At 72.7% G+C, this 103,315-nt stretch carries 98 protein-coding genes, 2 tRNA genes and 1 pseudogene; 41 read left to right on the forward strand and 60 right to left on the reverse strand.

What is annotated here, in order from left to right; all coding sequences use genetic code 11:
* Positions 1 to 1,615: S8 family peptidase (locus ABZW14_RS25705; RefSeq protein WP_355351121.1), on the reverse strand; the 1,615-nt coding region annotated here is incomplete at its 3' end.
* A 221-nt stretch (positions 1,616 to 1,836) separates the two neighbouring features.
* On the opposite strand from ABZW14_RS25705, the gene ABZW14_RS25710 reads away from it, so the two are divergent.
* Positions 1,837 to 2,439 carry a hypothetical protein gene (locus ABZW14_RS25710; protein WP_355351123.1) on the forward strand — a complete coding sequence of 201 codons (603 nt, stop codon included), beginning with the start codon at positions 1,837 to 1,839 and terminating at the stop codon, positions 2,437 to 2,439.
* Here ABZW14_RS25710 and ABZW14_RS25715 read toward each other — a convergent pair.
* The 3 genes from ABZW14_RS25715 to ABZW14_RS25725 all read right to left on the reverse strand — a co-directional run bounded on the left by ABZW14_RS25715 (position 2,407) and on the right by ABZW14_RS25725 (position 4,037).
* A complete protein-coding gene (locus ABZW14_RS25715; protein ID WP_154229319.1) occupies positions 2,407 to 2,808 on the reverse strand; it encodes a hypothetical protein in 402 nt (133 codons plus the stop codon). The two genes, ABZW14_RS25710 and ABZW14_RS25715, sit on opposite strands and share 33 nt — an antisense overlap.
* A gap of 156 nt (positions 2,809 to 2,964) precedes the next feature.
* The gene (locus ABZW14_RS25720; protein ID WP_254341389.1) at positions 2,965 to 3,186 is read right to left on the reverse strand and encodes a DUF397 domain-containing protein; all 222 of its coding nucleotides are present in this window, start codon (positions 3,184 to 3,186) and stop codon (positions 2,965 to 2,967) included.
* On the reverse strand, positions 3,156 to 4,037 hold the full coding sequence (locus ABZW14_RS25725) for a helix-turn-helix transcriptional regulator (protein WP_254341387.1): 882 nt from the start codon (positions 4,035 to 4,037) through the stop codon (positions 3,156 to 3,158). The genes ABZW14_RS25720 and ABZW14_RS25725 overlap by 31 nt, the downstream gene beginning before the upstream one ends.
* Positions 4,038 to 4,666: 629 nt before the next feature.
* Here ABZW14_RS25725 and ABZW14_RS25730 point away from each other — a divergent pair.
* Positions 4,667 to 4,954, forward strand: a complete 288-nt coding sequence (locus ABZW14_RS25730; protein WP_355351126.1) for a hypothetical protein — start codon at positions 4,667 to 4,669, stop codon at positions 4,952 to 4,954.
* 97 nt (positions 4,955 to 5,051) lie between these two features.
* A complete protein-coding gene (locus ABZW14_RS25735) occupies positions 5,052 to 5,495 on the forward strand; it encodes a hypothetical protein (protein ID WP_355351128.1) in 444 nt (147 codons plus the stop codon).
* Between the two features lie 4 nt (positions 5,496 to 5,499).
* Here the strand turns inward: ABZW14_RS25735 and ABZW14_RS25740 are convergent, their stop codons facing one another.
* Complete coding sequence (locus ABZW14_RS25740) at positions 5,500 to 6,333, reverse strand: PASTA domain-containing protein (protein WP_355351130.1); 834 nt, start codon at positions 6,331 to 6,333, stop codon at positions 5,500 to 5,502.
* A gap of 99 nt (positions 6,334 to 6,432) precedes the next feature.
* Positions 6,433 to 7,119: a PASTA domain-containing protein gene (locus tag ABZW14_RS25745; protein ID WP_355351132.1), complete on the reverse strand. Its 687-nt coding sequence runs from the start codon at positions 7,117 to 7,119 to the stop codon at positions 6,433 to 6,435.
* Positions 7,120 to 7,234: 115 nt separating this feature from the next.
* Between ABZW14_RS25745 and ABZW14_RS25750 the strand changes: the two genes are divergently transcribed.
* The gene (locus ABZW14_RS25750; RefSeq protein WP_355351134.1) at positions 7,235 to 8,509 is read left to right on the forward strand and encodes a hypothetical protein; all 1,275 of its coding nucleotides are present in this window, start codon (positions 7,235 to 7,237) and stop codon (positions 8,507 to 8,509) included.
* Positions 8,510 to 8,527: 18 nt separating this feature from the next.
* On the opposite strand, the gene ABZW14_RS25755 is transcribed toward ABZW14_RS25750, so the two are convergent.
* Together ABZW14_RS25755 and ABZW14_RS25760 are read right to left on the reverse strand one after the other, a co-directional pair.
* Entirely contained in the window at positions 8,528 to 10,006 is a 1,479-nt protein-coding gene (locus ABZW14_RS25755; protein WP_355351136.1) for a glutamate--cysteine ligase, read from the reverse strand.
* Positions 10,007 to 10,259: 253 nt separating this feature from the next.
* Complete coding sequence (locus ABZW14_RS25760) at positions 10,260 to 10,841, reverse strand: YceI family protein (RefSeq protein ID WP_355351138.1); 582 nt, start codon at positions 10,839 to 10,841, stop codon at positions 10,260 to 10,262.
* A gap of 101 nt (positions 10,842 to 10,942) precedes the next feature.
* Between ABZW14_RS25760 and ABZW14_RS25765 the strand changes: the two genes are divergently transcribed.
* Complete coding sequence (locus tag ABZW14_RS25765; RefSeq protein WP_355351140.1) at positions 10,943 to 11,446, forward strand: MarR family transcriptional regulator; 504 nt, start codon at positions 10,943 to 10,945, stop codon at positions 11,444 to 11,446.
* A 224-nt stretch (positions 11,447 to 11,670) separates the two neighbouring features.
* Here the strand turns inward: ABZW14_RS25765 and ABZW14_RS25770 are convergent, their stop codons facing one another.
* The 6 genes from ABZW14_RS25770 to ABZW14_RS25795 form a co-directional block, all read right to left on the reverse strand.
* Complete coding sequence (locus tag ABZW14_RS25770; RefSeq protein ID WP_355351142.1) at positions 11,671 to 14,313, reverse strand: helix-turn-helix domain-containing protein; 2,643 nt, start codon at positions 14,311 to 14,313, stop codon at positions 11,671 to 11,673.
* A 124-nt stretch (positions 14,314 to 14,437) separates the two neighbouring features.
* Entirely contained in the window at positions 14,438 to 15,586 is a 1,149-nt protein-coding gene (locus tag ABZW14_RS25775; protein ID WP_355351144.1) for an acyl-CoA dehydrogenase family protein, read from the reverse strand.
* A gap of 84 nt (positions 15,587 to 15,670) precedes the next feature.
* Positions 15,671 to 17,203 carry an acyl-CoA carboxylase subunit beta gene (locus tag ABZW14_RS25780; protein ID WP_355351146.1) on the reverse strand — a complete coding sequence of 511 codons (1,533 nt, stop codon included), beginning with the start codon at positions 17,201 to 17,203 and terminating at the stop codon, positions 15,671 to 15,673.
* Between the two features lie 212 nt (positions 17,204 to 17,415).
* A complete protein-coding gene (locus ABZW14_RS25785) occupies positions 17,416 to 18,336 on the reverse strand; it encodes a hydroxymethylglutaryl-CoA lyase (protein ID WP_355351148.1) in 921 nt (306 codons plus the stop codon).
* Between the two features lie 152 nt (positions 18,337 to 18,488).
* Positions 18,489 to 19,826, reverse strand: coding sequence for a biotin carboxylase N-terminal domain-containing protein (locus ABZW14_RS25790; RefSeq protein WP_355351150.1), 1,338 nt, complete (start codon positions 19,824 to 19,826; stop codon positions 18,489 to 18,491).
* Between the two features lie 96 nt (positions 19,827 to 19,922).
* Entirely contained in the window at positions 19,923 to 20,546 is a 624-nt protein-coding gene (locus tag ABZW14_RS25795; RefSeq protein ID WP_355351152.1) for a helix-turn-helix domain-containing protein, read from the reverse strand.
* A gap of 113 nt (positions 20,547 to 20,659) precedes the next feature.
* On the opposite strand from ABZW14_RS25795, the gene ABZW14_RS25800 reads away from it, so the two are divergent.
* Complete coding sequence (locus ABZW14_RS25800; protein ID WP_355351154.1) at positions 20,660 to 21,853, forward strand: MFS transporter; 1,194 nt, start codon at positions 20,660 to 20,662, stop codon at positions 21,851 to 21,853.
* A 3-nt stretch (positions 21,854 to 21,856) separates the two neighbouring features.
* On the opposite strand, the gene ABZW14_RS25805 is transcribed toward ABZW14_RS25800, so the two are convergent.
* Positions 21,857 to 23,011 carry an FAD-dependent monooxygenase gene (locus ABZW14_RS25805; protein ID WP_355351156.1) on the reverse strand — a complete coding sequence of 385 codons (1,155 nt, stop codon included), beginning with the start codon at positions 23,009 to 23,011 and terminating at the stop codon, positions 21,857 to 21,859.
* Positions 23,012 to 23,115: 104 nt separating this feature from the next.
* On the opposite strand from ABZW14_RS25805, the gene ABZW14_RS25810 reads away from it, so the two are divergent.
* Positions 23,116 to 23,691, forward strand: coding sequence for a TetR family transcriptional regulator (locus ABZW14_RS25810; RefSeq protein WP_355351158.1), 576 nt, complete (start codon positions 23,116 to 23,118; stop codon positions 23,689 to 23,691).
* On the opposite strand, the gene ABZW14_RS25815 is transcribed toward ABZW14_RS25810, so the two are convergent.
* The 3 genes from ABZW14_RS25815 to ABZW14_RS25825 all read right to left on the reverse strand — a co-directional run bounded on the left by ABZW14_RS25815 (position 23,681) and on the right by ABZW14_RS25825 (position 25,869).
* The gene (locus ABZW14_RS25815) at positions 23,681 to 24,583 is read right to left on the reverse strand and encodes a sulfurtransferase (protein WP_355351160.1); all 903 of its coding nucleotides are present in this window, start codon (positions 24,581 to 24,583) and stop codon (positions 23,681 to 23,683) included. The two genes, ABZW14_RS25810 and ABZW14_RS25815, sit on opposite strands and share 11 nt — an antisense overlap.
* A gap of 66 nt (positions 24,584 to 24,649) precedes the next feature.
* On the reverse strand, positions 24,650 to 25,096 hold the full coding sequence (locus ABZW14_RS25820; RefSeq protein WP_355351162.1) for a hypothetical protein: 447 nt from the start codon (positions 25,094 to 25,096) through the stop codon (positions 24,650 to 24,652).
* 2 nt (positions 25,097 to 25,098) lie between these two features.
* Positions 25,099 to 25,869 carry an SGNH/GDSL hydrolase family protein gene (locus tag ABZW14_RS25825; RefSeq protein WP_355351164.1) on the reverse strand — a complete coding sequence of 257 codons (771 nt, stop codon included), beginning with the start codon at positions 25,867 to 25,869 and terminating at the stop codon, positions 25,099 to 25,101.
* A gap of 237 nt (positions 25,870 to 26,106) precedes the next feature.
* Here ABZW14_RS25825 and ABZW14_RS25830 point away from each other — a divergent pair, with 237 nt between their 5' ends.
* Both ABZW14_RS25830 and ABZW14_RS25835 read left to right on the forward strand, forming a co-directional pair.
* Positions 26,107 to 27,648: a hypothetical protein gene (locus ABZW14_RS25830; protein ID WP_355351166.1), complete on the forward strand. Its 1,542-nt coding sequence runs from the start codon at positions 26,107 to 26,109 to the stop codon at positions 27,646 to 27,648.
* A gap of 317 nt (positions 27,649 to 27,965) precedes the next feature.
* Positions 27,966 to 29,288 carry a PQQ-binding-like beta-propeller repeat protein gene (locus ABZW14_RS25835; protein WP_355351168.1) on the forward strand — a complete coding sequence of 441 codons (1,323 nt, stop codon included), beginning with the start codon at positions 27,966 to 27,968 and terminating at the stop codon, positions 29,286 to 29,288.
* Positions 29,289 to 29,341: 53 nt separating this feature from the next.
* Here the strand turns inward: ABZW14_RS25835 and ABZW14_RS25840 are convergent.
* From ABZW14_RS25840 to ABZW14_RS25850, 3 genes and pseudogenes are all read right to left on the reverse strand, one after another.
* Positions 29,342 to 29,536 (reverse strand): annotated as a pseudogene (locus tag ABZW14_RS25840) (SigE family RNA polymerase sigma factor); the annotation flags it as partial.
* 33 nt (positions 29,537 to 29,569) lie between these two features.
* Positions 29,570 to 30,337 carry a class I SAM-dependent methyltransferase gene (locus ABZW14_RS25845; RefSeq protein ID WP_355351170.1) on the reverse strand — a complete coding sequence of 256 codons (768 nt, stop codon included), beginning with the start codon at positions 30,335 to 30,337 and terminating at the stop codon, positions 29,570 to 29,572.
* 29 nt (positions 30,338 to 30,366) lie between these two features.
* Positions 30,367 to 30,741 (reverse strand): VOC family protein, encoded by a 375-nt coding sequence (locus tag ABZW14_RS25850; protein ID WP_355351172.1) that lies wholly within the window; start codon positions 30,739 to 30,741, stop codon positions 30,367 to 30,369.
* Between the two features lie 68 nt (positions 30,742 to 30,809).
* Between ABZW14_RS25850 and ABZW14_RS25855 the strand changes: the two genes are divergently transcribed.
* The 4 genes from ABZW14_RS25855 to ABZW14_RS25870 all read left to right on the forward strand — a co-directional run bounded on the left by ABZW14_RS25855 (position 30,810) and on the right by ABZW14_RS25870 (position 34,202).
* Positions 30,810 to 32,579, forward strand: a complete 1,770-nt coding sequence (locus ABZW14_RS25855) for a proline--tRNA ligase (protein ID WP_355351174.1) — start codon at positions 30,810 to 30,812, stop codon at positions 32,577 to 32,579.
* Positions 32,580 to 32,634: 55 nt separating this feature from the next.
* The gene (locus ABZW14_RS25860) at positions 32,635 to 33,054 is read left to right on the forward strand and encodes a CBS domain-containing protein (protein ID WP_355351176.1); all 420 of its coding nucleotides are present in this window, start codon (positions 32,635 to 32,637) and stop codon (positions 33,052 to 33,054) included.
* 69 nt (positions 33,055 to 33,123) lie between these two features.
* The gene (locus ABZW14_RS25865) at positions 33,124 to 33,549 is read left to right on the forward strand and encodes a SufE family protein (RefSeq protein ID WP_355351178.1); all 426 of its coding nucleotides are present in this window, start codon (positions 33,124 to 33,126) and stop codon (positions 33,547 to 33,549) included.
* 20 nt (positions 33,550 to 33,569) lie between these two features.
* Positions 33,570 to 34,202 carry a DsbA family oxidoreductase gene (locus tag ABZW14_RS25870; RefSeq protein ID WP_355351180.1) on the forward strand — a complete coding sequence of 211 codons (633 nt, stop codon included), beginning with the start codon at positions 33,570 to 33,572 and terminating at the stop codon, positions 34,200 to 34,202.
* Positions 34,203 to 34,238: 36 nt separating this feature from the next.
* On the opposite strand, the gene ABZW14_RS25875 is transcribed toward ABZW14_RS25870, so the two are convergent.
* The 5 genes from ABZW14_RS25875 to ABZW14_RS25895 all read right to left on the reverse strand — a co-directional run bounded on the left by ABZW14_RS25875 (position 34,239) and on the right by ABZW14_RS25895 (position 37,659).
* On the reverse strand, positions 34,239 to 34,787 hold the full coding sequence (locus ABZW14_RS25875; protein WP_355351182.1) for a YbaK/EbsC family protein: 549 nt from the start codon (positions 34,785 to 34,787) through the stop codon (positions 34,239 to 34,241).
* Positions 34,788 to 34,867: 80 nt separating this feature from the next.
* Complete coding sequence (locus ABZW14_RS25880; RefSeq protein WP_355351184.1) at positions 34,868 to 35,062, reverse strand: hypothetical protein; 195 nt, start codon at positions 35,060 to 35,062, stop codon at positions 34,868 to 34,870.
* Between the two features lie 37 nt (positions 35,063 to 35,099).
* Positions 35,100 to 35,894 carry an NAD(P)H-binding protein gene (locus tag ABZW14_RS25885; RefSeq protein ID WP_355351186.1) on the reverse strand — a complete coding sequence of 265 codons (795 nt, stop codon included), beginning with the start codon at positions 35,892 to 35,894 and terminating at the stop codon, positions 35,100 to 35,102.
* Positions 35,895 to 35,969: 75 nt separating this feature from the next.
* On the reverse strand, positions 35,970 to 37,343 hold the full coding sequence (locus ABZW14_RS25890) for an MFS transporter (RefSeq protein WP_355351188.1): 1,374 nt from the start codon (positions 37,341 to 37,343) through the stop codon (positions 35,970 to 35,972).
* 55 nt (positions 37,344 to 37,398) lie between these two features.
* Positions 37,399 to 37,659, reverse strand: a complete 261-nt coding sequence (locus ABZW14_RS25895; RefSeq protein ID WP_355351190.1) for a hypothetical protein — start codon at positions 37,657 to 37,659, stop codon at positions 37,399 to 37,401.
* Positions 37,660 to 37,885: 226 nt separating this feature from the next.
* Here ABZW14_RS25895 and ABZW14_RS25900 point away from each other — a divergent pair, with 226 nt between their 5' ends.
* Positions 37,886 to 42,457 (forward strand): HAD-IC family P-type ATPase, encoded by a 4,572-nt coding sequence (locus ABZW14_RS25900; RefSeq protein WP_355351291.1) that lies wholly within the window; start codon positions 37,886 to 37,888, stop codon positions 42,455 to 42,457.
* 68 nt (positions 42,458 to 42,525) lie between these two features.
* On the opposite strand, the gene ABZW14_RS25905 is transcribed toward ABZW14_RS25900, so the two are convergent.
* Positions 42,526 to 42,945 carry a CBS domain-containing protein gene (locus ABZW14_RS25905; protein WP_355351192.1) on the reverse strand — a complete coding sequence of 140 codons (420 nt, stop codon included), beginning with the start codon at positions 42,943 to 42,945 and terminating at the stop codon, positions 42,526 to 42,528.
* A 120-nt stretch (positions 42,946 to 43,065) separates the two neighbouring features.
* On the opposite strand from ABZW14_RS25905, the gene ABZW14_RS25910 reads away from it, so the two are divergent.
* The 3 genes from ABZW14_RS25910 (at position 43,066) to ABZW14_RS25920 (ending at position 45,516) form a co-directional block, all read left to right on the forward strand.
* On the forward strand, positions 43,066 to 43,356 hold the full coding sequence (locus tag ABZW14_RS25910) for a hypothetical protein (RefSeq protein WP_355351194.1): 291 nt from the start codon (positions 43,066 to 43,068) through the stop codon (positions 43,354 to 43,356).
* Between the two features lie 157 nt (positions 43,357 to 43,513).
* Positions 43,514 to 45,013: a protein kinase gene (locus ABZW14_RS25915; RefSeq protein ID WP_355351196.1), complete on the forward strand. Its 1,500-nt coding sequence runs from the start codon at positions 43,514 to 43,516 to the stop codon at positions 45,011 to 45,013.
* Positions 45,014 to 45,054: 41 nt separating this feature from the next.
* Positions 45,055 to 45,516 (forward strand): GNAT family N-acetyltransferase, encoded by a 462-nt coding sequence (locus ABZW14_RS25920; RefSeq protein ID WP_355351198.1) that lies wholly within the window; start codon positions 45,055 to 45,057, stop codon positions 45,514 to 45,516.
* 4 nt (positions 45,517 to 45,520) lie between these two features.
* On the opposite strand, the gene ABZW14_RS25925 is transcribed toward ABZW14_RS25920, so the two are convergent.
* Positions 45,521 to 46,468, reverse strand: a complete 948-nt coding sequence (locus ABZW14_RS25925) for an L-threonylcarbamoyladenylate synthase (protein WP_355351293.1) — start codon at positions 46,466 to 46,468, stop codon at positions 45,521 to 45,523.
* A 74-nt stretch (positions 46,469 to 46,542) separates the two neighbouring features.
* Between ABZW14_RS25925 and ABZW14_RS25930 the strand changes: the two genes are divergently transcribed.
* Genes ABZW14_RS25930 through ABZW14_RS25940 form a run of 3 tightly spaced genes read left to right on the forward strand, consistent with a single transcriptional unit; the run spans position 46,543 to position 48,343 of the window.
* The gene (locus ABZW14_RS25930; RefSeq protein WP_355351199.1) at positions 46,543 to 47,094 is read left to right on the forward strand and encodes a hypothetical protein; all 552 of its coding nucleotides are present in this window, start codon (positions 46,543 to 46,545) and stop codon (positions 47,092 to 47,094) included.
* A 51-nt stretch (positions 47,095 to 47,145) separates the two neighbouring features.
* A complete protein-coding gene (locus ABZW14_RS25935; protein WP_355351295.1) occupies positions 47,146 to 48,036 on the forward strand; it encodes an aminoglycoside phosphotransferase family protein in 891 nt (296 codons plus the stop codon).
* 49 nt (positions 48,037 to 48,085) lie between these two features.
* Positions 48,086 to 48,343 (forward strand): hypothetical protein, encoded by a 258-nt coding sequence (locus ABZW14_RS25940; RefSeq protein ID WP_355351201.1) that lies wholly within the window; start codon positions 48,086 to 48,088, stop codon positions 48,341 to 48,343.
* Here the strand turns inward: ABZW14_RS25940 and ABZW14_RS25945 are convergent.
* Entirely contained in the window at positions 48,337 to 48,936 is a 600-nt protein-coding gene (locus ABZW14_RS25945) for a helix-turn-helix domain-containing protein (protein WP_355351203.1), read from the reverse strand. The genes ABZW14_RS25940 and ABZW14_RS25945 overlap by 7 nt on opposite strands.
* A gap of 63 nt (positions 48,937 to 48,999) precedes the next feature.
* Between ABZW14_RS25945 and ABZW14_RS25950 the strand changes: the two genes are divergently transcribed.
* Positions 49,000 to 49,590, forward strand: a complete 591-nt coding sequence (locus ABZW14_RS25950; RefSeq protein ID WP_355351205.1) for a dienelactone hydrolase family protein — start codon at positions 49,000 to 49,002, stop codon at positions 49,588 to 49,590.
* A gap of 4 nt (positions 49,591 to 49,594) precedes the next feature.
* On the opposite strand, the gene ABZW14_RS25955 is transcribed toward ABZW14_RS25950, so the two are convergent.
* The 4 genes from ABZW14_RS25955 to ABZW14_RS25970 form a co-directional block, all read right to left on the reverse strand.
* The gene (locus tag ABZW14_RS25955; protein ID WP_355351207.1) at positions 49,595 to 49,948 is read right to left on the reverse strand and encodes a hypothetical protein; all 354 of its coding nucleotides are present in this window, start codon (positions 49,946 to 49,948) and stop codon (positions 49,595 to 49,597) included.
* 37 nt (positions 49,949 to 49,985) lie between these two features.
* Positions 49,986 to 50,951 (reverse strand): aminoglycoside phosphotransferase family protein, encoded by a 966-nt coding sequence (locus ABZW14_RS25960; RefSeq protein ID WP_355351209.1) that lies wholly within the window; start codon positions 50,949 to 50,951, stop codon positions 49,986 to 49,988.
* Between the two features lie 96 nt (positions 50,952 to 51,047).
* Complete coding sequence (locus ABZW14_RS25965; RefSeq protein ID WP_355351211.1) at positions 51,048 to 51,782, reverse strand: cation transporter; 735 nt, start codon at positions 51,780 to 51,782, stop codon at positions 51,048 to 51,050.
* The gene (locus ABZW14_RS25970) at positions 51,782 to 52,111 is read right to left on the reverse strand and encodes a metalloregulator ArsR/SmtB family transcription factor (RefSeq protein WP_355351213.1); all 330 of its coding nucleotides are present in this window, start codon (positions 52,109 to 52,111) and stop codon (positions 51,782 to 51,784) included. The genes ABZW14_RS25965 and ABZW14_RS25970 overlap by 1 nt, the downstream gene beginning before the upstream one ends.
* A gap of 73 nt (positions 52,112 to 52,184) precedes the next feature.
* On the opposite strand from ABZW14_RS25970, the gene ABZW14_RS25975 reads away from it, so the two are divergent.
* Entirely contained in the window at positions 52,185 to 52,676 is a 492-nt protein-coding gene (locus tag ABZW14_RS25975; RefSeq protein WP_355351215.1) for a hypothetical protein, read from the forward strand.
* 314 nt (positions 52,677 to 52,990) lie between these two features.
* Here ABZW14_RS25975 and ABZW14_RS25980 read toward each other — a convergent pair whose 3' ends face one another.
* Positions 52,991 to 53,512 (reverse strand): hypothetical protein, encoded by a 522-nt coding sequence (locus tag ABZW14_RS25980; protein WP_355351217.1) that lies wholly within the window; start codon positions 53,510 to 53,512, stop codon positions 52,991 to 52,993.
* A 527-nt stretch (positions 53,513 to 54,039) separates the two neighbouring features.
* Between ABZW14_RS25980 and ABZW14_RS25985 the strand changes: the two genes are divergently transcribed.
* The gene (locus ABZW14_RS25985; protein WP_355351219.1) at positions 54,040 to 54,264 is read left to right on the forward strand and encodes a hypothetical protein; all 225 of its coding nucleotides are present in this window, start codon (positions 54,040 to 54,042) and stop codon (positions 54,262 to 54,264) included.
* A gap of 150 nt (positions 54,265 to 54,414) precedes the next feature.
* Here ABZW14_RS25985 and ABZW14_RS25990 read toward each other — a convergent pair.
* The 6 genes from ABZW14_RS25990 to gyrB form a co-directional block, all read right to left on the reverse strand.
* A tRNA-Ala gene (locus ABZW14_RS25990) sits at positions 54,415 to 54,490 on the reverse strand.
* A gap of 45 nt (positions 54,491 to 54,535) precedes the next feature.
* Entirely contained in the window at positions 54,536 to 54,664 is a 129-nt protein-coding gene (locus tag ABZW14_RS25995) for a DLW-39 family protein (RefSeq protein WP_208818042.1), read from the reverse strand.
* Positions 54,665 to 54,708: 44 nt separating this feature from the next.
* Positions 54,709 to 54,782, reverse strand: a tRNA-Ile gene (locus ABZW14_RS26000).
* A gap of 147 nt (positions 54,783 to 54,929) precedes the next feature.
* The gene (locus tag ABZW14_RS26005; protein WP_355351221.1) at positions 54,930 to 55,838 is read right to left on the reverse strand and encodes a DUF3566 domain-containing protein; all 909 of its coding nucleotides are present in this window, start codon (positions 55,836 to 55,838) and stop codon (positions 54,930 to 54,932) included.
* 3 nt (positions 55,839 to 55,841) lie between these two features.
* A complete protein-coding gene (gyrA, locus tag ABZW14_RS26010; protein ID WP_355351223.1) occupies positions 55,842 to 58,367 on the reverse strand; it encodes a DNA gyrase subunit A in 2,526 nt (841 codons plus the stop codon).
* Between the two features lie 130 nt (positions 58,368 to 58,497).
* Positions 58,498 to 60,444, reverse strand: coding sequence for a DNA topoisomerase (ATP-hydrolyzing) subunit B (gene gyrB / locus ABZW14_RS26015; RefSeq protein ID WP_355351225.1), 1,947 nt, complete (start codon positions 60,442 to 60,444; stop codon positions 58,498 to 58,500).
* Positions 60,445 to 60,970: 526 nt separating this feature from the next.
* Between gyrB and ABZW14_RS26020 the strand changes: the two genes are divergently transcribed.
* A complete protein-coding gene (locus ABZW14_RS26020) occupies positions 60,971 to 61,525 on the forward strand; it encodes a hypothetical protein (protein WP_254341281.1) in 555 nt (184 codons plus the stop codon).
* Here the strand turns inward: ABZW14_RS26020 and ABZW14_RS26025 are convergent.
* Entirely contained in the window at positions 61,510 to 62,004 is a 495-nt protein-coding gene (locus ABZW14_RS26025; RefSeq protein ID WP_355351227.1) for a MarR family transcriptional regulator, read from the reverse strand. The genes ABZW14_RS26020 and ABZW14_RS26025 overlap by 16 nt on opposite strands.
* A gap of 100 nt (positions 62,005 to 62,104) precedes the next feature.
* Between ABZW14_RS26025 and ABZW14_RS26030 the strand changes: the two genes are divergently transcribed.
* A complete protein-coding gene (locus ABZW14_RS26030) occupies positions 62,105 to 62,338 on the forward strand; it encodes a hypothetical protein (protein ID WP_355351229.1) in 234 nt (77 codons plus the stop codon).
* On the opposite strand, the gene ABZW14_RS26035 is transcribed toward ABZW14_RS26030, so the two are convergent.
* The 6 genes from ABZW14_RS26035 to dnaA all read right to left on the reverse strand — a co-directional run bounded on the left by ABZW14_RS26035 (position 62,329) and on the right by dnaA (position 68,719).
* The gene (locus ABZW14_RS26035; protein WP_355351297.1) at positions 62,329 to 62,835 is read right to left on the reverse strand and encodes a DciA family protein; all 507 of its coding nucleotides are present in this window, start codon (positions 62,833 to 62,835) and stop codon (positions 62,329 to 62,331) included. The two genes, ABZW14_RS26030 and ABZW14_RS26035, sit on opposite strands and share 10 nt — an antisense overlap.
* Before the next feature lie 94 nt (positions 62,836 to 62,929).
* A complete protein-coding gene (recF, locus tag ABZW14_RS26040; protein ID WP_355351231.1) occupies positions 62,930 to 64,063 on the reverse strand; it encodes a DNA replication/repair protein RecF in 1,134 nt (377 codons plus the stop codon).
* Positions 64,064 to 64,079: 16 nt separating this feature from the next.
* Positions 64,080 to 64,952 (reverse strand): phosphogluconate dehydrogenase (NAD(+)-dependent, decarboxylating), encoded by an 873-nt coding sequence (gene gnd / locus ABZW14_RS26045; RefSeq protein ID WP_091264918.1) that lies wholly within the window; start codon positions 64,950 to 64,952, stop codon positions 64,080 to 64,082.
* Positions 64,953 to 64,992: 40 nt separating this feature from the next.
* Positions 64,993 to 66,126 carry a DNA polymerase III subunit beta gene (gene dnaN / locus ABZW14_RS26050; protein WP_355351233.1) on the reverse strand — a complete coding sequence of 378 codons (1,134 nt, stop codon included), beginning with the start codon at positions 66,124 to 66,126 and terminating at the stop codon, positions 64,993 to 64,995.
* Positions 66,127 to 66,337: 211 nt separating this feature from the next.
* Positions 66,338 to 66,583 carry a hypothetical protein gene (locus tag ABZW14_RS26055; RefSeq protein ID WP_355351235.1) on the reverse strand — a complete coding sequence of 82 codons (246 nt, stop codon included), beginning with the start codon at positions 66,581 to 66,583 and terminating at the stop codon, positions 66,338 to 66,340.
* A gap of 306 nt (positions 66,584 to 66,889) precedes the next feature.
* Complete coding sequence (dnaA, locus tag ABZW14_RS26060) at positions 66,890 to 68,719, reverse strand: chromosomal replication initiator protein DnaA (protein ID WP_355351237.1); 1,830 nt, start codon at positions 68,717 to 68,719, stop codon at positions 66,890 to 66,892.
* Positions 68,720 to 69,292: 573 nt separating this feature from the next.
* Between dnaA and rpmH the strand changes: the two genes are divergently transcribed.
* From rpmH to ABZW14_RS26110, 10 genes are all read left to right on the forward strand, one after another.
* Positions 69,293 to 69,430: a 50S ribosomal protein L34 gene (gene rpmH, locus ABZW14_RS26065; protein WP_013736606.1), complete on the forward strand. Its 138-nt coding sequence runs from the start codon at positions 69,293 to 69,295 to the stop codon at positions 69,428 to 69,430.
* Between the two features lie 34 nt (positions 69,431 to 69,464).
* On the forward strand, positions 69,465 to 69,878 hold the full coding sequence (rnpA, locus tag ABZW14_RS26070; protein WP_355351240.1) for a ribonuclease P protein component: 414 nt from the start codon (positions 69,465 to 69,467) through the stop codon (positions 69,876 to 69,878).
* A gap of 41 nt (positions 69,879 to 69,919) precedes the next feature.
* Positions 69,920 to 70,159, forward strand: coding sequence for a membrane protein insertion efficiency factor YidD (gene yidD, locus ABZW14_RS26075; protein WP_355351242.1), 240 nt, complete (start codon positions 69,920 to 69,922; stop codon positions 70,157 to 70,159).
* The gene (yidC, locus tag ABZW14_RS26080) at positions 70,160 to 71,149 is read left to right on the forward strand and encodes a membrane protein insertase YidC (RefSeq protein ID WP_355351243.1); all 990 of its coding nucleotides are present in this window, start codon (positions 70,160 to 70,162) and stop codon (positions 71,147 to 71,149) included.
* Positions 71,150 to 71,364: 215 nt separating this feature from the next.
* On the forward strand, positions 71,365 to 71,949 hold the full coding sequence (locus ABZW14_RS26085; RefSeq protein WP_355351245.1) for a R3H domain-containing nucleic acid-binding protein: 585 nt from the start codon (positions 71,365 to 71,367) through the stop codon (positions 71,947 to 71,949).
* Between the two features lie 584 nt (positions 71,950 to 72,533).
* Entirely contained in the window at positions 72,534 to 73,316 is a 783-nt protein-coding gene (gene rsmG / locus ABZW14_RS26090) for a 16S rRNA (guanine(527)-N(7))-methyltransferase RsmG (RefSeq protein ID WP_355351247.1), read from the forward strand.
* 247 nt (positions 73,317 to 73,563) lie between these two features.
* A complete protein-coding gene (locus ABZW14_RS26095; RefSeq protein WP_355351249.1) occupies positions 73,564 to 74,931 on the forward strand; it encodes an AAA family ATPase in 1,368 nt (455 codons plus the stop codon).
* A 27-nt stretch (positions 74,932 to 74,958) separates the two neighbouring features.
* Complete coding sequence (locus ABZW14_RS26100) at positions 74,959 to 76,008, forward strand: ParB/RepB/Spo0J family partition protein (protein WP_355351251.1); 1,050 nt, start codon at positions 74,959 to 74,961, stop codon at positions 76,006 to 76,008.
* 322 nt (positions 76,009 to 76,330) lie between these two features.
* On the forward strand, positions 76,331 to 76,786 hold the full coding sequence (locus tag ABZW14_RS26105; protein ID WP_355351253.1) for a nucleoside triphosphate pyrophosphohydrolase family protein: 456 nt from the start codon (positions 76,331 to 76,333) through the stop codon (positions 76,784 to 76,786).
* Between the two features lie 1,811 nt (positions 76,787 to 78,597).
* Positions 78,598 to 79,446: a hypothetical protein gene (locus ABZW14_RS26110; RefSeq protein ID WP_355351255.1), complete on the forward strand. Its 849-nt coding sequence runs from the start codon at positions 78,598 to 78,600 to the stop codon at positions 79,444 to 79,446.
* Between the two features lie 2 nt (positions 79,447 to 79,448).
* Here ABZW14_RS26110 and ABZW14_RS26115 read toward each other — a convergent pair whose 3' ends face one another.
* Positions 79,449 to 80,417, reverse strand: a complete 969-nt coding sequence (locus ABZW14_RS26115; RefSeq protein WP_355351257.1) for a D-alanine--D-alanine ligase — start codon at positions 80,415 to 80,417, stop codon at positions 79,449 to 79,451.
* A gap of 37 nt (positions 80,418 to 80,454) precedes the next feature.
* Positions 80,455 to 81,768, reverse strand: a complete 1,314-nt coding sequence (locus ABZW14_RS26120; protein WP_355351259.1) for a PLP-dependent aminotransferase family protein — start codon at positions 81,766 to 81,768, stop codon at positions 80,455 to 80,457.
* 293 nt (positions 81,769 to 82,061) lie between these two features.
* Here ABZW14_RS26120 and ABZW14_RS26125 point away from each other — a divergent pair, with 293 nt between their 5' ends.
* Positions 82,062 to 82,727 (forward strand): GNAT family N-acetyltransferase, encoded by a 666-nt coding sequence (locus tag ABZW14_RS26125; RefSeq protein WP_355351261.1) that lies wholly within the window; start codon positions 82,062 to 82,064, stop codon positions 82,725 to 82,727.
* A gap of 11 nt (positions 82,728 to 82,738) precedes the next feature.
* Here the strand turns inward: ABZW14_RS26125 and ABZW14_RS26130 are convergent, their stop codons facing one another.
* The 7 genes from ABZW14_RS26130 to murJ form a co-directional block, all read right to left on the reverse strand.
* On the reverse strand, positions 82,739 to 83,899 hold the full coding sequence (locus tag ABZW14_RS26130) for an N-acetylmuramoyl-L-alanine amidase (protein ID WP_355351263.1): 1,161 nt from the start codon (positions 83,897 to 83,899) through the stop codon (positions 82,739 to 82,741).
* Between the two features lie 180 nt (positions 83,900 to 84,079).
* Positions 84,080 to 84,403: a thioredoxin gene (gene trxA / locus ABZW14_RS26135; RefSeq protein ID WP_355351265.1), complete on the reverse strand. Its 324-nt coding sequence runs from the start codon at positions 84,401 to 84,403 to the stop codon at positions 84,080 to 84,082.
* Positions 84,404 to 84,441: 38 nt separating this feature from the next.
* Positions 84,442 to 85,395, reverse strand: a complete 954-nt coding sequence (gene trxB, locus ABZW14_RS26140) for a thioredoxin-disulfide reductase (RefSeq protein WP_355351267.1) — start codon at positions 85,393 to 85,395, stop codon at positions 84,442 to 84,444.
* A gap of 178 nt (positions 85,396 to 85,573) precedes the next feature.
* Positions 85,574 to 86,527, reverse strand: a complete 954-nt coding sequence (locus ABZW14_RS26145; RefSeq protein WP_355351269.1) for a hypothetical protein — start codon at positions 86,525 to 86,527, stop codon at positions 85,574 to 85,576.
* Positions 86,524 to 87,258 (reverse strand): RNA polymerase sigma factor SigM, encoded by a 735-nt coding sequence (sigM, locus tag ABZW14_RS26150; RefSeq protein ID WP_355351271.1) that lies wholly within the window; start codon positions 87,256 to 87,258, stop codon positions 86,524 to 86,526. Before sigM ends, ABZW14_RS26145 begins: the two co-directional genes overlap by 4 nt.
* Positions 87,259 to 87,301: 43 nt before the next feature.
* On the reverse strand, positions 87,302 to 88,915 hold the full coding sequence (locus ABZW14_RS26155; RefSeq protein ID WP_355351273.1) for a protein kinase family protein: 1,614 nt from the start codon (positions 88,913 to 88,915) through the stop codon (positions 87,302 to 87,304).
* A gap of 446 nt (positions 88,916 to 89,361) precedes the next feature.
* Positions 89,362 to 91,101: a murein biosynthesis integral membrane protein MurJ gene (gene murJ / locus ABZW14_RS26160; protein WP_355351275.1), complete on the reverse strand. Its 1,740-nt coding sequence runs from the start codon at positions 91,099 to 91,101 to the stop codon at positions 89,362 to 89,364.
* Between the two features lie 132 nt (positions 91,102 to 91,233).
* Between murJ and ABZW14_RS26165 the strand changes: the two genes are divergently transcribed.
* Together ABZW14_RS26165 and ABZW14_RS26170 are read left to right on the forward strand one after the other, a co-directional pair.
* Positions 91,234 to 92,694 carry a CCA tRNA nucleotidyltransferase gene (locus tag ABZW14_RS26165; protein WP_355351277.1) on the forward strand — a complete coding sequence of 487 codons (1,461 nt, stop codon included), beginning with the start codon at positions 91,234 to 91,236 and terminating at the stop codon, positions 92,692 to 92,694.
* Between the two features lie 183 nt (positions 92,695 to 92,877).
* Positions 92,878 to 94,917, forward strand: coding sequence for a S8 family serine peptidase (locus tag ABZW14_RS26170; RefSeq protein WP_355351279.1), 2,040 nt, complete (start codon positions 92,878 to 92,880; stop codon positions 94,915 to 94,917).
* A gap of 73 nt (positions 94,918 to 94,990) precedes the next feature.
* Here the strand turns inward: ABZW14_RS26170 and ABZW14_RS26175 are convergent, their stop codons facing one another.
* Positions 94,991 to 96,499 carry an SPFH domain-containing protein gene (locus ABZW14_RS26175; protein WP_355351281.1) on the reverse strand — a complete coding sequence of 503 codons (1,509 nt, stop codon included), beginning with the start codon at positions 96,497 to 96,499 and terminating at the stop codon, positions 94,991 to 94,993.
* Between the two features lie 26 nt (positions 96,500 to 96,525).
* A complete protein-coding gene (locus ABZW14_RS26180; protein WP_355351283.1) occupies positions 96,526 to 97,068 on the reverse strand; it encodes a hypothetical protein in 543 nt (180 codons plus the stop codon).
* A 241-nt stretch (positions 97,069 to 97,309) separates the two neighbouring features.
* Between ABZW14_RS26180 and ABZW14_RS26185 the strand changes: the two genes are divergently transcribed.
* Positions 97,310 to 97,789 (forward strand): methylated-DNA--[protein]-cysteine S-methyltransferase, encoded by a 480-nt coding sequence (locus tag ABZW14_RS26185; RefSeq protein ID WP_355351285.1) that lies wholly within the window; start codon positions 97,310 to 97,312, stop codon positions 97,787 to 97,789.
* Between the two features lie 60 nt (positions 97,790 to 97,849).
* On the opposite strand, the gene ABZW14_RS26190 is transcribed toward ABZW14_RS26185, so the two are convergent.
* Together ABZW14_RS26190 and ABZW14_RS26195 are read right to left on the reverse strand one after the other, a co-directional pair.
* Positions 97,850 to 98,929, reverse strand: a complete 1,080-nt coding sequence (locus tag ABZW14_RS26190) for an inositol-3-phosphate synthase (protein WP_148429151.1) — start codon at positions 98,927 to 98,929, stop codon at positions 97,850 to 97,852.
* A gap of 24 nt (positions 98,930 to 98,953) precedes the next feature.
* Positions 98,954 to 99,592 carry a PadR family transcriptional regulator gene (locus ABZW14_RS26195; RefSeq protein WP_355351287.1) on the reverse strand — a complete coding sequence of 213 codons (639 nt, stop codon included), beginning with the start codon at positions 99,590 to 99,592 and terminating at the stop codon, positions 98,954 to 98,956.
* 174 nt (positions 99,593 to 99,766) lie between these two features.
* Here ABZW14_RS26195 and ABZW14_RS26200 point away from each other — a divergent pair, with 174 nt between their 5' ends.
* The gene (locus tag ABZW14_RS26200; protein ID WP_154229238.1) at positions 99,767 to 100,213 is read left to right on the forward strand and encodes a DUF5318 domain-containing protein; all 447 of its coding nucleotides are present in this window, start codon (positions 99,767 to 99,769) and stop codon (positions 100,211 to 100,213) included.
* Between the two features lie 194 nt (positions 100,214 to 100,407).
* On the forward strand, positions 100,408 to 103,191 hold the full coding sequence (locus tag ABZW14_RS26205; protein ID WP_355351289.1) for a transglycosylase domain-containing protein: 2,784 nt from the start codon (positions 100,408 to 100,410) through the stop codon (positions 103,189 to 103,191).
* Positions 103,192 to 103,315 lie beyond the last annotated feature (124 nt).

Genomic DNA, 103,315 nt, shown 5'->3' on the forward strand with positions numbered 1-103,315 from the left:
ACTGGCCGATGACGCCCGAGCTGGACGACCAGACGGTGTTACCCGACTCGAAGCCCGGGTTGCCGAGCTTCTGACCGGCGCCCGTGCAGCCACCGGTCCCGGTGACCGTCAGTGAGTACGTCGCCGTCTTCGTGCCCGACGCCGCGGTGCCGCTGATCGTCACCGGGTAGGTGCCGGCCGGGGTGCTCGCCGTGGTGGCGATGGTCAGCGTGGACGAGCCGCCCGAGGTCACCGAGGACGGGCTGAACGACGCGGTGGCACCGGTCGGCAGGCCGCTCGCCGAGAGGCTGACGGACTGGGCGGACCCGCTGGTGGTGGCGGTGGCCACGGTGGCGGTCACCGAGCCGCCCGGCGCGGTCGAGCCGGAGGTGGGTGAGACGGAGACGGAGAAGTCGTTCGTCGGTGGCGGAGTCGTGCCGTTCACCACGTAGAGCAGCCGGTTCGGCGTGCCCGTGCCCACGTTCGTCACCACGTTCGGGGTGGCGTTGTTCACCAGGCTGTCCCGCACCTGTTGCGGGGTCCACGAGGGATTCGCCGAGAGCACGAGCGCTGCCGCGCCGGCCACGTGCGGCGACGCCATCGAGGTGCCGCTGATCGTGTTGGTGGCGGACGTGCCGGTGTACCACGCGGAGGTGATGTTGACGCCCGGCGCCAGGATGTCGACGCAGGTGCCGTAGTTGGAGAAGCTCGCGGCGGCGTCGTTGTTCTGCGTCGCCCCGACGGTGATCGCCGGCGCGACCCGGGCCGGCGAGTAGTTGCAGGCGTTCTGCCGGTTGCCCAGGATGTCGCCGTTACCGGCCGCCACGGCGTACGTGATGCCGGAGTTGATCGAGTTGGTGATCGCGGTGTCGATGGAGCTGTTGGCGGAGCCGCCGAGGCTCATGTTGGCCACGGCCGGCTTCACCGCGTTCGCGGTGACCCAGTCGATGCCGGACACCACCTGGGCGTTGGTGCCGCTACCCTGGCAGTTCAACACCCGGACGCCGACGATCTGGACGCCCTTCGCCACCCCGTACGACGAGCCGCCCACCGTGCCCGCGACGTGCGTGCCGTGGCCGTTGCAGTCGTCGGCGGAGCCGCCGTCCACCGCGTCGAAGCCCGAGACGGCCCGGCCGCCGAAGTCGTTGTGCCCGAACAGCACGCCGGTGTCGATGATGTACGCGCGCACGTTCCCGGCCGTGTTCGGGTAGGTGTAGGAGCTGTTCAGGGGCAGGTTCCGCTGGTCGATCCGGTCCAGGCCCCAGGACGGCGGGTTCGTCTGGGTGCCGGCGATGGAGACCGTGTGGTTCTGCTCGACGTACGCCACGGCCGGGTCGGCCGCGATCCGCGCGGCGGCCTTCGCGCCGACGGTGAGTTCGAAGCCGCGCAACGCGGCGCGCCAGGTGCGGGCGACCGTGCCGCCGTGCCGGGCAGTGAGCCGCTGCGCGGTCTCGGTGACCCGGCTCGGGGCGACGGCGCTGTCCTTCAGCACGACGAGGTAGCTGTCGGCCACCGCGGTGGGACCACCGGCGGCGCGGATGGTGCCGGTGGGTTCGGCGGCCGAGGCGGGGGACGCGGCCGCGAGCATGGTCAGGGCGGCCATTCCGACGAGTACGGACCGGTGTGGGAGACCCATCTCCCTACCTCCCTCCGACCGGCACAGGACCGTCCGCCCGGTGAGGCGCGAGCGGATCGACACTGACCGATCATTAAGAGGCTAGGTCAGCGGTGGAAAGACTGTGAACATGTCGGAACCGCCATAACGCCGGTGGGATGACCCCTACGGGAGGGCGTACGGGGGGAACCGGGGTGCCGTCCCGGATTCGGCGCACGTCGATCCAGGCCAGGCTGGACACCATGGACGAGCCTCTCACCGTGCTGCTCCCCGTCGCCGCCGTCTGGCTGGCCGCCGGCGTGCTGGCGGACGGGCTGCCCCGGCTGGACCGCGCCCGCGCGCTGCGGCGGCGTACCGGATGGTTGTCCGCCCTGGTCCTGACCGGCCCGGCGCTCACCGCGGCCGTCCTGGCGGCGGGCCTCCAGAGCGCCGGCACGACGGCGCTCGACCGGGCCGCCTCCGGGCTCGCCCTCGCGGCGGCGCCGGCGCTGGTCGTCGCGGTCTGCACGGTCCGCCGGGTCCGGTGGCTGCGGGCCGGCGCGGGCGCGTTCGCCGCCGCGCCGGACACCCCGGCTCCGCACGGGTTGCGGGCCGCCGCGGCGCACCCGCTGATCGGCCTGCCGCTCCAGGTGACCGCAGTGGCGGCGGTCGGCGCGGTGCTGCCGGCCACGGGCGTCGACCTGCTCGCGACGCCGGCCGTCGCCGGGCCCGCGATCACCGTCGCGGTGCTCGGCGTGATCGCGATCGGGGTACGCCACGCCCTGCGGCACAACCGCCTCGCCGAGCGGGCGCTGCCGCCGGCGGTCGCGGTGTCAGCGCGGGCGGGCCGTCCCCTGCACGTATAGCAGCTCCAGGATCGCCCGGGTCGCCTCGAACCAGCGGTCCAGCCACCCCGGCGGGGGCACGCTGCCCTTCGGCGGCAACTCCATGAGGAGCCCGCGCAGCAGCGGGTGGTCCACCAGGGACTCCGGCTGCTCCATCGGCCAGCCGGTCGGCGGGAAGGACGGCTCGGTGAGCGGGTTCGGGTCGAGGGACGGCAGGGAGAGCGGCGGGCCGGCCTGGTCCGGAGCGGCCGTGTCACGGCCACCGATCTCGGTGTCGCCCGAGCCCACCTCGGTGAGGACGCTGTCCCGGCGTGCTCCGCGGTACTTGCCACCGAACCGCTCGGGCTTGCCCGGGCCGTTGGTCAGATTCTCTGAACCGATCGTCGTCATCCGTCTCGCCTGCCTCGCTCGGTTGCCGATCTGTGCGGTTCAACGAGGCGGGATCGAACTGGCGACGGGTGCCCGGATCCGGCCGGGGCGCGGACGACATGATCCCGCCCGGCGACGCTGCCGGGCGGGACCACGCTCATGGGGCGGGACGCCGGTTCAGCTCCGGCCGAACGTACCGCCTCTGGCGCCGGCGACGAAGGCGTGCCAGTCACCAGGGGCGAAGACCAGGGCGGGGCCCGTCCTGTCCTTCGAGTCCCGGACGCCGACCGCCCCGGTCACATACGCGACCTCCACACAGTTGTCACAGTTCGGCCCGCTCTTCGAGCTCTTGAACCACGTCGCCTGCGTCAGGTCCACGGGGAACTCCTTGGTCGCCATTTCCACAACGGCTCCTCTGCCAGTTTTGCGATGTGTGCGATGGATTCCTCCGGGCGAATGGCCGCCGCTCGAATGTGATCGAAGATGAAGCTGTACTTCTGTAGCTCGTCACTCTTCTCGAGGAAGAGCCCACCCGTGGCGTTCTCCGCGTACACGACATCGGGATCACTCGGTTCGGGGAAGCTGAGGATCGTGAAGGTGCCGTCCATGCCGGCGTGCGCGCCCACCTCGAAGGGCAGGACCTGCAACGTCACGTTCGGCAGTTCGGCTATCTCCACCAGCCGTCTGAGCTGGCCACGCATCACCGCGTCGCCGCCAACCGGCCGGCTCAGCACCGCCTCGTCGAGCACCACCCACAGATCGACCGGATCGTCCTGGGTCAACAACGACTGACGGCCCAGTCGGACACGCACCCGTTGTTCGACCTGTTCAGCGGAGAAGTCGGGCCGAGCGGCCCGGATCATCGCCCCCGCGTACTCCTCGGTCTCCAGCAGGCCCGGCACGACCTGCTGTTCATACGCCCGGATCGAGCTGGCCGCCGCCTCCAGCCCCACGTACGCCCCGACCAGCACCGTGCTGTACGGATGCCACCAGCCCTTCTGCCGGGCCTCGCGAGCGATCTGCACAAGCTCGTCGCTCTCGGCGCCGACGACCCCGTAGATGCGGAGCATGTCCCGCACGTCCCGCGGGGTCGCGGTGGTGTGACCGGTCTCGATACGCGAGATCTTGGAGGCCGAACACTCCAACTGCTCGGCGACCGTCTCGATGGTGATGCCGGCGGCTTCACGCTGCCGGCGGAGTTCCGCCCCCAGGCGCCGACGCCGGATGGTCGGGCTGCGCCGCTCGCTCACGACGGCACCCCACGGGTCGATGGACGGGGATTCCCGCTCCTCGCACGCACCCGGCTACCTCCGGTCGGTCGCGCCCGGCTACACGCCCGCCGGGGCGCGACCGGCGTACGGCGGGCGAGCGTTCGCGGCAGGGGGGTGATGCCGGTCGTCGACCGGCCGCGACGGGCGAAACCGGCGTCCAGTGTGCCGTCCGGAGACCTGAGGCTTCAAGCGTCCCGTTCACGTGTCGTGCTCGCGTATCGGCAAAAGTCGACGTGCAACTTGCATGAAGCACGTCGCTGATGCACTCTGTCGGTATGGCACGGGTTACTCACCGTCTTCGCATGATCTCCGGGCGTGGTCGCACCACGGGCCGCGGGACGGCAGGAGGGGAGCCGTCCCGCGCCCTGCGACCTGCCCCGGGATGAAGACCCCGCCGCTGCACGCCGGCTCGGCTGCGGCGGCGGGAGCGGTAACCGGGAGCAGCCGGGTGATGGTCGGGTGGCGGTCCGCCACCGCGGGTACGGCCCGACCAGCACCGACCCACTGATCAGCCGGTCCACGAGGTAGATCCCCCGTCACCGGACAGACCTGTCCCCCCGATCAGCCTCGCCGGCCCGTCCGCCGGCCGATCCTTCCCAGGAGCCCATGTGCTTCCCCGCTCCGGTGACGTACTGCACGTGACTCGCGCGGCGAGTGTCCAGTTCCTCCGACCGATCATGTTCCGGGTGATCCGGGTGCTCGACTGGCCGACCTACGACGGTTGGCTCTGGCTCGACGGCTACGAGTTGAACGCGGCGGGGGACGCGGTCAGCCGGCGGTCGATCTTCGTACAGCAGGAGGGCCTGCGGCACCTCCAGGCCGCGCCGGCCCCGCGTCCGCATACCGTCCGGACGGCCCGCCGTCCGGTGGCCCGGACCCCGGTCCAGGTCGGCTGACCTCACGAATCCCGGTCGGGGGGCGTGCCGCCGCCATAGAATCGGTACGCCCACCCCGGCAAGCTCCACCCCGCGCGCTCCGGACCCTGAACCTGGGATGGTCATGGTCAATCTGCCCGCCGCGCGGCGGCACCACCGGTCCCGTATCCGCTACGCCCTCGGGCTTCTCGCCTTCCTCGGTGCCGCGACCGCACTCGCGCTCGTGGTCCGCCATCCCGCCTTCTCCGCCACCCAGGAGTTGACGGAGCCGGTCCCGGCTCCGGAGATCACCGTGGCCGGGGAGGGCAACCGGCCCGCCACCGATCCGGAGGACGAGCCCGACTGGGTCGACCCACCGGCCGCCGGCACGCGGGACGGTGACTCCGCCACGTCTCTTCCCGGGCAGGCCGCAGGCGGGGCCGGGGCCGGGGAGGCCACGCTCGCCGAGCGCCCGTCGGCCGTCACCGATCTCAGCCGGTCGCTGTTCTACTCCGGCCTGCTCGGCCTCGCCATCTCGCTGGCCGGACTGGGCCTCGTCGGCACCCGCCGCCGCCAGTGGTGAACGCTCACGGCGTGGCGGTGGCCGTCGGCGGGGGCGTCGTGGTGGCCGCGTCCGTCGTCGGCGCCGCGGCCCGGGCCACCACGAGGGTGACCCGATCCCCCTCGGCGACCGGCTCGCCGGCCTGCGGGTCGGTGTCGATCACCGTTCCCGCCGGCTGGTCCGAGGTCCGGTACCGCACCCGGTAGTCCACGCCCAGCCGGTCGAGCGCCGCCCGGGCGGCGGACTCCGGCAACCCGGTCAGCGGTGGCATCGGCACCTCGGCGGCCGCCGTGGTGGTCGGCGGGCTGCTCGGGGGCGAGCTGCTCGGCGCGGCAGTGGTCGGCGTGGCACTGGTCTGCGGTGCGGTGCTCGGCACCGCTGAGGGCGACAGGCCCGGCTCGGCGTCGCGGTCCGCCGCGCGGAGGGCGAGCCAGACGCCCAGGCCGATCAACGCGACCAGCAGCAGCGCAAGAATGCCCAGGAGGATCGGCATCCACCAGCGGCGACTCGCCTGCTCCTCGGTGTACCACTCGCCGCCGGGCTCCGGGTACCCGGCCGGGCGCGGTGGAGGCACCCCGGCACGCCCGGACCACGCGGGGCTGACCGGCTCCGGGCGGGTCGCGTCGGCCGGCCGCCGCGCTCCGGCACCGCTTTCCTCGCGGGGCAGCGGGCGGGTCTCGTCCGCGTGCTGACCGCCGCCCGGTTCCCGTGGCATCGCGCGGGTGGTGTCGGCGTCCTCGGTGGGGCGCTCGGGTGGCAGGGGGCGGGTGGGGTCCGGGTCGGGCCCGTTCCGGTCGGGAGGCAGCGCCCTTGTCGCGTCCGGCTCCTCGGCGGGTGGTTCCTGACGGTCGTCGCTCATCGCACGTCCTTTCCCCACCGGGGCAGGGCGGCCTGGCCCTCGATCGTCCACGGTAGCGGTCCGCCCCACCATCGGCAGGCATCAGCGCGCCGGGGCCGGTCAGGGCGAGGGGAGCGGGCCGGCGGTCGGCGTGGTGGCGGGCTCGCCGCCGCAGGTGAGGGCGACCGGGTCGTTCCATCGGGCGGCGCTGCCGGGGGCCGGGTCCTGCGCCGTGACCGGACCCTGCCGTCCGGTGCGGTAGCGGGGGTAGAGGCCGGCGGCCACCAGATCGTCCGCCGCGTCGGCACAGCCCAGGGCAAGCAGGTCGGGCACGGCGACGGCCGGCGCCGGGCCGGCGACCCAGAGGGTGACGGTGACGCCGCGCTTCACCGGCGTACCGGGGGCGGGCGAGGTGCGCTCGACGGAACGGCCGGAGCCGCTGCCGAACACCAGCCGCCAGCCGAGCCGGCGGTCCCGCAGCTCACGCCGGGCCTGCTCGAAGTCGGTGCCCACCAGCTGGGGCACGGTCAGGCCGGCGGGGGTCGTGGTGCGCGTACCGGTCGGCCGGTCGGCGGCCGTGCTCGCCGGCGCGGCGGTGGGCGGGACGGGGTCGACGTCCGCTTTGGTGGGGGCGGCGGCGGGCGGCACGGCCGGCCGGTCCGGCTCCCCGGCCAGGACCCAGCCGCCGCTCGCCCCGATCACCGCCAGCAGGACCGCCGCCAGACCGCCGCCGAGGAGCAGCCGGGTCCGGTCGGGCCCCGCTTCGCGTACCTCGGGCTGCCGGTCCGGGTACCCGTCGTCCGTCATCGCGTCCCCCGCCTCAGTCACCGGCGACCGTATCCGGCGCCACCAAGCTCCTCGCGGCCGATCCGGCCTCCGCCAGCACTCGCCGCGTCGACCTTGGGACGCTACGCTCCCCGGCATGGCCAGACGAGGCTGGGGAGGATCGACCGCCGCCGCACTCGGCGTCGCCGCCGGTACGGGCGCCGCGCAGCTCGGCTTCGGCTACGGGCTGGGCATCATCAACTGGGCGCCGGCCGGTGCCGACCGGGTCGACGCGGCCTGGGTGGCCAGCCTCGCCTGGGCCACCTGGATCTCCGCGACCTCGGTGATCGCCGGCGCGGTCTGCGCCCAGCGGCTGCGCGGTGCGGACGACGACGAGCCGGCGGGCGCCCTGCCCCGGCTCGGCCTGGCGCTTGCCGCCGGGGTGGGTGCGCTGATCACCGTCCTGCTGGTGGCCGTGCCGGCCCGGGCCGCCCACGTGCCGGACACGTCCTCGCCGCAGGCCGTGGCCGCCGGATACGCGGCCGCCGGTCTGGTGCTCGGCGTGCTGCTCGCGACCTGGGCACTGCACACCCGGGCCGCCGCCACCAACCTCATCGCCACCACCGGCTGGCTCTGGCTGCTCGCCGTGGTGTCGGTGGTCGACGGGGTGCTCTCCGGCCGAGGCCTCACCACCGCGCAGCTCGGCATCTGGCAGATCAGCGCGGACAGCGGCCGGTTCTGGATCCGGGACTACTTCTACTGGCCGGGCGCGCTGCTTTCGCTCGGTTCGGCCCTGGTGATCGGGGTGCTGGCCGCCCGGTGGGCGGTCCGCGCGCCAGACCGACGGGTCGGGGCGGCGGCCTCCGGGGCGGCCGGTCCGCTGCTGGTCGCGCTGGCCTACCTGCTCGCCGTGCCGAGGCTCGCCGGGATCGCGGCCGAGCAGGTGTCGGCCCACCTGATCGCTCCGTACGCGGTGATCGCCGGGATCGGCGGCTCGGCCCTGATGGCCGCGCTCGCCCAGCGGGCCGACCGTCACGCCGCCGAGCAGATCGCGCCGGCCGACGTGCGCCTGCCGCGCCAGCGCACCGGTGAGCCGCACGAGCTGGCGGCCCCCGACGAGGACGCGCCGGTCAGCGGCTCCGCCGAGACCGCGTTGGCGCCCACCGGCCCACAGCGCGGATCCGCGCCGGCCGAGGCGCCGGACGACCCCGCGCGGGAGGTGGCGGGTGGCCGGCGCGGCCGGGCCGTGCCGCCGCAGCGGCGGCCGGAGTCCACCCCGGCGGACCGCACCGAGCCGATCCGGACCGGTGACGACCCGGTGGCGGCCCCGGCTGCGGTGGAGACGCCGGGCGGAAGCGAGCCGGACGGCGCACCGGAGGGCGGCGCGACCGCGCCGACCACCGGACCGAAGGCCCGCCGCCGCAACCGCTGACCCTCGCCGGTAGCGGTGTCAGTCGACCGGCCAGGTGTGTACGGGTTCGTTGGCGCGTTGCAGCTCGGCGTAGCGCTGGACCATGTGGTGCAGCGCGGCCTCCCGGTCCATGCCGCGGTGCCGCTCGGCGGCCCACACCGTCTCGGTCTGCCAGACCGCGCCGTTGCGGCCCGTGCGGCAGCGCTCCTCGATCACGCCGAGGAGATGGTCCCGCTCGGCCGGGGCGACACCGAACCGGTCCAGCCCCTCGGCGGCGGTGGGCAGCAGCGTGTCGAGGACGAGCGTGGTGACCGGCACGTCGCCGAGCCGGGGCCAGTGCAGCACCGCGTTGATGCCGCGCCGGGCGGCGGCGTGGAAGTTCTCCTCGGCCGAGCTGAAGGTGAGCTGGCTCCAGATCGGCCGGTCCGCCTCGGCGAGGCCGCGGGCGAGACCGAAGTAGAAGGCCGCGTTGGCGAGCATGTCGACCACGGTCGGCCCGGCCGGCAGCACCCGGTTCTCCACCCGCAGGTGCGGGCGGCCGTCCATGATGTCGTAGACCGGGCGGTTCCAGCGGTAGACGGTGCCGTTGTGCAGCCGCAGCTCGCCGAGCTGGGGCACCCCGCCGGCGTGCAGCACCTCGACCGGGTCCTCCTCCTCGCAGATGGGCAGCAGGGGCGGGAAGTAGCGGACGTTCTCCTCGAACAGGTCGAAGATCGAGGTGATCCAGCGCTCGCCGAACCACACCCGGGGGCGTACGCCCTGGGCCTTCAGTTCGTCCGGGCGAGTGTCGGTGGCCTGCTCGAACAGGGCGATCCGGGTCTCCGCCCAGAGCTGCCGGCCGTAGAGGAACGGCGAGTTGGCGCCGATCGCCACCTGCACGCCCGCGATGGCCTGGGAGGCGTTCCAGTAGTCGGCGAAGCTGTCCGGCGCGACCTGGAGATGGAACTGGAGGCTGGTGCAGGCGGACTCCGGCGCGATCGAGTCGGTGTGCGTACGCAGCCGCTCGACGCCGCGGATGTCCAGCTCGATGTCCTCGCCCCGGGCCCCGACGATCTGGTCGTTGAGCACCCGGTAGCGCTCGTCGGTGGAGAGGTTGTCGGCGACCAGGTGCCGCTCCGTGAGCGTGGGCAGGATGCCGACCATCACGATCTTCGCGTCGGACTTCGCGGCCCGCTCGTCGGCGCGGCTCAGGCTGCTGCGCAGGTCGTGTGCGTAGTCGGCGAAGCCGTTGCCCTCGATGAGCCGGGGCGAGGCGTTCAGCTCCAGGTTGAACTGCCCCAGCTCGGTCTGGAAGAGCGGGTCGGCGATGTCGGCCAGGATCTGGTCGTTGCGCATGGCCGGCTCGGCGGCGGCGTCGACCAGGTTGAGTTCGATCTCCAGCCCGGTCATCGGCCGGTCGGCGTCGAAGCCGAAGTCGTCCAGCATCAGCGCGAAGACGTCCAGGCACCGCCGGACCTTCTGCCGGTAGCGGACCCGATCCTCCCGGGAGAAGGCGCCCTGCTCGACGTCTCTGCCCATCTGTCCTCCCGGCGCCGGGGCCACGGAACCGTACGGTTCCGCAACGCATTGTGAACCATTCACGTTGAGTGCGTAAGTGCGCCCGGTCCGCCGGATCGGCGGCTGGGCGCAGGTCTGCACTCCTACCCAGCGGCCGCGCGCCGCACCGCGATCGACCTGCGAACAACACGTGACAATTCGCACCCAGCGGCGTACGACGACGGGCCCGCGCCGTCGGGTGACGGCGCGGGCCCGTGGGGTCGTACGCGGAGGATCAGGCCTGGCGGACGGCCTCGCCCTCGATCTCAATCTTGATCTTCTTGCCGACCAGGACGCCGCCGGTCTCCAGGGCGACGTTCCAGGTCAGGCCGAAGTCCTCCCGGTCGATCTCGGTCGACGCGGAGAAGCCGAAGATGTCCTGGCCGAAGGGGCTGCGGCCGACGCCCTCGAACTCGACGTCCAGGTCGACCGGACGGGTCACGCCCTTGATGGTGAGCTCACCGGTGAGCACGAACTCGTTGCCGTCGCGGGACTTCACGCCGGTGCTGCGGAACTCCAGGGTGGGGAACTGCTCGGCGTCGAGGAACTCCGGGCTGCGCAGGTGCGCGTCGCGGTCGGCCTGGGCGGTGTTGATGCTGGCGGCCTGGATGGTGGCGGTCACCGACGACTGCGTCGGGTCCTCGGCAACGGTGATCGTGGCGGTAGCCTCGGCGAACTCACCGCGTACCTTGCTGACCATCATGTGCCGCGCGACGAACCCGACGCGCTTGTGAGCCGCGTCGAGCAGGTAGGTGCCGGCGGTCGGGATGGTGAGACCCTCCCAGTCGCGGGTAACCGCTTCGATGCTGCTGGTCATGCTGGTGCCCTCCAGGGAAGATTGTTTAGTAACCCAACGACTGACTGAGCAACTATAGGCATAGCAATATTCCCTGTGTCAAGGACTGCTAGGATGTCAGCGTGGACCAGAACGTGTTCGACGATCCCCGGATCACCGCCATCGGCCTCCTCTTCGAGGCCAGCGCCGGGCTGTCGGCCCGGTTCGCCGCCCAGTTCGAGGAGCACGGCCTCTCCCCGGTCGAGTTCGAGGTGCTGATGCGGCTCAGCCGGTCGCCGGGCCACCAGCTCCGGATGACCGACCTCGCGGCGCAGACCTCCCTGTCCACCAGCGGAGTCACCCGCGTGGTCGACCGGATGGAGCGCGACGGCCTGCTTCGTCGCCGGGCCTGCCCGTCCGACCGGCGCAGCTCGTACGCGGTGGTCACCGCCGCCGGCCTCAGCCGCCTGGACGAGACCCTGCCCGGCCACCTGCGGATCATCGAGCAGTGGTTCACCGGTCAGCTCGCTCCGGCCCAGCTGGAAGCGCTCCTCGACGGCCTGCGCCGGGTCCGCGACGCGGTGCACCCGGGGGCGACCGCCGGCAGCACCGAGCCCGTGCCTGCCGGAGGGCCGGCCGACTGCTGATCGCCGCAGGCTCGGGCGCGTTCGTGGGTCACCGGCAGAAAGACCGGCAGAACCGGCTAAGCACGCGGGCATAGCCCCGCATAAGCCCCTAAAACGGCCGCGCCGGCTGGTTAGGCTTCCCGGCAGCGGGGGGGCACCGGGGGGTGCCGGCGCGAGCGATGAGCGAGGGGCAGCACCAGGGGGCTTCTTCGCTCGCGCCACCCCCGCGCCTTCCCCGGCCGGCCTCAGTCGCCCCGGGCGCGTTCCCGATTGGCCATCAGCGCGTAGAGCAGGGCCTCCTCCCGCGGCAGCAGCCGGATCCCGGTGGCCCGGCAGGCCCGGTCCAGCCGGTCCAGCACCGCGACCTCGCCGGTGCTGGCCGCGAGCCCGACCAGCGCCTCGACCAGGTCGCGCCGCTCCCCGCCGCCGGCCGTCGACTCGGCCGCCGCGGTGAACCACTCGGCGGCCAGTTCCCGGTCCCCCCGGTGGAGCGCGAGATGGCCCTCGATCAGCGCGCAGACCACCTCCTCCGGCGGGACGTCACGCCGCTCCCCGCGCGGGTCGAGGGCCTCCACGCCCGGCGGCCGGCGTTGCGCCGGCACCGGGTGCGCCGGGCGCAGCTCGGCCAGCACCTCCGCCGCCTCGGCCGCCCGCCCGTCGAGGGCGAGCGCGAGCCCGACCGTGCCGAGCACCCGCCGCCATCGCCCCGGTTCGCCAAGCTCGACGAGCGCGCCCGCCACCCGCCGCCCCTGCTCCACCGCGTCGACGTAGCGGCCCTCCAGCCGGGTCACCTCGGCCGCGTCGGCCCGGGCCAGCAGGCGGAGCCGCTGCTCCCCGCACTGGGCGGCCAGCCGGTCGACCGTCGCCAGCCGGCGCCGCGCGCCGGCCAGGTCCGCCACACGTACGTCGTGCCAGGTGAGGTGCTGGTGGGCGACGGCCATCTCGCGTGCCCGGCCGTGGTGGGTGGCCAGCTCCAGTGCCGCCTCGGCCTGCTCCCGAGCCTCCCGATGCGCACCGGCGGCGCTGAGCAGCGTGCAGAGCACCGACCGGGTCGACAGCTCACCGGTCACCTCGCCGGCCGCCCGGAAGATCTCCAGCGCCTCCCGGGCCGCCGGCAGCTCCACCCCGCCGGCACCATGCTCGGCGGCGAGGCGCGCGGACCCGAGCAGCGCCCAGGCCCGCAGCACCGGTGTGGCGTCGGCAGTGCGCGGATCGGCCAGCAGGCGGCGCAGCCAGCGGCGCCCGGAGACGTCCCGTCCGCGCAGCCGCCACCAGCGAGGCAGGGCCGCCGCCAGGAGCAGCCCGGTCGCCGGATCGTCGTCGGCCGCGTGCGCCAGGGCGGCCGTGATGTCGCTGGTCGCCTCGTCGAGGAGGTGCACGGCGGTGGGCAGGTCCGCGCCGACCAGGTTAGGGGCGGTACGGCGTACCAGACCGGCGACGACCAGGGCGTGCCGGCGCCGGATCGCGGTCAGCTCCCCCTCGACGGCGGCCTGCTCGGTGGCGAAGTCGCGCACCGCGTCCAGCAGGCGGAACCGGAACGGGCCGGTGCCCCGCACGCTGAGCAGCCCGAGTTCGCGCAGCCGGTCCAGCAGGGGAACGGCGTCCCGCCGCTGCCCACCGTCGGCCAGCAGGTCCTCGGCCAGCTCCACCGACCAGCGGTTGCGGAATGCGGAGAGCCGGCGCAGCGCCGCCCGTTCGGCGGGCGCGAGCAGGTGGTAACTGGTCGCCACCGCCTCGCGCAGGGTCACCGTGCCGGCGGCCGGGTCGGCGGGCTCCCAGCCGGGGCGTACGCCGGCCAGGTCGAGGACCCGGTCGCCGTAGCGGTCGAGCAGTTCGGTGACGTCGAGGATCCGGCCCCGTGCGGCCATCAGCTCGATGGCCAGTGGCAGCCCACCGAGGCGGCGTACCAGCGCGGCGAGCGCCGGCAGCTCGGCCCGCGTGGGTGGCTCCCGGCGCGCCTGGGCGAGCCGGGCGAGGAACAGGGTCGCCGCGGGCCAGCGGGCCAGCTCCGCGGGGTCGGCCGGCTCCTGTCCCGCCGGCGGCACGTCGAGCGGCGCGACCGGCCGCACCAGTTCGCCGGGAAGCCCCACCGGACGCCGGCCGGTGACCAGCACCCGCAGCGTCGGCGCCGCCGCGACCAGGGTGCGCAGCGCCTCGGCCACCGGGCCGGGTGCCCGCTCGACGGCGTCCACCAGCAGCAGCGCGGGCCGTCCGCCGAGCCGGCAGGGAAGATCGGCCAAGCGATTCACGCCGAGCACCGCGACCGAGGCGGCGAGCACGTCGGCGGCGTCGGAGCCCTCGCCGACCAGCACCCCGGTCACGCCGGCCGGATGGTCGGCGGCCGCCGCATAGGCGACGGTGAGGGCGAGCGCGGTCTTGCCGACACCGGCCAGCCCGACCAGGCTCACCACCGGGTGCTCGGAGAGCAGGGAGGCCACCTCGTCGACGTCCCGGTCCCGCCCGAGCAGCGGGACCGGCTGGGGCAGCGCGATGGGCGTACCCGAATCGGTGGCGGCGGAGCCGGTGACCGGAAGGTGCCGCGCGGCCGGGCGCGGCGCGGCGGCCGCGTCGGGACCGCTGACCGTGAGGTGCGGGGCGGCGTCGGTACCGCCGGCCGGCAGGTGGGTCTGGGCCGGACGGGCCGCGGCGAGGAACGCCTGCCGGGCCGGACCGGCCAGGCCGAGAGCGTCGGCCAGCAGGTCGACGGTGGTGCGCTGGGGTCGGGTGGCCCGGCCCCGCTCCAGATCGCGGACGGTCCGCACGCCGACGCCGGCCCGGGTGGCCAGCTCGGCCTGCGTCAGGCCGGCGGCGAGCCGGTGCCCGCGCAACAGGTCGGGCAGCGCGGCGCGGCCGCCCGGGCTCCGCGAACGATCATGATCGGGAGTCATGGGCACGAAGAGTACGGATCGGGTCGGACGCTCCACAGCCCATCGTCGGGCAGCCGACCGTCCAGTGCCGATATCCGACAGACGGTGGACCCGCCCGGGCGCGACCGGCCCGGGCGGGCGCCGCTCACATGCCGAGATCGCGAGCGATGATCATGCGCTGCACCTCGCTGGTGCCCTCGCCGATCTCCAGGATCTTCGAGTCGCGCCAGAAGCGGGCCACCGGGTACTCGTTCATGAAGCCGTAGCCGCCGTGGATCTGGGTGGCCTCGCGGGCGTTGTCCACCGCGATGGTGCTGGCGTGCAGCTTGGCGATGGCCGCCTGCCGCTTGAACGGCTCGCCGGCCAGCATCCGGGCGGCCGCGTCGTAGTAGGCGAGCCGGGCGGTGTGCGCCTTCATCTCCATGTCGGCGATCTTGAACTGGATCGCCTGGTACGCGCCGATCGGCTGGCCGAACGCCTGGCGCTCCTTCGCGTACTTGATCGACTCGTCGACGCAGCCCTGGGCGAGCCCCACGGCCAGGGCCGCGATGGCGATCCGGCCCTCGTCGAGGATGCGCAGGAACTGGGCGAAGCCCCGGCCGCGCTCGCCGAGCAGGTTCGCCGCCGGCACCCGGCAGTCGTCGAAGGTCAGCTCGTGCGTGTCCGAGGCGGTCCAGCCGACCTTGGAGTAGCCCGGCGCGACGGTGAAGCCCGGCGTGCCGGACGGGACGATGATGGTGGACAGCTCCTTGGTGCCGTCCGGCCGCGTGCCGGTGACCGCGGTGACCGTGACCAGCGACGTGATGTCCGTGCCGGAGTTGGTGATGAACGCCTTCGAGCCGTTGATGACCCACTCGTCGCCGTCCAGGACCGCCCGCGTCTGCGTGCCGCCCGCGTCCGAGCCGGTGCCCGGCTCCGTGAGCCCGAACCCCGCGAGGGCCTCGCCGCTGAGCAGCTTGGGCAGCCACCGGGCCTTCTGCTCCTCGGTGCCGAACCGGTAGATCGGCATCGCGCCGAGCGAGACCGCCGCCTCCAGGGTGATGGCCACGCTGGAGTCGACCCGGGCCAGCTCCTCCAGCGCCAGGCAGAGCGCGAAGTAGTCACCGCCCATGCCGCCGTGCTCCTCGGCGAAGGGGAGACCGAACAGGCCCATCTTGCCCATCTGGCGGATGATCTCGTACGGGAAGGTGTGCTGCTCGTAGTGCTCGGCGATGGCCGGCGCGACCACCTCGCGGGCGAAGTCCCGCACGCTCTCCCGCAGCGCCTCTTGTTCGTCGCTGAGCCGGAAGTCCATCTGATCCTCCTGTGGGATGCCCCTGTGGACGGGCCGCCCCGGGCGCTCGTGGCGCCGGGGTCGGGTGATGCGGGTCGGGGTGGGTCAGACCGGGGTGACGCCGTGCCGGCGCTTCGCGAAGTGCCGCTCCTTGCCCCGCGCGGCGGCGAACCGGCGGACCAGGTCGGCGCGCAGCTCGTGCGGCTCGACGATCGCGTCCACCACCAGCTCGCTGGCGAGCCGGACGATGTCGATGTCGCGCTCGTACTCCTCGCGCTTCGCGGCGACGAAGGCGGCCCGCTCGGCCTCGTCCTCGATCGCGGCGATCTTGTTGGCGTAGACGGCGTTGACCGCGGCCTCGGCCCCCATCACCGCGATCTTCGCGGTGGGCAGCGCGATCGTCGCGTCCGGCTCGAAGCCGGGGCCGGCCATCGCGTAGAGGCCGGCGCCGTAGGCCTTGCGGACCACTACACAGATCTTGGGTACGGTCGCCTCGGAGATCGCGGTGATCATCTTCGCGCCGTGCCGGATGATGCCCTGCTTCTCCACCGCGCTGCCGACCATGAACCCGGGCACGTCGGACAGGAACAGCAGCGGCACGTTGAACGCGTCGCAGAGCTGCACGAACCGGGTCGCCTTGTCGGCCGAGTCGACGAAGAGCACGCCGCCCTTGAACATCGAGTTGTTGCCGACCACGCCGACGACCTCGCCGTTCAGCCGGCCGAAGCCGATGGTCAGCTCCTTGGCCCAGAGCGCCTGGATCTCGAAGAAGCTGCCCTCGTCGAGCAGGCCCTTGACGTAGCGGCGCATGTCGAACGCCTGCCGCTCGCTGGCCGGGACGAGGGCGGCCAGGTCGGCCTTCTCCGGCGCGGGCGTCGCCTCGACGGCGGGCGGCATCTGGGTCCAGTTCGTCGGCAGGTACGACAGGTAGCGCCGGACCACGTCGAGCGCCTCGGCCTCGGTCTTGCAGAGGAAGTGCCCGACGCCGGACTCGGCGCAGTGCACCTTCGCCCCGCCCATCGCCTCCAGCGTGGTCTTCTCGCCGGTGACCATCTCGACCATCCGGTCCGAGCCGAGGTACATGCTGGCGTTGCCCTCGACCATCGCGACCACGTCGCAGAACGCCGGGATGTAGGCCCCGCCCGCCGCGCTCGGCCCGAACAGGGCGCAGACCTGCGGGATCGAGCCCGAGGCGCGGACCTGGTTCCAGAAGATCTTGCCGGCGCCCCGCCGGCCGGGGAACAGGTCGACCTGGTCGGTGATCCGGGCCCCGGCCGAGTCGACCAGGTAGACCATCGGCACGCTGGTCGAGTAGGCCCGCTCGATGATCCGGATGATCTTCTCGACGGTCCGCGCGCCCCAGCTGCCGGCCTTCACCGTGGAGTCGTTCGCCATCAGGCAGACCGGCCGGCCGTCGATGGTGGCCGTGCCGGTGACCACGCCGTCGGCGGGCAGCCCCTCGGCCATCGCGTTGGCGTAGAGCCCGTCCTCGACGAAGGAGCCCTCGTCGACCAGGTATGCGACCCGCTCGCGGGCGAAGAGCTTGCCCTTGGCGGCGTTCGCCGCGTGGTACTTGTCCGCACCGCCGGCCTTGGCGCGCTTGCGCAGCTGCTCCAGAGCCTCACCGTCGAGCGTCACGCCGACTCCCATTGCCACCGGCCGCCTCGTGAGCGCGCCGACCGACCTGAACGATCGTTAGGCTAGCGCATTCCCGCCCCCTCCGGCGACCTACCCGCCCGCCGCCCCCTCTGTCGATGTTGATCAAGAAGTTCGCGTCGGCATCCGGCCGGATCCTGACGCGAACTTCTTGATCAACTCTGCGGGTGGGTGGGGCCGGGTGGGCGCGGTGGTCAGGCGGGGAGGGGGGTCAGGCGGGTGCGGGGGCCGGCGCGGAGGACGCCCGACGGGAGCTTCTTGCCGACCAGGTGTTCGGCCAGCTCGGCGGCCTCGATCAGGGCGGCCAGGTCGATGCCGGTGTCGATGCCCATGTCGTGCAGCATGTGCACGGCCTCCTCGGTGGCCAGGTTGCCGCTGGCGCCTGGGGCGTACGGGCAGCCGCCGAGGCCGCCGACGCTGGCGTCGAACTCGGTGATGCCCAGCTCCATGGCGGTGAGCATGTTGGCCAGCGCGGTGCCCCGGGTGTTGTGGAAGTGCAGCAGGACCGGCACGTGGGCGTTGCGGTCCCGGACCGCGGTGACGAGCTCGCGGACCCGCCGGGGCGTACCCATGCCGGTGGTGTCGCCGAAGGCCACCCGGTCGGCGCCGTCCCGGACCACCCGGTCGACGATGCCGGCCACCCGGCGCGGGTCGACATCCCCCTCGTACGGGCAGCCGAAGCTGGTCGCCACGATCACCTCGGCGGTCGCACCGGCGCCGTGCAGCAGGTCGATCAGCTCGGCGATGTCGTCGAGCGACTCCTCGGTGGACCGGTTGACGTTGCGCCGGTTGTGGGTGTCGCTGGCCGAGACCACCACCTCGATCTCGGTGAAGCCGGCGGCCAGGGCGCGCTGCGCGCCGCGGGTGTTCGGCACCAGCGCGGAGTAGCGCACCCCGTCGGCCTTCGCGGCCCGCTGCCACACCTCGTCGGCGTCGGCCATCTGCGGGATCGCCTTCGGATGAACGAAGGAGACGGCCTCGATCCGCCGCACGCCGGTGCCGGAGAGCGCGTCGAGCAGCCGTACCTTGGCGTCGGTGGGGATCGGCTCCTCGTTCTGGAGCCCGTCCCGCGGCCCGACCTCCCGGATGGAGACGAAGTCCGGCAGTTCCGCCATAAGGGGTCACCTCACTGTGACGGTGTTACGTGATGGGTTCCCCCAGCATCCCACCCGCCGGTCCCGCCCCGCCGATCATGAGATTAGCGGCAGATTTCGTCCGTTTTGCCGCCGCCAACCTCATGATCAACGGGATCGGGGGCCGGGCGGCGTCAGCGCATGCGGGAGACGATGCCGGTGTCGTAGTCGCCGGAGAGGAACTCCGAGTTCTCCAGCAGCTCGGCGAAGAAGGGGAGGTTGTTCTTCGGGCCGGCGATCTCGAACTGGGCCACCGCGGCCCTCGCCCGCCGCACCGCCTCGTCCCGGGTGGCGCCGCTGACGATGAGCTTGGCCATCAGGCTGTCGTAGAAGGGGGTGACCGTGTTGCCGGCCACGTAGCCGGAGTCGACCCGCACGCCCTCGCCGGCCGGCTCGTTCCAGGTGCTGATCGCGCCCGGGCCGGGCAGGAACCGCTTCGGGTCCTCGGCGTTGACGCGCAGCTCGATGGCGTGCCCGCGCGGCGCGAGCGCGTCCGGGTCGAAGGTCGGGGCCAGGCCGGCGGCCACCCGCAGCTGCTCCTCGACCAGGTCGACGCCGTAGACGTACTCGGTCACCGGGTGCTCGACCTGGAGCCGGGTGTTCATCTCCAGGAAGAAGAACTCGTTCGTGGCCGGATCGAGCAGGCACTCCACCGTGCCCGCGTTGCGGTAGCCGACCGCCTCGCCCGCCCGCACCGCCGCCGCCAGGAACCGCGCCCGCAGCTCGGCCGAGACCGCCGGGGACGGGGACTCCTCGACGAGCTTCTGGTTGCGCCGCTGCACCGAGCACTCGCGCTCGCCGAGGGCCACCACCCGGCCGTCGGCCAGGCCGAGGATCTGCACCTCGACGTGGCGTACCCGGGGGAAGTAGCGCTCGATCAGCACCGAGCCGTCGCCGAACATCCGCTCGGCGAACGAGCGGACCTTGTCGTACTCGGTGCGCAGCGCGGCCTCGTCGGTCGCCACGCCCATGCCCATGCCGCCGCCACCGGCCGCGGCCTTGACCATCACCGGGTAGCCGATCTCCGCGGCGGCGGTGACCGCCGCGTCGAGGTCGGCCGCCGGGTCGGTGGTGCCGGGCGCGACCGGCACCCCGGCCGCCGCCATCAGGTTCCGGGCATTGATCTTGTCGCCCATCGCGCTGATCGCGTCCGCGCCGGGCCCGACCCAGATCAGGCCGCCGGCCTCGACCGTACGGGCGAAGTCGGCGTTCTCCGACAGGAAGCCGTAGCCGGGGTGGACGGCCTGGGCGCCGGTGTCCCTCGCGGCGGCCAGGATCGCGTCGACGTTGCGGTAGCTGAGCGCGGGATTGGCGGGGCCGACGCAGACCGCCTCGTCGGCCTCGGTGACGAAGGGCAGCCCGGCGTCGGCCTCCGAGTGCACGGCGATCGCACGGATCCCGAGCCTCTTCGCGGTGCGGATGATCCGGCGCGCGATCTCGCCACGGTTGGCCACCAACAGCGATTCGAACAAGGAAGGGTCCCTTCTTGACGCTTCTTGCATAGCAGGGGCCCCTTCTTAACACGCGGAGGGCGCGCGTGCTTAACGGGCGTTAAGGCCCGCCGGGCGTCAGGCCGGATCGGTGGGGGCGAGCAGGGCGGCCAGGGTCGCGCCCCGCAGCAGCTCGGCCCGCCGGCGGCGGTCCACTTCGCCCCCGAGGAACGGCGTGGAGTTCATGAGGCCGAACGCGGCGTGGGCGAGCACCCGCGCCTCGCCGTCCGGCAGCCCGGGGTGCAGCGCGGTCAGCACGGTCACCCACTCCTCGACGTACATCCGCTGGAGCCGGCGGATCCGGCGGCGCGGCTCGTCGGGGAGGCGATCCAGCTCGTGCAGGTGCAGGGCGATCACGGCCGGGTTGGCCAGCGCGAAGTCGACGTGGAAGTCGATCAGCGACTCCAGCGTGCCGCGCGGGTCGTCGGGGTGGTTGGCGGACCGTTCCCGGCCGCCCGCCAGCAGCCCCTCGCTGACCGGGATCAGCGCGGCGACCAGCATCGCCTCCTTGCCGGCGAAGTGGTGGTAGAGGGCCGGACCGGTGACACCGGCGGCGGCGCCGATGTCGTCCATCGACACCCCGTGGTAGCCCCGCGCTGCGAAGAGCCCGACCGCGATCTCCAGGATCTCGTCGCGCCGGGACCGGCGCCGGCCCGCACCCGCGCCGTTCGCCGCGCCCCGCGCCTGCTGTTCCACCGCCACCGGGCCAGCCTAGTCCGCGCGCCCGGGCTGGTGGAGCCTCGGTTACCCGTCGGTCGCCTCACACCCCGCGCCGCTTGACCCTCGACCCGGTTCAGGCCGGAGGGTCCGTCGGCATGACCGCTTCCGTACTCGGCCGCGACTACCGGCTGCTCTGGTCCGCCGCCGTTTCCTCCCGGTTCGGCGACGCGCTGCGTACGCCGGCCCTGGCCCTGCTCGCCGCCGCGCTCACCCGCGACCCCCGGGCGATCGCCGCGGTGACCGTGGCCGGGCAGCTCCCGCCGCTGGTGTTCGGACTGCTCGGCGGCGCGTACGCCGACCGGTGGGACCGGCGCCGGACGATGGCGGCGGTGGACGGGGCGCGGGCCGTGGTGGTGGCCGCGCTCGCCGGACTGGTCGCCAGCGGCCGGGCCGGGATCGCCGCGCTGGCCGCCGCCGCGTTCCTGCTCGCCACCCTGGGCACGCTCTTCGACGCGTCCGCCTTCGCGCTGCTGCCGTCACTGGTGTCGCCGGCCGCCCTGGCCAGCGCCAACGGCCGGCTCCAGGCCGGCACGGCGGTGGCCGGCGGCCTGCTCGGCACCCCGCTGGCCGGTCTCCTCTTCGCCCTGGCCGCGTCGCTCCCGTTCGCCGTGGACGCGCTCACCTTCGCCATCGCGGCCGCCCTCGCCCTCGCCCTCCGCCCGCTGCCGGCGGCCCCGGCCCGGCCGGCCGGGCCGGGCGTGTGGCGGGAGGCGTGGGCCGGGATGCGGTGGGTGCGCCGAGACCGGGTGCTGTGGGGGATCGCCCTCGCCTCCGCGGGGTCGAACCTGGCGATCAGTGGGCTGATGGCGGTCCTGGTGCTCTACGCGCTCGGGGCGCTGCGGGTGCCGCCGCAGGGATACGGGCTGTTCGCCGCGGGAGTGGTGGTCGGTGGGCTGCTCGGGGCGCTGGTTGCCGGGCGGGTGGCCACCCGGTTCGGCACGTTGCCCGCGCTGCGCGCGGTGCTGCTCGGGCAGACCGTGGCACTGGCCGGGTTCGCCCTGGCCCGCGGCCCGTTGACGGGGGGCGTGACGTTGGCCGTGTTCGCGGCCGGGACGACGATCTGGAACAGCCTCTGGTCCGCGTACGGGCAGCGGAACGTGCCGGGGGAACTGCTCGGGCGGGTCGGCGCGGCGCAGCGCGTCCTCGGCCTGGCCGCCGCACCGCTCGGCGCGGCGCTGGCCGGGTTCGCCGGCGAGGCGTACGGGGTGGGTCCGGTGGTCAGCGCGGCGGCGGTCGTGTTCGCCCTGGTCACCGCCGCCGCGTGGGGAACGCTGCGCGGCACGGGATGACGGTCAGCGGCCGCCCGGTTCGAAGCCGGCCAGCCGCACGGCGAGCCGCCGCCGGACCGGCGGCAGGGCGGAGCCGAACCGGAGCACCAAGTCGCGCAGCGGCCGGGCGGCCGGCGGGACGGCGGTGAGCCGGGTGAGCCCGGCGGCGAAGCCGAGCACCTCCTCGGCGAGCGGGCGGCGGGCGGCCGCATACCCGTCGAGGAGCGTGTCGGAACCCCCGGCGAGCACGGCGGCGAGGGTGTCGCCGAGGGTGACGGCCTCGCGGAGGCCGAGGTTCATCCCCTGCCCGCCCGCCGGGCTGTGCACGTGCGCCGAGTCCCCGGCGAGCAGCACCGGGCCGGACCGGTAGCTGCTCGCGATCCGGTGGTGGATCCGGAACCGGGAACTCCAGCGCACGTCGGTGAGCTGGTCCGGCCGCCGGGCGGGCCCGCGCTCGTCGAGCAGCGCCTGGAAGTGCCGCGCCTCCGGCTCTCGGGGCGCGTCGGCCACCGCGGCCACCAACCGAACCATGCCGTCGGGCAGCGGCGCCCAGACCAGTGGCCCCTGCCGGGCCAGGAAGAGGTTGACCTGGTCGCGGGGCAGCGCGCTGTCCACCCGGACGTCGGCGAGCAGGAACGACTCGCCCGGGTCGGCCGGCCCGCCGAAGTCGATGCCGGCCAGCTCGCGCACCGGGCTTCGCATGCCGTCCGCGCCGACCACCCAGCGGGCCCGGACCCTCTCGCCGCCCGCGAACGTCGCGGTGGCGCCGTCGCCGTCGAGGTCGAGGCCGGTCAGCTCGTACGGCCGGAGCACCCGCCCGCCGAGCGCGGTGAGCCGGTCGGCGAGCACCGCCTCGGTCTCGGCCTGGGAGACCAGCAGCGCGTACGGATAGCGGGACGGCAACCGGTCGAAGGGGACGGTGAGCAGCACCCGGTCGCGGTCGCGGACGCTGAACCGGGTCGACGCCAGCCCGCGGGCGGCCAGCGGGGCGGCGACGCCGATCCGGTCCAGCACCTCCAGGGTGCCGGCGTGCACCACGGCGGCCCGCGAGGTGACCGGCGGGGCGGCGAGCCGGTCCACCACGGTGGCGGTCACCCCGTGTCCGGCCAGGGTCGCGGCCACGGCCAGACCGGTCGGCCCGGCCCCCACCACGAGGACGTCGGTGCGCTCGGGAAGCATGGCCCCACCTCCAGGGTTGCCAACAACTGTTTGCCAACAGGTGTTGACAACGGTAGGCGCGCCTCCGTTTCGATGTCAACGCTTGTTGGCCTACAGTTGTGGGCATGACCGACACGGCACCCCGCGCCCGCCGCTCGGACGCCACCCGGGCGGCCATCCTCCGCGCCGCCCGCGAACGCTTCGCCGCCGACGGCTACGAGCGGGCCACCATCCGGGCCATCGCCGCCGACGCGCGGATCGACCCGTCGATGGTGATGCGCTACTACGGCAGCAAGGAGGGGCTGTTCGCGGCGGCGGCCGAGTTCGACCTGCGCCTGCCCGACCTGGCCGCCGTGCCACCGGACCGCCTCGGCGAGACCCTGGTGCGTCACTTCCTCGCCCGCTGGGAGGGCGACGAGACGCTCGCGGCGCTGCTCCGGGCGGCCAGCACCAACGCGGGAGCGGCGGAGCGGATGCGCCTGCTCTTCGCCAACCAGCTCGCCACGGCCGTGGCCGGCTTCGGCACCGGGCCGGCGAGCACCGCCCACCGGGCCGGCCTGGTGGCCAGTCAGATCCTCGGCCTGGCCTTCACCCGCTATATCGTCCGGCTGCCGCCGGTGGTGGAGATGACGCCGGAGGATCTGGTCGACTGGGTCGCCCCGACCCTCCAGCGTTACCTGACCGGCCGGCCTAGCCGCTGAAGCTGCCCGGCTCCTCGCCCCGCACGACGGGGGCCCGGACCAGGTTGCCCCACTCGGTCCACGAGCCGTCGTAGTTGCGAACCTGCGGGAACCCGAGCAGGTGGTGCAGCACGAACCAGGTGTGGCTGGACCGCTCGCCGATCCGGCAGTAGGCCACCACGTCGTCGGACGGGCTCAGCCCGAGCTGGTCGACGTAGATCGCCCGCAGCTCCTCCACCGGCTTGAAGGTGCCGTCGTCGTTCGCGGCGGACTTCCACGGCTTGCTCACCGCGCCCGGGATGTGCCCGCCGCGCAGCGCGCCCTCCTGCGGGTAGGCCGCCATGTGCAGCATCTCGCCGGTGTACTCACCGGGCGACCGCACGTCGACCAGCGGCCGGCCGGCGGTCACGTGCGCCATCACGTCGTCGCGGAACGCCCGGATCGGCTTGTCGTTCCGCTCCGGCACCGGATAGTCGGCGCGCGGCCGGGTCACCGTGTCCTTGGACATCTCGCGCCCCTCGGCGACCCACTTCATCCGGCCGCCGTCGAGCAGCCGGACGTCCGCGTGGCCGAAGAGCTCGAACACCCAGAGGGCGTACGCGGCCCACCAGTTGAAGTTGTCGCCGTAGAAGACCACCGTGTCGCCGCGGCCGATGCCCTTGGCGGCACACAGCTCGGCGAAGCTCTCGGCGTCGAGGTAGTCGCGGGTCACCTGGTCGTTCAGCTCGGTGTGCCAGTCGACCTTCACGGCCCCGGGGATGTGGCCGGTGTCGTAGAGGAGAACGTCCTCGTCGGACTCGACCACCACGAGGCCGTCGTCGCCCAGGTGCTCGGCCAGCCACTCCGTGGTGACCAGGCGCTGCGGGTCGGCGTATGACTGGAGGTGGGTGTTCGGATCGCTCGGCACAGGCATGAGCCCCAAGTTACGCCGGATCGCGGGTTCCGGACCGGCCATCCCGTGTGGTGGGGCCAACACCGGTCAGGCGCGGCGGTGCACCAGCCGCCCGGCCACCACCGTGGCCAGACAGGAACCGTCGGGGCCGAACACGGCCAGGTCGGCGCGGCCGCCGGCCACCAGCGCCGGAGGCCGGACGGCGGCGAGCACCACCACCTCGTTGCGCGCGGCGGCGGCCCGCAGCGCCGGGTCGGTGACGTGGTCGGCGAGCACCGCGGCGGCACCGAGCCGGAACAGGGCGTGCACCCGCTCACGCGGGGTCGGCGCGGGCGGCAGGGGCCCGTCGTGCACCAGCGCCGGCCCGAGGACGCCGGCCCAGCGCCGCACCCGCACCTCCGGGTACGCCCCGGTCAGCTCGTCGACCGGCCCGACGGCCGCGACCCGGTCGCCGGTCACCAGCACGGCCTGACCCGGCCGGGGCTCGTCGTCCAGGGTGAGCCGCAGCAGGGGCGCGACGTGCAGGGTCCGCACCGTCAGTCGAGGGTGATCGGCCCGAGCACCGGCCGCTTGGCGGTGATGAGGTCGCCGGAGGAGCGGCCGGTCAGCCGGCGCTTGATCCACGGGGCCAGGTGCTGACCCGCCCAGCGCAGGTCGGCGGCCCGGGCGGCCAGCCAGGGGGTGGGCGCCGGGTGCGGCGGCACCATCAGCCACTCCTCGTCGCAGGCCACGCCGAGCGCGGCGAGCACCTGCCCGGCCACCCGACGGTGCCCGGCCGCGGACAGGTGCAGCCGGTCGGTGCTCCACAGCAGCGGGTTGAGGTAGGTGTCGTCGGCGTACAGGTCGACCAGGATGGCGCCGTGCCGCTCGGCGACCTCGCCGACCACCCGGTTGAGCAGGTTCACCCGCGGGGCCACCAGCCGCTGGCCGGGCAGCCGGGCCATCACGTCGGCGAACCGGAACAGCACCACGTCGGCGCCGCCGGCACGCAGCCGGCCGATCACCGCGTCGAAGCGCGGCACGAAGGCATCCGGATCGAAGGTACGGCGCAGCACGTCGTTGCCACCGGCCGCGAAGCTGATCAGGTCGGGCTGCATGGCCAGCGCGGCCGGCACCTGCTCGGCCACGATGTTCGGGAACAGGCGGCCCCGGATGGCCAGGTTGGCATAACCGAAATCGGGGCCGGCCTCGGCGGCGAGCCGGGTGGCGACCAGGTCCGCCCACCCCCGGTAGGTGCCGTCCGGATAGGCGTCGTCCATGCCCTCGGTGAAGCTGTCGCCCACCGCCACGAAGCTGCGCCAGCGCACTGCGCCTCCCTCTGACTGACCCGGCAGAGCTGCGTCGGCCAGTCTCGCACCGACCGGTCTCCCGCCGCCCGACCCCCGCGCGGTACGTGGCGGAGGTCATCGGGACAAATATCCCGCTTGATGGATCCGGGGCAGATTCCGTCCGCCGGACCGTGGATGATGTTGCCCGTCATCCGGTCGGGGGGTGGGCGGCGCCCGCCGCTGCGGCTGGTCAGCGACAGCGCGAACGAGGACCGCATGACCCAGGGACACCCGGCCGCCTTCCCGGCCGACGGTCAGCCGCACCCGCCGGGCCAGGCGTACCCGGCCGCAGGCACGGGTCTCCCCGCCCCGCCCGGCTACGGGCCACCCGGGGCGTACCCCAACGGGCCGGTGCCGCCGGGTTTCGGGCCCTACCCGCCGCCCCCGCCGCCGCGGCCGAAGTCCCGGCGTGGCCTGTGGATCGGGCTCGGCGCCGGGGCGCTGGCCCTGACCCTCTGCGCCGGCACGGCGATCGGCGTGGGCGTCGGGCTGAGCGAGCGCGGCGAGGACGCCACCCCGAAGGCCGCCGCCGCGGCGAACGGCGTGACCGTCACCCAGCAGGACCTGGACGACCTGCTGGCCCGGCACAGCAAGGCCCTCGCCGACAAGGACCTGAAGGGCTACCTGGCCCCCTTCGACCCGGCCCGCAAGGACCTGGTCGCCGGCCAGACCCGCCTCTTCACCAACCTGGGCAAGCTGCCGCTGGCGGTCGGCGAGTACCGGACCGTCGCCCAGCAGGGGCGGACCACCGACAGCTTCGGCCGCGGGGTCAGCTTCCAGCTCGACGTCTCCTTCGTGCACCAGTTCGAGGGGTACGACCTCACCCCGGTCGCCGAGTGGTACCGCTGGACCGTCGTCCGCGAGAGCCAGGGCGCGCCGCTCAAGGTCACCGCGGTCACCGGAGCGCCCGCCGCGCTGGGCAGCTCGAAGACGGTCTACTACCCCGGCCCATGGGACAAGTGGCGCGACATCCACGTCGAGCGCACTTCGCACACCCTGCTCATCACCGACGCCACGCTGGCCGCCGAGGCGAAGCGCTACGCGCCGGTCGCCGAGGCGGCGGTGGCCGACGACTTCGCCGCGTGGCAGGCCGGCGGTGTCACCGCGAACATCCCGAAGGGCTTCGTCATCAGCCTGGTCAAGGGCAAGCAGGACCTTGGCTCGCTCTACCGGGTCAACAAGGACGAGACGACCGAGGCCGGTGTCTCGATCGGCATGGTCTCCGCCGACCGGGGCCAGAGTGTCGACATCGGCGGCAGCCGGATCGTGATCGACGTGGCCGACCGGTCCTTCTTCACCGCCGGCGACCGGAAGGGTCCCCGCGAGATCTTCCGGCACGAGGTGGGCCACTCCCTGGTCGCCAGCCTGGAGGACGCCGACAAGCAGGACTTCTTCGACGGCATCGAGAACTGGATCGTGGAGGGCTTCGCCGAGTACCTGGGCCACCGGGGCGAGCCGCTGCGGTCCAGCGGCCGCACGGCACAGGCCCGGTCGCTCGTCCGCTCCGGCGACTGGGACGGCACGCTGCCGAGCAACGGCGACTGGGACTCGCCGGGGCGGGTCAGCTTCCACTACTGGCTCGGGCACGCGGCGATGACCCACCTCGCGGAGAAGTACGGCGAGCAGAAGCTGTTCCAGTTCGTGACCGCCCGCTACCAGGGCGCCACCGCCGAACAGGCCAGCCAGCAGGTGCTCGGCGTCCCGCTGGACCGGTTCCAGGCCGGCTGGGCGGCGTACGTGCGGGCGCAGGCGCGCTGAGCGGGAACCCGAGGAGCGAAACGATGACGAACCCCCAGTCCCCCTGGCAGCCACCACACCCGCCGGCAGCCGTCCCACCGCAGGTGCCGGTGGGAGGAGCGCCGCAGGCTCCCCAGCCGGCCTGGCCGCAGCCGGCGCAGGTCCCGCCGACGCAGGGTGGTCACCCGGGCTGGCCCTCGGCCCCGCAGGCTCACCCGGCGTACCCGCAAGCGGGCCACCCGGCGTACCCCGTTGCGGGTCAGCCGACGTATTCGCAGGCCGGTCAGCCGGCGTACCCGCCGCAGGGATGGCCGGGGGCGGCCCCGCAGCCGGCGGCGGTGCCCAGGCGGCGCGGGCGCGTGGCGCTGCTGGTCGCCGGCGGCCTGGTCGCCGTGCTGGCCGTCGGCGCCGGCACCGCCTGGGGTGTCTCCCGGCTCGTCGGCGGCGGCTCGGGCGGTGACGGGGAACTGGAGACCGCGTGGGTGCTGGACTTCCCCGAACGGCAGGACACCGGCCTGACCACCTACGACCAGCAGGACATGTTCGGCGCCTGGCTCGCCGGCGACACGGTGGTCCGGGCACAGGGAGACGGTCTGCTCGCCTACCGGCTCTCCGACGGCGGGCAGGCGTGGGGCGCGCCCGCGCCGGAGGGCACCTCGCTCTGCGTCGCCGCGCAGGCGGTGACCGAGGGCCGGGGTGCGGTGGCGGTCGGCTCCGAGCAGTCCTGCAACACCGTCGCCGGCTTCGACCTGGGCAGCGGCAAGCTGACCTGGCAGGCGAAGTTCCCGGCGCCCGCCCGCGAGGGCCGGGGCGCGCTGGCCGCGCCGGACCTCTCCGTCGCCGGCCAGCAGGTGGTCGTCCGCTCCGGCGACACCATGATCGGATTCTCCCTGGCCGATGGGAAGCAGTTGTGGCGCACCACCGGGGAGAAACTGCTGCCCGGACGGGAATGCGGGTTCAAGGACATGCGGGCCGCCGACGACCTGGTGGTGGTCACCTACGGCTGCTCGATCGGCGGTGAGGTGGACGCCGTCGACCCGGCCACCGGCAAGGTGCGCTGGCGGCAGCGGCTGCCGGAGGCGAAGGTCACCGACGGGGCGCTGAGCGTACGGCCGCTGATCGGCCTGCCCGGGCTGGGGCACGACAGTTACACGGTGCGGGACCCGAGGACCGGCCGCGAGACCGGGTCGTTCACCGACCCGATCGACGGCACCGAACTGTGGGACGTGCCACCCAACCGGTCCAACGCGATCGACGGTCCGGCCGTCTACCAGTACCTCGCCGACGACGACACGCTCTACTACCCGACGTTCCCGAAGAACGTGCCGAACTCGGGGCGGGCGGCCAACCAGATCATCGCCATCGACCTGGCCACCGGGAAGAAGCGCTGGATCTCGTCCGGGCACAGCGCCAGCAAGGTCGAGCTGATCCGCCGCGACGAGCAGGGGTTGCTGGCCTGGGAGACCGGCGACCGGCGGAAGCTGCCGCCGCGGCTGGTCCGCATCGACCCCGCCACCGGTGCGGTCAGCGCGGTGGCCGAGGGGCCACTGTCGGCCGGCTTCGAGGGCGAGGAGGCCAAGGTCCTGGAGCGGGACGGGGTCGTGGTGATCGTGCCCTGGAAGCACGTCGTGGCGGACCGCGCGATCACCGTGCTGCGCTGAGTGAGGGGCGGCCCCGGTGGACCGCCCCTCACGTCGAGCCGGGTCAGCCGACCGCTGCGGTCCTCGAAGAACCGCAGCACCAGCACGGCCCGCTGCTTGGCGGAGAGCTTCGCCAGCGCGGCCCGGAGAGTCAGCCGGAGCGTGGTCTGCTGGGCGTGGTCGGGAGCCGAGTCGCCTCCGCGCGGCTCGGGCAGGTCACCCGGCATCGACTCGGCCACCCGGCGGCGCCGCCACCAGGAGACCTGAACGGCGTTCCCCGGCCGGAGCCGGCGATCGACCGGTCAGCGCGAAGCGGTGATGAGCACGGTGTGCTTGCTCACGTGGAAACCGCCCTCGGCGTCGATCCGGGCCTGGACCAGGTCCCGCGCGGCTGACCGCTGCGCGGGCGTGAGTGGCTCGTCGGCCATGCTGGCGAGATAGGCGAGGACCGGCTCCACGTCGGGAACCTCCAGGTCGCACGGGTACGGCTCGACGGCGACACCGGTGAAGGCGTCGGCCACGTACCCCGGTCCGGTCTCCGCCGTGACGTTGTTCTGGCAGAAGCCGAGCATCAGATCGGGGCGGCCGATGGCCACCGCGAGAGCGTTGAGCTCCGCGAGGTGGTCGGCGCCGTTGACGGCGACCGCGAGGCGGCCGCCGGAGCGAAGGACACGGGCGAACTCACGCAGCGCGGCGGCCGGATCGTCCAGGTGGTAGAGCATGTGGTTGGCGACCACGGTGTCGAAGCTGGCGTCGGCGAACGGCAGCCGGCTGGCGTCGCACCGTTCGACCCGAGCGCCGGGGACGCCGCGTAGCCGCACGCACATCGCCGCCGAGAAGTCGGTCAGGGTCAGCCGGAGTCCGCGGCCGCGGTGGTCCACCTGGCTCCACAGTCTCCCGGTGCCGGCGCCCACTTCGAGGACGTCACCGGCCAGCGGCAACCGCTCGTCGAGCCAGGCGAACCAGCCCTGCGGGTTCGTGCCGTGGTCGTGCAGGGCGATTCGGGCGGTGAGGTTGCCGGTCGTCGTCGCGTACTGGCTGGCGGCCCGGGTCGACGGAGTGACAGTCATGACGGCAGCGTAGGCCGATCGACGCGGGTTCAGAGGTAGAGGCAGAACGGGTGGCCGGCCGGGTCCAGGTGCACCCGCACATCGTCCTGCGGCTGGAACTCCGCCACCGAGGCGCCCACGGACACCGCGTACGCCGACGCCGCGTCGAGGTCGTCGACCTTGATGTCGAGGTGCGCCATCATCGGCGGGTCACCCGGTCCGGCGGGCCAGACCGGCCGCACGTACGCCGGCTCGGTCTGGAAGGACAGCCCGGCGCCGCCCCCGGGCGCGACAAGGGTGACCCAGTCCGGCTCGTCCTCCCCCCGGGACCACCCGAGCAGCCGTTCGTAGAACGCGGCGAGTTCCCGCGCGTCGGGCGCGTCCAGCACGGTCGCCGTCATCGTCAGCCGAGGTCGCTCGTCCATCCCCCTCTCCTACCCACACGAGGATGAATACGATCGCCTGCCGACCCCGCCCGCCGTACGCTGCGGCAATGCTGCTGCGCATGTCGACCCTGTTGCTCCGGACCCTGCGCGAGGACCCGGCCGACGCGGAGGTGCCGAGCCACCGGCTGCTGCTCCGCGCCGGCTACATCCGCCGCGCCGCACCGGGCGGCTACACCTGGCTGCCGCTGGGCAAGCTCGTGCTGGACCGGGTCGCCGAGATCGTCCGCGCCGAGATGGCGGCGATCGGCGACCAGGAGGTGCACTTCCCGGCGCTGCTCCCGGCCGAGCCCTATCGGACCAGCGGGCGGTGGACGGAGTACGGCGACGACATCTTCACCCTCGAGGACCGGAAGGGCGCCGAGCACCTGCTCGCCCCGACCCACGAGGAGATGGCAACGCTGCTGGTGAGGGACCTGTTCAGCTCGTACCGGGACTTCCCGGTGACGCTGTTCCAGATCCAGACCAAGTTCCGGGACGAGGCCCGGCCGCGGGCCGGCCTGCTGCGCGGTCGCGAGTTCCTCATGAAGGACGCCTACTCCTTCGACCTGGACGAGGCGGGGCTCCAGGCCGCCTACGACCGGCACCGCGACGCGTACCAGCGGATCTTCACCCGGCTCGGACTCGACTTCACCGTCGTGCATGCGATGTCCGGGGCGATGGGCGGCTCGGCGTCGGAGGAGTTCCTGGCCGCCACGCCGGTCGGCGAGGACACGTACGTCGGCTGCACCACCTGCGACTACGCGGCCAACACCGAGGCCGTGCTGACCCGCGCGCCGGCAGCCGGCGACCCGGAGGCGCACCCGGCGACCGAGGCGCACGACACCCCGGAGACGCCGACCATCGCGTCCCTGGTCGAGCTGGCCAACGCCCGCGCGCTGGGCGGCCGGACCGACTGGACCGCCGCCGACACGCTGAAGAACGTGGTGCTGGCCGTGCGCCGGCCGGGCGCCGAACGGGCGGAGCTGCTGGTGATCGGCCTGCCCGGCGACCGCGACGTGGACCTGAAGCGGGTCGAAGCCGCCCTGGCTCCGGCCGCTGTGGCGGTCTTCGAGGACTGGGCGGCACATCCGGAGCTGGTCCGCGGCTACATCGGGCCGCAGGTCCTGGCCAAGCACGGCGTCCGCTACCTGGTCGACCCGCGGGTGGTCACCGGCACAGCCTGGTTGACCGGCGCCAACGAGCTGGGCCGGCACGCCACGAACGTGGTCTGCGGGCGGGACTTCACCCCGGACGGCACCATCGAGGCCGCCGAGGTGCGCGCCGGTGACCCCTGCCCGGCCTGCGGCACGGGCGAGCTGACCATGCGCCGGGGCATCGAGGTGGGGCACATCTTCCAGCTCGGCCGCCGCTACACCGACGCGTTCGCGGTCGACGTGCTCGGCCCGGCGGGCAAGCCGGTCCGGCCCACCATGGGCTGCTACGGCATCGGGGTCTCGCGGGCCGTCGCGTCGGTCGCCGAGCAGCACCACGACGACCGGGGGCTGGTCTGGCCGGCCGAGGTGGCGCCGTGCGACGTACACCTGGTGGCGGCCGGGAAGGGGCCGCAGCTCGACGCGGCGCTGGAGCTCGGCGGGCGCCTCTCCGCCGCCGGGCTGCGGGTGCTGGTCGACGACCGCACCCACGTCTCGGCCGGGGTGAAGTTCACCGACGCCGAGCTGATCGGCATCCCGCGCGCCGCCGTGGTCGGCCGCCGCCTGGCCGAGGGATACGTCGAGCTGCGCGACCGGGCCTCCGGCGAGCGGATCGAGTTGCCGCTGGACGGCCTGGTCGAGCGCCTGCTCGACGAGGCGCGTGGGGCGCGCCGCGACCGGGTGTAGCGGACGCGCCACGGGGTACCGCAGACGGATCGACCGAGGTGTTTCGGAGGCTCTCATGTACCGGGTCAGTGACGTGATGACCAAGCAGGTGGTCTACCTGCCCGCGGAGACCCCCCTGGACGAGGCGGCCAGGGTGATGAAGGAGTCGGACATCGGCGATGTGGTGGTGACCGACGGCGCCACCCTGGCGGGCATGCTGACCGACCGGGACATCGTGGTGCGGGCCGTGGCCGAGCGGGCCGACCCGGCGAGCACCACCATCGGGTCGATCGTCACCCGCGAGGTGGTGATGATCGAGCAGCACTGCACCGCGAGCGAGGCGGCCGCGCTGATGCGCGAGCGCAACATCCGGCGGGTGCTGGTCTGCGACAACGACCGCAAGCTGGTCGGCATCGTCTCCCTCGGCGACCTAGCCATGCAGCTCGACCCGGACTCCGCCCTGAGCGACATCAGCGAGGCCGCCCCGAACCTGTGATCCGCCCGACCCGGTGCCCTCCCGGCCGACCCGGGAGGGCGTTGGGCCACCGGCGGTAGCCTGGCGGTCATGTCCGAGATGCCGAGCAAGCTGGCCGAGATCGTCGACGAGTTCGCCGCCGCCCCGCGCGACGTGGTGCTGGAGATGCTGCTGGAGTTCTCCGACGTGATCCCGCCGCTGCCCGAGGGCGTGGACCGCGAGGATCTGGAGCAGGTCCCGGAGTGCCAGACCGCGTTCTTCCTGCGCGCCGAGGTCAACCCGGACAGGACGGTGAGCACCGTCTTCGACTGCCCGCCGGAGGCGCCGACCACCCGGGCGTTCGCCGGCATCCTCGCGGAAGGGCTGGCCGGTGCCAGCGCCGAGGACGTGCTGGCCGTGCCGGACGACCTGTACCAACGGATGGGCCTGGCCCAGGCCATCAGCCCGCTGCGGATCCGCGGCGGCACCGCCATCCTGGCCCGGCTGAAGCGCCAGGTCCGGGAACAGATCTCCTGATCGACGGGTTGTCGCTGGTCATGGAGATCGAGATCTACGCCGACGTCGTCTGCCCCTGGTGCTGGATCGGCAAGCGCCGCCTGGAGCAGGCCCTGGAGCGGTACGACGGCGAGGTGACCGTCCGGTTCCGGCCGTTCCAGCTCGACCCGACGCCGGTGACCGAGCCGAAGCCGCTCATCGAGGCGCTGGGCGCGAAGTTCGGCGGCCGGGACAAGGCCGAGGGCATGGCCGCCCACGTCACCCAGGTCGCCAGGGGCGCCGGGATCGACATGCACTTCGACCGCGCGGTGGCCGCGAACACCTTCGAGGCGCACCGGCTGGTCCGGTTCGCCACGGAGCGGGGCCGGGCCGCCGAGCTGGTCGAGCGGCTCTACCGGGCGCACTTCCAGGACGGGATCGACGTCGGGTCGACCGACGCGCTGGCCAAGCTGGCCGCCGAGGTCGGCCTGGACGAGTCCGAGGCCCGCGAGTATCTGGAGTCGAACCTCGGCCGCCGGGAGGTGGCCGCCGACCTGAGCGCCGCGCACCAGCTCGGCGTCTCCAGCGTGCCGACCTTCGTGCTCGCCGGGAAGTACGCCGTGACCGGCGCCCAGGAGCCGGAGACCATGCTGGCCGCCCTCCACGAGGTGGCCCAGCGCGAGGCGTCCGCGTGATGTTTCACGTGGAACAAGATCGATGCGGGTGAGGGCCTAGGCCGGCCGGGCCAGGTCCTCCACCACGGTCGCCCCGGGCAGCGCGCCGAGCGCCGGCCCGGGCAACGCGATCTTGCTGTGGCGTACGCCCGATCCGATGATGACGTGCGGCGTGGCGATCACCCGCGAGTCGACGAAGATCGGCCAGCCCTCGGGGAGCCCGATCGGGGTGATCCCGCCATACTCCATCCCGGTCAGTTCGACCGCGTCGTCCATCGGCGCGAAGCTCGCCTTGCGGGCGTCGAGCAGCCGGCGGACCATGCCGTTCACGTCGGCGCGGGTCGTGGCGAGCACGATGCAGGCCGCGTACCGCGTCTCGCCGGCCCGCTTGCCGGCGACCACCACGCAGTTGGCCGACTCCTCCAGCCCCACCTCGTACGCCGCACAGAACGCCGCCGTGTCGGCCAGCTCGGCGTCGATCGCGGCGACCAGCACCTCGTCCACGTCCACCGGAGCCTCGTCCGGCCACCGCTCGATCGCGGCGGCCACCGGCGGCGCCAGCAGGTCCAGTCGGGTACGGGCGGGCTCGGTTTTCAGCGTCCCCATCACGGATGCGATCCTCGCACCCATGAGGCGGCTCCGCTGACCGACGTGCCGGCCGGCCCGAATCCTGGGCGGCCCGAGGGTCAGCTGCCGGTGAGGAAGGCGTTCTCGCGGGCGAACGTCCGGTCCTGGTGGGCCGCCAGCTCCTCGGCCCGCAGGGCCTGGGCACGGTGGGACTCCACGTCCTCGATGCCGTGCCGGACCCCGAGCCGGATCACGCCGTAGAGGAAGACGAAGCCGAAGACGTACAGGATCACGGTGGTGACGAAGACCAGCATGCGGCCACGGTAGGGCGACCCGGAACCGCAAGAGGTTTCATCTCCGGCCGGTTCCCCCGTACGTGTCGGCGAGGTGGTCGGCCCAGGTGCGGGTGCCGGTGGGAGTGGCGGTGGTGGTGAGCGCACCGGCGCGCAGTTCCCGGCCGAGCCGCCCCGGGATCCGCACCGGCAGCAGTGGACGGTGGGACCGCCGGGCCGCCCGCCAGGCGCGGACCGCCTCGTCGTAGCGGAGCACCTCCGGGCCGGCGAACTCCTCGATCCGCCCGGACGGGCCGGCGGCCAGCAGCGCGACGAGCCGGTCCGCCACCTCGCCGGGGTCGACGGGCTGGGCCAGCACCGCCGAGTCCCCGAGCACCGGGCCCAGCCGGCTCGCGGTCCCCAGCAACTCCTCCAGGAAATCCGGGAACTGGGTCGCCCGCAGCACACTCCACCGCACCGGCCCGGCCGCCACCACCTGCTCGGCGGCGAGCTTGTGCCGGTAGTAGCCGAGCGGCACCCGGTCGACGCCGACGATCGAGACGTAGACCAGGTGGCCCACCCCGGCGTGGCCAGCGGCCAGCACCAGCCGGCGGGTGCCCAGCACGTCGATCTGGTGGGTGCGCCGGTTCGGCGAGGAGGCCAGGTGCAGCACCGCCTCGACCCCATCGACCGCCGCGGCCAGCCCCTCACCGGTGGCCAGGTCGGCCGCCACCCACTCCGTCCCGGCGTCGTTGCGCGGCCGGCGGCTCACCGCGCGGACGGTGTGCCCCGCGTCCCGCAGCCGGGGCAGGACCACCCGCCCGAGCCGTCCGCTCGCCCCGGTCACCAGCACCCTCATCTCGTCCTCCTCCACGCGCTCGCTCCTTCGTCGACGGTGCTGCCCTGCCCGAGGTGACCGGCTGTGCGGCAGTTCACCGTCGACGACGGATCACCGGTCGGCGGGCACCACCCGGCCCGCGAGCAGCACGCCGAGCAGCCCGCAGCCGGCGGCCACGGCCAGCGTCGTCGCGAAGCTCGCCGGGCCCGGCGCCGAGCCCGCGGCCAGCACGGCCCCGGTCAGCGCCAGCACCGTGGCGGCGGCGAGCGAGTCGCCCAGTTGCAGCGCCGAGCTGTTCCGGCCCTGCTCGGCCGGGGCCGACAGCGCCAGGGTGAGCACCGACAGGGACGGGTAGAGCAGCCCCATCCCGAGACCGGCGACCGACCACGCGAGCACGGCGAGCGCCACCGGCACGGCCGGCAGCAGGGCCACCGCGACACCGGCCGTACCGACCGCGATGCAGGCCAGCCCGACCCGCGGCAGGGTGGCGGCGGACCGCGGCGCGGCGATCCGGCCCTGGATCCAGGAGCCCACCGACCAGGAGAGCGCGCCGACGGTCAGCACCAGCCCGGCCGCGGTCGGCGAGAAGCCCCGCTCCCGGGACAGCATCAGCGGGATCACCACCTCCGCCCCGGCGAACGCCGCGGAGGCCAGGCCACGCAGGCCGATCACGGTCGGCAGTCCCCGCGCGGCCCGCAGGAAACCGGCCGGCAGCAACCGCGGTACGCAGGCCAGCAGCCCGGCCAGCGCCGCGCCGATCAACGCGACGGCGAGCGCGCCGCGCTGCTGCCCCCCGTAGTGCAGCAGTGCGGCGCTCGCCCCCGCCCCGCAGGCCCAGCCGATCCGGGCCAGCGCACCGGCCGGCGGCCGGGTCGGCACGGCCGCACCCAGCGCCCGCAGCCCCGGCTGGACCAGCAGCACGGCCGGCAGTGCCACCGCCGGCACCGCGAGGAACACCCAGCGCCAGCCCAGGTGCTCGACGATCAGCCCGGCCAGTGCCGGACCGACCAGCGACGGGACGACCCAGGCCGCGGCGAACGCGGCGAAGATCCGCCGCCGCAGCTCCTCCGGGTACGCCTGAGCGACGATCACGTAGAGCGCGACGGAGAGCAGCCCGGAGCCGAAGCCCTGCACGACCCGCCCGACGACGAGTACCTCCATGGTGGGCGCGGCGCCCGCCACCACCAGCCCCGCCACGAACCAGGCCACCCCGTGCCACATGGCCGGGCGGGGGCCGCGGGCATCGCACCAGATGCCCGAGGCGACCATGGCCACCACACCCGAGGCGAACGGGCCGCCGAACGCGAGCGCGTAGAGGCCGAGCCCGTCCAGGGTGCGGGCCACCGTGGGCATGGCGGTGCCCACGGCGAGCGCCTCGAAGGCGAGCAGCGAGACCAGGGCGACGCTGCCCACGGTCATCGCCCGCAGCCGCGGCGACCAGAGATGTGCGGGCGGGGCCGGCGGTGCGGCGGTGACGGTCGACATGGGCTCCAGCTTCGTTCCTCAACCAGGATTGAGGTCAACGGTGAGCCCCGTCTCGTTACGCGGCCTCCAGCGCCTCACCGACTCCCTTGACCAGTCCCGAGTAATGCTGGTCGGCCAGGAGGTGCCCGGCGGTGATGACGAGGGCCAGCGGCCACTCGATGACCTGGAGCGCGGCGAGCACACCGAGCCCCGCGTAATAGGTCAGCTTGTCGGGCGGCGGCACCGCCACCTCGCCCAGCACCGGGATCTCGACCCGCCGGCAGTACGTCTTGATCATTTCCCGCGAGCCGTTGAGGCTCCGTGTCAGCGTGCTCATCCGTGCCTCCCGGGTTCCAACGACGACCTTCATCTCCGGGCGGCATTCCACCGACCTCCCCGTCCATGCCCCGGGCAGCGCGGGAAACTTCCGCCGCCGGAGGGGCATAACGGACGCCGCGCCGGGAAGTCGGGCCGCCGGGACCAGGCACGGGAGGCGAGATGACGTTCGGCTGTTGCGGTGGGAGCACCGGGGAGCGGGGCCGGAAGCCCGGCCGTACGCCTCGATGACCTCGCTGGGCCGCGTCGCCGGCCTCCTCCTGTCGCCGGCCACCGTGCCCGACGCGATGGCCCGGATCGCGCGTACGGTCGCCACCGCCGTGCCGGACACCGCCCGTACCGTCGGATCCGCCCTCCCGGAGACGGCCCGGAACGCCGTGCCGGACAGCGTCGCCGGCGCGGCGGGCAGCGTGGGGTCGGCGGCGGCCCGGCTGGCCCGCCTCGCCGGGCTGACCCGGCGCCGGGTCTGGTCGCGGGACGGGCGGCACCACATCGAAGTGCACGGCGTCTGCCAGGACGGCGGGGACCGGCTGGCCCGGCAGGTCGAGGCGGCGCTGGAGTCGCTGCCCGGGGTGGTGTGGGCCCGGGTCAACGCACCGTCGGGCCGGGTGGTCGTGGCGGTCGAGGAGCCGAAGCCGAAACTGCGCGACCTGATCGCCACCGTGGCGCGGACCGAGCGGGCGTGCCCGCACGAACCCGACCCGGAGATCCCGCCGCCGCACCCGCCGGAGGAGGGACCGCGCACTCCCCGCACGCTGGGCGCGCTGGCCTCGGACGCGCTCGGCCTGACCATCTCGGCGGCCACCCGGATCCTGCCGTTCACCCCGGTCCCCGGCGAGGTGGCCGGCTTCCTCGCCGCGGTCGACCTGCACCCGAAGCTGCACGCGCTCGCCGACCGGGGCCTGCGCGCCGACCCCCGCGCCGATCTGCTCTTCCCGCTCGCCGAGGCGGTGGCCCAGGGGCTCGCCGGCGGCTGGACCGGCATCGTGCTCGACGGGGCGCAGCGGGTGGTGCAGTGGGGCGAGGCGCGGGCCCAGCTCGTCGCGTGGTCGAAGGCCGAGCCGCGGTTGACCGGCGAGCCGGACCGCGCGGTCGCCCGGGTGCCGGCCGGCGAGCGGCCCTGCCCGGTCCCGGACGGCCCGGCGGAGCGCTACGTGAGCCGGATGCTCGCCGCGGGTGCGGCGGCCGGTGCCGCGGCGCTACCGGTGGTCGGCGGGAAGCGCGCCGCCGCGCTGGCCCTGTCGTCGCTGCCGAAGGCTCCGGGCAGCGGCCGCGAAGGGTACGCGGCCCAGCTCGGCCGGATGCTCGCCCGGCGAGGCGTCATCGCCATGGACCGCAGTGTGCTGCGCGAGCTGGACCGGATCGACACGGTGCTGTTGGACGCCGCGGTGCTCGGCTCCGACCGGGGCGTGCTGGCCGACCTGGCACCGCTGCCCGGTGCGGACACCGGCCAGGTGGCCGGCCGGGCGTTCGCCCTGTTCGACCCGGCCGCCCCGGACGCCGTGCGGAACGCCGACGGCTGGCGGCTCGGCCCGCTCGACCGGATCGACGCCGAGGACCCCGGTGACACCCCGGACAGCGCGCGGCTGCGGGCGGACGGCGGCCGGCTGCTGGGGCTGGCCGAGGACGGCCGGCTCACCGCCGTGCTGCGGGTCGAGCCGGAGCCCGTGCCCGGGGTGGACGCCCTGGCGACCGCCGCCCGCCAGGCCGGCCTGCGGCTCGTGGTCGCGGGCGACGACGACGGCCGGTACGACTTCGCCGACGCCCTCGTGCCCGGCGGGGCCGGGCTCGCCGACTCGGTCCGCGACCTGCAACGCGAGGGCGCGGTGGTCATGGTGGTGTCCGGCGACCGGGCCGCGCTGGGTGCCGCCGACTGCGGGCTGGGCGTCTCCGCGCCGGAGGACCTGCCGCCCTGGGGAGCGCACCTGCTGGTCGGCGACGACCTGCGGATCCCCACCCTGCTCGTCGACGCGACCGGGGTGGCCCGGCGGATGACCGGGCAGAACATCCGGATCGGTCTGGCCGGCACCGGGCTGGGGGCGCTCAGCGCGTTCACCGCCGACCGGGAACGGCTCCCCGGACGGACCCTGGCCGCCGTGAACGGGGCCGGCGCCCTCGCCTTCGCGCATGGCGTCTGGCGGGCCCAGCGCCTGCCGGACCGGACCCGCACGCCGGTGCCCACGCTGACCGCCTGGCACCTGATGCCGGTGGAGACCGTCCTCGACCAGCTCGGCACCCACGCCGAGGGGCTGACCGGCGACGAGGCGGCCCGCCGGCGGCGTGCGGTGACCGGGGACGGGCACGGGCCGGCCGGGCTGCTCCGCGCTTTCGTGGACGAGCTGTCGAACCCGCTGACCCCGGTGCTCGCCGCCGGGGCGGTGCTCTCCGCCACGTTCGGTTCGCTGGTCGACGCCGCCCTGGTCGGCGGCGTCGTGGGCGGCTCGGCGCTGATCGGGGCGGTGCACCAGCGCAACACCGAGCGCTCCCTCGCCGAGCTGCTGTCCCGCTCGGCGGTGACCGCCCGGGTGCTGCGCGACGGCGCCGAGCAGGTGGTGGCCGCCGAGGAGCTGGTCGCCGGGGACGTGGTCGTCGTGGAATCCGGCGACGCCATCCCGGCCGACTGCCGGGTGCTGACCAGCGACGGTCTGGAGACCGACGAGTCGTCGCTGACCGGCGAGTCGCTGCCGGTGGGCAAGGGCGCCGAGCCGGTGGTGGCCGCCGCGGTCGCCGAGCGGCACTCGATGCTCTACGAGGGCACCACGGTCGCGGCCGGACACGGCACCGCCGTGGTGGTGGCCACCGGCGAGGAGACCGAGGCCGGGCGGAGCCTCGCCCTGGCCCGGCAGGCACCCCCGGCCAGCGGGGTGGAGACCCGGCTCGGGAACCTCACGAGCGCCGCCGTGCCGCTGGCCGCCGGCTCCGCCGTCGCGGTGGCCGGGGCGGGGCTGCTCCGGGGCGTACCCCTGGTGGAGACGGCGGCGACCGCCGCGAACCTGGCCGTGGCCTCGGTGCCCGAGGGGCTGCCGTTCCTCGTGAGCGCGGCGCAACTGGCGGCGGCGCGGCGGCTGGCCGAGCATGGCGCCCTGGTCCGCAACCCACGGACCATCGAGGCGCTGGGCCGGGTCGACGTGCTCTGCTTCGACAAGACCGGCACCCTCACCGAGGGCAAGCTGCTGCTGGCCGGGGTGGGCGGCGGCGGCGACCGGTACGCCCCGCCGGACCGGCTGGACGGACCGCTCCGGCTGACCCTGGCCGCGGCGCTGCGGGCCACCCCGGCGGCGGCCGACCCGGACGAGCTGCCCCAGCAGACCGACCGCGCGGTACGCCGAGGCGCGGGCACCGCCGGCGTCGTGGAACAGACCGGCGCGCCGGACTGGACCGGGGTGGGTGGGCTGCCGTTCGAGCCGTCGCGGGGCTACCACGCCACCGTCGGCCGCACCGCCGACGGGCTGCTGCTGAGCGTCAAGGGCGCGCCCGAGTCGGTGCTGCCGCGCTGCGCCGCCCGGCGGACCGCCGGGGGCGACATCCCGCTGGACCCGGCCGGGCGGGACGCGCTGCACGCGATGCTCGCCGAGCGGGCCGGTGCCGGGCACCGCATCCTGGCCGTGGCCGAGTGCGCCGTGGGGGCCGAGTCGGTGACCGACGAGCAGGTCGACGGGCTGGTCTTCGTCGGCTTCCTGGCCCTCGCCGACGGGGTCCGGGAGAGCGCCGCGCCCGCCGTGCGACGGATCCGGCAGGCCGGCGTGCACACCATCATGATCACCGGTGACCACCCGGCCACCGCCGAGGCGATCGCCGCCACCATCAGTCCCGACCACGGCGAGCAGCGGGTGGTCACCGCCACCGAGCTGGACCGGCTCGACGACGAGGCGCTCGCGGAGCGGCTCATGGCCACCGACGTGGTGGCCCGCTGCACCCCGGCGCACAAGGTGCGGATCATCCAGGCCCTGCAGCACCGCGGCCGCACGGTGGCCATGACCGGCGACGGCGCCAACGACGCCCCGGCTATCCGCCTCGCCGACGTGGGCATCGCGCTCGGCCAGCGGGGCACTCCGGCGGCCCGCGCCGCCGCCGACCTGGTGGTCACCGACGACCGGCTGGAGACGATCATCGCGACCCTCGTGGAGGGACGGGCCATGTGGTCGTCGGTCCGCCACGCGCTGAGCATCCTGGTCGGCGGCAACCTCGGCGAGATCGCGTTCAGCGTCCTGACCGCCGCGAGCACCGGCCGGTCCGCGCTCACCGGCCGGCAACTGCTCCTGGTCAACCTGCTCACCGACCTGGTGCCGGCGCTGGCCATCGCGGTCCGCCCGCCCGCCGCCGACGGTGCCGACGGTGCCGACCACCTGCTGCGGGAGGGACCGGACACGTCGCTCGGCGAGACGCTGACCCGCGAGATCGCGCTCCGGGCCGGGGCCACCACGCTGGGCGCGACCGCCGGCTGGACGCTCGCCCGGTGGACCGGCCGGGAGCGCCGGGCGGCCACGGTCGCGCTCGCCTCGCTGGTCGGCACCCAGCTCGGCCAGACCGTGCTGGCCGGTGGCACCAGCCCCGCCGTGCTGGCCTCCACCGTCGCCTCGGTCGGCGTCCTGGTCGCCGTCGTGCAGACGCCCGGGGTCAGCCAGTTCTTCGGCTGCACCCCGCTCGGTCCGGTGGGCTGGGGCATCGCCGCCGGCTCGGCGCTCGGCGCCACCTTCGCCAACGGCGCGCTGACCCGGCTGGTCGAGCGCCTGCCCCAGCCCGGCCCCCATCCGCATGCAGATACCGACCAGGGGTACGGCAAGGAGCACGACGCCTGAGGTGACCCCCTGACGCGGCTCGCCGCCCGCGCCGGTGAGCCGGAGGGGGCGGCGAGCGGTGGGTTCGGTCAGGAGCGCTCGGAGATGGCCTCGATGAGGTCGCCCACCGGGCGTTCGGGCAGCGAGCGGGCCACGTCGGCGACGGCCACGATGCCCACGAGCTCGTGTCCGTCGATCACCGGCAGCCGGCGTACCTTGTGCTCGCCCATGGTCCGCAGGATCTCGGCCGCGTCGTCGTCCGCGCCGATGGTCACGGCCTCGCCCTGGGCCAGCTCACCGGCGGTCACCGCGGCCGGGTCCTTCCCCTTGGCCAGCACCTTCACCACGATGTCCCGGTCGGTCACCATGCCCTTGAGGCGGTTGTCGTCGCCGCAGATCGGCAGCGAGCCCACCCCGAGCTCGGCCATCCGCCGGGCGGCGGTCCGGAGGTCGTCCTGCTCCCGGACACAGCTCACGTCGCTGGTCATGATCTCGCGTGCGGTCGGCATTGGCATGACACCTCACTTTCGGGGGGTTGTTACCCGTACCTCCTACCCCGGCCGGTCGGAGCCATGCCGGCGACATGGACGGCGGACCGGTGGGAACACCGCCGGTTGGAGGTGATGGAGATGCCGTTCGTGCAGGTCGTCGAGTATCAGACCGACCGCCCCGACGAGGTACGCCGGCTCAGCGAGGAGTGGACACGCGAGCACCCGTCGCCCGGGCCCGCCCGGGTGACCCTCGCCGAGGACCGGGACAGCCCGGGCCACTTCGTGATGGTCGCCGAGTTCGACAGCTACGAGCAGGCCATGGCGCACAGCGGCCGCCCGGAGACCGGGGAGTACGCCGAGCGGATGCGCCGGCTCGCCAGCGGCGAACCCCGCTACGTCAACCTGGAGGTCGCTCAGCAGATGGCGTGACCCGAACGGGCCGGCCGGCAGCACGCCGGCCGGCCCGCCATTCACGGACGCCGAGCGATGCATTGACTACCTTGTGTGGATGGTCCGCGACGAGCAGCGCCCGCTCCCGTCCCCCGCATCCGGTGTGGGATGGGGCCCGGCTGGAAAAGGTGACGTCGTGTCGCGACGTCTGCTGAACGGCCGGTACCAGTCCGAGGAGTTGCTGGGCACCGGCGGCATGGGCGAGGTGTGGCGCGGCCGGGACCTGCGGCTGGACCGACCGGTCGCGATCAAGGTGCTCACGGCGGCCGGCGTTCGGGAGCCGATGGCCGCGGAACGCTTCGACCGTGAGGCCCGCACGGCGGCCCGGTTGACCCACCCGCACATCGTCGCCGTCTACGACTTCGGCACCGAGGAGGACCGCTCCTACCTGGTCATGGAGCTGGTGGAGGGACGGACGGTCGGCGACCTGCTCACCGCGGGTCCGCTCCCGTTGGACCAGGCGCTGTCGATCGCCGTCCAGACCTCTGACGGGATCGCCGCAGCGCACGCCGCCGGGGTCGTGCACCGCGACATCAAGCCGGGCAACCTCATCGTCACCCGGGCCGGCACCGTGAAGATCTGCGACTTCGGCATCGCCCGCCTACCCCGGCTGGCCGGGCAGAACACCCTCACCGGCCCGTCGACCAAGCTCGGCACCAGCTCGTACATGTCACCGGAGCAGGCGCTCGGCGGTCCGGTGGACCCCCGCACCGACCTGTACGGCCTCGGTTGCACCCTCTACGCGATGCTCGCCGGCGTCCCGCCGTTCGCGGGTGACCCGCTCAGCGTGCTGCACCAGCACATCAACGAGCCACCCCCGCCGCTGCGGGACCGCCGGCCGGACGTACCCGTCGACCTCGACGCCCTGGTGTCCGAACTGCTCGCGAAGAACCCGGCCGACCGGCCCGCCGACGCCGCCGTGGTCCGGGAGCGCCTCGCGGCCCTCCTGCCCCGCGCCGGCACGCCGCTCGCGGTCGTCGCGGTCGACCCCGCACCGGCCGAGCCCGGGGCGGTGGTCCCGCCGCCGCCCGCACCCGTGCCGGCCGCGCCGACGACGGACCCGGGCGACCGAGCGGCACGGTCCCGACGCGGGCGGCTGCTGGTCGTCGCCGGGCTGATCGGCCTCGCGCTGCTCGCCCTGGCCGGTGTCACACTGCTCGACGGGGACGGCGAGAGGTCGCTGGCGGAGCCCAGCCGGTCGGTCGCCCCGCCCGCCACCACCCCGGCCGCGCCGAGCGCGCCGGTCGTGCCGCTCACGGTGGCCCCGACCACGTCACGATCGCGGACGCTCGCGCCGCAGACGCGGCGCCCGGCCGCCACACCGACGCTCAGCCCCCGGTCCGTCTCCGCGACGCCGAGTGCCACCCGGCCCCGGGATCCGATCGTGGCCCTGCGGCTGTCGATCCAGGAGCAGGTGGCGGAGGGGCAGCTGAACCCGGACGAGGCCAAGGACCTGCACGCCAAGGTGGACGCGATCGCCAAGGAGACCGCCGAGGGGGACACCGAGCAGGCACAGGAGCAGATCAAGAAGCTCCGCGACAAGCTGAGCGAGTTGCTCCGCGGCGGCAAGCTCACCGCCGCCGGCTACGACGCGCTCAGCGCCGACGTCGACCGGGTCGCCGCCGAGCTGGCCTAAACCGGTCGAGCCGGGTGCCGCCGGGCGGCTAGGGTGCCGCCGTGCCGTCACCTCGCCTGGAGCAGATCACCCCGGACAACGTCCTGGCCGCCTGCGCGATCGCCGTCCGTCCCGACCAGGAGGGGCTGGTCGCCCCCGTCGCCCGGTCGCTCGCCGAGGCGTACGCCCGGCCGGCCGTCGCCTGGCCGCGACTGATCGTCGACGACGACCGGCCGGTGGGCTTCCTGATGGCCTTCCTCGACATCCAGTGGCGGCCGGACGACCCGGCCGACGTCCGGTCCGGCCTGTGGCGGCTGAACATCGCCGCCGACCAGCAGGGCCGGGGCTACGGGCGGTTCGCCGTGGCGGCGGTCGCGGACGAGTTGCGCCACCGGGGCACGGACCGGATGTTCGTCACCTGGGCGCCCGGCCCGCACGGCCCGGAACGCTTCTACCACCGCCTCGGCTTCCGGCTCACCGGCGAGACGAGCGGTGACCAGGTGGTCGGCGCACTGGACCTCTGACCGGTCAGTGCCAGGTGGCGGCGGCCCGCCGCAGCCGGTCGTTGATCGCCCGGCCGACACCGACCTCGGGAACCGGCTCGGCCACGATCTCGGTGACCCCGGCGGCGTCGAGCCGGTGCAGGGCGTCGAACAGCCGCGCGGCCGCCGCCGTCAGGTCACCCTCGGGCGACAGCACCTCCACCGCCGCCCAGTCACCCCGCGCCGGCGGCTCCCGGAAGGCCAGGAACCCGCGCCGGCCGCCGTCCGCCTCGGCCGCCGCGCCCAGCCGCAACGGGGTACGCGGAGCGTAGTGCGCGGCCAGCGTCCCGGGCGCCACCGGCTGGCCCGAGCTGCCCGGCCGTACCTCGACCGGCCCGGCCGCCTCGACCAGCGCCTCCACGGGCAGCGCGCCCAGCCGGAGCACCACCGGCCGCTCGCCGCGGGCGTCCACGATGGTCGACTCGATCCCGCAGCGGGTCGGTCCGCCGTCGAGCACCACGTCCACGGCGGCGCCCAGCCCGGCCACCACGTGCTCGGCGCGGGTGGGGCTGAGCTGCCCGAACCGGTTGGCGCTGGGCGCGGCCACCGGCACCCCGGCGGCGGCGATCAACGCCCGCGCGGACGGCTCGTCGGGCACCCGCACGGCCATGGTGTCCAGACCGGACGTGACGATCGGCGGGATGGCCGCCGGCCGGTCCACGATCAACGTGAGCGGGCCCGGCCAGAAGCGCTCCACCAGTGCGGCCACCGCGGGCGGCACCGCGCCGACCAGACCGGGCAGGTCGGCGGCGTCGGCCAGGTGGCTGATCAGCGGGTCGAAGCCGGGGCGGGCCTTCGCCTCGAAGATCCGGGCCGCCGCCCGGGCGTCCAGCGCGTTCGCGCCCAGCCCGTAGACCGTCTCGGTGGGGAAGGCGACCAACCCGCCGGCGCGCAGAACGGCGGCGGCCTCGGCGACGCCGCTCTCGGCCGGCAGGACGCGCGGGGATCCGGTGCTCACGCACCGACGCTAGCCTGCCGGAACGGCCGGCCCCGCACTACCCTGCCCCCATGGGCAGGCGGGTGGCGCTCACGGTGGCCGGCGTCCTCGTGCTGGTCGGCTGTCTCGGCCTGCTGACCGCCGTGCCGGCCGTCCAGCGGGCCATCTCGCCGCACGCCGAGCCGGCGCCCCTCCCGGTCCGGCTCGTCGGCCAGCGCTACGACGACCTCACGGTCGACCTCCACCCCGGCCGGTACGCTGTCTGGGCCACCCGGCCGACCAGCGCCCCGGACGCCGACCGGTGCCGGGTGACCGGCCCTGACGGGCGGCCGGTCCCGGCCGCCGATCCGGGTCACGTGGTCGAGTGGACCGAGGTGGCCACCGACGACACGGTCTGGACCTGGACCGCCACCTTCGCCGCCCCGGCCACCGGCGGCTACCGCCTCACCTGCCGGCTGGACCCCGGCGCCCCCGGCCAGCAGTACGCGGTCACCCGAGAACCGGACCGCGGCCTCACCCTGCGCCTGCGGCTGGCGCTCTGGCGGGGACTGCTGGTGGCGGCCCTGCCGGCCGGTCTCGTGATCCTCGGCATGACGCTGACCTGGCGCCGCCGCGCGGACTGAACTCGTTTGCGGTCCCCACCGGGCCGAACCAGGATGGTCGCCGTGACCCGGATGAAGATGCACGCCGACGAGGTGCAGACCGACAGCGACCTGGTCCGCCGGCTGCTGGCCGGGCAGTTCCCGCACTGGACCGACCTCCCGCTCCGCCTCGTTCCCTCGTACGGAACGGACCACGACATCTACCGGCTCGGTGACGACCTGGCGGTGCGGCTGCCCCGGATCGGCTGGGCCACGCGGCAGGCGGCCCAGGAGGCCGAGTGGCTGCCCCGGCTCGCCCCGCACCTGCCGCTCGCCCTGCCCGTGCCGCTGGCCATGGGTCGCCCCGCCGAGGGCTACCCCTTCGACTGGTCGGTCTACGAGTGGCTGCCGGGCGAGAACGCCGCCACCGCCCGGTACGACCCGGAGGCGGCGGCGGTCGACCTGGCGGCCTTCATCACGGCGATGCGGCGGATCGACACCGCCGGGGCGTATCCTCGGCGGCCCCGAGCCCGAGGTGCGGACCTCGCGGAACTGGACGAGGGGGTCCGCGACGCGGTGCGGCGGCTCGGCGACCGGGTCGACGGCGCCGCGGTGCTGCGCGCCTGGCAGGAGTCGCTGGACGCGCCGGCCTGGGACGGGCCGGGCGTCTGGCTGCACGGCGACCTGCTGCCCGGCAACCTGCTGGTGGTCGACGGCCGGCTCGCCGCCGTCATCGACTTCGGCGGGCTCAACGTCGGCGATCCGGCCTGTGACCTGCAACCGGCCTGGAACATCTTCGCCGGCGCCAGCCGGGCCCGGTTCCGTGCCGAGTTGGCGGTGGACGACGCCTCCTGGCTGCGCGGCCGGGGCTGGGCGCTGCTCCAGGCGGTGGTCGCCCTGCCCTACTACTGGGACACCAATCCGGGGATCGTCCGGCAGACCTCCCACGCGCTGCGCGAGGTGCTCGCCGACGCCGGCGGGTAGAAACGGTGGTGGTGCTCGGCCGGCACGGGCGGGCCCGAGGGAGGGACCGATGACTGACGAAGACCGCCCGCGCAAGCGCGTCGAGAGCGCCGACGATCTGGTCACCTGGTTGCAGTGGCTAGCCGACGAAGTGGCCCGGGCCCCGGACGCCGTGGTGAACCTGGAACTCGACCGCTTCCTGGCGGCCTGCGCCACCCAGCTCCGCGACCGGGTACGCCTCCAGCGCCGGGCGGGCCGGGCCGGGCCGGCCCAGCCGTCCTGGCAGCTCGTCGCCGACGTGCTGTACGACGCGGCCCACCACTACTGACCGTCGAGCCGGTCGGCGGGGTCCGGCTCGGTGCCGGGCAGGGTGGGCGCGTCGGTGGGATAGAGGCCGGCGGCGAAGCCGTACACCTGGTCGCCGGCGCGGGGGATCTGGGAGAAGCGGCGGGCGAGGGCCTGGACCTCCGCCCAGAACGTCCGCACCTCCTCGATCGGGATGCGGGCGTGGACGAGCGTGCACCGCAGCTCGTCGGCGGCGTGGGCCGCGGCGGCCTCGGCGGCCGCCTGGGCGAGGCCGTTCATGCCCGCCACGACCTGCTTGTCCTCCGGCCGGTTGAGCACGCCCACGTAGAAGGTACGGGCGACCCGGCCGTAGAACCGTTCCTCGATGGCCCGTACGCGCCGCGTCCGCACCACCCGGAGCAGGCCGGCGTCGACGAGCAGGTTCACGTGGTACGCCACGCTGCTCTTCGGACGGTCGACCGCCCGCGCCATCTCGTTGACCGTGGCGGCCCGCTCCAGGACCAGCTCCAGCAGGGTTCCGCGCAGCGGGTCGGCCAGGGCGCGCAGCTGCTCGGGCGCCGTGACCACGAGCATCTCGTCGAGGTCGTAATCCGGGATCTGCTGATTGACCGACATTTCTCGACCGTTCTAGAATTCTGGATCATTCGATCACTCTGGTTCGATGACAGGAGTCTAGAGATGGCCGAGATCGTTCTCTTCCACCACATCCAGGGGCTCACCGACGGCGTCCGCGCCTTCGCCGACCAGCTGCGCTCCGGCGGGCACACCGTGCACACCCCCGACCTGTTCGACGGCGAGCGGCCGGCGACCCTCGAGGAGGGCGCCGCGCTGACGAAGCGCATCGGCGGCGCGGTGCTCGACGAGCGCGCCGACCGGGTCGTGGCCGACCTGCCGAAGGACCTCGTCTACGCGGGCCTCTCCTTCGGGGCCGCCACCGCGCAGCGGCTCGCCCAGACCCGGCCCGGCGCTCGCGGCGCCCTGCTCTACGAGTCCTGCCTGCCGGTCACCGGCGAGTGGGCCGTCGGCCCGTGGCCGGACGGCGTTCCCGTGCAGATCCACGGCATGGACCAGGACCCGTTCTTCGCGCTGGAGGGCGACATCGACTCCGCCCGCGAGCTGGTCGGGATCGTCGGGCCCGAACGTGGCGAGCTGTTCGTCTACCCGGGCGAGGTCCACCTGTTCACCGACAGCTCGCTGCCGTCCTACGACGCGGACGCGACGGCTCTCGTGCTGCGTCGTTCGCGGGAGTTCCTCGATCGGCTGGGCTGACCGGTCAGTGGCACAGCACCACCACGTTGACGAAGAGGCCGCACGACGCGACCGTCGCCAGCGAGATCGCGCCGACCGCCCGGAGCGCGACATCCGCGCCACCACGTCCGCGCCAGGTGACCGGCAGCGTCTGCTCCACGACGACCAGGGACACCCAGCCGAACAGCAGCAGCGTCAGATAGAAGTCCCACGCGGGGTTCGCGAACGCGCTCGCGTTGCCGTTACCCCCGTAGTTCGGGCAGTCCTCGAAACGGGTGATCGGCCGGAGGATCGCCAGCAACGCCAGGAAGAAGGCGCCGCCGATCAGGCAGGCCCGGAAGCCGCTGACCCGCGACGGCCGCTTCCGGTCCTCGATCATCGGCTCAGACTAGACGCGCGCCCGTCCGGGCAGGGGGTCAGGCCGCGTAGCCCGGGTCGGCGACGGTCTCGGCTATGCGGGTCAGCCAGTGCAGGTCGTTGGCGCGGGATTCCGGGCTTGCTCGGGAATTGAGGATGCTGTCCAGGAACACGGCGACGTCGTCGAGGTGCCGTTCGGCGCGGTAGTAGCTCAGCAAGGTCGGGTCCGGTTCCAGCGGCCCGTAACCTCGGCGGAACAGTTCGGCCCGGCGTGCGTTGATCGGGTGGTCGCCGAAGTCCTGGCTGTGGACGAACATCAGGTCCCGCTCGCGCGGCGCGAGAATCGGGGCGTCCCAGTCCACGACGTGCAGGGGACCGTCGCCGTCGGCGATCAGGTTGCCGGGGTGGATGTCGGCGTGGCAGATGACGTGTCGGCCGCGCGGCACGCGGGCGGCGAGGTCGTCGACCGTCTCCGACAACCGGTGCAACGCGGCACCGTACCGGCCCCAGAAGGCGCTGAGGGTTTCGCTCGCCGCAGCCTGCTCGCCGAGCACCCGCAGCCGCTCGCCGGCGCTCGACCGGTAGGTCTCGACCGGCAGGACCGCGGCGACGTCGGCGGTCGGCGTGACCGCGTGCAGCCGGCGCAGGAACTCGCCGTACTCGATCCACTGGCGGTCGGTGAGGCCGTGACCCCACAGGCTGCCGCCGTCGTGGAACGGGTAGAGCAGCAGCCGGTGATCCCCGAACCCGCGACCGGCCCCGCCGTCCGGCGGGTCGATCGGCGCCACGACATGCCGGACGCCGTGCGCCCGGAGGAAGCCGGGCAGCAGGACGGCCGCCGGGGTGAACTCGCCATGGCGCAGCTTCAGGAAGTAGCGCCCGCCGTCGGAGGTGTCCACCCGGTACGCCCACGCGCGCCCGTCGAGCCCGAGCGGCAGGAACACGAGGTCGGTGACGTCGACGGCCCAGGCGGCGGCCACCTCGGCCGCCAGCAACCGCTCGTCGATGCCGGGCTTGTCGATCACGACCCGAGCGTCGCAGCCGGCAGCCCGCCCGGCAAGGCGGTTTCGATCGACGTCCTCATGAACCCACCCGTACCGCCTCCGGCATGCGCTGGAAGGTCACTTCGCCGCTCCGGAACAGCAGGAGCAGCCGGGGCGGCACCCGCAGGCGTCGGTCTCCTCCGCCTGGACGGTCAGTGAATTGGCACCGCCGACCGGCACCGCGCAGCAGGTGTCGCCGCGCCATGCCTCCCGGCCCTCCTTGACCGCCACCGCGGCGATGACCAGCGCGGCCAGCGGATCGGCCCAGGACCAGCCGAACAGGCTGTTGAGGCCCAGGCCGACGAGCAGCACGGCCGACAGGTAGGTGCAGAGCAGGGTCTGCTTGGAGTCGGCCACCGCCGACCGGGAACCCAACTCCCGCCCGGCCCGCCGCTGCGCGGAGGACAGCACCGGCATGATCAGCAGCGAAAGGGCGGCCAGGATCAGGCCCACGGTGGAGTGCTCGGCCTCCCCGTCGCCGGCCAGCGCACGCACGGACTCCACGGTGACGTACGCGGCCAGCGCGAAGAACGACACGGCGATGATCCGCAGCGCCACCTTCTCCCGCGCCTCGGGATCACGGCCGGCGAACTGCCACGCCACGGCGGCCGCCGAGGACACCTCGATGACCGAATCGAGGCCGAAGCCGATCAAGGCGGTGGAGGAGGCGGCGGCACCGGCCGTGATCGCCACCACCGCCTCGATCACGTTGTAGGTGATCGTCGCGGCCACCAGTAGCCGTATCCGGCGCGCGAGCACAGCCCGTCTGGCGGCGAGGCCCCCGGGCTGGATCCGGAGCAGCGGGGCGGACATCAGCAGCAGTCCTTCTCGTCGGCGTCCGCGCACACCATCGGGTCGACCGTCAGGACCAGGCTCAACAGATCACCCAGGGCGTGCGCCAGCCGTACGTCGGTCAGCTCGTAGCGAGTCCGCCGGCCCTCGGGCACCGCCACGACCAGACCGCAGCCGCGCAGGCAGGCGAGGTGGTTGGACAGGTTCTGGCGGGTCGTGCCCACCAGGTCGGCCAGGTCCGCCGGATAGCCCGGAGCGTCACGCAGCGCCAGGAGCAACCGTGCTCGGGTGGGATCGGACAGTGCGTGGCCGAACCGGGCGAGAACCTCTCCGTGGGTCAACGTCTCCACCTCCGTGACAATACAGCATCCGCTGTATTCATCGGAGGCTGTACCTTCTGGTATCTGGTACGAGGGAGGCGCGGTGAGTAAGACGTGTTTCGTCGAGTTCAACGGATCCGGCTTCTGGGCGCTCAGCGACAGCCTTGCCGTCCTGCTCGGCCAGAGCGTTGTGGTGGCGGAAGAGATGGCGGCTGACCGGCGCTCAGCAACCTTCGCGGACGTGATCCATCAACTTCGCGTGAGTGCGGTCGTGACGGACCTCGGCCTCCTTGTCGACGCGGCCTGGCGTGGTACTCGACTCGACCTGCTTCTGCACCTGATCGAGGAGGCGAACCGGAGACTGGCGCAGCGAGGGCGTGTCACAGCGTCAGAGGTGGCAGGCTGGACGGCGCTGGGCGACGACGTGATCGAACTGCGGCGCGACACAGTGGAGACGGCGCCGGTGATCGAGCTCGGGCAGGCCGTGTTACACCTGCTCCGCGGAACCCTTCCGTCCGCCCCGAAGGGGACGTGGTGGTTCTACGGCGTGGAAGGTGGCCCTCAGATCATCGTCATGCGGAACATGAAGAGCTGATAGGAATTGCTGGTGGAGCCCAGGGGAAAGCGCGATCATGATACATCGGGGGTGTAGGCGTCCTTTGACCTGCTGTCATGTCCGATTGACTTCCGTTGCCTGACACCTGTTTGCGGCCTCAGGTGGTCCCAATGTGGTCCCGATGATCTTGTCGGACGCACCCCTGCCACCCCTGCCTTGCAAAGATCAAGACTGCTGTCGGCTGATGCCGACCGATGCCGTTGACCTGCTCGTCACGTCAGCTCGCGTCCGCTCATGACCGGGTTGGTCAGCCGGCTTGGCTGTACGGATGGCTGTACAGCCGGGGCATGTCGTCATCTCTGGCAGCCAAGGTCTTCACCACCGGGTAGAAAGCTGATCTCAATCCCAAGCTCCCCGTAGGTGTGAGGACCTGGCATAGCCCGCCCATACCCGAGGAGCAGACGGACCTGTTGCCCGTTGATAACACGATCGGCGCAGAACAGGTTTGTCTGTCCTGGTTCGGGCGAGATTCTCCAATGACCCGCTGTTAACAAGGTGCGGTAGTGAGTGAGAATCGGGTCCATCGTCGTGCCCGGCGGCAAGCCGATGTCCGCACTAACACGCCCCCATCGGTCACTCTCATCGCCGCAGGGGAGCTGTCCGATGCGGTCGAGGGTGGTGCCGAGCGGAGGCGAGGTCAGCACAGGATCTCGTGTCACCTGCTCGGCCAACCGGTGGTCGCTTTCTGTGCACGCGATCTCCTCAAGCGGGCCGGCCTTCTTCGTGAATTCCTGCACCCTCGGACCACACAGCGCCACAACACCGACAAGCACCAGCCCTGCTACGGCGGCGCGGGCTAAGACCTGTTGCGGCATGGGGTGAGAGTAAGACAAGTGCCGGCGTTCGTTGGTCCTGGCGGATGTCCTCGTCGGGCAGTCGCCAGACCGTCCAGCCGCCCCGGACGGGGACCAGGTGGAGCGCCCTACCGGACGAGTCTCAATGGTGGTCCTCAGGGCTCGGCGTGGCGACCGAGGGATTATGAGATCAAGTTTCCGGCTCAGACAACCTGGGCATGCGGGTTTAGCAGCGGAAACACCTCTCGGCATCTCCCATCACTCCCCCGCCATCCGTCGACCTCTTGCGGACTGGATGCGGACTGCACGGCCAGACGGCGGCCTTGGGATTGGAAGGAGATCGCGGATGGCTGGTCGGGTGGCTTCGCTCCTGGTCAGCCCGTCCGTCGTTGTCGGGCATCGTCGGCGCTTGCAGGCTGTCTTGGCTGTACCGATGGCTGTACGACATGCTGACGTAGACCCTCTGATCCCTCGATGGGAGCGCTGAGGGCGCTGCATCGGAATGCGGAGGGGCACCAGTGCTTGTCGACCACCTGACGAGGGCCCTCGTGACAGCAATGGTCGCGATGGTTGAATTCGTCGAGTCGGGCCGGGATGTAGAGCGCATCGCCTTGAATACGCTGGAAGAGATCGCATACCTGTTCGGCGAGATGAGCTCCGACGAACGCCAAGAGTTCCGTGACCTGTTGGAGCGCGTTGCGGCAGCGCAGCCCGAACGCGCCGACTTCATCCGCAGCCTGCCAGGCTCGCTGGGTTTGAATCTGGAGTCGTAGAGCGGATCTCTGGCCACGCCGAGAGCGTCGGCGCGGTGTCGTGGGTGACGTGCTGCGGGCCGCCCTCGGTCACCGGGACCATCGGTAATGTGGTCCCGATGTGGTCCCGACGATCTTGCGGCGTGTCGCGCCGCAGTTCAGAGGCGGTATTGGTGGAGCCCAGGGGACTTGAACCCCTAACCCCTGCCTTGCAAAGGCAGTGCTCTGCCAGTTGAGCTAGGGCCCCGAGGTGGGCGGATTCGCCCGGTGCTGGCAGTCCGAGGAGGCGCGGTCAGCGCAGGTCGGGCGCGGTGGTCGCCTCGTGCCAGAGCGCGCGCTCGTCGTTCGAGGCCTTGATCTTCTTGGCCACGACGGCGGCCACGCCGACGACGCCGGCCAGGATCAGGAGCTTCTTGAACATGGGCTTTGACCCCTCGCGCTCGACTACCGTCGGACGATGTGCGGTGGGGCTAGCTGGAATCGAACCAGCGACCTCAGAGTTATCAGCTCTGCGCTCTAACCGACTGAGCTATAGCCCCGCGTAGCGACGAGCAAGGTTAACCCATCGCCGCCGTGGCTCCCAAATCGGGGGGCCGTGGCGGCGCGCTCACCCGCGCCACCATGAAACTACCCGGACATGCGACGCCGGGGCGACCGCTTTCCGCGGTGCCCCGGCGTCGTTCGGGTCAGTCCCGCTCGGCGAGCGTCAGCTCGATCCCGCCGACCAGGTCGGCGCAGACGTTGTAGACGAACGCACCCAGCGTGGCCAGCGCGGTGAACAGCACGACGTTCACCAGACCGATCAGTGCGGAGCTGAGAATCACGCCCTTGGCCGTGATCCGGAAGCCCCCGCTGCCCTGGCCGCCGCCGGCGTTCACCAGGTCGGTCAGGCTGTCGTTGACGCTCTTGAAAACGCCCATGGCGTCCAGCGCCAGGTAGAGCACCGAGGTGGCGACGACCACCACGATGAAGAGCACCACGGAGACCGCGAACGCGAACTTCATCACGGACCACGGGTCGATCCGCTTGAGGTTCAGCCGGGCCCGGCGCGGTCCGCGCGACGCGGCCGAGCTGACCGAGGTACGCGCGGCGCGTACCGCCTCACCCACGCGGGCGGCTCCGACGGCCGCCGCGCCGCTGATGCCCGGCGGCAGGCCGCCGCCGTTCGCGGGGCGGCCCGTGGCGCCGGGACGGGCGCCGTCCGGCGACGGCTTGGGCGCGGTGCCCAGCCCGCCGCCGACGCGCGGCTGGGTGCCGGTGGTGCCGGTGGACGGCCGGGCGGCCGCCGCCGGGGTGGCCGGCTGCTGGGCCGTGGCGGGCTTCGCCGCGGCCGGGGCGGCCAGGCCGTCGGCCGACGTCGGGGCGTCGACCTTGGTCTCGGCCTGGTCGGAGGACCGCGAGTCCTCGCCGGGCTTGTCCGGCGGCGGAGTCATGCCGGGGGCCCGGGTGAACTTCGGGGCAGGCGCGTCGGCGGGGACGGTGGCCCGGCCCACGGCCGCGCGGCCGGTCGCTGGTGTACCGCCCTGTGCGGCCTCCTCGTCGACCGGGTTGGCCGAGGTCCCCTTGTTCCCCGACTTCGCCTGTGTCTCCGTCATCAACTAGTCCTGTTCGTCAGGCTCGTCGGCATTGCGAGCAATCGCCACGATAGTCACGCCGTCCGGGAGGTCCATCAGCTTGACCCCCATTGTGTTCCGGTCACGCGTACGGCGTACAGGCTTCACCGGAGTCCGGATGACGCCACCGTTGCTGGTGATGGCGAACAGTTCGTCGTCCGGGCTGATCACCACCGCACCGACCAGACCACCGCGTCGCTCGGTGATCTTCGCAGTCAGCACGCCCTTACCTCCCCGGCCCTGGACCGGGTATTCCTCGATCGGGGTACGTTTCGCGTATCCCCCGTTGGTCGCGACCAGCACGTCCATTTCCATGCCCTCGCGGACGACCTCCATCGCCAGGAGGACATCCTCCTCGCTGAACCGCATGCCGATCACACCCGAGGTGGCCCGGCCCATCGGGCGCAGCGCCTCGTCGCTGGCGTTGAAGCGGATGGCCTGCGCGTTCTTCGAGACCAGCAGCAGGTCGTCGGTCGGGGCGACGAGGGCAGCACCGACCAGCTCGTCCTCATCGCGCAGGTTGATCGCGATGACTCCGCCGGAACGGTTGGAGTCGAACTCCTCGAGTCGCGTCTTCTTCACCAGGCCGTTCTTCGTGGCCAGTACCAGGTAGGGCGCCACCTGGTAGTTCGGGATTTCGATGATCTGCGCGATCTGCTCGTCCGCTTGGAAGGCGAGCAGGTTGGCCACGTGCTGGCCCTTGGCCACCCTACTGGCTTCGGGAAGCTCGTAGGCCTTGGCCCGGTAGACCCGGCCCTTGTTCGTGAAGAACAGGATCCAGTCGTGGGTGGAGCATACGAAGAAGTGGCTGACGATGTCGTCCTGTCGCAGCGTCGCCCCGCTGACGCCCTTGCCGCCGCGCCGCTGCGAGCGGTAGAGATCGACCTTGGTGCGCTTGGCGTACCCGGTGCGGGTGATCGTGACGACGACGTCCTCGCGGGCGATGAGGTCCTCCATCGAGACCTCGCCGTCGAACGGCACGATCTTGGTGCGCCGGTCGTCGCCCCACTTGGCGACGATCTCGCCCAGCTCCTCGGAGACGATCCGCCGCTGCCGCTCGGGCTTGGCCAGGATGTCCTTGAGATCGGCGATCTCCAGTTCGAGCTTGGCCAGGTCGTCCAGGATCCGCTGCCGCTCCAGGGCGGCCAGCCGGCGCAGCTGCATGTCCAGGATCGCGGTCGCCTGGACCTCGTCGATCTCCAGCAGCCGGATGAGGCCCTGGCGGGCGTCCTCCACCGTGGGCGAGCGCCGGATCAGGGCGATCACCTCGTCGAGCGCGTCCAGCGCCTTGGCCAGACCGCGCAGGATGTGCGCCCGCTCCTCGGCCTTGCGCAGCCGGAAGGCGGTCCGCCGGCGGATGACCTCGATCTGGTGCTCGACGTAGTAGCGGATGAACTGGGCCAGGTTGAGCGTGCGCGGCACGCCGTCGACCAGCGCCAGCATGTTGGCGCCGAAGGTCTCCTGGAGCTGGGTGTGCTTGTAGAGGTTGTTCAGCACCACCTTGGCGACCGCGTCGCGCTTGAGCACGAGCACGATCCGCATGCCGGTGCGCCCGGAGGACTCGTCGCGGATGTCGGCGATCCCGCCGAGCTTGCCCTCCTTGATCAGCTCAGCGATGCGCTCGGCCAGGTTGTCCGGGTTGACCTGGTAGGGCAACTCGCTGACCACGAGCGCCGGCCGGCCGCGCTTGTCCTCCTCGACCTCGACCACGGCACGCATCCGGATCGAGCCGCGCCCGGTCCGGTACGCGTCCTGGATGCCGGACTGGCCGACGATCAGGCCGTGGGTCGGGAAGTCCGGGCCCTTGACGATCTCCAGCAGCGCCTCGAGGGTGGTGGCCTCGTCGGCCTCCGGGTTCTCCAGGCACCACTGCACGGCCGCGCCGATCTCGCGCAGGTTGTGCGGCGGGATCTTGGTGGCCATGCCGACCGCGATGCCCTCGGAGCCGTTGATCAGCAGGTTGGGGATGCGGGACGGCAGGATCGTGGGCTCCTTGGCCCGGCCGTCGTAGTTGTCCTGGAGGTCGACGGTGTCCTCGTCGATGTCCCGGAGCATCTCCATGGCGAGCGGGTCGAGCTTGCACTCGGTGTACCGCATGGCCGCGGCCGGGTCGTTGCCCGGCGAGCCGAAGTTGCCGTTGCCGTCGACCAGGGGGTAGCGCAGCGACCAGGGCTGCGCCATCCGGACCAGCGCGTCGTAGATGGCGGAGTCGCCGTGGGGGTGGAACTGGCCCATCACGTCACCGACGACGCGGGAGCACTTCACGTAGCCGCGGTCCGGCCGGTAGCCGGAGTCGAACATGGCGTAGAGGATCTTGCGGTGGACCGGCTTGAGCCCGTCCCGGACATCCGGCAGCGCCCGCCCGACGATCACGCTCATCGCGTAGTCGAGGTACGAGCGCTGCATCTCGACCTCGAGCCCGACCGGCTCGATCCGGTCGTGCGCGACGACCGCGGCCAGTGTCTCCGGGGTCTCCGGCTCGTTCGGCGTGGACTCGGGAGTATCGGTCACTGTTAACCCTTATCAGACTCAGAGTCGTTTTCGTGCTGTGGATAACGGCTGTGGATACCGGCCAGACTGTGGATAACTCTGTGGACCGCCGGGCCTGCCGGTGGATCTCCGGCCGGCCCGGCGCGGCCCGTCAGATGTCCAGGAACCGCACGTCCTTGGCGTTGCGCTGGATGAAGGACCGGCGCGCCTCGACGTCCTCGCCCATCAGGACGCTGAACAGCTCGTCGGCGGTCGCGGCGTCGTCGAGCGTCACCTGGCGCAGGGTGCGGGTGGCCGGGTTCATCGTGGTCTCCCACAGCTCGGGGTAGTTCATCTCGCCGAGACCCTTGAACCGCTGGATGTCGTCCGGCCGGGCGTTGGGCTTCTTCTGCTGGCGCAGCGCGATGAGCCCGTCCCGCTCCCGGTCCGAGTACGCGTACTGCGCGTCGTCGCCCTTCTTGTTCCACTTGATCTTGTAGAGCGGCGGGGCGGCCAGGTAGACGTGCCCCAGCTCGACCAGCGGCCGCATGAAGCGGAAGAGCAGCGTGAGCAGCAGCGTCTGGATGTGCTGGCCGTCGACGTCGGCGTCGGCCATCAGCACGATCTTGTGGTAGCGCAGCTTCTCGATGTCGAAGTCGTCGTGGATGCCGGTGCCCAGCGCCGTGATGAGCGCCTGGACCTCGTTGTTCTTCAGCACCCGGTCGATCCGGGCCTTCTCCACGTTGAGGATCTTGCCGCGGATCGGCAGGATCGCCTGGGTACGCGGGTCGCGCCCCTGCTTGGCCGAGCCGCCGGCGGAGTCACCCTCGACGATGAACACCTCGGACTCGCGCGGGTCGGTGGACTGGCAGTCGGCCAGCTTGCCCGGCATCGAGCCCGACTCCAGCAGCGACTTGCGCCGGGCCAGCTTGCGCGCCTGCTGGGCGGCGATCCGGGCCCGGGCCGCCTGCGACGCCTTCTGGATGATGGTCTTCGCCTCGGCCGGGTTCCGGTCGAACCAGTCGACCAGCCGGTCGTTGCAGACCCGCTGCACGAAGCTCTTGACCGGGGTGTTGCCCAGCTTGGTCTTGGTCTGGCCCTCGAACTGCGGGTTGGTCAGCTTGACGGAGATGATCGCGGCAAGGCCCTCGCGGATGTCCTCGCCGGAGAGCTTCTCGTCGCCCTTGAGCAGCTTCTTCTCCGCGCCGTAGCGGTTGACCACGCTGGTCAGCGCGGCCCGGAAGCCCTCCTCGTGGGTGCCACCCTCGTGGGTGTTGATGTTGTTGGCGAAGGTGTAGACCGACTCGCCGTACGACTCGTTCCACTGCATGGCGATCTCGACCGACATGCCCTCCTCCTCGGCCCCGAACTCGACCACCGTCTTGTGGATCGGGTTCTTCGAGGCGTTGAGGTGCCGGACGAAGTCGGCGATGCCGCCCTCGTAGTGGAAGGTCACCTCGCGCGGCTTGCCCTCCTCGCCGTCGGCGACCCGCTCGTCGAGCAGGTGGATGGTGAGGCCGCGGGTGAGGAAGGCCATCTCCTGGAGGCGCCGGTAGATGGTCTGGAAGTCGAAGTCGACGGTCTCGAACACGTCGGGGTCGGGCCAGAAGGAGACCGCCGAGCCGGTCCGGTCGGTCGGCTCACCCTTCTCCAGCGGGGTCGGCTTGGAGTGGTGGTACTCCTGCCGCCAGACGAAGCCGTCCTTGTGGATCTCCACGGCCATCTTGGTGGAGAGGGCGTTCACCACCGACACGCCGACGCCGTGCAGGCCGCCGGAGACCGCGTACGCCTTGCCGTCGAACTTGCCGCCCGCGTGCAGCACGGTCAGCGCGACCTCGACACCCGGCTTCTTCAGCTTGGGGTGGAGGTCGACCGGGAAGCCGCGCCCGTTGTCGGTGACCCGGACGCCGCCGTCGGCCAGCAGCACCACGTCGATGGTGTCGCAGTAGCCGGCCAGCGCCTCGTCGACGGCGTTGTCGACGACCTCCCACACGAGGTGGTGAAGGCCGCGTTCACCGGTGGACCCGATGTACATACCGGGCCGCTTCCGGACCGCCTCCAGGCCCTCGAGAACGGTGATCGACTCGGCGCCGTACTTCTTGTTGTCCTCCGCTGCCACCCTCGGCCACTTTCTCGCACCGGCCGCGCCAGGGCGCGGGGCGCGGGTTCGGCGGACAGACGCGACGTCGGCGCGCACGGACCGGTCCCCGGATGTCCAGGTCACGGATCGCACACGCCGGTCGCCGCGGTTGCCCGCGGATCGCGATCGGCTCGACCCGATGCGGGACAATGATCAAGGGCCCTGGGGCCCCTGTCCGCCGCTCCGTGTCGGGTCATTCGTCTCGCCGTCAATCTTACTCTGCGGAGCCGACCAAACCGCCACTCGGCACCCCCTGCGGGGCGGCTGAGATTGCCGTAGGAGCCCGAATCGCGCTGTCCGCGACTCCCCCTACACACACGGGCCTGATCGAGGGCGCGACCGGCACCGGATCGGCGGGGGCGGGTGACCGACCGGGGGTCGCGGCGGGACCTGCCGTGCCGTACCTTTTGCGGCGCCGCCACCTGCGGTCTTGATCTTTCACGGCCGGAACCGGGACGATCGACCCGATCGGTCGGACAAGTTGCTTGCTGAGAGGTGACGCCAGATGGGGCTGGACAACGTCGCGGTGCACTGGCCGCGGACCGGCCGCTTCTACGATCCGGTCGCGCCGGCCGAGTTCGTCGACTTCGGCGAGATCGTGGACATGCCACGCATCTCCGCACCCACCGCCGCGCTCGCCGAGCTGATCGCGAAGACCGGCACGGTGCGCGCGACCGCCTACACGGAGCTGGTCGACCTCATCCTCGGCCTGGAAAATGTGCTCTACGCCACGGAGAACTCGGCCGAGGACGAGGACCCGGTGATCGACCCGGACGGCTGCTCCTGGATCGCGGAGGGTCTGGAGAAGTTCGTCGCCCGGCACCGCCCGTTCGGTGAGGCGGTGACCTTCGAGTCGGTCAGCGAGGTACTGCGCTCGCTGCTCGGCGACGGGCGCCTGGCCGAACAGCAGCTCCGCTGGCTCGACAGCCGGCTGGACAAGCTGCGCGACGAGAGCGGCGAGCCGCCGCAGTGGAACTTCACCTGCGCCGAGCTGAGCGTGCTCGCCGCCTTCTACCGGCGCTGCGCCGAGCGCGGCTTCGCGGTCTACGCCGACGCCTGACCCGGCTGCCCGGCCTCGCCGGGCCCCGCCGCCGTGGCCCGGTTGGCGGCCGCGATCACCTCGGTGAGCACCGTGTGCAGGTGCCGCAGGTCCGCCAGCGGCAGGCCGAGTCGCTGCACGATCGCCGGCGGGATCCGCTCGGCCTGCGCCCGCAGGGCCTGCCCGCTGGCGGTGAGCGACACCGCGAGGCTGCGCTCGTCCGACGCGTCCCGCTCGCGCCGCACGTAACCGGCGGCTTCGAGCCGCTTGAGCAGCGGCGACAGGGTGCCCGGGTCGAGCTGGAGCAGCCGGCTCAGTTCCCGCACCGACAGCGGCGCGTGCTGCCACAGCGCCAGCATGACCAGGTATTGCGGGTGGGTCAGCCCCATGGGTTCCAGCAGCGGGCGGTAGACCGCGACGACGCCGCGCGCGGCGACCGAGAGCGCGAAGCACACCTGCTGCTCCAGCGCCAGGGGATCGCCGTCGAGCTGGTCGGCCACGCTCGTCCTCCTCGTCGTCGGGTTGCGATCGTACCAATGATTGGTGTACCAATTGTTTGCACGCCAACAGTACGCGGTCGGCGAGGGAGAGGGCGGGCGGATGAGCGACGACGAGCAGGTGGGCGACGCCTCCGGCAAGGGCGGCCGGCTGATGGGCTGGGTGTTCCGCAACCTCGCCGGCCCCTCCCAGGTTCAGGGCGCCGTGCAGGGCGGCTCACGGCTGGCCCGCGAGGCGTGGAAGCAGGACCTGGAGCGTCGCAAGCAGTGGAGCCGCGAGCAGCGGGAGCTCAAGCGCGCCCGGCGGGAGGCACGCCGCGCCGACGGTCAGCCGTAGGTGTCGCGGGGGCCACGCCCCCGCACCCGGCGCGGGCCACGCGACCACGAGGGCGCGGCCGGGCCGTGGATGTGCAGCTTCCGCACCACGTTGTGGCCCACCTCGCTGGCGATCTGCTTGAGCAGCGAGGCGGCGAGCAGCCGCAGCTGGGTGGCCCACGCGGTCGAGCGGGCCTCCACGGTCAGCTCGCCGTTCTCCAGCTTCACCGGGCGGCTGTGCTGCGCCACCTCCGGCCCGACCACCCGCTCCCAGGCGCCGAAGACCGTCGCCTCGGCGGCGGGCTGCTGCCAGCCGCGTGCCTTGACCAGCTTGTCCAGCACCGCGCCGAGCGGCTGCGGGTCGCGCGGGTCCGGCCCCGGGCCCGAGTAGCCGCGCAACCGCTTCTCACCGTCGCCGCGGACCGCGCTGCGCCGCCGGGTGCCGGCCGCCTGCCGGCGGGCCTTCGCCGCGTCCAGCACCGCCCGGGCCAGCTCCGGCCCGGACGCACCCTCCGGCAGGTCCGCGCCGGCCTCGCCGCCCGGCTTCGCTTCCGGCCCCTCAGGGGTACGCCCACCGCGTCCCGGCCCCAGCCGTGCGGGCGGGAGCTGCACCTCATCCGACACGGCGTACCGTCCCCTCGCCCACCGCGTACCGGGTGCCCCGCAGGGTCGCCGGCACGTCGTCGTCCACCGCGCAGGTCACCAGGAGCTGGCTCGCGCCGCCCACCAGCTCGGCCAGCCGCTCCCGCCGGCCGGCGTCCAGCTCGGCGAACACGTCGTCCAGCACCAGCACCGGCTCGATCCCGTCGGCGCGCAGCAGGTCGTATCCGGCCAGCCGCAGCGCCAGCGCGTACGACCAGGACTCGCCGTGGCTGGCGTAGCCCTTGGCGGGCAGCGGGCCGAGGGTCAGGGCCAGGTCGTCCCGGTGCGGACCGACCAGCGTGGTGCCCCGCTCGACCTCCGCCGACCGGTTCGCGGTCAGCGCGGCGGCGAGCGCCTCGACCAGCGCCGCCCGGTCGGTGGTCGACTCGGGCAGCTCCACCGACGGCCGGTACGCGATCCCCGCGGCGCCCCGGCCCGCCGCCACCGCGTCGTACGCCTTCGCCACGTGCGGGGTCAGCGCGGCGACCAGCTCCAGCCGGCCGGCGAGCAGCTCCGCGCCGTGGTGCGCCAAGTGGGTGTCCCAGACGGCGAGGGTGGACAGGTCCCCGCCCCGCGAGCCGCCCGTCTTCCGGGCCAGGTACGCCGTCCGCAGCAGCGCGTTGCGCTGCTTCACCACCCGCTCGTAGTCGGCGCGCACGCCGGCGTACCGGGGCTGGCGGGTGACCAGCAGGTCGTCCAGGTAGCGGCGGCGCTCGGCCGGGTCACCGCGGACCAGTTCCAGGTCCTCCGGGGCGAAGAGCACCAGCCGCAGCGCGCCGAGCACGTCCCGGGCCCGGCGGGCCGGTGAGCGGCCCAGCCGGGCCCGGTTGGCCTTGCCCGGAACGATCTCCAGCTCGACCAGCAGCTCCCGGCCCTCGTGCACCACGGCGCAGCGGATCACCGCCGAGGTGGCGCCCATCCGGACCAGCGGGGCGTCCGTGGCGACCCGGTGCGAATCCAGGGTCGCCACGTAGCCCAACGCCTCGACCAGGTTGGTCTTGCCGACGCCGTTCGCGCCGACCAGCACGTTCGGACCCGGCTCAAGGTCGACGCCGACCCGCTCGTAGGAGCGGAAGTCGACCAGTTCAAGCCGGCGGACGTACACAGGCTGTGGATGCCGGTCAGCGCTTGCGGACGGCGTGGCCGCCGAACTGCTGACGCAGCGCGGCGACGGCCTTCATGGCGGGCGAGTCGTCCTGCCGGGAGGCGAACCGGGCGAACAGCGAGGCGGTGATGACGTTCAGCGGCACGGCCAGCCGGACCGCCTCGTCGACCGTCCAGCGGCCCTCGCCGGTGTCCTCGGTGTAGCCGCTCAGCTCGGCCAGCTCCGGGTCCTCGTCCAGCGCCCGGTCGAGCAGGTCGAGCAGCCAGGACCGGACCACCGTGCCCTCGCGCCAAGACTTGAAGACGCCCGGCACGTTGGTCACCAGCTCGGAGGCGGCCAGCAGCTCGTAGCCCTCGGCGTAGGCGTGCATCAGGCCGTACTCGATGCCGTTGTGGACCATCTTGGCGTAGTGGCCGGCGCCGACCGGGCCGGCGTGCACGAAGCCGAACTCGCCCTCGGGCTTGAGCGCCTCGAAGATCGGCATCAGCCGCCCGACGTGCTCCTGGGCGCCGCCGACCATCAGGGCGTAGCCGTTCTGCTTGCCCCAGACGCCGCCGGAGACGCCGACGTCGATGTAGCCGATGCCCTGCTCGTTGAGGCGCTCGGCACGCGGGGCGTCGTCGCTGAACCGGGAGTTGCCGCCGTCGATGATGATGTCGCCCTCGCCGAGGACACCGGCGAGCTCGTCGATGGTGGCGTCGGTGACGCCGGCCGGGACCATCACCCAGACCGCGCGGGGCGACTCCAGCTTGTCGGCCAGCTCCGCGAGGCTCGCGACGTCGCTCAGCTCCGCGTTGCGGTCGTAACCGACCACCTCGTGACCGGCGGCGCGCAACCGCTCGCGCATGTTGCCGCCCATCCGGCCGAGTCCTACCAGGCCGAGCTGCATCTGCTCCTACCTCCGTACGTCTGGGTGGTGCTGCCGTCGATCAGCGGGACACGCGGATCGGCATGATGAGGTACCGGTACCCCGGGATGACCTCGCCATCCTCGCCCGCGGGCGAAATCACCGCGGGCTTGAAGGCGTCGACGAACGCCAGCTGGGCGTGCTGGGCGCCAAGGTTGGTCAGGCCGTCGATCAGGTACTGCGGGTTGAAGCCGATGGTCAGCGGATCGCCGGTGAAGGTCGCCTCCATGGCCTCGCTGGCCCGGGCCTCCTCGGTGCCGCCGGCCTCGACCACCAGGCCGTCGGAGCTGAAGCTGAGCAGCACCGGGGTGGTGCGCTCGGCGACCAGCGCCACCCGCTTGACCACCTCGATGAGCGTGGCGACCGGGACCCGCGCCTCCGCGTTGTGGCTGGCCGGGAAGAGCGAGCGCACCGGCGGGTAGTTGGCCCCGTCGAGCAGGCGGCTGGTGGTCCGGCGGGTGCCGCCGGAAAAGCCGATCATGCCCTCACCGGCGCCGCCCTGGGACAGCGCCATGGTCACGTGGCCGCCGAGCGGGCCGAGGGCCTTGGCGGTGTCGTGCAGCGTGCGGGCCGGCACCAGCGCGTTGAGGCTGATCTCCGGGTCGTCCGGGTTCCACTCCATCTCGCGCAGGGCGAGGCGGTAGCGGTCGGTGGCGAGCATGGCCAGCGTGCTGCCGGAGAGCTCGATCCGGACGCCGGTCATCATCGGCAGCGTCTCGTCGCGACCCGCGGCGACGGCCACCTGGGCCACGGCGGCGGCGAAGGCGACCGCGTCGACCGTGCCGGCGCTCTCCGGCATCTCCGGCAGGGTCGGATAGTCCTCGACCGGCATCGTCGGCAGGGTGAACCGGGCACTGCCGCAGACCAGCTCCAGGTGCGCGCCGACGGCGGCGATGTCCACCGGCTTGGCCGGGAGCGCCTTGGTGATCTCGGCGAGCAGCCGGCCGGAGACCAGGGCGGCGCCGTCGGCGTCACCCTGCACCTCGACCGTGACCTGGCTGGAGACCTCGTAGTCGAAGCCGGAGACCTGGAGGTTGCCGTCGGTGACCCGGAGCATCACCCCGGCCAGCACCGGTACGGAAGGTCGGTTGGGCAGGCTCTTGGCGGTCCACGCGACCGCCTCGGCGAGCGCGTCGCGCTCCACTCGGAACTTCATCAATGCCTCCGCGTCGACGTCAGCGACAACTCTCTCATGCCGACCGCTGCCACCCGTCCCGCCCGACCGTGCGGGTACCCATCGCACCTTAGGGCGCGTGGGCATCGGCTGTGCGCCCGACCCCGTGGATCCAGGTGCCCGGGCGACTGCCGGCGGCAGTGCTCCGGCCCGATCCACAGGAAGTCCAACGGTGATGATTGGTTTTTGTTGTTTAGAAGAGATAACTCATCGTCTTCATCGCACCTGTGCAAACTGTGGAGAACTGGCGTCCGCGCAGGTCAGACAGGTTATCCACCGGTGGTTTCGCTGTGGAGAACCAGGGGTACAAGTCGTGTCGCGGTCCACAGCCCTCGCCGGGCGCCGGGTTTTCCACGGCTGTCCACCGGTTGTCCACCGCTAATCCACCGGGTTTCTCCCCAGTGTTGTGGACAGCGCCGACGGCGTCGATCGTCGTCATCCCCAGAACCTTCAACAGGCCGCCCACAGGCCGACCGTCGTCGGTGGACGACGGGATCGTCATCCCCAGGCGTCCACAGCCTCGTCCCCAGGGTTTGTCCACAGTCTGTGGGTAACCGGGCGGAGACCGAGCGTGGTTTTCCACCGTCTGTGGAACAGGGGATGTGGACAACCGGGCCGAGGTGTGGATGAACACGACTCAGATCCTGGGTCCTGAACCTGGTCGAGGGTCAAGCGCCGGGTCTCCACAGGGCACGAAAAAGCCCGGCCGGTGGAGACCCGGCCGGGCGTCGCGTCCGCGTACGGATCAGGTGGTCTGCTTGATCCGGTTGGTCAGCTCGGCGATCTGGTTGTAGAGCGAGCGCCGTTCCGCCATCTGCTGGCGGATCTTCCGGTCGGCGTGCATGACGGTGGTGTGGTCCCGCCCACCGAACGCCTGGCCGATCCGGGGCAGCGACAGGTCGGTCAGCTCCCGGCACAGGTACATGGCCACTTGGCGGGCGTTGACCAGCACCCGGGACCGGGAGTGGCCACGCAGGTCCTCGAGGCTCACACCGAAGTAGTCCGCCGTGGAGACCATGATCTGGTCGGCGGTGATCTCCGGGCCGGCGCCGTCCGGGATGAAGTCCCGCAGCACCTCCTCGGCCAGCGACAGCTCCACCGACGAGCGGGTGAGGCTGGCGAACGCGGTGACCCGGATCAGCGCCCCCTCCAGTTCCCGGATCGAGTTCGACACCCGGGAGGCGATGAACTCCAGCACGTCCGGCGGGGCGAACAGCCGCTCCTGCGCCGCCTTCTTCTGCAGGATCGCGATGCGGGTCTCCAGGTCCGGCGGCTGGATGTCGGCGAGCAGCCCCCACTCGAAGCGGGTCCGCAGCCGGTCCTCCAGCGTCGCCAGTTGCTTCGGCGAGCGGTCGGAGGTGATCACGATCTGCTTGTTGGCGTTGTGCAGGGTGTTGAAGGTGTGGAAGAACTCCTCCTGGGTCCGCTCCCGGTTCTCCAGGAACTGGATGTCGTCGATCAGGAGGATGTCCACGTCGCGGTAGCGACGCTGGAACGCACTGGTCTTGTCGTCGCGCAGCGAGTTGATGAAGTCGTTGGTGAACTCCTCGGTCGAGACGTACCGGACCGAGCGGGCGTTGCCCAGCGTCGTGGCGTAGTGCCCGATGGCGTGCAGCAGGTGGGTCTTGCCCAACCCGGAGCTGCCGTAGATGAAGAGCGGGTTGTACGCCTTCGCCGGCGACTCGGCCACCGCGACGCTCGCCGCGTGGGCGAAGCGGTTGGACGAGCCGATGACGAACGTCTCGAACATGTACTTCGGGTTGAGCCGGTTGCCGCCGCCCTCGGCCCCACCGGGCATCCGCCGGTCGACCTGACCGCCCGGGCGGTGGTCCGGGCCGCCGCGACCGGGGCCGCTGTCGGTGGCGCCGTCCCGGGGCAGGCCGCGCAGCGGCGCGGCGTCAGCCGGGCCGGGTGGCGCCTCGCGGTAGCGGGGCTCGTAGTCGGGGACGGACGGCTCGACCCGGGGCCGCTCGTCGAAGGCGCGGCGCTCGGGGGCGGCGCGCAGCGGCTCGGCGAAGGCGGCGCTGAACAGCGTGTCCTGCCCGTCCCGGCTGGCCGGGATGAGCTGCGGCCGGGTGCCGTCGGCGGTGCGCTGCCGGGGGGCCGGCTCCTCGGCGGGCGGCTCCGGACGCGGATCGGCGTACGCGGGGGACTCCGGCCGGGCCGGGGGGAAACCCAGTTCGGGGAAGCCGGGCGGGGCGTCGGCCGGACGGGGCTGGTCGAAGCCGGTGAGCAGATCCGCATGGCCGTCGGGCTCGGCGACGGGTTCCGGGTTGGCGCGGTAGACGGTGCCGGCCGGTCGGCCGCCCGGGTCCTCGGCGACGCGCACGGTGACGGCGACCTGGATGGGCCGACCGAGCCGGCGGCTCAACGCCTCGGTGATGGCCGGGCGGAGGCGGGACTCGATCACGTCCCGGGTGAAGGCGTCCGGCACCGAGAGCAGCGCGGTGTCCTCGACGATCGCCCGTAGCCGGGTCAGCCGGAGGTACGCCCGCTGCTGCGCGGAGATGATCTCGTCGGCGAGTTCGTCGGTCGTCGCCGTCCACACCGCGGCAAGGTCGGTCGCTCCGGTCACCGTCGTGCCACCCCCCTCGCCTCTCCTCACGCCCGCCCGGACGGCTGACCGGTCGTCATCCACAAGTTATCCACAGCCTGTGTACCGACCGATTGTGGCCGCCCACCGGACGTGGGTCGGACCTGCCCCCTGGTTCCCGGAGGCGCTGAAGCGGGTTCACCGTGCCGAACGATTCACTACCTTGTCCGGTCTTGCCGGTCAGCGACAACCGAGACCCCCGACGCTGACCGCAATCGGGCACGCTAACAGCGCGGACCCCGCGCCATCAACCGTCGACGCCGGGGCAGCCTTGTCAACATCAGTGAAAACCGCCCCTTCGGTCGCGATTCCGGCGCTGGTCACGGTCGGGGTGTGAGGTTTGACGGTCATTGCCCCCCTGCGTAGGCTGGAGGGGCTGCTCTGTCGCCCTCTGCTAGGGTGATGGGTGCTTGCTGTCCGCGGTCACCTCCCCGCACCGCCGGGGCCCCGCGCCGCCGGGCAGCACCGATCGGAGGCCACCGCCGAGGTGGCCTGGACCACCACACGACCCCGGGCGATCCGCCGCGCGGGGCGTACGACAACGGAGAGCCTGACGTGAGCAAGCGCACCTACCAGCCGAACAACCGCCGGCGCGCGAAGACCCACGGCTTCCGGCTGCGCATGCGCACCCGTGCCGGCCGCGCCATCATCTCGACCCGTCGCGCCAAGGGCCGCGCCCGCCTGTCGGCCTGAGGCCGACCGGTCCGGTCCGGGGACGTGGGCAGTCGTGCTGGCCGCCGCCGAGCGACTGCGGCGCAGTAGCGACTTCGCCGCAGCGGTCCGGGGTGGCCGACGCGTCGGCCGCGGCGCCGTCGTGGTGCACCTGACCCTCCCCCAGCAGACCGGACCCACCGCGACAACCTCGCCGGAGCCGGCGCGGAGCAGCGGTGCGGAGACCTCCGCACCCCGCCGCGCCGGCTTCGTCGTGTCCAAGGCCGTCGGCAACGCCGTGGTCCGGAACACCGTCCGTCGCCGGCTCCGCCACCTGGTCCGCGAGCGGCTGGCCGACCTGCCCGCCGGCAGCACCCTGGTGGTACGCGCCCTGCCGCCGGCCGCCCAGGCGTCGTACGCCCGGCTCGGGGCCGACCTGGACGCCGCCCTCGCCGCCGCGCGCTCCCCCCGGGGTCGGCGGTCCCGGTGACCGAACACACTGCCGCGCCGCGGCCCACCACCGGTGCCCGCATGCTGCTGGCGCCCATCATCGCGTACCGTCGGTGGATAAGTCCGGCACTGCCGGCCCGCTGCCGGTTCTACCCGTCGTGCAGTGCCTACGCCGTCGAGGCGGTGTCCCGGCACGGTGCGCTGCGGGGAGGCTGGCTGACGGTCCGGCGGCTGTCGCGCTGCCACCCCTTCCATCCAGGTGGACACGACCCGGTGCCGGAGCCGGGCGACCGCCGCCGTTCCGACGTGACTGGAGCCTGAGTGTTTAGTCTCGACTGGATCTACTACGCGATCTCGTGGATCCTGCTGACCTGGCACTCGGCCTGGGACGCCATCGGGGTTCCGGTCGACGCCGTGATCGGTACGAACTGGGCCTGGATCCTGTCCATCATCTTCCTGGTGGTCACGGTCCGGGTGATCCTGTTCCCGGTCTTCGTCAAGCAGATCAAGTCCCAGCGGGCCATGCAGGCGCTCCAGCCCAAGGTCAAGGAGCTGCAGGAGAAGCACAAGGGTGACCGGGAGACGCTCCAGAAGGAGATGATGGAGCTCTACCGGAAGGAAAAGGCCAACCCGCTGATGGGCTGCCTTCCGATGTTCCTCCAGATCCCGGTCTTCCTCGGCCTGTTCCACACGCTCAAGCGGCTCAACCCCGACAACCAGGGCAAGACCCTCTACGGCTGGACCGTCGAGCAGTTCAACAGCGCCTCCAGCGCGAAGCTCTTCACCGCCCCGATCTCCGGCCGGTTCGGCTCCACCGCCGACGAGCTGGCCAACCTGGGCGCGAACAGCACGACGGTCAAGATCGTCGCCGGCATCCTGGTGCTCATCATGATCGCCACCACCTACCTGACCAGCCGGCAGATGATCCTCAAGACCGGCTGGGCCGAGGACCCGCAGCAGCGGATGGTCCAGCGGCTGATGCTCTACGGCATCCCGGTCTCGCTGCTCATCTCGGGCTCGATCTTCCCGATCGGTGTGATCATCTACTGGGTCACCAACAACCTCTTCACCCTCGGCCAGCAGCAGTGGGTGCTGCGGAAGTTCCCCCCGCTGGTGCCGCCGAAGAAGACCAGCACCGCCGGCAAGACCACCGCCCAGCCGGCCAAGACCGGTGGCCTGCTCGGCCGCAAGACCGTCCAGCCGGCCGCCAAGGCCCCGGCCGCTGCCCCCAAGGTGGCCGGCCCGAAGCCCGGTGCCAAGCCGGTCAACCCGAAGAAGAGCGGCGGCCGACCCGCCAAGCGACAGGGCTGAGCCCTTCCGGGCCGCCGCCGGAGACCGGTGGCGGCCCGTTCCGGCCCCCGAGCTGCCACTGAGAAGTCGGCGCCGGGCCGGAACCGCCGCGCGGAGCGCGGTCACGGGCGAAACTGGCCCGTACAGACGTGCCCGAGGGCACCGGCGAACCTCCCGCCGGCCCCGGGAGACCAGCGGACCCGACGGTCCGGCCGAGCGAGTACGGAGATGAGACCGTGACCGACACCAGCATCCCCAGCGCGGACCAGTCCCTGGACGAGGAGACCGTGCCGGCCGCCACCACGGAGGAGGCCGAGGAGACCCAGGCCGAGGCCCGGGAGAAGAAGGCTCCCGCCGACAGCGACCTGTTCCGGCAGAGCGAGATCGCCGCCGACTACGTCGAGGGCCTGCTCGACATCCTCGACTACGACGGCGACATCGACGAGCTGGTCTCCGGCGGTCGCCCGGTCGTCGAGGTGGTCGGCGGTCGCCTGCAGAACCTGGTCGGCCAGCGCGGCGCCACCCTGGAGGCGCTCCAGGAGCTGGCCCGGCTGGCGGTGTTCCGGCAGACCGGTTCGCCGAGCCGCCTGCTGCTCGACGTCGGCGGCTACCGCGCCGCCCGCCGCAAGGAGCTGGCCGCCGTCGCCAAGAACGCCGTGGAGAAGGTCAAGGAGCACGGCGAGCCGGTGCGCCTGGAGCCGATGTCCGCGTTCGAGCGCAAGTGCGTGCACGACGTTGTCAACGCGATGAGCGGCGTGGAGAGCGAGTCCGAGGGCGTCGAGCCGAACCGCCGCATCGTCGTCCGGCCGGTGGCGGACTGACGGGGGTGGCCTCCGACGAGACAACGGCGGGTGCCGTGGCCGGCCCGGGTGGTACGCCGCCCGGGCCGTCGCCTGTCCACGCCGACCCGGCCGTCGACCCGGTCTTCTCCGAGGGCGACTCCCCGGCCCACCCTTCGGTCCCGGCCTCACCTGCGGCCCAGGCCGATCCCGCCTTCTCGGGTGATCCTGCGCTTGCGACCGAGCGGTCCGTCGGCGGGGCCGATCCCGCCGCCGAGGTGACGCCGGCCTTCTCCGGTGAACCCGGCGGGCAGCCCGAGCCGTCAGCCCTGGCGGCGGGCTCGGACGCGTCGGCCCCGCTGGGTGCGGTCGACCCGGTGTTCGCCGCGCCGCCCACGGCCGGCACCGAGTCGGTCCCTGCCGGCAGCGCGTCGGTCGCTGGCCGTGGGTCGGCGTCCGTTGACAGTGTGTCGGCTGCCGGCCACGAGTTGGCTCCCGCCGGTCGCGAGTCGGTCCCTGCCGGCAGCGCGTCGGCCGCGGGCCGTGGGTCGGCCGGAGCCGAGGTGAGCGGCAGGCTCCAGGGTGGTCGACGTGAGGATGTGCCGGCCGACGTCCGACCGTCCCTCGTGGACGGTGCCCAGGACCAGTCCTCCGGCGATGGGCCCTCCCCGGCGGGGGCGACGCTGCCGCCCGAGCTGGCGGAGGCCGCCCGTACTCTCTTCGGCGATCGGCTCGACCTGGCCGCCGCGTATGCCGAACTGCTGGCCACGGACGGCGTGGTGCGCGGCCTGATCGGCCCCCGCGAGACGCCCCGGCTCTGGGACCGCCACCTGCTGAACTGCGCGGCGATGGCCGAGCGGATCCCGGACGGCGCCAGCCTGATCGACGTCGGTTCGGGGGCCGGCCTGCCCGGCCTGGTGCTGGCCATCGCGCGGCCCGACCTCACCGTGACCCTGGTCGAGCCACTCGCCCGGCGCACCACCTTCCTGATCGAGGCCGTGGAGCGGCTCGGGTTGACGAGATCGGTCCGGGTGTTCCGCGGGCGTGCCGAGGAGGCCGCCGCCGGCTCCCGGGATCGGGAGCCGCTGACCGCCGACATCGTCACCGCGCGTGCGGTGGCACCGCTCGACCGGCTCGCCGCCTGGTGCCTGCCGCTGGCGGTGCCCGGTGGCCGGCTGGTGGCGCTCAAGGGTGCCTCCGCTGCCGAGGAGATCGCCGAGCACGCCGCGGCGGTGGCCCGGCTCGGCGGTGGCGAGCCGGAGCTGTACCGGTGCGGGGCCGGTGTGATCGACCCGCCCGCGACGGTGATCGAGGTGGTTCGCGAGCGGATGGTCGGCCCGGCCAGGAAGAAGGGGCCGAAGCGCTCGCGGGGCGGTCGGCGCCGCGGCGCACAGGGCCGGGATCGCTGACGCGGCAAGACTTTCCGGACGCCCAGCCGGTCGTTGGACCGGATGGCGTGAGCTGATCGACCAGAACCCGACGTGGACCGGTTGCGCCCGTCGGCCGTAGGCTGGCCGCGCGTCGATAGTGTGGAGCGGCGGTGCCGGGCGGCACCCGAACCCGACCGTTCCCACCGGGCCGGTGACGCCGCGCGGCGAGCGCGGGGGCTCGAATGACGGGTGCGGACCGACCATCCGGAGCGGGCAGGGATGACAGGTGCATGACGACGGCAGGTACGACGACCGACGGGTGACCGGGCCAGGCGAGCGATCCTCTGCCACCGGCCCCGTTTCACGTGAAACCAACTTCCAGGGCTGGCCGCCGAACGGCGAGCCCCACGACCCGTCCACGCGCCCCCCGGACTGCGAGCCGGCGGTACGCCGGGACGTGCCTCCGGCCGGGGCCGTGCGGCCCACGTCGTCCGTACCGGCGAACGTCCCGCCGGCGCGCGATCCGCACGACCCGAACGGCGGCCCGGTCAACGCGCCCGCCTCCCGTCCGGCCCCGGTGCGAGGGAACGCCGCGGTCCCCGCGCGCTACGAGCCGCAGCCGCCGGTCGTGGCCGTGCCGCAGCAGGCCACCCCGGAGTCCGCGCCGGACGTGGCCACGGGCACGGTGGCCCCTTCCGACACGCCACCGGCCGCCGGCTACGGTGCCGAACCCCCGGCGAGCACGTACGTTTCACGTGAAACCCCGACGCGCGAAGAGGATGATCCACCGTTGGCTATGGAGGCTATGCGCGCCGTGCAGATCCTGAACCCCAGTGGTGAGGTCACCATGCCCCGCCCCGAACGGACCCGGGTGATGTGCGTCGCCAACCAGAAGGGCGGCGTCGGCAAGACCACGACGACGGTGAACCTGGCGGTGGCGCTCGCCCTGCACGGCAACCGGGTGCTCGTGGTCGACCTCGACCCGCAGGGCAACGCCTCCACCGGGCTCAACGTGCCGCACCACACCGGGGTGCCGGACGTCTACGACTGCCTCATCGACAGCGTGCCGCTGGAGGAGGTGGCCCAGGCCGTCGAGGGCATCCCGAACCTGTGGTGCGTGCCGGCCACCATCGACCTGGCGGGCGCCGAGATCGAGCTGGTCTCGGTCGTCGCCCGGGAGTCCCGGCTGGCCCGGGCCATCGCCGCGTACCCGGGGCACTTCGACTACGTCTTCATCGACTGCCCGCCCTCGCTCGGCCTGCTGACCGTCAACGCGCTGGTCGCCGCGCAGGAGGTGCTGATCCCGATCCAGTGCGAGTACTACGCCCTGGAGGGCCTCAACCAGCTGATCCAGAACATCAACCTGGTCCGGCAGCACCTCAACCCGAAGCTCGAGGTCTCCACGATCCTGCTCACCATGTACGACCGGCGTACCCGGCTGGCCGACGCGGTGGAGCAGGACGTCCGAAACCACTTCGGGGACAAGGTGCTCGAAGCCGTCATCCCCCGGAACGTCCGGGTCTCCGAGGCGCCCAGCTACGGGCAGTCGGTGATGACCTACGATCCCGGTTCGCGGGGGGCCACGAGTTACTTCGAGGCCGCTCAGGAAATTGCCGAGCGAGGCGTCAAGGAGCCGGTGAGCCGGAATGCGTAGTGCGGAGAAGTCGCTGGGAGGCGTCGCATGAAGAACCGTCCTCGCGGCGGTCTGGGCCGGGGGCTCGGTGCCCTCATCCCTACCGGGCCCGCGCCGGGCAGCACCCCGGCGGCCGCCGAACCCGAGAACGGTACGGCGGCGACCGTTCCGGCCACCTCGGTCGGCGGTACGACGGCGGCCGTGACGGGCGGCGTGGGCGAGCCGGTGACCCCGGTTGCCCCGGCCGCCGAGCCGGAGTCGCAACTGAGCCCGGTCCCCGGAGCGCGCTTCGCCGAGATCCCGGTCGACAGCATCGTGCCGAACCCGAAGCAGCCCCGGCACGTCTTCGACGAGGAGGCGCTGGAGGAGTTGAAGACCTCGATCCAGGAGGTGGGCTTCCTCCAGCCGATCGTCGTCCGCCAGCTCGACAGCGAGAAGTACGAACTCGTCATGGGTGAGCGGCGCTGGCGCGCCGCCCAGGCGGTCGGTCGGGACAGCATCCCCGCCATCGTCCGGGACACCAAGGATGATGCGATGCTCCGGGACGCGCTCCTGGAGAACATTCACCGGGCGAACCTCAACCCGCTCGAAGAGGCAGCCGCGTACCAGCAACTGCTGGAGGAGTTCGGCGCGACCCACGAGGAGCTGGCCCGCCGGATCGGCCGCAGCCGGCCGCAGATCTCCAACACCATCCGGCTCATGAACCTGCCGGCCCAGGTGCAGCGCCGGGTTGCCGCCGGGGTGCTCTCCGCCGGCCACGCCCGTGCCCTGCTCAGCCTCGACGACTCCGAGGCGCAGGAGCAGCTCGCCAAGCGCATCGTCGCCGAGGGCATCTCCGTACGCGCCACCGAGGAACTGGTCGCCCTGGCGCTCGCCGACGGCCCCGCGAAGACCCCGGCCGCGAAGCGCCGGCCGAAGCCGCACGCGCCCGCGCTGACGGACCTCGCCGATCGGCTCTCCGACCGCTTCGACACCCGGGTCAAGGTCGACATCGGCCGGAGCAAGGGCAAGATCACGATTGAGTTCGCGACGGTCGACGACCTGGAGCGGATCGTCGGGATCATCGGTGTGGGGCAGGAGGAGCAGCCCGGGGAGTAACCGTCCCTGTCGGTTCCGGCCGCGTGGCCCCTGAGGGGGTGACGCGGCCGAGTCGTTTTCCGGGGCCGGCTGTTGCCGCGCGTGGTGTTCGGAATCGACGACTGGATGCGTGGCGGTGGCGGCGGCCCGGTCGCGGTGTGGTGGGGGCGTGGGCGTGCGTCCGCCTGCCGGCGCGGTGATGCGCCGCCTGCAGATTGCGGAGCGTGCGCGCCTTCGGTAACGCTGTCACCTGGGCGGCCTCGGGAGCGTCTGCGGGTACCGGCCGGCCGGGGTGCGACTGCGCGTGGCCGGGGCCTTCCTGGGGTGCGGCTGCGAAGCAGGCGTGGACAACGTCGACCCGGGCGGGGACCAAGCAGATGATCGCGCTCTGCTTCATGCGCCGCCTCACCCGCAGGCATGGCAGGACAGGCTGATCGGGCTGGAGGCGTCTCGACCATACTGGTCCGCCATGGACCTGGACGCGTATCAGCGCGGTGCTCTCCGCACTGCCGCTCCACGTGACAAGAAGAACGAGCTGCTGCATCTGGTGCTCGGACTGGTCGGCGAATCGGGGGAGGTCGCCGAGAAGTTCAAGAAGTGGGTCCGAGACCTCGACAGCGACGAGTCGCGGATCGACCGGGCCGACATCGCCAAGGAACTCGGTGACGTGCTCTGGTACGTGGCGGTGCTCGCCGACTACCTCGACCTGTCGCTAAACGACATCGCGGCGACCAACCTTGCCAAGTTGGCCAGCCGTCAGGGCCGTGGCGTCCTGGGTGGCAGCGGCGACAACCGCTGAACCAGGAGATCGTTCGGTGGGGTTGTCGAGCCGCCTCCATGGCGGGCATAGGTCCCGGGAACCGGTGGCGGGGCTCGTTGCGGGACTAGTCGTGGCTTCCCACATCGAGACATGTCATCGCCGGTCATCCCGGGACGCGATGCGGTCCTCTGTGCGAGTGCGGCCGTTCTCGGCTTCCGCCCTGGCACGATCGCCTCGGCAGGACGATCCACCGGGTGCTCGTCGGTGGTTTGATCATCGGAGTCGCGGAGTCGCGGAGTCGCGGAGTCGCGGAGTCGCGGAGTCGCGGAGTCGCGGAGTCGCGGAGTCGCGGAGTCGCGGGGTCGCGCCGCCGTCGCCCTCGCCGGTTGCCGTCCCGCCCAGGCTCTCTGTCGCATCCGCGCTCAGGCCGTCGCGCAACGCGCTCTCCCGTGCGGTTTCACGTGAAACGAGTGACCGTGGAGTCCGCGGCAACGCTGGCCTCATCCGGATCTGAGGGGCCCGTTGTCCGGCTGCCGAGCCGGGTTCTGGGGACGACGTCCAGCGCCGGACCGCTCAGCCGGGTAGGCCTCCTACGCCCCTTGGTGTGGGGCCGCGTCCCCACCCCTGCGGGTTGATCCGGGTGGGCCCATGGGGACCTCTTTAGAACCGCCCGCGTCGCGGAGGTAGTTCATCCGGAGGGTTGTGAGCTCCCTGGAGCCGCCTTCGGCGCTCCGTGCACCCCCGAGTCGCCGCCGCGCGATCACAGCCGGCTCAGGGGCGCTGAGCGGAACTGCGGTGGGCTTTTTGATCGAGTCCAGCGTCCACCCCTCCTCGACCCGCCGTGGATCATCTTGGCGCAGTGACCGGGCGTCGACCGGCCTGCGTTGTCAGACGTCCGGCACCACCAAGGCGAGCGACGGCACCGCGACCGGCGCATGGTCGCCACGATCTCGACGGGCGGGGTGTCCTTGAGCGGAAGGCCGACCGACCCCGGCGCGCGCCGGCCACAGCAGCTGCTCGCCAGCGTTGTTTCACGTGAAACCGCGAGCCGCCCCGCAACCTGACCAGTCCCTCAGGCCGGCGCGGCGCGGGCCGGCGGGGAGCGAGTCGGGGTTGGGCCGATCTCGTCAGCCGAGCTTGCCGGCCCCCAGATGACGCGGCTGCGGGCGGGGGTGCCGACGCGGGGCCGATCTCGTCAGCCGGTCTCTTGCCGCCCTCGGGCCGCGCGATGGTGGCCGCAGAACCCCTCCCGGTCAACCTGACGGGCGGTTCGGCCGCGCTTCGTCGCCCACGCCGTCCGAACGTCGTGGGGACTGACCCCGGCGACCAGGTCCTCGGTCGGTTCTGGGCGGAGGCGCCTGGGTCGCGCATGGCCACCGAGGCACCGGCGGGCCCTCCCCGTTTCACGCGAAACACGGCCCTCCGACCCGACAGGCACTGGACCGCCGCGCATGGCCACCGAGGCACCGGCGGGCCCTCCCCGTTTCACGTGAAACAGACCCTCCGACCCACCCACCGATCCGCCGCGCCGGACTCCGCGCCGGATTGGAAAGACCCGCGAGAGGGGCCAGTGCCGATCGCCGGTTCGCTCGTTGGGAAGGAAGGACCGGGCCACCCGCACACCCCCGGGGACGCCGCCCGTTATCCACAGTCGTTTTCCACAGGCCCTCCCCGTTTCACGTGAAACACCGCTCGAAAACCCTTGCTGAGCTGTGGATGACGCGCAGTGCTGCTGACTTCAGCGGCCTGTGGAAAACGCGGTGGACAACGTGTGTGGACGGACGCGGAACGCTCACCGGCCCGGCGTTCAGGTAGGGACAGGCGTCGCCAACTCGGTTAGGGTCAGCGTCGTGCAGGACACCCCTCCCTCAGTCCCGGACTTCACCCAGTGGCCCTCCTTCCCCTTCGAGGGCGATCTTCATGTCAAGCAGCTCGACGAGCCGGTGCCGGTCGAGCCTCCCCGCCGCGGCGAGGGGAATCGGGAGTGCACCGCGTGCAACGCGCCGGACGAGGCGTACATCTGGGTGGGTGAGCGATGGCGGGTGCGGGCGATGGACCGGCCCACCGGCCTGCCGATGGTGCTGATCCTGGAGTCCAGGTCGCACCTCGATCTCGGCGACCTGCCGAACCTGCTCGCCGCCGAGCTGGGCGTCATGACCGTGCGTCTGGAGCGGGCCATCCGGTCCCTCGACGGCGTGGCTCGGGTGCACGTCAACCGCTGGGGTGACGGCTCGGCGCACCTGCACATGTGGTTCCTGGCACGGCCGTACGGGCAGTTGCAGCTGCGGGGCACGTTCCTGTCCCTGTGGGATTCGATCCTGCCACCCATCTCCGAGGCGCAGTGGCGGGAGAACCTGGCGATGGTGGCCGCGTGGCTCGCCGAGTTCGGTGGCCGCCCGCTCGCCGAGCCGCCCCGCATCCAGTGGCAGGCTCCGTCGAGCCTCAACGCCCCGTCGACCGCCGGGGTCGCCGAGGAGCCCGAGGAGGAGACTGCCTCGGTGATCGAGGCCGCGGACGAGATCCCGGAGGCCGAGGAGTCCGAGGTACCGGAGCAGGCCGGCATGCCGGAGCACGCTGCGACGTCGGCGCGCGCCGGGACGCCGGGGCCGGCCGGCGTGCCGAAGCAGACCGAGGCGGCGGATCGCGCGGGCACGCCGGAACACGGCGCGGCGCCGAAGCAGGCGACCGGGTCAGTCTGACGTCACGGGCGGCGGGCGGCGGCGCGGCCCACCAGAGCGCCGAGCGCCCGCCCGAAGTCCAGCCCGGCCGCCTGGACGGCCAGCGGCAGCAGCGAGGTCTCGGTCATCCCCGGGGAGACGTTGACCTCCAGCACGTGCGGCTGCCCCTCGGCATCGACGATCAGGTCGACGCGGGAGAGGTCGCGGAGCCCGAGGGCGGTGTGCGCGGCGAGCGCGACCTCGGCCACCCGTCCGGTCGTCTCCGAATCGAGCCGGGCCGGCGCGTGCCAGGTGGTGCGGCCGGCGGTGTAGCGGGCCGCGTAGTCGTAGACGCCGTTGCGGGGCACGATCTCGACCGGGGGCAGTGCCTGCGGGCCCTCGCCCAGATCGAGCACGGAGACCGCCACGTCCATCCCGGGCACGTAGCGTTCCACCAGCGCCGTCTGGTCGTACGCGAAACAGCCGACCATGGCGGCCGGCAGCGACGCGGCATCCCGGACCACGGCGGCGCCCAGCCCCGACCCGCCCTGCGCGGGCTTGACCATCAGCGGCAGGCCGAGCCGGTCGGCGATCCGGTCCAGGACGGCGACCGCGCCCAGCTCGGAGAACCGGTCGTGCGGCAGCGCCACCCAGTCGGGCGTCGGGATGCCCGCCTCGCGCAGGACCGCCTTGGCCGAGGGCTTGTCCCAGGCCAGGCGGGACGCGCGAGCGTCACAGCCGACGTAGGGCACACCGCAGAGGTCGAGCACGCCGCGCAGCGAGCCGTCCTCGCCGGTCGCGCCGTGCAGGGCGATCACCACGGCGTCCGGCGGGTCGGCGGCGAGGGCGGGCAGCAGCGCCACGTCGGCGTCCCGCAGTTCGGCCTCCACGCCGACCGCGCGCAGCGCGTCGAGGACCCGCCGGCCGGACCGGAGCGAGACGTCCCGCTCGTAGGAGAGTCCGCCGGCGAGCACCAGCACGTGCAGGTCGTCGGTGGCGGCAGGCTCGGTCACGGAAGAGTGTGCGGCAGGACTGACGGACATGCGGGAATCATGCCAAGTCGGGGCCGGGCGCGTCGGAGCCGCCCTGCCGGCGGCGCGGACCCGCCCCGCCGACCGCGCCGAAGACCTTGCGCATGGCGAGCTCCTGCTCCATCACGCCGGCCAGCCGGCGGACGCCCTCGCGGATCCGCTCCGGCGGCGGGAACGAGAAGTTGAGCCGCATGTTGCCGGCGCCGGTCCCGTCGGCGTAGAAGCCGGTGCCCGGCACGTAGGCGACCCGGGCGGCGACCGCGCGCGGCATCATGGCCTTGGAGTCGAGACCGTCGGGCAGGGTCGCCCAGACGAAGAGGCCGCCGGCCGGCGTGGTCCAGGTGGTGCCGTCCGGCATCAGGTCCGTGAGCGCGTCGAGCAGGGCGTCCCGGCGCTCGCGGTAGACCTCCCGGTAGACCTTGAGCTGCTGACGCCAGGGCATGGTGCCCAGGTAGGTCGAGACGGCGGCCTGCGCGTAGCCGCTGGGGCAGAGGATCTGCGCCTCGCTGGCGATGACCAGCTTGTCGCGGACCGCGTGCGGGGCGAGGATCCAGCCCACCCGCAGACCGGGCGCGAAGGTCTTGGAGAAGGTGCTCAGGTAGAAGACGCCGTCGCGCCGGCGGGCCCGCAGCGGTGCGGGGGCCTCACCCTCGAAACCGAGCTGACCGTACGGGTCGTCCTCCACCACCAGCAGCCCGGAGCGCTCGCAGATGTCGAGTACCCGTTCGCGCCGCTCCTCGCTCAGCGTCACGCCGGTCGGGTTCTGGTAGGTGGGGATGGTGTAGAGGAACTTCACCCGCCGGCCGGCCCTGGCCAGGTCGGCGATGGCCGCCTCCAGCGCCTCGGGGATCAGCCCGTCGGAGTCCATCGGCACGTGCACCACCTGGGCCTGGGCGGCCTGGAACACCCCGAGTGCGCCGACGTAGGTCGGGCCCTCGGCGAGCACCACGTCCCCCGGGTCCAGGAAGAGCCGGGCCACCAGGTCGAGCGCCTGCTGCCCGCCGACGGTGACCACCACGTCCTCAGGCGAGGCGCCGCACGACGCGTCGATCCCGGACAGCGCCATCACTTCGCAGATCCGCTCGCGCAGCTCCGGGGTGCCCTGGCCGATGCCGTACTGGAGGGTGGTGGCGCCGTGCTCGGCGCCGAGCCGGCCGAGCATCTCGCCGACCGCGTCGAGCGGCAGCGCCGCGATGTAGGGTGCCCCACCGGCGAGCGAGACCACCTCCGGTCGGCTGGCCACCGCGAAGAGTGCCCGGATCTCGGAGGCCGTCATCCCCCGGACCCGCCGGGCGTACCGGTCGGTGTAGTCGTCGAGCGTCGTGCCGGTCATGACATCACCTCGATCGGGTGTCGGCGGGGCTGCCGCCCGCTGTGGTACCCGCGCTGCCGGCAACCATGGCGGCCTGCGGGAAGCCGGTTGGTCGATCGTAGTCGGCGCTGGCCAGCACCGGGCCCACCATGTGGGTACGTCCACATCCCGGACCGGCCCGCTCCCCGGCTCGGGTGGGCGTTCGCGCGTCCTCTCCCGTAGCGTCGGGCGGGAGCGTACGATCGCTCGTCGGGGGCAGGAAGGCGGCGGGAGACCGTGGTGGTCTCCGCTCCGGGCCCATGGGTGGGGTGCTCATGTCGCGACGTCTGGTCAGTCTGACCCTGGACACCCTGGAGGACCTGCCCCGCTCGTGCCGGCAGTGCGTCTACTGGGAGCTGGACCCGGTCTCGGCCGAGCGCGCGTGCGCCGCCGGCGATCCGGGGCTGGAGAAGGAGGCCTGGGTCTCCCAGACGCTCCTGGAGTGGGGTTCCTGCGGCAAGCTCGCGTACGTCGACGGCATGCCCGCCGGTTTCGTCATGTACGCCCCGCCGGCGTACGTCCCGCGCTCGATGGCCTTTCCCACCTCGCCGGTCTCCGCGGACGCCGCGCTGCTGATGACCGCCCACGTGGTGCCGGCCTTCGCCGGCGGCGGCCTCGGCCGGATGCTGGTCCAGGGGGTGGCCCGGGATCTCACCAAGCGCGGCATCAAGGCGATCGAGGCGTTCGGCGACGCGAAGTTCGGCGACGACGGTGATAACCCCACCCGGGCCTGCCTCGCGCCGGCCGACTTCTTCCTCTCGGTGGGCTTCAAGACGGTCCGCCCGCACCCGCGCTACCCCCGGCTCCGCCTGGAACTGCGTACGGCGCTGAGCTGGAAGTCCGACGTCGAGTACGCGCTGGAGAAGCTGCTCGGCTCGATGAGCCCGGAGACGTTGCTTCGCCCGGTCCGCCCGGCGCCCGCCACCCGCTCGATGAGCTGAAGCCCGGGGGCTCAGTCGACCACCGTGCCGGCGGCCACCACCGCCCGCAGCTCGCTCACGTCGATCGAGCCGGTGGGCACGTCCCGCTCGATCGGGTAGTACATCCGCTGCACGGCAGCGACGATCGCCTCGACCAGCCGGTCCCGGAACCGGGGGTCGACCAGCCGGTGGCGGTCGGCCGGCGAGGTCAGGTAGCCCACCTCCACCCGGACCGCCGGCATCCGGGTCAGCCGCAGAAGGTCCCAGGCCTTCGCGTGGGTACGGCAGTCCCGCAGCCCGGTGCGGGCCACGATCTCCCGCTGCACCAGCCCGGCCAGCCGCTCCCCGGTGGCCGAGGTGACGCCGTTGTTGGTGCCGTAGTGGTAGGTGGCCACCCCGTTCGCCGCCGGGTTGGCGTGCCCGTCGGTGTGCAGCGAGATGAAGACGTCGGCGCCGAGGGCGTTGGCCAGCTGAGCGCGGTCCGCGTCCGGCAGGCAGGTACGCGGGGACGGGCCCCGGGTGAGCTGCACGCGTACGCCGGCCGCCGCGAGCCGTCCCTCCAGCCGGCTGGCCAGGTCGTGCACGAGGTCCGCCTCGGTCCAGCGCAGCGGGCCGTCGGGCACGACCACCCCCGGGTCGGTGCCGCCGTGCCCCGGGTCGATGACGACGGTCCGCCCGACCAGCGTGGGCCCGGCCTGGCGGATGGCGTCGGACTCGCGGAGCCACTGCGGCCGTCCACCGACCACCTTGCGGCCGAGGCGGCGCAGCGCGTTGACGGTGTGCGGACCGCACGTACCGTCCGGTTTCAGGCCCATCTCCCGCTGGAACTGGGCGACGGCGCGGGAGGTGCGGATGCCGTAGATGGCGTCGGCGCGGCCCGCGTCGTAGCCCATCTCCAGGAGCCGTTCCTGGAGCGACCGGACGTCCTCGCCGATCAGCGGCTCGGGGACCGCGTGGTAGAGCGTGCGCGCGCCGAACCGCCAGCGGGCCGCGTCCAGCGCCTGCCAGGTCTCCGCGCCCACCCGCCCGTCGACGCTGAGACCGCGGGACTGCTGGAACGCCCGGACCGCGCGTTCGGTCTCCGCGTCGAACTCCTCGCCTCCGCGGCCGGTGGGGAGCAGCTCCAGGCCGGTGAGCACGGTGCGGATCTCGGCCACCGCGGGTCCCCGGTCACCGGGTCGGATGGGACGCACGACGACCCCCTCTGCACGACTCTGGCTGGCCGGAGACTCCGACGGAGGTGCTTCCCCGCTGGGGACGCCTTACGGAGCGTACCGTGGCCGGTCACCGACGATCACGAATTTGCTACAGGTCGGAAAAGCGGAACCCCCGCGACCCGGGATCGGGTGGCGGGGGTTCCGGCGGGTGTCGGCTCAGAGGGCCGACTCGATGAGCTTGACCAGCTCACCCTTCGGCTTGGCGCCGGCGATGGACTGCACCGGCTCGCCGTTCTTGAAGATGGTCAGGGTCGGCACGGACATCACCCGGTAGGTGCGCGCCGTTTCGGGGTTCTCGTCGATGTTGAGCTTGACGATGGTGACCTGGTCACCCATCTCGCCCGCGATCTCCTCCAGCAGCGGCGAGACCTTGCGGCACGGACCGCACCACTCCGCCCAGAAGTCGACCAGAACCGGCTTGTCGGCCTTCAGCACGTCGCTTGCGAAGCTCGCGTCCGTGACCGCCTTGGTTGCTCCCACTATGAACCCCTCCTCCGGGACCTGTTCGTGAAAATCTTTCAGCCTTGCAGGGTGGCGATGAAGCGCTCGGCGTCCAGGGCGGCCGCACAGCCCGTGCCGGCCGCCGTGATGGCCTGCCGGTAGGTGTGGTCGACCACGTCGCCCGCGGCGAAGACACCCGGGATGCTGGTGCGGGTGCTCGGCGCCTGCACCTTCACGTACCCCTCGTCGTCCAGTTCCACCTGGTCGCGGAAGAGCTCACTGCGCGGGTCGTGACCGATCGCCACGAAGACGCCGGTGACGTCGAGCACCTTGGCCTCGCCGCTGTGCACGTTGCGCAGCCGTACGCCGCTGACCTTGCCGTCCTCGCCGAGGATCTCCTCGATGACGCTGTTCCACTCGACCTTGATCTTCTCGTTGCCGAGGGCGCGGGCGGCCATGATCTTGCTGGCGCGGAACGAGTCGCGACGGTGGATGATCGTCACCGACTCGGCGAACCGGGTGAGGAAGCTGGCCTCCTCCATCGCCGAGTCACCGCCGCCGACCACCACGATGTGCTGGTTGCGGAAGAAGAAGCCGTCACAGGTGGCGCAGGACGACACGCCGTGGCCCAGGTACTCCTGCTCGCCCGGCACGCCCAGCGGGCGCCAGGCCGAGCCGGTGGAGAGGATGATCGCCTTGGCCCGGTAGGCCGTCTCGCCCACCCAGACCGTGCTCACCGCGTTGGAGCCGACCTCGCCGGTGTCCTTCAGCTCGACCCGGGTCACGTCGTCGGTGAGGAACTCGGCGCCGAACCGCTCGGCCTGCTTGCGCATGTTGTCCATCAGCTCGGGGCCGAGGATGCCGTCGGCGAACCCGGGGAAGTTCTCCACCTCGGTGGTGGTCATCAGCGCACCGCCGGACTGCACGCCCTCGATGACCAGCGGCTTCAGGTTGGCGCGCGCGGCGTAGACCGCCGCCGTGTAACCGGCCGGCCCGGAGCCGATGATGATCAGGTTGCGGACCTCGTCCACTGCCGTCTCCCGATGTGTGTGTTCGTCACCGGCGCGCACCGATGTCGATCCCGAGTGCCGACAGCTCAGCGACAGCGGCACCTGACTTGCAGAACGTCATCGTACGAAGCGGGGATTCCCGAGCCGGTCATCCGGTGGGTCACGTCACGTGGCGGAACCCGCCCGGGTGACCGCGACCTCACCCTACCCGCGTGGTGAAGCGGGTGTCCGCGCCGGACCCGGGGACCCCGCACTCGGGCCCGCTCACCCAGGCCCACCGGGCCCCACCCGCGTCCGTGAAGGTGACCACCAGTGCCGGGCTGCCCTGGAACCGGGCGTAGTCGACCAGGTCGACGGTGAGCGGGCCGGCGCGGTGTTCGGCGCCGATCTCGGTCAGGCAGGCGGCCAGCGCCTCGGGGCGGGCGAGCCGCTCCAGGCCGGTGGCCGCCGAGAGCCGGCGCTCGTCCTGCCCCTCCGCGGAGCTCGCCTTGCCGCTCTCCAGCGTCGAGGGACCGACGACCCCCCGGTGGGAGAGGGAGTCCGGGGTGTAGTCGGTGCCGCTCTGCTGGGCCGGCCCGCTGGTTCGGAACGGCGCGGCGGCCATCGGGGCGGCGCCGCCGTCGGCCCGAACGCCCGCGTTGTCGGCCGTTCCGGTCATCCGTCCGGCACCCGTGCCGACCAGGTGGCTGACCCCGAACCCGACCGCGGTGACCGAGGCGGCGGCGAGCGCCACCGGACCGGCGAGGCGGATCCAGCGCCTCGAACGGCGTCCCGGTCCGGTGTTCCGGCCCGTCCCGCTCGCCGGGCGGGTGCCACGGCTGGGCTGTGCCGGCACACCGGACGGCACCGGACCCGGCTCGGCGGATTCGGAGGCCAGGTCGCCGGTCGGGGCCGGGCCGGCGCCGGCGAGCGCCGCCGTGATCCGGTCCGCCACGGCGGGTGGCAGCTCCGGCGCGGGCTCGGCGGCCCACTCGGCCAGGTCGGCGTGGACCATCTCGACCGCCCGGGCCAGGTCGGCGTGCGCCTCGCCCCAGGCCGGGTCCTGCTCGACAAGACGGGCGACGGTGGCCTGCTCCGGGGTGCCGTCCAGCGCCCCGCCGAGGTAGTCGGCGAGCAGGTCGTGGTCGACCTCGCTGAACTCCCGGGAAGTCACGTCTCCTCCTGGCTGGCGGCGTCCCGCCGGGACCATCCCGACGTGGATCCGACGCCCTCGGGCGGTCGCGGGTTCCCGCCGGTGACCGGGGGCACGTCCGCGACCTCGTCGGAACCGGTCCGCAGGTGCCCCAGGAGCACGGCCAGCCGGGCCCGTCCCCGGGCGCACCGGCTCTTCACCGTCCCCTCGGCCACCCCGAGCATCCGGGCCACCTCGGCGACCGGGTAGCCCTGCACGTCCACCAGGACCAGCGCGGACCGCTGCTCGACCGGCAGCGCCGCGAGGGCCTGCCGGACCACCAGGGCGGTGTCGTGGTCCCGGGCCGGCGCGGCCGGCTCCACCCCGCCGGTGTGCCGGCCGGGCTCCCCGTCGGTGTGGACGCCGTCCGGCAGCGGGACCGTGGCGTGCGTCTGGCGCCGCCGGATCCGGTCCAGGCAGGCGTTGACCACGATCCGGTGCAGCCAGGTGGTGACCGCCGAGTCGCCCCGGAACCGGGCCGCGGCGCGGTGGGCCGACAGCAGCGCGTCCTGGAGGGCGTCGGCCGCCTCCTCACGGTCGCCGAGCGTCCGCAGGGCCACCGCCCAGAGCCGGTCCCGGTGGCGGTGGAACAGCTCGGTGAAGGCGTCCCGGTCACCGGCGACGTGCGCCCGCAGCAGGTCGAGGTCGGACACCCCGGCCGGCGGGCCGTCCCCGGTCGCCGGCTCGGGCGTACGCCCACCGCGACCCGCCATCACCACGTCCGGCGGAGGCGGTGCACCGGGTGCGGCGGACGGCTCACGAGCCCTGGACCGTCAGTTCCTGGACGCCGAGCTTCCAGCCGCCGCCGCTGTCCTTCTCCGGCAGCTCGGTGATCCAGAAGAGGAGGTACTGGTATTTCTCCTCCGGGTTGAACCCGTCGAAGGTCATCGTGGTGCCGTCGTGCTCCTCGAACGGCTGCCCGATGCGCTCGGTGTAGGCGGCGACGAGGTCCTTGTCACCCTTGGAGCTGGACGGGAACTCGTTCTTGCCCGCGCGCAGCTCCGCCGAGGCGCCGGTCGACGACAGGGTGGCCTGGATCGACTTGACCGTGTGCGGGGCACCGAGGTCGATCCAGATGCCCATGCCCTTCTTCAGGCCGCCGAACTTGCCGTTGTTCCGGTAGCTGGCGGTCTCCCAGCCGTCGTTCGGGTCGCCGTCGATGACCTTCTCGGCGTTCCGCACCTCGGCGCGGTCGCGGCTCTCCGGGTCGATGATCCGGACGTCCTGGATGGTGAGCTTGCGGACCGGCGCGGCCGGAGCGCTCGTGCCGCCGTTAGCGGGGGCGCTGCTGGTCGGCTGGGCCACCCGTTCCTTGTCAGGGTCCTTGTCGTCGCCGAGGGCGCTGATCCCGATGAGCAGCCCGACCAGGGCCACCGCCAGCAGCGCGGCGATGCCCAGGGCGACCTTGCGGCCGCCGGCCGCGGCCAGCGGCGAGGGCTCCTCCTCGGTGTCGGCGGTGAAGCGCAGCGGGCCGGCCTGCTCCAGGAAGTGCTCGTCGGCGGGGATGTCGAGCCGGTTCAGCTCGGCCGACAGCACGTCCGACGAGGGCGGGGCCATGTCCGGGTCGAGCAGGTCCATGGTGAGGTCGTCGAGGTACGCCGGCACTCCGGCGCGCACCTGGCGGGGAGCGGCGATGGCGCCGCTGGCGTCCCGGACCGCGTCGGGGAGGGCGGCGCGGCCGTGGCCGGCGGTGGCGCCGTGCAGCGGGGCCTCGCCGTGGGGCCAGTGCCCGGTCAGGGCGAAGTAGAGCACACCGCCGACGGCCCGCAGGTCGTTCTCCTGGCTGTCCGCCCCGTCGGTGCGCGCGTCGGCCAGCACCACGCGGCCGTCGTCGCTGATCATCACGGTGCCGGGGTGGACGTTGCCGTGCACCATGCCGGTGGCGTGCACGGCGGCGAGGGCGCTGGCGATCGCGCTGCCGATGGCCGTTGCCCGGGCCGGGTCCAGGGGCCCGTCGGCCGTGACCAGCTCGCGCAGCGACTGGCCGTCCACCCACTCGCGGACCACGTAGGCCCGGTCGGCCTCGTCGATCGCGTCGTAGACGCCGACCAGGTTGGGGTGGATCACCCGGCTGGCCGCGACGGCCGCCTGGAGCATCTCGGTGGCGGAGTCGCCGCCCGGGTAGCGGAGGACCACCGCGACGGGACGGCGCAGCACGACGTCGACCCCGCGCCAGACCAGTCGGCCGGCGCTGTCGTTGTTGATGTGCTCGACCAGCTCGTACCGCTCGGCAAGGACTTCACCGACCGCGGGAGCACCGAAGGTCACGACCGGAGGAGAGGTCTCCTCCGCCTCCTGACCCTCGCCGACCTGGGTCACCCGTCCTCCCTCGGTGATCGTGTCGATCGATGGACCCGTGCTGCTGGGCATGTGGCTTCCCGCTCTGCCTTGGCTGGGACCGGCAGACCGGTGTCGACGCCCAAGTCGGCACCTGCCGTACCCGTCGAGAGCGACCTTACCCGGGATGCCCGGTTCTCCGACATGTCATCTTCCCGCCGGAGCCGGTGGGACGCCAGTGACCGCGGGGATCGGCCGGGTGAACGGCCCGGTCCGGCCACGTCGCTGGGACACGCACGCCCAATCTAGATGTTGACGGCAAGTAGTCGGCGCAGGGGCGCACCGGTGTGGCGCCCGCGGGGACCCGTCCTGGGTTTCCCCCGCTCCGGCCTGGCCACCCTCAGCCGTACGGCTGGTTGTCCACAGGCCGAGAGGCCCAGTGGGCGGCGGAACCCGGGGTTATCCACAGCCGTGTCCCCAGGCTGGTGATCCTCGTTCACCGTCCGTCATCGGCGCCGGTCGAGGTCACTCGTCCGAGATCACCGGCCGAGCCGGCGCCGCACCATCCCGACCACCTCGGTGATCTCGCCGATCCGCAGCGCCATGGCCAGCCCGAGGTACGTCACGCCGATCACCGCGCCACCGATCACCAGCTGGACGGCGGCGGCCAGCCAGCTCAGGTGCGCCGGGTCGCCGGGAAGGACCTTCACCACGAGCAGGCCGACCAGGGCCGCGCCCAGCGCGGCGATCACCACCCGGCCCATGGTCCGCATGATCCCGCCCAGCCCGATCCGACCGACCCGGGGGCGGAGCAGCAGCGCCGAGACGACCGCCGCGGCCACGTAGGAGATCGCGTTGCCGAGCATCATGCCCGCCGCTGCGAAGGTGGCGGAGAAGGCCAGGTAGAGGCCGACCTGGAGGAGCACCCGCAGGGCTACCACCGGGATGTTGACCAGCGCCGGGGTGCGGGTGTCCGGCAGCGCGTAGAAGGCGAAGGTGAAGAGCTGGCTGATCGCGAAGGGCACCAGACCGATCGCCGCCACCAGCAGCACGGTCGAGGTGGCCACGGCGTTGTCGCCGGTGAACGCGCCGTACCGGAAGACCACCACCGAGATCGGACCGGCCAGCACCGCGTAGCAGACCGCGATCGGGGCGAGCACCGCGGTGACCATCCGGGTGCCCCGGGACAGGTCGGCGGTGACGTCGTGGAACCGACCGTCGGCGGCCGCCGCGCTCATGCGGGGCATCAGCGCCGTGATGATCGAGACGGCGATGATGCCGTGCGCCATCATCAGCAGCAGGAAGACGTTGTTGTAGATCAGCAGGCCGGCGCTGTCCTCGCCCGCGGCCCGGGTGAGCAGGTTGACCACCACGAAGAGGCCGAGCTGGTTCACCGCGACGTAGCAGAACATCCAGGCGCCGAGCTGGGCCAGCTCACGCAGCCCCAGCTCCCGGAAGTCGAAGCGCAGCTTCCACCGGAAGCCGACCTTGCGCAGGGCCGGCAGCAGGCCGGCCGCCTGGACCGCCACGCCGAGCAGGGCGCCCCCGCCGACCAGCAGAATCTGCCCCCAGCCCATGTCCTCCGGCCGGATCGCCTTCGCGCCGTAGATGAGGATGTAGAGGCCGAAGGCGCCGATCACCACGAGGTTGTTGAGGATCGGCGCCCACATCGGGGCGGCGAAGTGCCCCCGCGTGTTCAGCACCGCGGCGATCAGCGCGCTCAGGCCGGTGAAGAACAACATCGGCAGCATCAGGTACGACAGGTCGGTGACCAGGTCGGTGTAGCTCTTGTCCTTGCCGCTGGCGTAGAGCGCGGTCAGGATCGACGCGCCGGCCATCGCGATCAGCGCGGTGGCGGCCAGCGCGATCACCGCCAGGGTCAGCAGCCGCTGGGCGTACGCCTCACCCCGGTCGGGGTCGGACTTGCGGCGGCGGACCAGCACCGGAATGAGCACGCTGGTGAGCACGCCGCCGAGCAGGAACTCGTAGACCTGGTTCGGCAGGAACTGGGCGGTGGTGAAGACGTTGCCGACCAGGTTGCCCAGCGCCGCACCGACCATCAGGTTCCGGACGAAGCCGGTGCCCCGGCTGACCAGGCTGCCGATCGCCATCACCGCGCTGTTCGCCGCGGCGCTGGTCTCCGCGACCACCTCCTGCGGCGGCGCGGTCGCCTCGACCCCCGGCTGGTTCAGCGGCTCCGCCGAGATGAAGGTGGCGCCGTCGTCCGGCGGCAGGCCGCCGCCGTGCGCGTTCGCGCTGCGGTAGAGCCCGCCGCTCATCTCCCAGCCTCCAAGGGGTACGCCAGAGCCGGGCCTCCCCGGCCCCGCCCAACCGAAACCTTAGTCAACCTCGGCCCGTTACCCGCGCCCGGCGCAGGAGCTACGGCCCCGGCCCGATAGGCTGGCGATCCCATGTCCGAAGCCTCCGCCTCCCACGCCGCCGACCGCCGCGACCTGACCGCGGCGCAGCGCAACGCCGTCGCCGAACTGCTCCGCGTCTCGCCGGTCGCCGACGAGCTGGGCCGGCGTTTCGCCCAGGCCGGTCACGAACTGCACCTGGTGGGCGGCTCGGTCCGGGACGCTCTGCTCGCCCGCCTCGGTGAAGATCTGGACTTCTGCACCGACGCCCACCCGGACCAGACCATCCGGATCATCCGCGGCTGGGCCGAGTCGATCTGGGAGACCGGGCGGGAGTTCGGCACCATCGGCTGCCAGCGCGACGGGCTCCGGCTGGAGATCACCACCTTCCGCGCGGAGGCGTACGACCAGGTCAGCCGGAACCCGGTCGTCGAGTACGGGACCAACCTGGTCGACGACCTCAAGCGCCGGGACTTCACGGTCAACGCGATGGCGGTCAGCGTTCCGGATCACCGGTTCACCGACCCCTACGGCGGCCTGGCCGACCTGGCCGCGAAGATCATCCGTACCCCTGGCACGCCGCAGGAGTCGTTCCGGGACGACCCGCTGCGGATGCTGCGCGCGGCCCGGTTCGCCGCTCAGCTGCGCTTCTCGGTCCACCCGGACGTCCGCGCGGCGATGACCCGGATGGCCGCCGACCTGGACCGGATCACCGCCGAGCGGATCCGGGACGAGTTCACCAAGCTGCTCTGCGGCGCCGACCCGATCACCGGGCTGCGGCTGCTGGTCGACACCGGGCTGGCGGAGCGCTTCCTCCCGGAGCTGACCGGGCTCAAGCTGGAGATCGACGAGCACGCCCAGCACAAGGACGTCTACGAGCACACGCTGACCGTGGTGAGCAACGCCATGTCGATGGAGGAGGCGGGCTGCGACTTCGTGCTGCGGATGGCCGCGCTCATGCACGACGTCGGCAAGCCGGCCACCAAGGCGGTCGGCCCGGACGGCCGGGTCAGCTTCCACCACCACGAGGTGGTCGGTGCCCGGTTGACCAAGGCCCGGATGAAGGCCATGCGCTACCCGAAGGACGTCACGTCCCAGGTGGTCAAGCTGGTCGGCCTGCACCTGCGTTTCTACGGGTACGGCCGGGGCGAGTGGACCGACTCGGCGGTCCGCCGGTACGTCACGGACGCCGGTGACCTGCTGACCCGCCTGCACAAGCTGACGCGCTCCGACTGCACCACCCGCAACCGGCGCAAGGCGGCCCAGCTCGCCGCCGACTACGACGCGCTGGAGGAGCGCATCGCCCGGATCGCCGCCGACGAGGACCTGGCCCGGGTCCGCCCCGACCTCGACGGCAACGCGATCATGGAGCTGCTCGGCGTGCCGCCGGGGCCGCTCGTCGGTCGGGCCTGGCAGCACCTCAAGGAGCTGCGGCTGGAGCGCGGCCCGCTGGAGCGGGACGAGGCGGAGGCCGAGCTGCTGCGCTGGGCCCGGGAGCAGAACGTCCTCGGCTGAGGCCGGCGACCGGCGACGGCTGACGACGATACGCCGGCGTGTCGACCGAAAGGTTGACGCGCAACGGTCGATGTCTCCCGCATGATGTTGGTCATCACCGGCCTCCCGATCCATAGGTGAGGCGTTGCTGATCGCATCCGCCCGTCCGATCCGGACGGTCGCTGGACACGGGGAGATTTCTCAGTGAGACGCCACGGCGCCCTGCGCCGCTCTGCGCTGGTGGGGCTCGCCCTCACCTCGGCTACCTCCGTCATCTGCGCCGCCACCGGCGGCCCCGCCCTGGCCGACCCGAGCGACCCGCCACGAGCCGCGGTCCGGGGCGCCGGCTCCGCCGAGGCGGTGCCGGACCGCTACATCGTCGTCCTGAAGAACGGCAAGGCCACCCCCGCCCAGGTGCGGGCGAGCGCGTCGGCGCTGGCCGACGAGCACGGCGGCTCGGTCCGCCGGGTGTTCAGCAAGGCGCTGCACGGCTACTCGGCCACCATGAACCGCCGGCAGGCCGAGAAGCTCGCGGCCGATCCCGACGTCGCCTACGTCCAGCAGGTCCAGCGCTGGTCCGCCAGCGGCACCCAGACCACCCCGCCCTGGGGCCTGGACCGGATCGACCAGACGAAGACGAAGACCGACAGCAAGTACACGTACCCGGCGACCGGTGCCGGCGTGACCGCGTACGTCATCGACACCGGCATCGACATCGCCCACCAGGACTTCGGCGGGCGGGCCAGCAACGGCTACGACGCCGTCGACCAGGACAACGTGGCCCAGGACTGCGACGGCCACGGCACACACGTGGCCGGCACCATCGGCGGCACGAAGTACGGCGTGGCCAAGGACGTCAACCTCGTCGCCGTGCGGGTGCTGGACTGCGAGGGCAGCGGCACCTCAGAGCAGGTCCTCGCCGGCATCGACTGGGTGACCACCAACGCCGTGAAGCCGGCCGTGGCCAACATGAGCCTCGGCTTCGGCGGCACCGACCAGGCGGTCAACGACGCGGTCACCCGCTCCATCGCCTCCGGTGTCACCTACGCGGTCGCGGCCGGCAACAGCATGCAGGACGCCTGTGGCGTCTCCCCGGCGAACGTGCCGGCGGCCATCACGGTCGGCGCCACGGACCAGGTGGACTTCCGGGCCTGGTTCTCCAACTACGGCCGCTGCCTCGACACCTTCGCGCCGGGCACCGGGATCGTCTCCGCCGCCATGGGCACCACCAACGGCTCGGTGGCCATGAACGGCACCTCGATGGCCTCCCCGCACGTGGCGGGCGCCGCCGCGCTCCTGCTGGAGGCGCACCCGACCTGGACGCCGCAGCAGGTGCGGGACTCCGTCGTCACCACCGGCCTCGGCGGCGCGGTGCACGACACCATGGGCTCCATCGACCGGCTGCTGCACGTCGGCACGGTGCCGACCGCCCGCGGCTCGTACGGCCTCAAGGCCCGGGTCAACGGCCGCTACGTGACCGCGGAGAGCGCCGGCACGAAGCCGCTGATCGCCCGGGGCACCAGCATCGGGGCCTGGGAGAAGTACGACGTGGTGGACGCCGGCGGCGGCCTGTTCGGCCTGCGCGCCCGGGTCACCAACAAGTTCGTCACCGCGGAGAGCGCGGGCGCGAAGCCGCTGATCGCCCGTGCCGCCTCGATCGGCGCCTGGGAGAAGTTCCAGATCATCGACAACACCGACGGCACGATCAGCCTGAAGGCGGCGATCAACGGCCGGTACGTCACGGCGCCGAGCACCACCTCCCCGCTGATCGCCAGCAAGACCGCGATCGGCACCGCCGAGAAGTTCGACTTCGACGCGCCCGCCCCGATCGTCGGCATCAAGTCGCTGGCGAACAACATGTTCGTGACCGCGGAGAGCGGCGGCGCCAAGCCGCTGATCGCCCGCTCCGCGACCGTCGGTGCCTGGGAGAAGTTCGAGATCGTCAGCGTGGGCGACGGCTTCTTCGGTCTCAAGGCGCTGATCAACGGCAAGTTCGTGACCGCCGAGAGCGCCGGCGCGAAGCCGCTGATCGCCCGGTCCGCCTCGATCGGCCCGTGGGAGACGTTCGACTTCCTCGACTACAACCCGGACGGCTCGATCTACCTGCGGGCGTACGTCGACGGGCAGGCGGTCACCGCCGGCAGCACCGGCACCAGCCAGCTCATCTCCAGCCGCACCATCGACTGGAACAGCGAGACCCTGGGTCTCGGCATCGGCGAGAAGTTCGTCGTCGCGGTCATCTGACCGGTCACAGCTCGGCGCCCGCCGGAGTTCCCCGAGGAGGGGGTCCGGCGGGCGCCGTCGTTTCCGTTCCGGGTCAGCGTTCCACGGTGCTGCCGTCCACCGCGGTCCGGCCGTTGCCGGTGGACGCGCTGCCCAGCTTGGCGAGCAGACCGGCCAGGTCGATGCCGGTGAGGTCGCTGCCGAGCTGGAGGCCCTGCGCGACGTTGCCGGCGACCGACTTGGTCAGTGACGAGGCGCCGTCGGTCGAGATGACCGTCATCTTGTCGATCGCGCCGATCGGAGCGCTGGCCGCCTCGACCACCTGCGGCAGCACCTTGACCAGCAGGTCCAGCACGGCGGCCTCACCGTACGCGGCGAACGCCTCGGCCTTGCGGGCCATCGCGTCGGCCTCCGCCTGACCCCTCGCCAGGATGGCCGCGGCCTCGGCCTGACCCTCGCGCTCGACCGCCTCGGCGATCGCGGAACGCCGGCGCTGCTCCGCCTCACCCTCCTTGGCGCCCTCGATCGCGTTCGCCTCGGCCAGCGCGGCCCGGCGGGCCCGCTCGCCCTCACCGGTGAGCCGGGCCTGCTCGGCCGCGGCCTGCGCGGCGGCGATGGTGGCCTGCCGCTGCGCGTCCGCGCTGAGCACCGCCGCGTTGCGGGCCGCCTCGGCCTCCTGCTCGACCTTGTAGCGGGCCGCGTCGGCCGGCTTGCGCACCTCCGTGTCGAGCTGACGCTGCTTCAGCTCGGCGTTGCGCTCGGCGACCTTCTGCTGCTCGGTGAGGATGGCCTGGTCCCGCTCGGCCTGGGCGAGCGGGCCGGCCGCCGCCGACTTCGCCTTGGCCGCGTCGATCTCGGCCTGGATGGCCGCCTGCTTGAGCGACAGGTTCCGGTTCGCCTCGGCGATGGCCTCCTCGGCGAGCAGCCGCTCCTGCTCGGCCTGCTGCCGGGCCCGCGCTTCGGCGATGGCCGCGTCCTTGAGTACCCGGGCCGCCTCGGGCCGGCCGAGGTCGGACAGGTAGGACCCCTCGGCCAGGATGTCCTGGAGCTGGAAGGTGTCCAGCACCAGGCCCTGGTTGGTCATCGAGTGCTCGGCCTCCTCGGCGACCGCGCTGGCGAACGCGGCGCGGTCCCGGATGACCTCCTCGACGGTGAGCCGGCCGACGATCGAGCGCAGGGCGCCGGCCAGCACCTCCCGCGTGAAGTCCTCGATCTCGTCCTGCTGGTGCAGGAACCGCTGGGCGGCCGCGCGGATGGCGTCCTCGGTGCCGCCGACCTTGACGATGGCCACGCCGTGCAGGTCCGTGCGGATGCCCTGCTTGCTCACCGCGCCCTTGATGCCGACGTCGATCCGCCGGCTGGACAGGTCGAGGGACTGGAGCTTCTGTACCACCGGCAGGACGAAGACCGATGCGCCGAGCACGACCTTCTGCCCCGACATGTCGGTGGAGCGTCCGCCGTCGGCGGTCTGGGTGGTCCGGCCCTTGCGGCCGGTGACGATGAACGCCTCGTTCGGGCCGGCCACCTTGATCCGGGAGAGCACGAAGAGGACGAGGACGACGGCGAGGAGAACCGCGCCGCCGATGGCGACGAGCAGGGGCATGGGAGTTCCCGTCTGTGCTGGGGGAATCAGTAGGTCTCGACGTGCACGCTGGTCTCGCTGAGCGCTTCGACCACGAAGATCCGGGCGCCGACCGGGATGGCGCGGTCGGCCCGGGCGTTGAGTTTGACCGGCTGGCCGGCGAGGCGTACCCGGACCTCGCCGTAGCCGTCGGCGGGGACCGGGGTCACCACCAGGCCGATCGCGCCGACCAGGTGGTCCCGGGTCGGCGTGGCGTCCGTGCGCATGTTCCGGGCCGCGCGGCTGAGCCGGGCCGCCAGCCAGCCGGTGGGCACGGCGGCGAACGCGCCGCCGGCCACCGCCGCCGCGATCATCCCGGGGGTACGCCCACCGAGCAGCTCGTTGACGATCGCGGCGCCGAAGCCGAACGCTCCGGTGAACCCGGCGACCGCCTCCAGCGACACCGGCCCGTCGACGTCCGGATGGCCGAGGTGCAGCACGCCCGACCCGAGCAGGGCGAGCGTCAGCACCGCGACCCCCGCCCCGCCGATGATCAGGAAGATGAGCGTCCCCGTGGCCACGACCTGCACGGTATCGATGTCGCGCAACATCAACGACCGACCGAACGGTCAGCGGGGAGCGACACTCACCTCAAGATCGACCAGCTGCTTCGGCAGTGCTGGCGGACCAGCTCCCGGCCGGACGGGTCGGCGAGCGACGCGCAGCAGGGCTCCTCCCCGTTCCTTGACGAACGCGGTGCACTTCCGTCGACCTCAGCCATCGCCCACCTCCACAGCCTCAGACGCCCGGGGCGGGAGGAACTTCGCCCCATGGCGCGGGACAATGGGCGACATGCGTTGGACCGTGCTCGACTCACCGATCGGGGAGTTCTCCGTCGGCACCGATGACGACGCCGTCCGTGGGGCGCACTTCGGGCGGGTGGCGTCGGCGACCGACGAGCCCCACGACGAGGTCGCCCGGCTGGCGGTGGCCGAGCTGCGGGCGTACTTCGCCGGTGAGCTGACCGGGTTCACCGTGCCGGTGGTGGCGCCGCGGGGCTCGGAGTTCGAGCGCGCGGTCTGGCGCGAGATGACCCGGATTCCCTACGGGGAGACGAAGACCTACGGCGAGGTGGCGAAGGCGGTCGGCGACCCGGGCGGGGCCCGGGCGGTCGGGGTGGCCTGCAACCGCAACCCGATCCCGGTGCTCGTGCCCTGCCACCGGATCGTCGGGGCGGGCGGCAAGCTGGTGGGCTTCGGCGGGGGGCTGCCGCGCAAGGTGACCCTGCTGGAACTCGAGGCGGCCGTGGCGCTGCGGCGAGCCTGGTCCTGACGTACGCGAGAAGAAGGCCGGGTCCGTGCGGACCCGGCCTTCTTCGGTGTGCTCAGCGCGTCAGCGCTCGACCTCGCCGGCGATGAACGCCTCGACGGCGGCGTGCGCGTCGTGGTCGGCGTACTGCTTCGGCGGGGACTTCATGAAGTACGAGGACGCGGAGAGGATCGGGCCACCGATCTTCCGGTCCAGCGCGATCTTCGCGGCCCGGACGGCGTCGATGATGACACCGGCCGAGTTCGGGGAGTCCCACACCTCGAGCTTGAGCTCGGCGTTGAGCGGGGTGTCACCGAAGGAACGGCCCTCCAGGCGGATGTACGCCCACTTGCGGTCGTCCAGCCACGGCACGTGGTCGGACGGGCCGATGTGCACGTCGCTCTTCTGCATCTCGTGCGGGATCTGGGAGGTCACCGACTGGGTCTTCGAGATCTTCTTCGAGACCAGGCGGTTGCGCTCCAGCATGTTCATAAAGTCCATGTTGCCGCCGAAGTTGAGCTGGTACGTGCGCAGCAGCTCGACACCGCGGTCCTCGAAGAGCTTCGCCAGGGCGCGGTGCACGATGGTGGCGCCGACCTGGCTCTTGATGTCGTCACCGACGATCGGCAGGCCCGCGTCCTCGAACTTCTTCGCCCACTCGGGGTCGGAGGCGATGAAGACCGGCAGCGCGTTCACGAACGCGCAGCCCGCGTCGATCGCGGCCTGGGCGTAGAACTTGTCGGCCTGCTCGGAGCCCACCGGCAGGTAGGAGACGACCACATCGACCTGCGCGTCGCGCAGCGCCTGGGCCACGTCGACCGGCTCGGCGTCCGACTCCTCGATGATCTCGCGGTAGTACTGGCCGAGACCGTCGAAGGTCGGGCCGCGCTGCACGGTGACGCCGGTCGGCGGCACGTCGCACAGCTTGATGGTGTTGTTTTCGCTGGCCACGATGGCCTCGGCGAGGTCCATGCCCACCTTCTTGGCGTCCACGTCGAACGCCGCGACGAACTTCACGTCGGAGACGTGGTAGTCGCCGAAGGTGACGTGCATGAGACCCGGGACGCGGTCGTTCGGGTCGGCGTTCCGGTAGTACTCCACGCCCTGCACGAGGGACGAGGCGCAGTTACCCACACCGACGATGGCGACGCGGACGGAGCCCATAACGTCTGCCTCCTTCTTCTTTCATCACGGCCGCTCTTTCCTGGACTCTCCAGGTGGGGGCGGGCTGTCGTTATCTCGTCGGCCGCCGGCCGTCCCGGGTTGGGGGACCGTCGGGGCCCGGCCGGAGCGCTCGTTGGCGATGAGCTCCTCCAGCCAGCGGACCTCGCGCTCACAGGCGTCGAGCCCGTGGCGTTGCAGTTCCAGGGTGTACGCGTCGAGCCGCTCGGCCGCCCGGCCGAGCACGTCACGAAGGCCTTCGCGACGCTCCTCGATCTTTCGACGACGACCTTCCAGGATCCGGAGCCGGGTGGCCTGGTCGGTCCGGGCGAAGAACGCGAAGTGCACGCCGAAGCCCGTGTCGTCGTACGTCTCGGGTCCAGCCTGCGCTATGAGCTGGGCGAAGCGTTCCTTGCCCTCGGCGGTAATGGTGTAGACCACCCGACCGCGTCGGCTGGTCAGCGCGGGAACCTCCTCGGCGGTGGCGGGTGTCTCGGCGGCCTCGGTGATCCATCCCGCCGCCTGCAGCCGGCGCAGGGTCGGGTAGAGCGAGCCGTAGCTGATCGCCGCCCGGATCGCGCCGAGCTTGGCGGTCAACTCCTTGCGCAGCTCGTAGCCGTGCATCGGAGCCTCCTGCAGGAGGCCCAGGATGGCGAACTCGAGCACGGGCCATCCCTTCTTACCCCCGGCGCGGAGCGGTAACCGCCGCGATGTATCGGTCCGATACATCGCACGTTAGCGGAGACGCATGATCAGGGCAAACCCTCGATTCCGCGGTTCTGTCGTCACGGATCGTGACGGTGGTCGCCTCGCCCCGCCGGACCGCGTACCCTTTCCCGCATGCGTACGCAGCGCCAGGTGGTCGACTACTCGCTCCAGAAGCGAGCGGTGCTGCGTGAACTCCTCACCGGGCGGATCGGCACCTACGACGTCTGCGACGCCTCGCCGTACCTGAAGAACGCCGCTCGCTTCCACGGTGAGCCCACCGACGAGCGCTGCCCGATCTGCCGCAGCGAGAACCTCATCCACGTCCACTACATTTACGGCGACGAACTCAAGCAGTCGGCCGGGCAGGCGCGCACCCGTGCGGAGTTGCCGGTCCTGGCCATGACGCTGCGTGAGTTCCAGGTGTTCGTGGTGGAGGTGTGCCCCGGCTGTGACTGGAACCATCTCGTCGAGCAGTTCCTGCTCGGCCGGGACGGGCTGGCCGGCGGCACGGAGGACGCGGCGGAGCAGGAGACCGCGACCGGCTCCACCCCTCGGCGAAGGCGAGAGGCGCAACGGTGAACCCGGCTGTCCCGATCGAACCCGGCCCGACCCCAGGGCGGGACGACCGACAGCTACCAAGTCTGATAATTCCGATTAGCTCGGATTTGACGCCCACGCCCTGGCATGCCCGGGGTGTAGCGTCTCGTGTTCCAGCTCACGGCAACCCGGTGGCGGCGCTGCGGCGCCCCACCGCGACCGGCAGGGTGTGAGGAATGAACTACGGCGATCCCAGTTCTTCGCGTGGGCGGGCCCAGATCCCGGGCCCGAACGGCGACCCGCACGGGAACGGCTGGTCCTCCGGGTCGGAGGGCGCTGCGTCGGCCCGGGCCTCCGTGACACCGCGCGGCTCCGGATCCGGCGGCCGGGCCTCGGTCGGCGGTGCCGCCCCGGCACCCCGTGGTGTCGCAGGCTCGGCGTCGGTGGGCCGGGCCGGGCCGGGGCGCGCCTCGGTGCCCGTCTCGCCGGCACCCGGCGGGCGGGCTTCCGTGCCGGTGTCCCCGGGGGCACCGGCCGGGCGTGCGTCCGTCGGCGCGGCGAGCGTCGGCACGGCCGGGCGGGCGAGCGTCGGCTCGGCGGCCGTGGGCGGCCGGGCTGCGGTGGCCCGTGCCGGCGTTCCCGGCATGGCCGGCGGCGGCCCCGGTGGGCCCGGCGGTCCGACCGGCCCCGGCCGGGGTGGTCGCGGCGGGCGCGGGGACGATCCGGCGTCGCGGGCCCGGGCCAAGAAGCGCCGGCGCATCAACATCATGATCGCCGGGTTCGCCGTCTTCATCATGCTCGCCGGCATGGGCGTGGTCGGCTTCACCTGGTATTCGCAGAAGGTGCCGCTCCCCGAGGACACCATCCCGCCGCTGTCCACGACGATCTATGACAGCACCGGCAAGAACCCCATCGCCAAGATCGGTGACCAGAACCGGCAGCTGGTCACCATCAACCAGATCCCGGAGTGGGTGCAGCACGCCGTCGCCGCGGCCGAGGACCGGAACTTCTACCGGCACTCCGGGGTGGACTACAAGGGCATCGCCCGGGCCGCCTGGAACAACATCAGCGGCGGCGACAAGCAGGGCGCCTCGACGATCACCCAGCAGTACGCGCGCAACGCCTTCGACAACCTGAACCAGGACACGTACGGCCGCAAGGTGAAGGAGGCGATCCTCGCCTCCAAGCTGAACGACAAGTACGACAAGAAGCAGATCATGCAGCACTACCTGAACGTGATCTACTTCGGCCGCGGCGCATACGGCATCCAGGCGGCGGCGCAGACGTACTTCAAGAAGGACGTCTCGAAGCTGACCGTGGCGGAGGCGGCCGTGCTCGCCGCGCTCATCAAGCAGCCCGAGCCGAGCACCACGCACAAGGGCTACGACCCGGCCATCAACCAGCAGGCCGCGCTGGACCGGTGGAACTACGTCATCAACGGCATGATCGCCGAGAAGTGGCTCGACGCGCCGAACATGCCGCAGCACCCCACCGAATACCCGACCAAGACGCTGCAGAAGCCCTCGAAGACCAACGGCGGTTTCGGCATCGACACCCCGTACGGCAACGTCGTCAACTACGTCTCGCAGGAACTGCGCGAGATGAAGCTCTGCACCGACAACGAGGCCGAGGTGACCGAGAGAAAACCGCTCTGCTCGAAGGCGCTGAGTCGGGGCGGCTACAAGATCACCACCACCATCGACAAGAAGATGCAGGAGGCGGCGCTCGCCGCCGCCCAGCGGGCCAAGAAGGGCTCCGAGCTCTACGGGCAGCCGAAGAACCTGATGGCCGCCGTGGTGTCGATCGACCCGGAGACGGGTCGAGTGCTCGCCTACTACGGTGGGGACAACGGCACCGACTTCGACTACGCCGGCAAGAACATCGACAACGGCGTGTTGAGCGGTGGCCACTCGCCGGGTTCGAGCTTCAAGATCTACACCTTGGCCGCGGCGCTCGACAACGACATCTCCATCAAGTCCCGCTGGAAGGGCAAGGCCTTCACGCCGGAAGGCTTCAAGGATCCGATCAGCAACGCGGGCGATCCGGACCCGTCCTGCCACGACTCGTGCACGCTGGAGAAGTCCACGCTCCTCTCGTTGAACGTACCGTTCTGGCACGTCACCCAACAGATCGGCCCGGACAAGGTCGTCGACATGGCCAAGCGCGCCGGTATCAGCACGATGTGGCGGACGGACACGACCCCGGCGAAGCCGTACGACCTCACCAAACTGAAGGGCTCCGACGTGGCCCCGGAGCCGTTCTACTACAACGTCGGCTTCGGCAAATACCCGATCACGGTGCTGGACCACGCCAATGGCGTGGCGACCTTCGCCAACCGGGGCGTCTACAACAAGGCGCACTTCGTCAAGCTGGTGCAGAAGCAGAACACCGTCACCGGCAACTGGGAGAAGATCGGCGGTGAGAAGCTCGGTGGCCAGCAGCGCATCCGAGCGGACGTCGTAGCGGACGTCACGGCGGTGCTGCAGCAGTATCCGGCACAGGTGAACCGTCGACTCGAAGACGGCCGCAAGGCCGCCGAGAAGACCGGTACCTGGGAACTCGGCGACCCGAAGGACCCGCTCGCCAACGGTGATGCCTGGATGATCGGCTTCACGCCGCAGCTCGCCACCGCCGTCTGGGTCGGCAACAAGGACGCCCGCAAGGCGATCGAGGACAAGAACGGCAACAAGATCAGTGGTGCCAAGATGCCCGGCGCCATCTTCCAGCGCTTCATGAACGAGGCGCTCAAGGGCAAGGACAAGGAAGACTTCCCGCCGGCCGCACACATCGGGAAGGACGACGCCGGGAACGGCGAGCAGCCGCCGCCGGAGGTGCCGCTGCCGGGCCAGCAGCCGGGCTGCGACCCGCTGGGCCTGTTCTGCCCGGGCGGCAACGGTGGCAACAACGGTGGCGGGAACGACGGCGGCGGCAACACCGGGCCGGGCAACCCGCCGGGGCCGGGTGGTGGTCGCGGCGGCGGCCTGCTACCGAGCACATCACCCACCCGCCAGACGTACTGACATCACGGCTCACGGCGGCGGGGGGGGGGCCCGGGGGGGGGGGGCCCCGCGCGGGGGGGGCGGGCCGGGCCACGGGGAGGGGGCGGGGGACTGAAGAGAACACTAGAGCAAAAAAAACCACAAA

Origin of the sequence: Micromonospora sp. NPDC004551 (assembly GCF_040609975.1) — a bacterium.
Classification (GTDB): Bacteria; Actinomycetota; Actinomycetes; order Mycobacteriales; family Micromonosporaceae; genus Micromonospora.

Bases quoted from the DNA above. Each gene is read 5' to 3' on its own strand.
- ABZW14_RS25785 (WP_355351148.1), bottom strand. From the start codon at position 18,336: ATGGCGGAACTGCCGGACTTCGTCTCCATCCGGGAGGTCGGGCCGCGG.
- ABZW14_RS25875 (WP_355351182.1), bottom strand. From the start codon at position 34,787: ATGGGGACGCTGAAAACCGAGCCCGCCCGTACCCGACTGGACCTGCTG.
- ABZW14_RS25715 (WP_154229319.1), bottom strand. From the start codon at position 2,808: ATGACGACGATCGGTTCAGAGAATCTGACCAACGGCCCGGGCAAGCCC.
- ABZW14_RS25850 (WP_355351172.1), bottom strand. From the start codon at position 30,741: ATGGACGAGCGACCTCGGCTGACGATGACGGCGACCGTGCTGGACGCG.
- ABZW14_RS26030 (WP_355351229.1), top strand. From the start codon at position 62,105: ATGAGCGACGACGAGCAGGTGGGCGACGCCTCCGGCAAGGGCGGCCGG.
- ABZW14_RS25770 (WP_355351142.1), bottom strand. From the start codon at position 14,313: ATGACTCCCGATCATGATCGTTCGCGGAGCCCGGGCGGCCGCGCCGCG.
- ABZW14_RS25810 (WP_355351158.1), top strand. From the start codon at position 23,116: ATGACCGACACGGCACCCCGCGCCCGCCGCTCGGACGCCACCCGGGCG.
- ABZW14_RS26190 (WP_148429151.1), bottom strand. From the start codon at position 98,929: ATGGGCTCCGTCCGCGTCGCCATCGTCGGTGTGGGTAACTGCGCCTCG.
- ABZW14_RS25760 (WP_355351138.1), bottom strand. From the start codon at position 10,841: ATGACCAGCAGCATCGAAGCGGTTACCCGCGACTGGGAGGGTCTCACC.
- ABZW14_RS25855 (WP_355351174.1), top strand. From the start codon at position 30,810: ATGCTGCTGCGCATGTCGACCCTGTTGCTCCGGACCCTGCGCGAGGAC.
- ABZW14_RS25930 (WP_355351199.1), top strand. From the start codon at position 46,543: ATGGGCAGGCGGGTGGCGCTCACGGTGGCCGGCGTCCTCGTGCTGGTC.
- ABZW14_RS26185 (WP_355351285.1), top strand. From the start codon at position 97,310: ATGCGTTGGACCGTGCTCGACTCACCGATCGGGGAGTTCTCCGTCGGC.
- ABZW14_RS26100 (WP_355351251.1), top strand. From the start codon at position 74,959: ATGAAGAACCGTCCTCGCGGCGGTCTGGGCCGGGGGCTCGGTGCCCTC.
- ABZW14_RS25950 (WP_355351205.1), top strand. From the start codon at position 49,000: ATGGCCGAGATCGTTCTCTTCCACCACATCCAGGGGCTCACCGACGGC.
- ABZW14_RS26180 (WP_355351283.1), bottom strand. From the start codon at position 97,068: ATGTTGCGCGACATCGATACCGTGCAGGTCGTGGCCACGGGGACGCTC.
- ABZW14_RS25935 (WP_355351295.1), top strand. From the start codon at position 47,146: ATGAAGATGCACGCCGACGAGGTGCAGACCGACAGCGACCTGGTCCGC.
- ABZW14_RS26200 (WP_154229238.1), top strand. From the start codon at position 99,767: ATGCGTACGCAGCGCCAGGTGGTCGACTACTCGCTCCAGAAGCGAGCG.
- ABZW14_RS26125 (WP_355351261.1), top strand. From the start codon at position 82,062: ATGTCGCGACGTCTGGTCAGTCTGACCCTGGACACCCTGGAGGACCTG.
- ABZW14_RS25845 (WP_355351170.1), bottom strand. From the start codon at position 30,337: ATGACTGTCACTCCGTCGACCCGGGCCGCCAGCCAGTACGCGACGACG.
- ABZW14_RS25755 (WP_355351136.1), bottom strand. From the start codon at position 10,006: ATGGGCAGAGACGTCGAGCAGGGCGCCTTCTCCCGGGAGGATCGGGTC.
- gnd (WP_091264918.1), bottom strand. From the start codon at position 64,952: ATGCAGCTCGGCCTGGTAGGACTCGGCCGGATGGGCGGCAACATGCGC.
- ABZW14_RS26005 (WP_355351221.1), bottom strand. From the start codon at position 55,838: ATGACGGAGACACAGGCGAAGTCGGGGAACAAGGGGACCTCGGCCAAC.
- ABZW14_RS26120 (WP_355351259.1), bottom strand. From the start codon at position 81,768: ATGACCGGCACGACGCTCGACGACTACACCGACCGGTACGCCCGGCGG.
- ABZW14_RS25740 (WP_355351130.1), bottom strand. From the start codon at position 6,333: ATGAGCGACGACCGTCAGGAACCACCCGCCGAGGAGCCGGACGCGACA.
- ABZW14_RS26155 (WP_355351273.1), bottom strand. From the start codon at position 88,915: ATGCCCAGCAGCACGGGTCCATCGATCGACACGATCACCGAGGGAGGA.
- ABZW14_RS25905 (WP_355351192.1), bottom strand. From the start codon at position 42,945: ATGCCGACCGCACGCGAGATCATGACCAGCGACGTGAGCTGTGTCCGG.
- ABZW14_RS25775 (WP_355351144.1), bottom strand. From the start codon at position 15,586: ATGGACTTCCGGCTCAGCGACGAACAAGAGGCGCTGCGGGAGAGCGTG.
- dnaN (WP_355351233.1), bottom strand. From the start codon at position 66,126: ATGAAGTTCCGAGTGGAGCGCGACGCGCTCGCCGAGGCGGTCGCGTGG.
- ABZW14_RS25965 (WP_355351211.1), bottom strand. From the start codon at position 51,782: ATGTCCGCCCCGCTGCTCCGGATCCAGCCCGGGGGCCTCGCCGCCAGA.
- ABZW14_RS25900 (WP_355351291.1), top strand. From the start codon at position 37,886: ATGACCTCGCTGGGCCGCGTCGCCGGCCTCCTCCTGTCGCCGGCCACC.
- ABZW14_RS26055 (WP_355351235.1), bottom strand. From the start codon at position 66,583: ATGACGACGATCGACGCCGTCGGCGCTGTCCACAACACTGGGGAGAAA.
- ABZW14_RS25945 (WP_355351203.1), bottom strand. From the start codon at position 48,936: ATGTCGGTCAATCAGCAGATCCCGGATTACGACCTCGACGAGATGCTC.
- ABZW14_RS25745 (WP_355351132.1), bottom strand. From the start codon at position 7,119: ATGACGGACGACGGGTACCCGGACCGGCAGCCCGAGGTACGCGAAGCG.
- ABZW14_RS25830 (WP_355351166.1), top strand. From the start codon at position 26,107: ATGACCCAGGGACACCCGGCCGCCTTCCCGGCCGACGGTCAGCCGCAC.
- ABZW14_RS25980 (WP_355351217.1), bottom strand. From the start codon at position 53,512: ATGCCGCAACAGGTCTTAGCCCGCGCCGCCGTAGCAGGGCTGGTGCTT.
- ABZW14_RS25865 (WP_355351178.1), top strand. From the start codon at position 33,124: ATGTCCGAGATGCCGAGCAAGCTGGCCGAGATCGTCGACGAGTTCGCC.
- ABZW14_RS25895 (WP_355351190.1), bottom strand. From the start codon at position 37,659: ATGAGCACGCTGACACGGAGCCTCAACGGCTCGCGGGAAATGATCAAG.
- ABZW14_RS26175 (WP_355351281.1), bottom strand. From the start codon at position 96,499: ATGCCCCTGCTCGTCGCCATCGGCGGCGCGGTTCTCCTCGCCGTCGTC.
- ABZW14_RS25860 (WP_355351176.1), top strand. From the start codon at position 32,635: ATGTACCGGGTCAGTGACGTGATGACCAAGCAGGTGGTCTACCTGCCC.
- ABZW14_RS25890 (WP_355351188.1), bottom strand. From the start codon at position 37,343: ATGTCGACCGTCACCGCCGCACCGCCGGCCCCGCCCGCACATCTCTGG.
- ABZW14_RS25805 (WP_355351156.1), bottom strand. From the start codon at position 23,011: ATGCTTCCCGAGCGCACCGACGTCCTCGTGGTGGGGGCCGGGCCGACC.
- ABZW14_RS25750 (WP_355351134.1), top strand. From the start codon at position 7,235: ATGGCCAGACGAGGCTGGGGAGGATCGACCGCCGCCGCACTCGGCGTC.
- ABZW14_RS25880 (WP_355351184.1), bottom strand. From the start codon at position 35,062: ATGCTGGTCTTCGTCACCACCGTGATCCTGTACGTCTTCGGCTTCGTC.
- ABZW14_RS25955 (WP_355351207.1), bottom strand. From the start codon at position 49,948: ATGATCGAGGACCGGAAGCGGCCGTCGCGGGTCAGCGGCTTCCGGGCC.
- ABZW14_RS25710 (WP_355351123.1), top strand. From the start codon at position 1,837: ATGGACGAGCCTCTCACCGTGCTGCTCCCCGTCGCCGCCGTCTGGCTG.
- sigM (WP_355351271.1), bottom strand. From the start codon at position 87,258: ATGGCGGGTCGCGGTGGGCGTACGCCCGAGCCGGCGACCGGGGACGGC.
- ABZW14_RS26205 (WP_355351289.1), top strand. From the start codon at position 100,408: ATGAACTACGGCGATCCCAGTTCTTCGCGTGGGCGGGCCCAGATCCCG.
- murJ (WP_355351275.1), bottom strand. From the start codon at position 91,101: ATGAGCGGCGGGCTCTACCGCAGCGCGAACGCGCACGGCGGCGGCCTG.
- ABZW14_RS26165 (WP_355351277.1), top strand. From the start codon at position 91,234: ATGTCCGAAGCCTCCGCCTCCCACGCCGCCGACCGCCGCGACCTGACC.
- ABZW14_RS25995 (WP_208818042.1), bottom strand. From the start codon at position 54,664: ATGTTCAAGAAGCTCCTGATCCTGGCCGGCGTCGTCGGCGTGGCCGCC.
- ABZW14_RS25800 (WP_355351154.1), top strand. From the start codon at position 20,660: ATGACCGCTTCCGTACTCGGCCGCGACTACCGGCTGCTCTGGTCCGCC.
- ABZW14_RS25735 (WP_355351128.1), top strand. From the start codon at position 5,052: ATGGTCATGGTCAATCTGCCCGCCGCGCGGCGGCACCACCGGTCCCGT.
- ABZW14_RS25815 (WP_355351160.1), bottom strand. From the start codon at position 24,583: ATGCCTGTGCCGAGCGATCCGAACACCCACCTCCAGTCATACGCCGAC.
- ABZW14_RS25940 (WP_355351201.1), top strand. From the start codon at position 48,086: ATGACTGACGAAGACCGCCCGCGCAAGCGCGTCGAGAGCGCCGACGAT.
- ABZW14_RS25720 (WP_254341389.1), bottom strand. From the start codon at position 3,186: ATGGCGACCAAGGAGTTCCCCGTGGACCTGACGCAGGCGACGTGGTTC.
- yidD (WP_355351242.1), top strand. From the start codon at position 69,920: ATGCTGCTGGCGCCCATCATCGCGTACCGTCGGTGGATAAGTCCGGCA.
- ABZW14_RS25910 (WP_355351194.1), top strand. From the start codon at position 43,066: ATGCCGTTCGTGCAGGTCGTCGAGTATCAGACCGACCGCCCCGACGAG.
- ABZW14_RS25870 (WP_355351180.1), top strand. From the start codon at position 33,570: ATGGAGATCGAGATCTACGCCGACGTCGTCTGCCCCTGGTGCTGGATC.
- ABZW14_RS26020 (WP_254341281.1), top strand. From the start codon at position 60,971: ATGGGGCTGGACAACGTCGCGGTGCACTGGCCGCGGACCGGCCGCTTC.